121 protein-coding genes and 3 pseudogenes (2 of these 124 only partly in view) are annotated in these 108,230 nt (G+C 63.3%); 56 read left to right on the forward strand and 68 right to left on the reverse strand.

Annotated features, from left to right (window positions below):
* A protein-coding gene (locus RX329_RS24805) for a CHASE3 domain-containing protein (protein WP_085353533.1) crosses the window boundary here: on the forward strand, positions 1-1,859 show its 3' portion. Its footprint begins 394 nt before the window's first position; the window shows 1,859 of its 2,253 coding nt (coding positions 395-2,253); the start codon falls outside the window, past its left edge; the stop codon is at positions 1,857-1,859.
* Here RX329_RS24805 and RX329_RS24810 read toward each other — a convergent pair.
* A complete protein-coding gene (locus tag RX329_RS24810) occupies positions 1,856-2,779 on the reverse strand; it encodes an arginase family protein (protein WP_317244427.1) in 924 nt (307 codons plus the stop codon). The genes RX329_RS24805 and RX329_RS24810 overlap by 4 nt on opposite strands.
* Positions 2,780-3,114: 335 nt before the next feature.
* Between RX329_RS24810 and RX329_RS24815 the strand changes: the two genes are divergently transcribed.
* Together RX329_RS24815 and RX329_RS24820 are read left to right on the forward strand one after the other, a co-directional pair.
* A complete protein-coding gene (locus RX329_RS24815) occupies positions 3,115-3,342 on the forward strand; it encodes a hypothetical protein (protein WP_085353535.1) in 228 nt (75 codons plus the stop codon).
* A gap of 314 nt (positions 3,343-3,656) precedes the next feature.
* Entirely contained in the window at positions 3,657-3,974 is a 318-nt protein-coding gene (locus RX329_RS24820; RefSeq protein ID WP_240543135.1) for a hypothetical protein, read from the forward strand.
* A 178-nt stretch (positions 3,975-4,152) separates the two neighbouring features.
* Here RX329_RS24820 and RX329_RS42030 read toward each other — a convergent pair.
* A pseudogene (locus tag RX329_RS42030) lies at positions 4,153-4,616 on the reverse strand (GrpB family protein).
* 358 nt (positions 4,617-4,974) lie between these two features.
* Between RX329_RS42030 and RX329_RS24825 the strand changes: the two are divergent.
* Complete coding sequence (locus RX329_RS24825) at positions 4,975-6,438, forward strand: adenylate/guanylate cyclase domain-containing protein (RefSeq protein ID WP_085353537.1); 1,464 nt, start codon at positions 4,975-4,977, stop codon at positions 6,436-6,438.
* A gap of 206 nt (positions 6,439-6,644) precedes the next feature.
* Here the strand turns inward: RX329_RS24825 and RX329_RS24830 are convergent, their stop codons facing one another.
* The gene (locus RX329_RS24830; protein ID WP_317244428.1) at positions 6,645-7,031 is read right to left on the reverse strand and encodes a nuclear transport factor 2 family protein; all 387 of its coding nucleotides are present in this window, start codon (positions 7,029-7,031) and stop codon (positions 6,645-6,647) included.
* A 130-nt stretch (positions 7,032-7,161) separates the two neighbouring features.
* Between RX329_RS24830 and RX329_RS24835 the strand changes: the two genes are divergently transcribed.
* Together RX329_RS24835 and RX329_RS24840 are read left to right on the forward strand one after the other, a co-directional pair.
* Complete coding sequence (locus RX329_RS24835) at positions 7,162-7,731, forward strand: bifunctional transcriptional activator/DNA repair enzyme AdaA (RefSeq protein ID WP_085353539.1); 570 nt, start codon at positions 7,162-7,164, stop codon at positions 7,729-7,731.
* 757 nt (positions 7,732-8,488) lie between these two features.
* The gene (locus tag RX329_RS24840; RefSeq protein ID WP_085362185.1) at positions 8,489-9,040 is read left to right on the forward strand and encodes a hypothetical protein; all 552 of its coding nucleotides are present in this window, start codon (positions 8,489-8,491) and stop codon (positions 9,038-9,040) included.
* A 9-nt stretch (positions 9,041-9,049) separates the two neighbouring features.
* On the opposite strand, the gene RX329_RS24845 is transcribed toward RX329_RS24840, so the two are convergent.
* A complete protein-coding gene (locus tag RX329_RS24845) occupies positions 9,050-9,946 on the reverse strand; it encodes a DMT family transporter (RefSeq protein WP_085353541.1) in 897 nt (298 codons plus the stop codon).
* Between the two features lie 504 nt (positions 9,947-10,450).
* Between RX329_RS24845 and RX329_RS24850 the strand changes: the two genes are divergently transcribed.
* The 5 genes from RX329_RS24850 to RX329_RS24870 all read left to right on the forward strand — a co-directional run bounded on the left by RX329_RS24850 (position 10,451) and on the right by RX329_RS24870 (position 15,783).
* Positions 10,451-10,645 carry a hypothetical protein gene (locus tag RX329_RS24850; RefSeq protein ID WP_026232747.1) on the forward strand — a complete coding sequence of 65 codons (195 nt, stop codon included), beginning with the start codon at positions 10,451-10,453 and terminating at the stop codon, positions 10,643-10,645.
* A 61-nt stretch (positions 10,646-10,706) separates the two neighbouring features.
* Positions 10,707-14,471 carry a vitamin B12-dependent ribonucleotide reductase gene (locus RX329_RS24855; RefSeq protein WP_085353542.1) on the forward strand — a complete coding sequence of 1,255 codons (3,765 nt, stop codon included), beginning with the start codon at positions 10,707-10,709 and terminating at the stop codon, positions 14,469-14,471.
* A 159-nt stretch (positions 14,472-14,630) separates the two neighbouring features.
* On the forward strand, positions 14,631-14,747 hold the full coding sequence (locus RX329_RS24860; protein ID WP_240543391.1) for a DUF4160 domain-containing protein: 117 nt from the start codon (positions 14,631-14,633) through the stop codon (positions 14,745-14,747).
* Entirely contained in the window at positions 14,728-14,976 is a 249-nt protein-coding gene (locus tag RX329_RS24865; protein WP_085353543.1) for a DUF2442 domain-containing protein, read from the forward strand. Before RX329_RS24860 ends, RX329_RS24865 begins: the two co-directional genes overlap by 20 nt.
* Before the next feature lie 291 nt (positions 14,977-15,267).
* Positions 15,268-15,783: a ParB N-terminal domain-containing protein gene (locus tag RX329_RS24870; RefSeq protein ID WP_085353544.1), complete on the forward strand. Its 516-nt coding sequence runs from the start codon at positions 15,268-15,270 to the stop codon at positions 15,781-15,783.
* Positions 15,784-15,925: 142 nt separating this feature from the next.
* Here RX329_RS24870 and RX329_RS24875 read toward each other — a convergent pair whose 3' ends face one another.
* From RX329_RS24875 to RX329_RS24885, 3 genes are all read right to left on the reverse strand, one after another.
* Positions 15,926-16,432 carry a hypothetical protein gene (locus RX329_RS24875; protein ID WP_026232748.1) on the reverse strand — a complete coding sequence of 169 codons (507 nt, stop codon included), beginning with the start codon at positions 16,430-16,432 and terminating at the stop codon, positions 15,926-15,928.
* Positions 16,433-16,797: 365 nt separating this feature from the next.
* Positions 16,798-17,088, reverse strand: a complete 291-nt coding sequence (locus RX329_RS24880) for a hypothetical protein (protein WP_085353546.1) — start codon at positions 17,086-17,088, stop codon at positions 16,798-16,800.
* A gap of 336 nt (positions 17,089-17,424) precedes the next feature.
* Positions 17,425-17,721, reverse strand: a complete 297-nt coding sequence (locus RX329_RS24885; RefSeq protein ID WP_240543383.1) for an HdeA/HdeB family chaperone — start codon at positions 17,719-17,721, stop codon at positions 17,425-17,427.
* 219 nt (positions 17,722-17,940) lie between these two features.
* On the opposite strand from RX329_RS24885, the gene RX329_RS24890 reads away from it, so the two are divergent.
* Positions 17,941-18,984: a hypothetical protein gene (locus RX329_RS24890; RefSeq protein WP_317244429.1), complete on the forward strand. Its 1,044-nt coding sequence runs from the start codon at positions 17,941-17,943 to the stop codon at positions 18,982-18,984.
* Between the two features lie 430 nt (positions 18,985-19,414).
* On the opposite strand, the gene RX329_RS24895 is transcribed toward RX329_RS24890, so the two are convergent.
* From RX329_RS24895 to RX329_RS24905, 3 genes are all read right to left on the reverse strand, one after another.
* Positions 19,415-19,633, reverse strand: coding sequence for a hypothetical protein (locus RX329_RS24895; RefSeq protein ID WP_007609614.1), 219 nt, complete (start codon positions 19,631-19,633; stop codon positions 19,415-19,417).
* A gap of 82 nt (positions 19,634-19,715) precedes the next feature.
* Positions 19,716-20,021, reverse strand: a complete 306-nt coding sequence (locus tag RX329_RS24900; RefSeq protein ID WP_085353548.1) for a GlsB/YeaQ/YmgE family stress response membrane protein — start codon at positions 20,019-20,021, stop codon at positions 19,716-19,718.
* The gene (locus tag RX329_RS24905; protein ID WP_085353549.1) at positions 20,018-20,215 is read right to left on the reverse strand and encodes a hypothetical protein; all 198 of its coding nucleotides are present in this window, start codon (positions 20,213-20,215) and stop codon (positions 20,018-20,020) included. Before RX329_RS24905 ends, RX329_RS24900 begins: the two co-directional genes overlap by 4 nt.
* A 374-nt stretch (positions 20,216-20,589) precedes the next feature.
* Here RX329_RS24905 and RX329_RS24910 point away from each other — a divergent pair, with 374 nt between their 5' ends.
* The gene (locus tag RX329_RS24910) at positions 20,590-21,324 is read left to right on the forward strand and encodes a DUF1236 domain-containing protein (RefSeq protein WP_085353550.1); all 735 of its coding nucleotides are present in this window, start codon (positions 20,590-20,592) and stop codon (positions 21,322-21,324) included.
* Here the strand turns inward: RX329_RS24910 and RX329_RS24915 are convergent.
* Positions 21,311-21,916, reverse strand: coding sequence for an SMI1/KNR4 family protein (locus RX329_RS24915; protein ID WP_317244430.1), 606 nt, complete (start codon positions 21,914-21,916; stop codon positions 21,311-21,313). The genes RX329_RS24910 and RX329_RS24915 overlap by 14 nt on opposite strands.
* Positions 21,917-22,039: 123 nt before the next feature.
* A complete protein-coding gene (locus tag RX329_RS24920; protein ID WP_018454517.1) occupies positions 22,040-23,047 on the reverse strand; it encodes an acyl-CoA desaturase in 1,008 nt (335 codons plus the stop codon).
* Between the two features lie 205 nt (positions 23,048-23,252).
* Here RX329_RS24920 and RX329_RS24925 point away from each other — a divergent pair, with 205 nt between their 5' ends.
* The gene (locus RX329_RS24925) at positions 23,253-24,050 is read left to right on the forward strand and encodes a transglycosylase SLT domain-containing protein (RefSeq protein WP_085353551.1); all 798 of its coding nucleotides are present in this window, start codon (positions 23,253-23,255) and stop codon (positions 24,048-24,050) included.
* Between the two features lie 119 nt (positions 24,051-24,169).
* On the opposite strand, the gene RX329_RS24930 is transcribed toward RX329_RS24925, so the two are convergent.
* The 3 genes from RX329_RS24930 to RX329_RS24940 form a co-directional block, all read right to left on the reverse strand.
* A complete protein-coding gene (locus RX329_RS24930; RefSeq protein WP_027517656.1) occupies positions 24,170-24,445 on the reverse strand; it encodes a hypothetical protein in 276 nt (91 codons plus the stop codon).
* A 146-nt stretch (positions 24,446-24,591) separates the two neighbouring features.
* Positions 24,592-25,251 (reverse strand): cell envelope biogenesis protein TolA, encoded by a 660-nt coding sequence (locus RX329_RS24935; protein ID WP_085353552.1) that lies wholly within the window; start codon positions 25,249-25,251, stop codon positions 24,592-24,594.
* 221 nt (positions 25,252-25,472) lie between these two features.
* Entirely contained in the window at positions 25,473-26,009 is a 537-nt protein-coding gene (locus tag RX329_RS24940) for a helix-turn-helix domain-containing protein (protein WP_085353553.1), read from the reverse strand.
* 191 nt (positions 26,010-26,200) lie between these two features.
* Here RX329_RS24940 and RX329_RS24945 point away from each other — a divergent pair.
* Positions 26,201-26,533: pseudogene (locus RX329_RS24945) on the forward strand (zinc ribbon domain-containing protein YjdM); the annotation flags it as partial.
* Positions 26,534-26,660: 127 nt separating this feature from the next.
* Here RX329_RS24945 and RX329_RS24950 read toward each other — a convergent pair.
* From RX329_RS24950 to RX329_RS24970, 5 genes are all read right to left on the reverse strand, one after another.
* Positions 26,661-27,581: a DMT family transporter gene (locus RX329_RS24950; RefSeq protein ID WP_085353554.1), complete on the reverse strand. Its 921-nt coding sequence runs from the start codon at positions 27,579-27,581 to the stop codon at positions 26,661-26,663.
* A 90-nt stretch (positions 27,582-27,671) separates the two neighbouring features.
* Positions 27,672-27,818 carry a hypothetical protein gene (locus tag RX329_RS24955; RefSeq protein ID WP_162847293.1) on the reverse strand — a complete coding sequence of 49 codons (147 nt, stop codon included), beginning with the start codon at positions 27,816-27,818 and terminating at the stop codon, positions 27,672-27,674.
* A gap of 246 nt (positions 27,819-28,064) precedes the next feature.
* Positions 28,065-28,319 carry a hypothetical protein gene (locus RX329_RS24960; protein WP_085353555.1) on the reverse strand — a complete coding sequence of 85 codons (255 nt, stop codon included), beginning with the start codon at positions 28,317-28,319 and terminating at the stop codon, positions 28,065-28,067.
* Positions 28,320-28,510: 191 nt separating this feature from the next.
* Positions 28,511-28,714, reverse strand: coding sequence for a hypothetical protein (locus RX329_RS24965; protein ID WP_085353556.1), 204 nt, complete (start codon positions 28,712-28,714; stop codon positions 28,511-28,513).
* A 14-nt stretch (positions 28,715-28,728) separates the two neighbouring features.
* On the reverse strand, positions 28,729-28,911 hold the full coding sequence (locus RX329_RS24970) for a hypothetical protein (protein ID WP_085362184.1): 183 nt from the start codon (positions 28,909-28,911) through the stop codon (positions 28,729-28,731).
* Positions 28,912-29,043: 132 nt separating this feature from the next.
* On the opposite strand from RX329_RS24970, the gene RX329_RS24975 reads away from it, so the two are divergent.
* Complete coding sequence (locus RX329_RS24975; RefSeq protein ID WP_085353558.1) at positions 29,044-30,354, forward strand: hypothetical protein; 1,311 nt, start codon at positions 29,044-29,046, stop codon at positions 30,352-30,354.
* Positions 30,355-30,364: 10 nt separating this feature from the next.
* On the opposite strand, the gene pdxY is transcribed toward RX329_RS24975, so the two are convergent.
* From pdxY to RX329_RS24990, 3 genes are all read right to left on the reverse strand, one after another.
* Complete coding sequence (gene pdxY / locus RX329_RS24980; protein WP_018454527.1) at positions 30,365-31,177, reverse strand: pyridoxal kinase; 813 nt, start codon at positions 31,175-31,177, stop codon at positions 30,365-30,367.
* A gap of 49 nt (positions 31,178-31,226) precedes the next feature.
* Positions 31,227-31,868: an FMN-binding negative transcriptional regulator gene (locus RX329_RS24985; protein WP_085353559.1), complete on the reverse strand. Its 642-nt coding sequence runs from the start codon at positions 31,866-31,868 to the stop codon at positions 31,227-31,229.
* A 92-nt stretch (positions 31,869-31,960) separates the two neighbouring features.
* Complete coding sequence (locus RX329_RS24990) at positions 31,961-32,605, reverse strand: TetR family transcriptional regulator (protein ID WP_026232754.1); 645 nt, start codon at positions 32,603-32,605, stop codon at positions 31,961-31,963.
* A gap of 27 nt (positions 32,606-32,632) precedes the next feature.
* On the opposite strand from RX329_RS24990, the gene RX329_RS24995 reads away from it, so the two are divergent.
* On the forward strand, positions 32,633-33,367 hold the full coding sequence (locus RX329_RS24995) for an O-methyltransferase (protein WP_231188563.1): 735 nt from the start codon (positions 32,633-32,635) through the stop codon (positions 33,365-33,367).
* Positions 33,368-33,621: 254 nt separating this feature from the next.
* Here the strand turns inward: RX329_RS24995 and RX329_RS25000 are convergent, their stop codons facing one another.
* Positions 33,622-33,936 carry a hypothetical protein gene (locus RX329_RS25000; RefSeq protein WP_085353560.1) on the reverse strand — a complete coding sequence of 105 codons (315 nt, stop codon included), beginning with the start codon at positions 33,934-33,936 and terminating at the stop codon, positions 33,622-33,624.
* Between the two features lie 83 nt (positions 33,937-34,019).
* Positions 34,020-34,199 (reverse strand): hypothetical protein, encoded by a 180-nt coding sequence (locus tag RX329_RS25005; RefSeq protein WP_026232755.1) that lies wholly within the window; start codon positions 34,197-34,199, stop codon positions 34,020-34,022.
* Positions 34,200-34,338: 139 nt separating this feature from the next.
* Here RX329_RS25005 and RX329_RS25010 point away from each other — a divergent pair, with 139 nt between their 5' ends.
* Positions 34,339-34,581 carry a DUF3551 domain-containing protein gene (locus tag RX329_RS25010; RefSeq protein ID WP_231188564.1) on the forward strand — a complete coding sequence of 81 codons (243 nt, stop codon included), beginning with the start codon at positions 34,339-34,341 and terminating at the stop codon, positions 34,579-34,581.
* Between the two features lie 54 nt (positions 34,582-34,635).
* Here the strand turns inward: RX329_RS25010 and RX329_RS25015 are convergent, their stop codons facing one another.
* From RX329_RS25015 to RX329_RS25025, 3 genes are all read right to left on the reverse strand, one after another.
* On the reverse strand, positions 34,636-34,914 hold the full coding sequence (locus tag RX329_RS25015) for a hypothetical protein (RefSeq protein WP_026232756.1): 279 nt from the start codon (positions 34,912-34,914) through the stop codon (positions 34,636-34,638).
* A gap of 174 nt (positions 34,915-35,088) precedes the next feature.
* On the reverse strand, positions 35,089-36,075 hold the full coding sequence (locus tag RX329_RS25020) for an SH3 domain-containing protein (protein ID WP_085353596.1): 987 nt from the start codon (positions 36,073-36,075) through the stop codon (positions 35,089-35,091).
* Between the two features lie 168 nt (positions 36,076-36,243).
* Positions 36,244-38,166, reverse strand: coding sequence for an FAD-binding monooxygenase (locus tag RX329_RS25025; protein WP_317244432.1), 1,923 nt, complete (start codon positions 38,164-38,166; stop codon positions 36,244-36,246).
* 103 nt (positions 38,167-38,269) lie between these two features.
* Between RX329_RS25025 and RX329_RS25030 the strand changes: the two genes are divergently transcribed.
* Positions 38,270-38,734 (forward strand): MarR family winged helix-turn-helix transcriptional regulator, encoded by a 465-nt coding sequence (locus tag RX329_RS25030; protein WP_085353562.1) that lies wholly within the window; start codon positions 38,270-38,272, stop codon positions 38,732-38,734.
* A gap of 179 nt (positions 38,735-38,913) precedes the next feature.
* A complete protein-coding gene (locus tag RX329_RS25035) occupies positions 38,914-39,342 on the forward strand; it encodes a hypothetical protein (RefSeq protein WP_018454539.1) in 429 nt (142 codons plus the stop codon).
* Between the two features lie 7 nt (positions 39,343-39,349).
* Here the strand turns inward: RX329_RS25035 and RX329_RS25040 are convergent, their stop codons facing one another.
* Positions 39,350-39,967, reverse strand: a complete 618-nt coding sequence (locus tag RX329_RS25040; protein WP_018454540.1) for a L,D-transpeptidase — start codon at positions 39,965-39,967, stop codon at positions 39,350-39,352.
* A gap of 366 nt (positions 39,968-40,333) precedes the next feature.
* Here RX329_RS25040 and RX329_RS25045 point away from each other — a divergent pair, with 366 nt between their 5' ends.
* The 4 genes from RX329_RS25045 (at position 40,334) to RX329_RS25060 (ending at position 42,806) form a co-directional block, all read left to right on the forward strand.
* Entirely contained in the window at positions 40,334-41,356 is a 1,023-nt protein-coding gene (locus RX329_RS25045) for a hypothetical protein (protein ID WP_085353563.1), read from the forward strand.
* Positions 41,357-41,733: 377 nt separating this feature from the next.
* Positions 41,734-41,964: a DUF6894 family protein gene (locus RX329_RS25050; RefSeq protein WP_007591727.1), complete on the forward strand. Its 231-nt coding sequence runs from the start codon at positions 41,734-41,736 to the stop codon at positions 41,962-41,964.
* 92 nt (positions 41,965-42,056) lie between these two features.
* Positions 42,057-42,446, forward strand: coding sequence for a hypothetical protein (locus tag RX329_RS25055; RefSeq protein WP_085353564.1), 390 nt, complete (start codon positions 42,057-42,059; stop codon positions 42,444-42,446).
* 108 nt (positions 42,447-42,554) lie between these two features.
* Positions 42,555-42,806 (forward strand): hypothetical protein, encoded by a 252-nt coding sequence (locus RX329_RS25060; protein ID WP_018454543.1) that lies wholly within the window; start codon positions 42,555-42,557, stop codon positions 42,804-42,806.
* A gap of 13 nt (positions 42,807-42,819) precedes the next feature.
* On the opposite strand, the gene RX329_RS25065 is transcribed toward RX329_RS25060, so the two are convergent.
* The 5 genes from RX329_RS25065 to RX329_RS25085 form a co-directional block, all read right to left on the reverse strand.
* The gene (locus RX329_RS25065) at positions 42,820-43,005 is read right to left on the reverse strand and encodes a hypothetical protein (protein WP_018454544.1); all 186 of its coding nucleotides are present in this window, start codon (positions 43,003-43,005) and stop codon (positions 42,820-42,822) included.
* Positions 43,006-43,179: 174 nt separating this feature from the next.
* A complete protein-coding gene (minE, locus tag RX329_RS25070; protein ID WP_007591739.1) occupies positions 43,180-43,461 on the reverse strand; it encodes a cell division topological specificity factor MinE in 282 nt (93 codons plus the stop codon).
* Positions 43,458-44,273: a septum site-determining protein MinD gene (gene minD / locus RX329_RS25075; RefSeq protein WP_007591740.1), complete on the reverse strand. Its 816-nt coding sequence runs from the start codon at positions 44,271-44,273 to the stop codon at positions 43,458-43,460. Before minD ends, minE begins: the two co-directional genes overlap by 4 nt.
* Positions 44,274-44,292: 19 nt before the next feature.
* Complete coding sequence (minC, locus tag RX329_RS25080) at positions 44,293-44,991, reverse strand: septum site-determining protein MinC (RefSeq protein WP_026232759.1); 699 nt, start codon at positions 44,989-44,991, stop codon at positions 44,293-44,295.
* Positions 44,992-45,264: 273 nt separating this feature from the next.
* Positions 45,265-46,281, reverse strand: coding sequence for an ABC transporter substrate-binding protein (locus tag RX329_RS25085; RefSeq protein ID WP_018454546.1), 1,017 nt, complete (start codon positions 46,279-46,281; stop codon positions 45,265-45,267).
* Positions 46,282-46,381: 100 nt separating this feature from the next.
* Between RX329_RS25085 and RX329_RS25090 the strand changes: the two genes are divergently transcribed.
* The 6 genes from RX329_RS25090 (at position 46,382) to RX329_RS25115 (ending at position 51,580) form a co-directional block, all read left to right on the forward strand.
* Positions 46,382-47,029 (forward strand): TetR/AcrR family transcriptional regulator, encoded by a 648-nt coding sequence (locus RX329_RS25090; RefSeq protein ID WP_018454547.1) that lies wholly within the window; start codon positions 46,382-46,384, stop codon positions 47,027-47,029.
* A gap of 84 nt (positions 47,030-47,113) precedes the next feature.
* Positions 47,114-47,884 (forward strand): ABC transporter permease, encoded by a 771-nt coding sequence (locus RX329_RS25095; RefSeq protein ID WP_026232760.1) that lies wholly within the window; start codon positions 47,114-47,116, stop codon positions 47,882-47,884.
* Positions 47,885-47,902: 18 nt separating this feature from the next.
* Positions 47,903-48,940, forward strand: a complete 1,038-nt coding sequence (locus RX329_RS25100) for an NAD-dependent epimerase/dehydratase family protein (RefSeq protein ID WP_085353565.1) — start codon at positions 47,903-47,905, stop codon at positions 48,938-48,940.
* Positions 48,927-49,748, forward strand: coding sequence for a GNAT family N-acetyltransferase (locus RX329_RS25105; RefSeq protein WP_085353566.1), 822 nt, complete (start codon positions 48,927-48,929; stop codon positions 49,746-49,748). Before RX329_RS25100 ends, RX329_RS25105 begins: the two co-directional genes overlap by 14 nt.
* Before the next feature lie 6 nt (positions 49,749-49,754).
* Entirely contained in the window at positions 49,755-50,810 is a 1,056-nt protein-coding gene (locus tag RX329_RS25110) for a dihydrodipicolinate synthase family protein (RefSeq protein ID WP_085353567.1), read from the forward strand.
* Positions 50,798-51,580, forward strand: a complete 783-nt coding sequence (locus RX329_RS25115; RefSeq protein ID WP_018454552.1) for an ABC transporter ATP-binding protein — start codon at positions 50,798-50,800, stop codon at positions 51,578-51,580. The genes RX329_RS25110 and RX329_RS25115 overlap by 13 nt, the downstream gene beginning before the upstream one ends.
* Before the next feature lie 155 nt (positions 51,581-51,735).
* Here the strand turns inward: RX329_RS25115 and RX329_RS25120 are convergent, their stop codons facing one another.
* From RX329_RS25120 to RX329_RS25130, 3 genes are all read right to left on the reverse strand, one after another.
* The gene (locus tag RX329_RS25120; protein WP_018454553.1) at positions 51,736-52,827 is read right to left on the reverse strand and encodes a TRAP transporter substrate-binding protein; all 1,092 of its coding nucleotides are present in this window, start codon (positions 52,825-52,827) and stop codon (positions 51,736-51,738) included.
* Positions 52,828-52,981: 154 nt separating this feature from the next.
* Complete coding sequence (locus RX329_RS25125; RefSeq protein WP_007609546.1) at positions 52,982-53,239, reverse strand: hypothetical protein; 258 nt, start codon at positions 53,237-53,239, stop codon at positions 52,982-52,984.
* A 79-nt stretch (positions 53,240-53,318) separates the two neighbouring features.
* On the reverse strand, positions 53,319-54,269 hold the full coding sequence (locus RX329_RS25130) for a DUF2778 domain-containing protein (RefSeq protein WP_085354381.1): 951 nt from the start codon (positions 54,267-54,269) through the stop codon (positions 53,319-53,321).
* Between the two features lie 212 nt (positions 54,270-54,481).
* Between RX329_RS25130 and RX329_RS25135 the strand changes: the two genes are divergently transcribed.
* Together RX329_RS25135 and RX329_RS25140 are read left to right on the forward strand one after the other, a co-directional pair.
* Complete coding sequence (locus RX329_RS25135) at positions 54,482-54,922, forward strand: DUF1810 domain-containing protein (RefSeq protein WP_018454555.1); 441 nt, start codon at positions 54,482-54,484, stop codon at positions 54,920-54,922.
* An 87-nt stretch (positions 54,923-55,009) separates the two neighbouring features.
* On the forward strand, positions 55,010-57,091 hold the full coding sequence (locus tag RX329_RS25140) for a methyl-accepting chemotaxis protein (protein ID WP_085353021.1): 2,082 nt from the start codon (positions 55,010-55,012) through the stop codon (positions 57,089-57,091).
* A 4-nt stretch (positions 57,092-57,095) separates the two neighbouring features.
* Here the strand turns inward: RX329_RS25140 and RX329_RS25145 are convergent, their stop codons facing one another.
* The gene (locus tag RX329_RS25145; protein ID WP_085353019.1) at positions 57,096-57,686 is read right to left on the reverse strand and encodes an NADPH-dependent FMN reductase; all 591 of its coding nucleotides are present in this window, start codon (positions 57,684-57,686) and stop codon (positions 57,096-57,098) included.
* A gap of 51 nt (positions 57,687-57,737) precedes the next feature.
* Positions 57,738-58,433, reverse strand: a complete 696-nt coding sequence (locus RX329_RS25150) for an AraC family transcriptional regulator (protein ID WP_240544119.1) — start codon at positions 58,431-58,433, stop codon at positions 57,738-57,740.
* Between the two features lie 546 nt (positions 58,434-58,979).
* On the opposite strand from RX329_RS25150, the gene RX329_RS25155 reads away from it, so the two are divergent.
* The 3 genes and pseudogenes from RX329_RS25155 (at position 58,980) to RX329_RS25165 (ending at position 61,564) form a co-directional block, all read left to right on the forward strand.
* Entirely contained in the window at positions 58,980-60,077 is a 1,098-nt protein-coding gene (locus tag RX329_RS25155) for a DUF2336 domain-containing protein (RefSeq protein WP_085353018.1), read from the forward strand.
* Positions 60,074-60,394, forward strand: a complete 321-nt coding sequence (locus RX329_RS25160) for a PilZ domain-containing protein (protein WP_085353016.1) — start codon at positions 60,074-60,076, stop codon at positions 60,392-60,394. Before RX329_RS25155 ends, RX329_RS25160 begins: the two co-directional genes overlap by 4 nt.
* A gap of 50 nt (positions 60,395-60,444) precedes the next feature.
* Positions 60,445-61,564 (forward strand): annotated as a pseudogene (locus RX329_RS25165) (HD-GYP domain-containing protein).
* A gap of 361 nt (positions 61,565-61,925) precedes the next feature.
* On the opposite strand, the gene RX329_RS25170 reads toward RX329_RS25165, so the two are convergent.
* On the reverse strand, positions 61,926-62,603 hold the full coding sequence (locus RX329_RS25170; protein ID WP_085384034.1) for a nitroreductase: 678 nt from the start codon (positions 62,601-62,603) through the stop codon (positions 61,926-61,928).
* Between the two features lie 127 nt (positions 62,604-62,730).
* Between RX329_RS25170 and RX329_RS25175 the strand changes: the two genes are divergently transcribed.
* On the forward strand, positions 62,731-63,693 hold the full coding sequence (locus RX329_RS25175) for an alpha/beta hydrolase (RefSeq protein ID WP_162496293.1): 963 nt from the start codon (positions 62,731-62,733) through the stop codon (positions 63,691-63,693).
* Positions 63,694-63,739: 46 nt separating this feature from the next.
* On the opposite strand, the gene RX329_RS25180 is transcribed toward RX329_RS25175, so the two are convergent.
* Positions 63,740-64,111, reverse strand: a complete 372-nt coding sequence (locus RX329_RS25180) for a nuclear transport factor 2 family protein (RefSeq protein ID WP_085353010.1) — start codon at positions 64,109-64,111, stop codon at positions 63,740-63,742.
* 101 nt (positions 64,112-64,212) lie between these two features.
* Here RX329_RS25180 and RX329_RS25185 point away from each other — a divergent pair, with 101 nt between their 5' ends.
* Positions 64,213-64,776 (forward strand): TetR/AcrR family transcriptional regulator, encoded by a 564-nt coding sequence (locus tag RX329_RS25185; RefSeq protein ID WP_085353008.1) that lies wholly within the window; start codon positions 64,213-64,215, stop codon positions 64,774-64,776.
* A 15-nt stretch (positions 64,777-64,791) separates the two neighbouring features.
* On the opposite strand, the gene RX329_RS25190 is transcribed toward RX329_RS25185, so the two are convergent.
* Positions 64,792-65,256, reverse strand: a complete 465-nt coding sequence (locus RX329_RS25190; protein WP_085353007.1) for a cupin domain-containing protein — start codon at positions 65,254-65,256, stop codon at positions 64,792-64,794.
* Between the two features lie 204 nt (positions 65,257-65,460).
* On the opposite strand from RX329_RS25190, the gene RX329_RS25195 reads away from it, so the two are divergent.
* On the forward strand, positions 65,461-65,709 hold the full coding sequence (locus RX329_RS25195; protein ID WP_035962662.1) for a hypothetical protein: 249 nt from the start codon (positions 65,461-65,463) through the stop codon (positions 65,707-65,709).
* 61 nt (positions 65,710-65,770) lie between these two features.
* Positions 65,771-67,048: a type II asparaginase gene (locus RX329_RS25200; RefSeq protein ID WP_283807068.1), complete on the forward strand. Its 1,278-nt coding sequence runs from the start codon at positions 65,771-65,773 to the stop codon at positions 67,046-67,048.
* A 12-nt stretch (positions 67,049-67,060) separates the two neighbouring features.
* Here the strand turns inward: RX329_RS25200 and RX329_RS25205 are convergent, their stop codons facing one another.
* Positions 67,061-67,936 carry an MBL fold metallo-hydrolase gene (locus RX329_RS25205; RefSeq protein ID WP_085353004.1) on the reverse strand — a complete coding sequence of 292 codons (876 nt, stop codon included), beginning with the start codon at positions 67,934-67,936 and terminating at the stop codon, positions 67,061-67,063.
* Positions 67,937-68,069: 133 nt separating this feature from the next.
* Here RX329_RS25205 and RX329_RS25210 point away from each other — a divergent pair, with 133 nt between their 5' ends.
* Positions 68,070-68,603 (forward strand): REP-associated tyrosine transposase, encoded by a 534-nt coding sequence (locus RX329_RS25210; RefSeq protein WP_085353002.1) that lies wholly within the window; start codon positions 68,070-68,072, stop codon positions 68,601-68,603.
* Positions 68,604-68,768: 165 nt separating this feature from the next.
* Here RX329_RS25210 and RX329_RS25215 read toward each other — a convergent pair whose 3' ends face one another.
* Positions 68,769-70,391 carry an ABC-F family ATP-binding cassette domain-containing protein gene (locus RX329_RS25215; RefSeq protein ID WP_085384027.1) on the reverse strand — a complete coding sequence of 541 codons (1,623 nt, stop codon included), beginning with the start codon at positions 70,389-70,391 and terminating at the stop codon, positions 68,769-68,771.
* A 121-nt stretch (positions 70,392-70,512) separates the two neighbouring features.
* The gene (locus RX329_RS25220) at positions 70,513-72,120 is read right to left on the reverse strand and encodes a multicopper oxidase family protein (protein ID WP_085362182.1); all 1,608 of its coding nucleotides are present in this window, start codon (positions 72,118-72,120) and stop codon (positions 70,513-70,515) included.
* 235 nt (positions 72,121-72,355) lie between these two features.
* Here RX329_RS25220 and RX329_RS25225 point away from each other — a divergent pair, with 235 nt between their 5' ends.
* Genes RX329_RS25225 through RX329_RS25235 form a run of 3 tightly spaced genes read left to right on the forward strand, consistent with a single transcriptional unit; the run spans position 72,356 to position 76,274 of the window.
* Complete coding sequence (locus tag RX329_RS25225) at positions 72,356-75,127, forward strand: xanthine dehydrogenase family protein molybdopterin-binding subunit (protein WP_085384033.1); 2,772 nt, start codon at positions 72,356-72,358, stop codon at positions 75,125-75,127.
* A complete protein-coding gene (locus RX329_RS25230) occupies positions 75,124-75,648 on the forward strand; it encodes a (2Fe-2S)-binding protein (protein WP_007591800.1) in 525 nt (174 codons plus the stop codon). The genes RX329_RS25225 and RX329_RS25230 overlap by 4 nt, the downstream gene beginning before the upstream one ends.
* 8 nt (positions 75,649-75,656) lie before the next feature.
* Positions 75,657-76,274, forward strand: a complete 618-nt coding sequence (locus tag RX329_RS25235; protein ID WP_085352997.1) for an Isoquinoline 1-oxidoreductase subunit — start codon at positions 75,657-75,659, stop codon at positions 76,272-76,274.
* A gap of 119 nt (positions 76,275-76,393) precedes the next feature.
* On the opposite strand, the gene RX329_RS25240 is transcribed toward RX329_RS25235, so the two are convergent.
* Complete coding sequence (locus tag RX329_RS25240) at positions 76,394-78,220, reverse strand: autotransporter domain-containing protein (protein ID WP_317244434.1); 1,827 nt, start codon at positions 78,218-78,220, stop codon at positions 76,394-76,396.
* Positions 78,221-78,287: 67 nt separating this feature from the next.
* Between RX329_RS25240 and RX329_RS25245 the strand changes: the two genes are divergently transcribed.
* From RX329_RS25245 to RX329_RS25260, 3 genes are all read left to right on the forward strand, one after another.
* Positions 78,288-79,112 carry a hypothetical protein gene (locus RX329_RS25245; RefSeq protein WP_317244435.1) on the forward strand — a complete coding sequence of 275 codons (825 nt, stop codon included), beginning with the start codon at positions 78,288-78,290 and terminating at the stop codon, positions 79,110-79,112.
* Between the two features lie 465 nt (positions 79,113-79,577).
* The gene (locus tag RX329_RS25250) at positions 79,578-80,375 is read left to right on the forward strand and encodes a helix-turn-helix transcriptional regulator (RefSeq protein WP_085352993.1); all 798 of its coding nucleotides are present in this window, start codon (positions 79,578-79,580) and stop codon (positions 80,373-80,375) included.
* Positions 80,376-81,597: 1,222 nt separating this feature from the next.
* A complete protein-coding gene (locus tag RX329_RS25260) occupies positions 81,598-82,221 on the forward strand; it encodes a class I SAM-dependent methyltransferase (protein ID WP_085352991.1) in 624 nt (207 codons plus the stop codon).
* 82 nt (positions 82,222-82,303) lie between these two features.
* Here RX329_RS25260 and RX329_RS25265 read toward each other — a convergent pair whose 3' ends face one another.
* The 6 genes from RX329_RS25265 to RX329_RS25295 all read right to left on the reverse strand — a co-directional run bounded on the left by RX329_RS25265 (position 82,304) and on the right by RX329_RS25295 (position 85,570).
* A complete protein-coding gene (locus tag RX329_RS25265; protein WP_317244436.1) occupies positions 82,304-82,543 on the reverse strand; it encodes an MAPEG family protein in 240 nt (79 codons plus the stop codon).
* A gap of 238 nt (positions 82,544-82,781) precedes the next feature.
* Positions 82,782-83,087: an SRPBCC domain-containing protein gene (locus RX329_RS25270; protein ID WP_317244437.1), complete on the reverse strand. Its 306-nt coding sequence runs from the start codon at positions 83,085-83,087 to the stop codon at positions 82,782-82,784.
* Positions 83,035-83,265, reverse strand: a complete 231-nt coding sequence (locus tag RX329_RS25275; protein ID WP_317244438.1) for a hypothetical protein — start codon at positions 83,263-83,265, stop codon at positions 83,035-83,037. Before RX329_RS25275 ends, RX329_RS25270 begins: the two co-directional genes overlap by 53 nt.
* Positions 83,262-83,579, reverse strand: a complete 318-nt coding sequence (locus RX329_RS25280) for an ArsR/SmtB family transcription factor (protein ID WP_085352989.1) — start codon at positions 83,577-83,579, stop codon at positions 83,262-83,264. Before RX329_RS25280 ends, RX329_RS25275 begins: the two co-directional genes overlap by 4 nt.
* Positions 83,580-83,924: 345 nt before the next feature.
* Positions 83,925-84,908: an alpha/beta hydrolase family protein gene (locus tag RX329_RS25290; RefSeq protein WP_026233144.1), complete on the reverse strand. Its 984-nt coding sequence runs from the start codon at positions 84,906-84,908 to the stop codon at positions 83,925-83,927.
* Between the two features lie 323 nt (positions 84,909-85,231).
* Positions 85,232-85,570 (reverse strand): hypothetical protein, encoded by a 339-nt coding sequence (locus RX329_RS25295; protein WP_085352988.1) that lies wholly within the window; start codon positions 85,568-85,570, stop codon positions 85,232-85,234.
* Between the two features lie 120 nt (positions 85,571-85,690).
* Between RX329_RS25295 and RX329_RS25300 the strand changes: the two genes are divergently transcribed.
* Positions 85,691-86,896: a DUF418 domain-containing protein gene (locus tag RX329_RS25300; RefSeq protein WP_085352986.1), complete on the forward strand. Its 1,206-nt coding sequence runs from the start codon at positions 85,691-85,693 to the stop codon at positions 86,894-86,896.
* A gap of 410 nt (positions 86,897-87,306) precedes the next feature.
* Here RX329_RS25300 and RX329_RS25305 read toward each other — a convergent pair whose 3' ends face one another.
* Positions 87,307-88,125 carry a methyltransferase domain-containing protein gene (locus tag RX329_RS25305; protein WP_085352985.1) on the reverse strand — a complete coding sequence of 273 codons (819 nt, stop codon included), beginning with the start codon at positions 88,123-88,125 and terminating at the stop codon, positions 87,307-87,309.
* Between the two features lie 593 nt (positions 88,126-88,718).
* Here RX329_RS25305 and RX329_RS25310 point away from each other — a divergent pair.
* Complete coding sequence (locus RX329_RS25310) at positions 88,719-89,939, forward strand: hypothetical protein (RefSeq protein ID WP_240543387.1); 1,221 nt, start codon at positions 88,719-88,721, stop codon at positions 89,937-89,939.
* Between the two features lie 149 nt (positions 89,940-90,088).
* On the opposite strand, the gene RX329_RS25315 is transcribed toward RX329_RS25310, so the two are convergent.
* From RX329_RS25315 to RX329_RS25335, 5 genes are all read right to left on the reverse strand, one after another.
* Complete coding sequence (locus RX329_RS25315) at positions 90,089-90,793, reverse strand: GrlR family regulatory protein (RefSeq protein WP_018456325.1); 705 nt, start codon at positions 90,791-90,793, stop codon at positions 90,089-90,091.
* A gap of 399 nt (positions 90,794-91,192) precedes the next feature.
* The gene (locus RX329_RS25320; protein ID WP_085352983.1) at positions 91,193-92,014 is read right to left on the reverse strand and encodes a tetratricopeptide repeat protein; all 822 of its coding nucleotides are present in this window, start codon (positions 92,012-92,014) and stop codon (positions 91,193-91,195) included.
* Positions 92,015-92,046: 32 nt separating this feature from the next.
* Positions 92,047-92,730, reverse strand: coding sequence for a substrate-binding domain-containing protein (locus RX329_RS25325; RefSeq protein WP_085384882.1), 684 nt, complete (start codon positions 92,728-92,730; stop codon positions 92,047-92,049).
* An 18-nt stretch (positions 92,731-92,748) separates the two neighbouring features.
* On the reverse strand, positions 92,749-93,450 hold the full coding sequence (locus tag RX329_RS25330; RefSeq protein ID WP_085352980.1) for a GrlR family regulatory protein: 702 nt from the start codon (positions 93,448-93,450) through the stop codon (positions 92,749-92,751).
* A 194-nt stretch (positions 93,451-93,644) separates the two neighbouring features.
* On the reverse strand, positions 93,645-94,679 hold the full coding sequence (locus RX329_RS25335; protein WP_018456321.1) for a glutamine synthetase beta-grasp domain-containing protein: 1,035 nt from the start codon (positions 94,677-94,679) through the stop codon (positions 93,645-93,647).
* 540 nt (positions 94,680-95,219) lie between these two features.
* Between RX329_RS25335 and RX329_RS25340 the strand changes: the two genes are divergently transcribed.
* The 3 genes from RX329_RS25340 (at position 95,220) to RX329_RS25350 (ending at position 97,053) form a co-directional block, all read left to right on the forward strand.
* Positions 95,220-95,420 carry a DUF2735 domain-containing protein gene (locus tag RX329_RS25340; protein ID WP_371261365.1) on the forward strand — a complete coding sequence of 67 codons (201 nt, stop codon included), beginning with the start codon at positions 95,220-95,222 and terminating at the stop codon, positions 95,418-95,420.
* A gap of 168 nt (positions 95,421-95,588) precedes the next feature.
* The gene (locus tag RX329_RS25345; RefSeq protein ID WP_085352978.1) at positions 95,589-96,332 is read left to right on the forward strand and encodes a tyrosine-protein phosphatase; all 744 of its coding nucleotides are present in this window, start codon (positions 95,589-95,591) and stop codon (positions 96,330-96,332) included.
* Between the two features lie 40 nt (positions 96,333-96,372).
* Positions 96,373-97,053 carry an SDR family oxidoreductase gene (locus RX329_RS25350; RefSeq protein WP_085353066.1) on the forward strand — a complete coding sequence of 227 codons (681 nt, stop codon included), beginning with the start codon at positions 96,373-96,375 and terminating at the stop codon, positions 97,051-97,053.
* On the opposite strand, the gene RX329_RS25355 is transcribed toward RX329_RS25350, so the two are convergent.
* Positions 97,054-97,401, reverse strand: coding sequence for a GrlR family regulatory protein (locus RX329_RS25355; RefSeq protein WP_018456317.1), 348 nt, complete (start codon positions 97,399-97,401; stop codon positions 97,054-97,056).
* 143 nt (positions 97,402-97,544) lie between these two features.
* Between RX329_RS25355 and RX329_RS25360 the strand changes: the two genes are divergently transcribed.
* Together RX329_RS25360 and RX329_RS25365 are read left to right on the forward strand one after the other, a co-directional pair.
* Positions 97,545-98,231, forward strand: a complete 687-nt coding sequence (locus RX329_RS25360) for a DUF2161 domain-containing phosphodiesterase (protein WP_018456316.1) — start codon at positions 97,545-97,547, stop codon at positions 98,229-98,231.
* Positions 98,232-98,326: 95 nt separating this feature from the next.
* The gene (locus RX329_RS25365) at positions 98,327-98,632 is read left to right on the forward strand and encodes a hypothetical protein (protein ID WP_007591844.1); all 306 of its coding nucleotides are present in this window, start codon (positions 98,327-98,329) and stop codon (positions 98,630-98,632) included.
* Positions 98,633-98,711: 79 nt separating this feature from the next.
* Here the strand turns inward: RX329_RS25365 and RX329_RS25370 are convergent, their stop codons facing one another.
* From RX329_RS25370 to RX329_RS25400, 7 genes are all read right to left on the reverse strand, one after another.
* On the reverse strand, positions 98,712-99,341 hold the full coding sequence (locus RX329_RS25370; protein ID WP_085352977.1) for a GNAT family N-acetyltransferase: 630 nt from the start codon (positions 99,339-99,341) through the stop codon (positions 98,712-98,714).
* A gap of 149 nt (positions 99,342-99,490) precedes the next feature.
* The gene (locus RX329_RS25375; protein WP_317244439.1) at positions 99,491-99,892 is read right to left on the reverse strand and encodes a PaaI family thioesterase; all 402 of its coding nucleotides are present in this window, start codon (positions 99,890-99,892) and stop codon (positions 99,491-99,493) included.
* A 171-nt stretch (positions 99,893-100,063) separates the two neighbouring features.
* Positions 100,064-101,266, reverse strand: a complete 1,203-nt coding sequence (gene kynU, locus RX329_RS25380; RefSeq protein ID WP_085352973.1) for a kynureninase — start codon at positions 101,264-101,266, stop codon at positions 100,064-100,066.
* A gap of 8 nt (positions 101,267-101,274) precedes the next feature.
* A complete protein-coding gene (kynA, locus tag RX329_RS25385) occupies positions 101,275-102,114 on the reverse strand; it encodes a tryptophan 2,3-dioxygenase (RefSeq protein ID WP_018456311.1) in 840 nt (279 codons plus the stop codon).
* Between the two features lie 33 nt (positions 102,115-102,147).
* Positions 102,148-102,957: an alpha/beta hydrolase gene (locus RX329_RS25390; protein WP_085352972.1), complete on the reverse strand. Its 810-nt coding sequence runs from the start codon at positions 102,955-102,957 to the stop codon at positions 102,148-102,150.
* Between the two features lie 216 nt (positions 102,958-103,173).
* Positions 103,174-104,451: an ArgE/DapE family deacylase gene (locus RX329_RS25395; RefSeq protein WP_085352971.1), complete on the reverse strand. Its 1,278-nt coding sequence runs from the start codon at positions 104,449-104,451 to the stop codon at positions 103,174-103,176.
* Positions 104,452-104,506: 55 nt separating this feature from the next.
* A complete protein-coding gene (locus tag RX329_RS25400; protein ID WP_085352969.1) occupies positions 104,507-105,232 on the reverse strand; it encodes a pyridoxamine 5'-phosphate oxidase family protein in 726 nt (241 codons plus the stop codon).
* Positions 105,233-105,306: 74 nt separating this feature from the next.
* On the opposite strand from RX329_RS25400, the gene RX329_RS25405 reads away from it, so the two are divergent.
* Positions 105,307-106,779 (forward strand): PLP-dependent aminotransferase family protein, encoded by a 1,473-nt coding sequence (locus RX329_RS25405; protein WP_085352967.1) that lies wholly within the window; start codon positions 105,307-105,309, stop codon positions 106,777-106,779.
* Between the two features lie 66 nt (positions 106,780-106,845).
* Complete coding sequence (locus RX329_RS25410; RefSeq protein WP_085352966.1) at positions 106,846-107,094, forward strand: DUF6719 family protein; 249 nt, start codon at positions 106,846-106,848, stop codon at positions 107,092-107,094.
* 3 nt (positions 107,095-107,097) lie between these two features.
* Here the strand turns inward: RX329_RS25410 and RX329_RS25415 are convergent, their stop codons facing one another.
* Together RX329_RS25415 and RX329_RS25420 are read right to left on the reverse strand one after the other, a co-directional pair.
* Complete coding sequence (locus RX329_RS25415) at positions 107,098-107,460, reverse strand: hypothetical protein (RefSeq protein ID WP_085352965.1); 363 nt, start codon at positions 107,458-107,460, stop codon at positions 107,098-107,100.
* A gap of 35 nt (positions 107,461-107,495) precedes the next feature.
* Positions 107,496-107,660: a hypothetical protein gene (locus tag RX329_RS25420; protein ID WP_018456302.1), complete on the reverse strand. Its 165-nt coding sequence runs from the start codon at positions 107,658-107,660 to the stop codon at positions 107,496-107,498.
* 406 nt (positions 107,661-108,066) lie between these two features.
* Between RX329_RS25420 and RX329_RS25425 the strand changes: the two genes are divergently transcribed.
* A protein-coding gene (locus tag RX329_RS25425) for a hypothetical protein (RefSeq protein ID WP_085352964.1) crosses the window boundary here: on the forward strand, positions 108,067-108,230 show its 5' portion. It continues 46 nt past the right edge of the window; only the first 164 of its 210 coding nucleotides appear in the window; the start codon lies at positions 108,067-108,069; its stop codon lies beyond the right edge, outside the window.

The raw sequence follows: 108,230 nt of genomic DNA on the forward strand, positions 1-108,230 counted from the left end.
GCATTGCAGCAGTCCAGGGCAAGGGCGAGGGCCGTGGCCTCATGGACACGGTGATGGGCAATTTCGACCATTTGAGCGCAGAGGAAGAACGATTGCTCGCGGCGCGCTCCCAGGATTCGCGCCGCACCGGAATCGTGCTGCTCGGCATCGACGTCGCCGGCGCGCTGGTGATCCTGCTGCTGGTCGTGATGATGATGCGCGAGAGCCGGCGCAGCGAGGGCGCACTCAAGAGCACGCTAATGGAGACCACGGCCGCCAAGCAGCAGCTCGAGGCCGCCGTGGCCGAGCGCACCGAGCATCTGGTCACCGCGCATGACGAGCTGCGCCTCTCGGTCAACGTGCTCCAGAGCACCTTTCACAGCATGGCGGAGGCGGTGCTGGTCATCGATGCCGAGGGCAATGTCCTTCTGTCCAATCCCGCCGCCGAGCGCATGCTGCTGCACCGGACCGGCATGAACCTGCGCAATCTGCGCGCGATGTCCACCGTGCTTCACGGCGACGGCCTCACCCCGCTCAAGCCCGACGAGCTGCCGTCGGCACGCGTGCTGCGCGGCGAGCCGTTCGAGAACATGGAGATGATCGTCCGCCCGCACAGCGGCAATGCTCCCCGTCATCTCATGATCAGCGGCCGGCCGATGCTGGACGGGAAAGGCAACGTCTCCGGCGCGGTGCTGGTCTATCACGACGCGACCACCTCGCGCGAGACCGAGCGGCAGTTGTACCAGTCGCAGAAGCTGGATGCCATCGGCAAGCTCACCGGCGGCGTCGCGCACGACTTCAACAACATGCTGACCGTGATCTCCGGCAATACCGAGACGCTGGTGGCAAGCCTGAAGCAGCAGCCCGAGCTCCAGCGTGTGGCGCGCCTGATCGACGAGGCCGCCGAACGCTGCGCCGAGCTGATCCAGCATCTGCTCGCCTTCGCGCGCAGGCAGCCGCTGCAGCCGCGCAACGTCGAGATCAACGCCGCGGTCGCGGACATCGCGAAACTCCTGCGCCCCACCCTCGGCGAGCAGATCGAGATCGAGACCGTGCTCGAACAGGGTCAGATGACCGCGCACATCGATCCGTCCCGCCTCACCAATGCCCTGCTCAACATGGCCATCAACGCCCGCGACGCCATGCCGAACGGCGGCAAGCTGCTGCTCGAGGCCCACCGCGTCGTGCTCGACCAGGCCTATGCGCAAAGCAATCCCGACGTGCGGCCCGGCCCTTACGTGATGCTCGCCGTCAGCGACACCGGCACCGGCATGCCGGCCGAGGTGCAGCAGCAGGCGTTCGAGCCGTTCTTCACCACCAAGGAGGTCGGCAAGGGAAGCGGCCTCGGCCTTTCCATGGTCTACGGCTTCGTCAAGCAATCCGGCGGCCACATCAAGATCTACAGCGAGGAAGGCCACGGCACCACGATCAAGCTCTATCTGCCGCCGGGCGAAGGCATGACCGAGCCAGTCACCTCTGCCGCACCGCCGGCCGAGGGTGGCGCCGAGACCATTTTTGTGGTCGAGGATGATCCGCTGGTGCGCAACTTCGTCACCGTGCAGCTCCAGAGCCTCGGCTACCAGACCGTCGCCGCGCCCGACGGCAAGGCCGCGCTGGAGTTGATCCGGGCCGGCCAGCCGTTCGATCTGCTGTTCACCGACGTCGTCATCCCCGGCGGCATGAGCGGACGCGACCTCGCCGACAAGGTGGCGACGATCCGCCCCGGCGTGAAGGTGCTCTACACTTCCGGCTATACCGACAACGCCATCGTCCACCACGGCAAGCTCGACGACGGCGTGATGCTGCTGACAAAACCCTACCGCCGCAACCAGCTCGCCGCGATGATCCGCAAGGCGCTCGGACACATGCCCACCGGCTAGCGTTTCTGGTTGGCGATATGTCCAATGGCGTTGCAGATGATCCGCGCTGCGCAGATCGCCCCAATATTCTGCGGATCACGCTCCGGCACCAATTCGACCAGATCAAGACCGACAATTCTGGCCTTCGAGGCGACGCCCGCGATCAGGTCTATGACGTCGAAATAGGACAAGCCGCCAGGCTGCGGCAGCAGCACGCCGGGAATGACGGACGGATCCAGGCCGTCGCAATCGATCGTGATCAGGCAGTTCGCGCTGTCCTCGATTGCACTCAGGACGGCTTGAACGCCCCGGCTTTTGACGTCTCGTGCTGTAAAAATCCTGGAGCCCCAGTTCCGCGCGCAACTGAGCTCCTGCAGGCCCGAGCCACCGATACCCCTTAAACCGACCTGCACAATGCGTTCGACCCAAGGCAACTCGCTGGCGCGCCGCATCGTGCTGGAAAACGTATGTGCTGAGCCGTCGCGCTGGTCCTTCCAATCCAGATGCGCGTCGATCTGCAGGATCGTCAGCTTGCCCGTGTCTTCGAACGCCTCGAAGAACGGTATGGGGACAGAATCATCTCCGCCGAGCAGCATGGGTACCGCGCCGGACTTCAGGATCTTCCTGGTGGCGGTCCTGATTGCATTCCGGTTTTGCTCGGGGGCCTCGGGTGACGTGGCAAGATCGCCGCCATCGACGACCCGGATTTGCTCCGGGTCGAGCAGGATTCCGTCTTGGTCGAAATCCCACCTGGCAAGGTCGGTCTGATAAACGCGCAAAGCATTGCGAATGGCCGCTGGGCCATTCGCGGCATGGCTGGTCCTGCCCTTCACATGCGGCGTGGCGTCGGCAGCTCCGAAGATGACGATGTCGGGTTCGCCTAGAGGCTGGGCAAGGTCGCACGCCGCGACGCCGAGGAATGTGTTGCGGTCGCTCGCCATAGCCGTCTCGCTGGAGGCACTCAGTCCGGCCGACAGAGCCAATCCGCAACGCCTCCGCGAGTTCCTGACCTGCTCTTGGCCTGCCGCCGAGCCGAGCGGTCGAAGCCGCTCTCGCCGAGGACGTGACCTCATAAACGTCGGCTTACCAAGGCAAAGCGGAAGCTCCCACCTTCGGCGTGGTCGGCGGCTTGTGACCACAGCGGACTCCAGCGCGTCGAGCTTCCCCTGAGGGAGTTGGCGAGTGGGCGGGCCGCTTTCTTCTGGAACGAAATTAAATTGATTTAATTCAGTTATTGTGATTTAATTTTTAGGCTTATCTCTGGACGGAGAAACGCATGCCAGATCAGGACGACCGTCGCGAGTTCTTAAGAACCTGCGGAAAGTTCGCGGCGGTGACACCTCCAGCCATCACCCTACTCCTGTCGACATCCCTTACATCGGATGCGATCGCGAAGTCGGGCGCAGGCGCGGTCCACGACGACCATCACCATCACGGCAACAACGGCTGGGGCAACGGCGGCGGAGACGGCAGCCCCAACGGCAAGGACGATAGAGGCCGCTGAGACGACGACACACGGCCTCCGGAAGGAGACACAATGCAGACCAGGCGCCGCGACGTAGATTGGCATTTCGCCAGCTTCGTTGTTTCGATGATCTGGCTCGCGATTGTTGCTGCCGCTCTTCTTGCAGTGCTCTTCCGAGGGCACCCTTGAGGAGTTATGAAGTACATTTTCATCGCGGTCGGCTGCTGGCTGCTGCTGAACCTGCTCTTCGTTGTGCTAGTCACGCCGCCGCGTAGTCGCCGGCCGCGACAGCTTGCTCGCACGATTCATGCGGTCAAGAAATTCATTATGAGCAGACGGCAGCCCCCCACCTGATGAGGGCAGTGACGCGCTGCAAAAAAAACGACAGTAAGGCTGGCTGTTTATTTCCAGCGACGCCGCACCGCAGTTCGCTGTATCGTGCCGTTCCGTTTTTTCCAACAGCGGATTTGATTGCCATGCACCACATCCAGAGTACGCATATTGCCGCGATACTGAAACTGACCGCCCAGCAGCTTGAAGCACTTCGCACCCGCCCAGAGATCCAAAAGGAATATTCCGAAATCCTCGTTTTGAGAGAGAAAATAAAATTGGCGACCGATCTGAAGAAGGCTCGCCGGCAGCTCCTTACTCGGTCCCTGCCAAGCGCCTGAAGGGAGAGAACTCCACCCGTGCCTTGCGCTGTGAGGCTCGAGCAAGGAGTTGCTCGTTGGCATTCCCGCTTGTGGACCCGAAGCGGACATCTTAGCAGCGCCGCACGGCATATCCCGTCGCTGTGGCAGCGCAAACAATACTTCCCGAATGCTGATAGCGCCTTGTCGGTTATCTCCCTCACAACCGATGTTTTGTTTTGCGAAAGCCCTCGATGTTCTTGCCAAATTCATCCGAGAGCGATTTCTTTTGGCTTCCGTACGCGGCAGCGATTTCCGGGTGTAAGCGCAAGTAGTCGCGAAACAGCAGGAATCTCTCCAGCGTGGATTGCATTGCTCCATGATGTGAAGATGGTGTGTCCAGGGTCCAGGCATCCTCTTCCGAAAAAACAGTTCACCAGGTAACCATGCTTCGTACTCGGGGATGTAGGTGTATCCGAGTTGCGCGAATGGCCTCACAAACGTGGACTTCGCGCGCAACAAGTTCGGGAGGCCGACCAAGATGTCCATAATCGGTTTGGCCGAGAGGCCGGACACAGACGTACTGCCCATGTGTTCGATCTTGAGCGCCGGACCGACCACAAATCGCAAGCGACGGCACTCCTGCTGGAAACGAACCGGCCAGTCGGGGTCATAGTCACGCACCTCGATGGCGCCCCTCCATACTTCTCCATTCTGTCCCCTCGCTGGAAGCTACCCTTCTCAAACGGCCCTGTTGGAGCAGACCACCGTTCCTGCATGTGATCGGACTCACTGCAATGCGCGGCATCTCCCGATATACGGGTCAGCTTTTGGGGCTTCAGCGACGTCGTGGGCGCACCATATTGAGGTCCATCCAGCGAGGCATGGCGGAGTAGATTTGCTCAGGTTGAGTTCTTCGCACTTTGACCCATAAGCGACATGGGTGGATTGAAAATCCTTGCAGTGCAATAGGCCGTGCGGCATCGGATGGCTCGCGAGGACCGGGCGAAGCTGATAGATTGCCATCGTCAGGAGCTGATCGATGACATCCATTGACGAGCGTCTTCTCGAAAGCAAGATGACGCAGATCGAGCAGGCCCGCACTTGGAGCCCGCGCGTAATCTCCAAGTTCGAAACGCTGATTCGCAGTGGTGACGAGGTCAGCCTGTACCGCGCCAATCCGCTGGCGTTCGCCCGTGATCGCAGTGTGGCTGAGCCGGAGTCGATCGATCTGTTTCTCCATGCCGCTCGCGCCGGGCTGGTCGACATGCATTGGGACATTCTCTGCCCCCACTCGGGTCTGGTGCTGGAAAGCTTCGGGAGGCTCCGTGCGCTCCGGAGCCATTTCGTCTGCGGGCTTTGCGATATCGAGGGTCACACCGAACTCGACGACTTCATCGAAGTGTCCTTCTCCGTCTCGCCGCAAATTCGGCACCTCGCCTTGTATGACGTCGACAATCTCTCGATCGAAGATCTGCACTGGAAGCTCAAGTTCGCCAACAGCGGACGGCTGCCCGGCGGACAGACTCGATTTGTCGATGTCTTGCGCGGTTTCGTTCGCGGAATGACTTATCTGCCGTCCGGTCTGACAACGACGCTGCAGACCGATATTGGGCCGGGCGCGGTCTCAGGCGTCAATGTCCAGACCCAGGCGGGCTTTACGCTCCCGGTCGCGCTCGATCCCACTGCCGTGCAGATGCCGAATACTCCGACGATCGTTCGTGCCACCTATGACGGGCAGCGGTTCACGCCCGCCGTTTCGGCCGTGCCGTCGGGGCCTGTGATCTTCGAGATCAGCAACACCGGCCCTAAGCGCGGTTCGCTGCTCCTGATCAACTGGCCACCTGAAATCTTGGAAATGCCAGAGAAGCCGACCCTCGAATTCGATCCCTACGTCTCGGGCGGGATGCTGCTGACGCGTCAGACGTTCCGCAAGCTCTTCCGCTCAGAGCGCGTAGATGAGGAGGAGGGCCTCGGCGTTCGGCAGGTGACGTTCCTGTTCACGGACCTGAAGGGTTCGACCGCGCTCTACGAGCGCCTCGGGGATCTTAATGCCTATGCTCTCGTCCGCGAACATTTCGCTCTCCTCGACGCAATTGCCCATCGGCATGCCGGTGCCATCGTGAAGACCATCGGCGACGCCGTCATGGCTGCGTTTTTCCGGCCGGTGGATGCCGTGGAGGCAGCGCTGCACATTCTGCGGGACATCGGAGAGTTCAACTCCAAGCACGGCCAGCCCGCCGTCGTTCTCAAAATGGGGGCACATTGCGGTCCTTCCATCGCCGTGACCCTCAACGAGAATCTCGACTATTTCGGCCAGACCGTGAATATTGCCGCGCGGGTGCAATCATTCGCCGACGCCGGCGAAATCTGTCTCACTGAAGCACTCTACACCGCGCCCGCTGTTCGCCAGCTGCTGGCGGGCCACCATGTCGAGGAGTTCGAGGCGCCGCTGCGCGGCGTCGAAGGCGAGGCGCGAGTCTACCGGGTCACCGGCCGATTGTAGCCTAGGCTCTGCGGCAGTCCGCACTAGCGTAGTGATCGAAATGTATTTCCGACATCTGGCCGCCGCGAGGCGGCTTTTCTTGGACACGGCAAGAGCAAAGGAGTCTGTTCGTGGCCCAGAGCTGACCTGCCCTGCGCAGCCGGTCGAGGACCGCTTGTGACCCAAAGCAGCCTTTAAAGCGGCTCGAAAATCATCTGCCAGCCCTTTCAAGTGTCCATGTATTCGCGAACCAGCTTGATCCGCTCGCCGGAAAGGACAAAAGCGAAGCAATAGTCATTCTCGTAGGGCTTGCCTCCAGGAAGAGTGGCTCGCATTCGCTCCTCGACGATCACAGTATCGCCATCGGCATGAATGCCCCGAAACGAGATGTCGACGTTCGAGAACAGATGATGCATTTCCGAGGCAATAAACTGTGCGATTTGGTCCGGTCCAATCATGTGGTCGGTGTGTTTGAGAGCGACCGCCGTGGCATTTCCAGCCGGTGCGATCCATTCGGCATCGGGAGTAAACAGCTCCGCGATCAACTGCGCATCACGGGTTTTAAAAGTCTTCCAGGCATTGATGACGATCTCTTTAGGATTCGTGCTGTTCATTTTTGCTTCTCCAAGTGCTCAGCGAAGTTGGACCTTCTCTATAAGAAGGGCGCACCGATATCGCTGGCCGGAATCGGACCTGATCATCTCAGGGCTATTCTTCTGGCTGCGGCCTGCGGTAAAATGAGTCATGCTCAGTTTTGAGGTATGCAACACCGCGCGCTTGCAGCGCGATCCCCGCTATGACGGCCGTTTCTACACGGCAGTGAAGACCACGGGAATCTACTGCCGCCCGGTTTGCCCGGTGAAGCAGCCGTTGACCCGTAACGTGACCTACTATCAAACTGCAGCGGCCGCCGAGGCCGCGGGGTACCGACCTTGCCTGCGTTGCCGTCCGGAGACCGCGCCCTTCTGTGCTGCCTGGAATGGCACGCGTTCGACAGTCGCGCGGGCCTTGAAATTGATCGATGGTGGCGCCTTGGATGACGCTTCGGTTGCCGCACTGGCCGATCGGCTCGGGGTAAGCTCGCGCCACCTTGCGCGTCTGTTCGAACGGTACGTCGGGGCCAGCCCCCAACAGGTCGCGAAGACCAGGCGTGTACAGAGGGCGAAGCGCCTACTTGACGAGACGACTGAACCACTGGCCCAGATCGCCTACCGAGCTGGCTTTGGCAGCGTGCGCCGGTTCAACGCCGTCTTTCGCGAACTCTATGGGCGCTCGCCCTCCAGCATTCGCCACCGCCGCAGAGTATTCGCCTGAGGTCGGGCATCCCAACGTTGGTCCGCTGTTGGACCCATTGCGGACTAACTGGTCTCGCGCGGTTGTGTTGAAGCTGCTAGACACGTGAAGTGTCGCTGTTCTTACTCTTTTTTGGACTTTCACTGCTGGGCATTGCCGGATGGGGATTTCAATCCATCGTGGCAGAGCTAGATAGGTCGTGCCTCCCCCGGACGGACGCAATTTCTCGCAAGTTTCAGGTTGAGGCGTTTATCTGGGGGGACCGCGCGCCGTTGGCGCTGAGGCGTCGGTATATCGCAACACAAGCCTGCGCGGTCCCGGCGCTCCTTTGCCTGGCGGCTCTCGTGTGGCTCAACGAGCCGCGCCGCGATGTCCGCGCTTTGGGGGTGATCGCGTTCTGTTTCGTGTCGTTTGTCGTGGCCGCTTCCTTGGCCTGGAAGACTGCCCGAAGCAGCGGCTCAAAATTATCCTGACGGAGGCAACAATGCGTGGCCTGATCTACATTTGGGGCGCGGGAATACCGCTTCTGGTCGGGCTTGAGATATATCTCGCTACGAACGCTCTCCGAAACCTCGCTCCCGGGGTAGAAAGAAAAGACGTAGTATTTCTGAGAAGGTTTGCAGATGGCGGCAGCCCTCCAGGAGGTCGCTCCCCGAAGCATGGCGGACCAGATTTGCTCAGTTGAGTTCGTATGCTGACCCGAAGCGGATGTTGTACTGTTTGCCAATGGCGAGTTGCTTTTGTCCCCCATCGGACCACGTACGATGGCGCCCGACCCATGAATGATCACCGAAAGATCAAAGTCTTTTTTGAAGTGTTGGGACGGCTCCTGTCGCGAGTTGGGTCTCAAGCGCTGGCCCGTATTGGCGCCGAGTTGGGACCTAAGGAAAAAGTCACGCTGACCAATGGGCTGTACTTCCGCGTCGAACGGTCTGGTTTGACCCTTGTGTCGGTCGGCGCTGGTGAGTGTCAATCGATGAAGCTTTCGGTCGATGAAGCAAAGCAGATATTCTCATCGATCGAGTCCGCGTGCACCAGTCGCGATGTTGTCAAGGTCCGGGCCAGAGAGCTATCTTGGACGACCGATGCTCGGCCGAAATCCAATCCTGAAAAGGTGGTTATCAGGTTCACAGGACCGCTGGGATTCACACGCACGGACGCCAGGCGTAAAGATGTTGCAGCAGCGGTCGTAGAGTTCGCCAACCGATTTGGTAGAGACAATCCCCCGCAAGGCAGGTCGGCTCTTGGCCCATCTGCGAGCTCGGAGACCTTCCGCTCTCCGGCCGATGTTGACGATGAACCGGAAGTCCAGGCGGCCAGCCGCTCATGAATATACGCCCTACCGCGTCGCCAGCACCACGGCCGCCAGCGTGAACACCAGCGCGGCGATCTGCCCTGCCCCCAGCGGCTCGTGGAGAGCGATCGCGGACGCCACGACGCCGATGACAGGCACCGCCATGGTGCCGATCGCGGCGACGGAGGCCGGCAGGCGCGCCAGTGCTGCGAACCAGCTGACATAGGCGATGCAGAACTGCACCACGGTTGAATAGACCAGGAGCCACCAGCCGACGGGCGTCACCAGCTCCAGATGCGTGGTCTCGATGGCGAGGCCGATGATCGTGATGGGCAGGCAGCCGATCCCGATCTGCCAGGCCGCGGCCGTGATCGGCGGCAGGCGGATCGGGTACTTCTTCGAAAACACCGTGCCGGCGGCGAAGCCGAGCGCGCCGCACAGCGCCATGACGATGCCCGGCAGCTTGTCCGCAGTGGCGGCAAAGCCGTTGCCGCCCATGATCGAGGCCAGGCCGGCAAAGGCCATCACCAGCGCGATGGTGCGCAACAAGGTCGGCCGCTCGCCGAGCACCGGCCAGGCGATCAGCGAGGCCCAGACCGGCATGGTGTAGGCGATCAGCGCCGCTTCGCTCGCCGGCAGCCACAGCAGTGCCAGACCCATCAGCACCATCCAGCCGGTGACGTTGAGGATCGCGGCGGTCACGAGGCGCGGCCAGATCGCGCGCGGGACGCTGAGGCTGTCAGCGCGGATCAGTGCCAGCGCCGCCAGCAGCACCGCGCCGAGCACGCCCGTCGCCCCGCGCAAGGTCAGCGGCGGCAGCTCGGAGAGCAGGAATTTCGTCACCGGCCAATTGAAACCCCAGCCCACCGAGGTGATGGCGAGGAATATCAGGCCGGCCGGGGCGATGCGCGCTCGCAGCACCGGCCGAGTCGAATCAAGCATGTGGGTAGTCCGGCAAAATCGAGGGCAGCTTGGCGCGGATTCGCGCCTCCCACCACCACCCCGGCGGGCATGCCTGCCCTCACCTTCCGTAGCCCTACGTGAGTCCCCCCGAGGCAAGCCCGCGATTCAAAAATATACCTGCCCTGTGAACAGCGGGGTGAAGCCACAGCGGCACCCCAAGATGCAAATTTTTTCGGTTGGGAATCCCTGAGGACTCACTGATACTTGGCTCAACAACAGGCGCGGGCCTGCCCCCTGTTATCCCCCATAATCCACCATATTTAGTATTTGATTCAGGAACTCGCACTAGTTCTTGACGGGCGTAACGGAGAGTCCTAGTTTTCGATCCGTTCGGCGCGAGTGTGTTTGCGTCCCGCCGGCACTCCCCCAAAGGGTCTGCAAAACAGCACTCCGCCAAGCCAGACAAGGGCAGCGGGATACGGGCTTGTCTGCCCGGCGAGAGCGGACTTTTCGGGCGCCTGAACGGGCTGGAAACAGGCCCGGATGGCAATGGTTGAAGACGTGACGTTGTGGGGCGTTGAACGCATGTCGGGCTCATCCCTTTGGGGCGGATGGGTCTGGACGTGCCGGCGGATGATCGGTGCGCGCATCGAGCAATCGCGTCGGGAGAAAACGGGCCGGGTCTACCGGCTGAGCTGCGATGCCAAGGGCCAGGCGGCCTCGAGCACCGCGAAATGAAATGATGACCCGGCACGCCTGAACGGAGGCGGTCCGGTCAAAGATAGGACGGGGCAAGACCATGCGGATTGAGCGGCGCCACACCACTTCGGGACAGTCACCTTACGCCGGCATCGATTTCCGGCTGACCACGTCGGAGATCAGGAATCCCGACGGCTCGGTCGTGTTCAAGCTCGACAATGTCGAGGTGCCGACCGCGTGGTCGCAGGTCGCCTCCGACGTCCTCGCCCAGAAGTACTTCCGCAAGGCCGGCGTTGCCGCGCGCCTGAAGAAGGTCGAGGAAGAGTCCGTCCCCTCCTTCCTGTGGCGCTCCGTGCCCGACACCGAGGCGCTCGCCCTCCTGCCCGAGAAAGAGCGCTATGTCAGCGAGCTCTCGGCCAAGCAGGTGTTCGACCGTCTCGCCGGCTGCTGGACCTATTGGGGCTGGAAGGGCAAGTACTTCTCCTCCGACGAGGACGCCCAGACCTTCTACGACGAGCTCCGCTACATGCTGACCATGCAGATGGTCGCGCCGAACTCGCCGCAATGGTTCAACACCGGTCTGCACTGGGCCTACGGCATCGACGGTCCCGGCCAGGGCCATTATTACGTCGACCCCTTTACCGGCAAGCTGACCCGGTCGAAATCCTCCTACGAGCATCCGCAGCCGCATGCCTGCTTCATCCAGGGCGTCGGTGACGACCTCGTCAACGAGGGCGGCATCATGGACCTCTGGGTCCGCGAAGCGCGCCTGTTCAAATACGGCTCCGGCACCGGCTCCAACTTCTCGCGCCTGCGCGGCGAAGGCGAACGCCTCTCCGGCGGCGGCCGCTCGTCCGGCCTGATGAGCTTCCTCAAGATCGGCGACCGCGCGGCGGGCGCGATCAAGTCGGGCGGCACCACGCGCCGCGCCGCCAAGATGGTCGTCGTCGACGTCGATCACCCCGACATCGAGACCTATATCGACTGGAAGGTGAAGGAGGAGCAGAAGGTCGCCGCTCTCGTCACCGGATCCAAGATCAACCAGAAGCACCTCAAGGCGGTGCTGAAGGCCTGCGTCAACTGCGAAGGCTCGGGCGACGATTGCTTCGACCCCGAGAAGAACCCGGCGCTGCGCCGCGAGATCAAGCTGGCGCGCCGCAGCCTCGTGCCCGACAACTACATCAAGCGGGTCATCCAATTTGCAAAACAGGGCTACAAGGACATCCAGTTCGACGTCTATGACACCGACTGGGATTCGGAAGCCTATCTCACGGTTTCGGGGCAGAACTCCAACAATTCGGTGTCGCTGAAGGACGACTTCCTGCGCGCGGTCGAGACCGACGGCGACTGGAATCTCGTCGGACGCACCACCAAGAAGATCACCAAGACCCTGAAGGCGCGCGACCTCTGGGAAAAAATCGGCTACGCCGCCTGGGCGTCGGCCGACCCGGGCCTGCACTTCAACACCACCATGAATGACTGGCACACCTGCAAGGCGTCCGGCGACATCCGCGCCTCCAATCCGTGCTCGGAATACATGTTCCTGGACGACACGGCGTGCAACCTCGCCTCCGCCAATCTGCTGACGTTCTACGACATCCCCTCCAAGCGTTTCGACGTCGAAGGCTACGAGCATCTCTGCCGGCTCTGGACCATCGTGCTCGAAATCTCGGTGATGATGGCGCAGTTCCCGTCGAAGTCGATCGCCGAGCTCTCCTACGAGTTCCGCACGCTCGGCCTCGGCTACGCCAATATCGGCGGCCTCTTGATGACCATGGGTCTGTCCTATGACAGCAAGGAAGGCCGCGCGATCGCCGGCGCGCTGACCGCGATCATGACCGGCATCACCTACAAGACGTCGGCCGAGATGGCGGCCGAGCTCGGCACTTTCCCGGGCTACAAGAAGAACGCCGCGCACATGCTGCGCGTGATCCGCAACCACCGCCGCGCCGCCCATGGCCAGTCCAACGGCTACGAGGGGCTCAGTGTCAATCCGGTGCCGATGGACTTGGTGTCCTGCCCGCAAGGAGACCTCGTCACGCATGCGCAAGCGGCCTGGGATGCGGCGCTCGACCTCGGCGAGAAGCACGGCTATCGCAACGCCCAGACCACGGTGATCGCGCCGACCGGCACGATCGGCCTCGTCATGGATTGCGACACCACCGGTATCGAGCCCGACTTCGCGCTGGTAAAATTCAAGAAGCTCGCCGGCGGCGGCTATTTCAAGATCATCAACCGCGCGGTCCCCGCCGCGCTGCGTGCGCTCGGTTATCGCGAGAGCGAGATCGCGGAGATCGAGGCCTATGCCGTCGGCCACGGCTCGCTCTCCAACGCGCCCGGCATCAACGCCTCGACGCTGAAGGCCAAGGGCTTCACGGATGAGGCCATCGCCAAGGTCGAGAAGGCGCTGCCGACCGCGTTCGACATCAAGTTCGCCTTCAACAAATGGACCTTTGGCGAAGACTTCATCCGCGACCAGCTCGGCATCGGTGCCGAGGCGATCGCGGCCCCCGGCTTCGACCTGCTCCAGGCCGTCGGCTTCACCAAACGCGAGATCGAGGCGGCCAACGTCCACATCTGCGGCGCGATGACGGTGGAAGGTGCTCCGCACCTCAAGGCCGAGCACTATCCGGTGTTCGACTGCGCCAACCCTTGCGGCAAGGTCGGCAAGCGCTATCTCTCGGTCGAGAGCCACATCCGCATGATGTCGGCGGCGCAGCCCTTCATCTCGGGTGCGATCTCCAAGACCATCAACATGCCGAACGACGCGACGGTAGAGGACTGCAAGTCCGCCTACATGCTGTCGTGGAAGCTGGCGCTCAAGGCCAACGCGCTCTATCGCGACGGCTCCAAGCTCAGCCAGCCGCTCAACTCGCAGCTCATCGCCGACGATGAGGACGAGGACGATGCGGTCGAGAGCCTCTACGACAAGCCGATGGCGGCACGCACCGCCCAGGTCTCGGAAAAGATCGTCGAGAAGCTGGTCGAGCGCATCATCGTGATGCGCGAGCGCGAGAAGATGCCGGATCGCCGCAAGGGCTACACCCAGAAGGCGGTCGTCGGCGGCCACAAGGTCTATTTGCGCACCGGCGAGTATGACGACGGCCGCATCGGCGAGATCTTCATCGACATGCACAAGGAAGGCGCGGCCCTGCGCTCCTTCATCAACAATTTCGCCATCGCGGTGTCGCTGGGTCTTCAGTACGGCGTGCCGCTCGACGAATATGTCGACGCCTTCACCTTCACCCGCTTCGAGCCGGCGGGCCCCGTGCAGGGCAACGACAGCATCAAATACGCGACCTCGATCCTCGACTACGTCTTCCGCGAATTGGCGGTGAGCTATCTCAGCCGCTTCGACCTCGCCCATGTCGATCCCAGCGAGACCGGGTTCGACGTGCTCGGCAAGGGCGTCGAGGAAGGCAAGGAGCCGGATGATCACGGCCAGCGCGCCTCCAAGCTGGTGTCGCGCGGCCTCACCCGCTCCCGCACCGACAACCTCGTGGTGATGCGCGGCGGCTCGACCGCGGTCGCGCAAGGCAATGACAGCGCACCGGCCGGCGGCTCCAAGGTCACCTCGCTCGCGTCGCACGGCGCAGGCCGTGCCGGCGACGTCCTGGAAGGCGCGGTCGCGCTGAAGCAGGAAGTGGCCCACGACCTCTCGCCCACCGAGAAGTTAGAGGCCCTGCAATGGAGCAAGGCCGGCAGCGCGCAAACCGCAGTGCCCAGCAAGGCCGAGCGCCGCGCGGAAGCCAAAGCCAAGGGCTATGAGGGCGAGATGTGCAGCGAGTGCGGCAACTTCACGCTGGTACGGAATGGCACGTGTATGAAGTGCGATACGTGCGGCAGCACGACGGGGTGTAGCTGATACCAATAGCGCAAGCCGCCCGGAGGCATTGATGCCAGTTGCATTGCGCCAGGGCGGCTTGCGTTACTACTTCTTCTCAAACGAGGGGCAGCCACCCGAGCTGCCCATATTCATGTCAAAGGCGGCGGCCGGGACGCCAAGATTTGGCTTGAGCCTGGCATATCAATAGCCGACAGTTATGGCTTCAATCCGCGGGAACTTTCGAATATCCTGCGCGTCGTGGAAGACAACCGCGAGCTTCTTCTGAAGGCCTGGCATGACCATTTCGGCAACTAGCGCTCGCTTTGACGAACACACGATGTGGGTCGAACTGTCCGATGGAAGGACACTCGGGATCCCGCTTGCGTGGTTTCCGCGCCTGCTCCATGCAACGCCAGACGAACGCAACCAGGTCGAGCTCAGCCGCGTCGGCCTGCACTGGGAAGCGCTCGACGAAGATATCTCCGTTGCCGGCCTTCTCGCGGGACGCGGCGATGTAACGCGATCCACGGAACACGCCGCCTAACTGGCCGATCCGCCCGCGGATGTCTCGCGCTGAAGCTGTGGGCAAAGCCCGAGGTCTACGAGAGCGACATGTGCTCGGTATTGCGGCGACAGAGCGTAGGATGGGTGGAGCGAAGCGATACCCATCGCCGCCAAATCCACGGAAGGCATGGGTTTCGCACGGGCTCAACCCATCCTACGAGTCATCAACACCCCGCTGCCGAAATTACCTTTGCGGTCGAGCCCTTCCCTCCTAAACTCCGACCACCGCCGGCATCGGTTCCGACGGGCCCGGTAGAAGCGGAGTCAAGTTATGCCCAAACCGGAAAGCTTCCCGATCGAGAAGATCTTCGTTCCCACGAAGCAGAAGAAAGCCATCAAGCCCGAGATCGTCGGGGAGATTGCTGAAAGTATGCTGGACATCGGACAACAGGAACCCATTTCCGTCCGGCTCGACGGAGACCGCCTCGTTCTGGTCGAGGGACTGCATCGGCTCGAAGCCTGCAAGGCGCTCGGCGAGACAACCATTATCGGTGTCATCGTCCCGGCGGAGGTCGCTCAACACAAGCCGCAGCTTGCCGAACGGCCCGAAGTCGAGGCAGAGCGCCTCAAGATGGCGCGATTGAAACAGTTGCGCCTGGAGAAGGAAGCCGCGGAGGCATCGATCGCTGGCCGGAAGGGCGTCAACGGAACGGAAGCGCCGCGCACCCGTCCGACGAAAGGCGTTCGCGACAATCCGAAGGCATCACCGAGCCGGACTGCGAAATCGACGCCGAAAACATTGTCGGACTGGATCACGCAGCAAAAGGGCCACGGCGGTCGCTATTGATTGTTGGCTCCAGCTCGTAGGATGGGTGGAGCGAAGCGATACCCATCACCGCTCGATCGGCGAGAGATGAAGGGTTTCGTAAGGGCTCAACCCATCCTACGACCTAGAGCTCAACCCAGCCTACGCGCTATCTACGCCCGCCTCACCGTATCTCGCTCATCGACACCTTGGCGGCGATCCCGCTCAACTCGGGCTGTTGCGGTGCGAACTCCTCGTTGGACGATGAGCCTAGCGAGACGTCGACCATCCTGCGCTTGACCTGTTCGCATGTCTTGCGGACGTCTTCGGTGAACAGCGCGCATTCTTCGATGCGCTTGAAGATCTTCCGACCCTCTTCACGATACTCCGCCGCCGTTTCTCGCATGAAGGCGATCGCATCATGGACCTGGGCAGTCAGCGCCTCGCATTTTTGCGCGGCGTCGATCAACTCGGTGCCCATGGCCTCGATCTCTTTTGCAGCGGACTCATAGTCCCGAACGACCGCCTCTGCACTGAGCGCGCCGACGCGCGTCACGCCCGCGGTGTGCTCGACGTAATCAGGCAGAGCAATGGAAGCAAGAGAGCTTCCCGAGCGTATCGATGCAATGTCCTCCTCGAGCTGGACCAAGTTTACTCCGTCCCGCCTGCGCAATTGTTCGACATTTGCCATTATTGATCTCCCATACGCACCCCGAACCCTTAACAGCATCGGGTTTATTACGGGGATAAGCTCCGTTCTACTCTGATGTATCCTTGACAGCCGCAGTTTTGCCGCTTTTTCCCGATTGCCCAATTGCACGCATTGATAGATTTATCGGCGTTCAACCTCTCCTGGTCGCGGCCGGCGAAGATGGCACGTGCGCCTCGCTAGAAGTCGACCTGTCGAGCAACAGACGCGCCAATACGCACGGTGAAGCGAGCACAGCTCGGATCGCGTGTGTGCGGGCCCGGAACTCGGATCACCTCTCCCCACTCGGAGAGAGGTGCTCCGCGCACAGCCGACCGACGGTGCTCTGGCCGCTGCGCAAAGACCGGCTAGTAGCAAGGCGGGTAAGGTTCGTAGCCGCAGCGGCGATAGCCGCCGTAGGCTCCGTAAGCCCCGTAAGCTGCCGCACCAACCGCAGCAGCTCCGACGCCCACGGCAACTCCGCGGCGCACGGCTGCACCACGATAGACGCCACCGCGATAGACACCGCCGTGATGAACACCAACCCGACCAACCCCGACGCCTCTTCGATAGGCGAAGGCGTCAGTCGAAACAGTCACGATGCAGGCGATGCCAATGATTGCGGATGCGGTAAGTGAAACGATGGTTCGGCGCGACATGTCCACTCTCCTTCCTGGATTGGGACGGTGCGTCAGCGCAATTCGCTAATGAGCGGGTTTGTTGATTTAGAACAATGCGGGCCCTTGCGATCTGGCGGCCGGGTTCATAACGAGACAGCGAAAGTGTCACGCTTTACCTACATAGGGCATCAGCGGGAGCCACACCGCTTTCGGTCATGTACCTGACGCTCGCGACGCATGCCGGTTCGGCAATGCCACGCCCCACCCCCGTGCCCGCGATAATTTCTCGTTCGCACGCGCGTTGGGGGGACAGCGGCGCAACCTCTCCTTCCGGCGATAGGACTGCCCGCACTCCGAGGCTGGGCGGCCCCGCCCCTACTTCGTATCGGCCTCGACCGCCTCCAGCAGCGGCATCTCGCGATGCGACTCGCAGAAGCGCGAGAGCTTGTTGCCGTTCTTGTTCAGCGCTTGCGTATCCACGACGGGATTGTTGCGGCGGCCGGCGTAGAACCCGGCGAGCCAGACGTTCACGGTCTGCATGTGGGTGATGCGCTGGGTGATGTACTGGTCGCAGCTGATCTTGGAAACGTCGACCAGCACCTGGGCCTTGGCCGGCACGGCCAGCAGCAGGGCCGCGAAGGCACCAAGGACGATCGCTCTTGTCTGAACCATGTGTTCCTTCCGATGAATGTCTGCACGGTGGCGACGGTCGGGCGCTGCATGCTTGATCCAGATCAAGGGCGCCCGTTGCATACCCCGCGACCGCCCCACCCCGAGGCCTCGCCATAATTTCTCCTTCGCACGCGCGTTGTGTTGGACAGCGGCGAGACCTATCGTTCCGATCGGACTGCCACACTTCCATTGACGCCCGACGGAAGCGAGAGCGCATCGGTGCCCGAGACGAACGACCCCAAACCTGACGACCACAAGCCAGACGCCCCCAAGCCGGACGAGGGGCGCGCCGATGGCGGGCTGGCGCGGGCCTACGATCGGATCAAGAGCGCGGAGCAAGACCTTGCGCGGCTGGACCGGCTGGTTTCCGGAATGGAACGCGGCAGCGAAATCCCAGCGGCCTCGCGAGCAAGCGCCGGTGCGGAGGCTGTCGAGACTCCCAAGGACAAGGCTCCCGAGGCCAAGACTCTCAAGAGCACGGCGCCGGCGCCGGATAGCAGGGTTCGCAGTCAAGGCCTGAGGGGAGATCGGCCCATGCTGCGCGCTTTGGTCGGCCTCGTGCTGGCGATCGGCATTCTCGGCGCCGCCTTCGCTTCGCAATACAGCGATCGGGCCAGGTCTATGACCAAATCGATCATGGCGCGATGGGCTCCGCCGGCCGGGACTGAGCCTCGCCAAGCGTCCGCGGTTGAAACTCCGGCGCAACCGCCGGCGGTGCAACTGGCTGCCGCGGATGAGCCCGGCACGGTGCCCGCGCCGCCGGCCGGCAAGGACACGGAGAGCAATGCAGGGTTTGACGCTTCAAGACCAGCTGCTTCAAGACCCGACGCTCCAACAACGGGCGCCACGACGCCCGACCCCTCGTCGTCCGATCTCGCGCAATCGCTCAAGTCCATCACCAGCGAGCTTGCGAACATCAACGGAAAGCTCGAGCAACTGAAAAGCCGCAACGAGCAGACGCTGCGCGAGCAGGCCGACACCATTCAGCAGCTCAAGGCGGCGCAGGAGAAGGATGCGGCGGCCAATGCGCGCCTTGCCGCACAGGTCCAGGCGCTGCAAAAGGAGCTGACGACGTCATCCGCATCGTCATCCGCACCTGCGTCCGCGAAACCCGCCGCGCGTAGCGTGATCACCAACGAGACCGCTGCGCCCGCACGGCCGCACGTGCAAGCGGCCGCACCTCGGCGACCCCGGCCGTCGCGAGGGCCCTGGATGCCCCCGCCCTATATGGTCGATCCCTACTATGGGGATCCGGATTGGTGAGCCCGCGGGGCGGATGAGCTGACGTTACGGAGCCGCCAATCGAAGGCGGTCCCGGATGTTGCGTTGGTGCGGCTAGCGCCAACCGCGATGACGGCCCCTGCTCCAGCCGTAGTGATGACCGCGGCCGCCACGTCCCATGTGACCGTGGCCATGTCCATGGCCTCCGCGCGCGAGAATCACCGGACTGTCGGAGCCAGCGACCAACGTCTCAGCCGCAACGCGGGGCATGGCAGAAGCGGAAAATGTCGACATTGCCGCGATTGCGCACGCGGCAACGCCGATCAACAAATGACGTATCATGTTGGGGATTCTCCAGGAGCCGCGTGATAGCGGCAGAGATGAATGCTTCCGCCGCCCCAGAGTTCCATCGAAACATCAGGGAACGGCAATGAACGCGAGCCCTTCTGCGCCGGCACGCACGCTCGCGGCATCAATCACGCGGCGAGATCTGAAGCTCCATCAACGCCATGCGCTCCAGGACAGCGGGGTCTCGCTCGCCCTCCTTCGCTGTGCGAAGGATTGTTTCCGCGATCGACCGGACATGCGCGGAGCTGACCGGGGCCGGCAGTGACGCCACCGCCGTGTCCAGCGCAGTTTTCATGATGCCGATGGTTTCAGGCGTAAAAGATGCATTCGAAAAGTCTAACATGCTGGATCCGATCCGGAGGTCATCACGAGCGTCTTTGCCGCGGGCGTCTCACCGGCGCCTGATGCGGCTGCGTGAGCAAGGGTCACCAACGCCGGCCCCAGCTGCCGCGCCAGCTGCTTCCCCATCCACCACCACCGCGCACCAGCCGGACGACGAGGAGCAGCAGGACCGCGCCTACGGTCGCGTTGACGATCGCGCTGATCATGCCGCTGCCGAGATGCACGCCGAGCTGAGGCAACAACCAGCTGCCGACAAACGCGCCCAGGATTCCGATGATGATATCGCCGATGATCCCAAAGCCGGTCCCGCGGACGATCTGGCCCGCCAGCCAGCCGGCGACGAGACCGACAAACAAGATCACCAAAAGGCTTTCGCCGGACATTCTCATTTTGTGACCTCGATCACTTGGTTGAAATGGCTGCTGATCTGCGCAATCCGGTCGACCAGGGCCGTCAGATGTCGCGGTAATGGGTCGTGCTCACCCCGAAGCCTGATCCGAAGGCGGTCTGCTATTTCATGAGAGATCGCCAGGCTGGAGCCGCGGTCGATCTGAATGGCATTGCGAACATGGGGGTTGTTCATGAAGGTTTCCGGTTGATACGCACGGAGGACGCTTCGCGCCGAGTCGCACTCACAACGCGACTGCGGTCTTTAACTCAGGCGAGGATCGGAGGTTCGATCTCGCAACGCTCGGGGATCACTGACACAACAGCCCCATCGAGCAAGAGTTCCTTCCGATTACAACTTATGTTTGAAATTCATCGGTCGCGTACAAGCCAACGCGGGATGCAAAGCTCTTGTTATCGCCGACTCATCTATTTTGCAGCTTTTTCGGATATCGAGGCATCAATCGTCTTTAAACCAGAAATAGAATCGGAACTGCAGCCCGTCGAGACCGTTCGTTCCCATGGCTGACGTTCGTCGGCATCATATTCAAATGAATTGAAAGAGATCAGATGAAACATACTTTGCTGGCTTCCGTCGCCGTTGTGGCGTTGTTCGCTGCGACCGGCACTGCAATGGCTCAAGGCGTCAATCAGGGCGGCGCCAAGGGTGCGGAGTCCCCCGCTGCCGTTTCGCCGAAAGCCGAAACCGCGGCACCGATGAATGCACCCACAGCAAAGGACGCCCCCACCGCGGCACCGCACGGCTCGCCGGCAGCGGCAACGCCGCAGCACGCACAGGGCGCGCCTGACGCAAAGCACTCCGGCGACGTCAAGGCCGATGGCAAGGCGAAGACCACGGAAACAATGGCCCCGGCCACCAGTTCGAAGCCGACTGCCGACAGCAAGACGCCCGGCGAGATGAAGGCGAATGGGATGACCAAGGCGCCCGATCCGGCCACCACGTCGAAGGACGTGAAGACCCCGACCGCCGAGAGCAAGCCTTCGGCGCCCGAGGGCAAGACGACCGGCAATGCCGCTACCACGGCGGTCGCGGCGCCTCCCGCCGAAAAGCGTACCCAGATCACTTCGGCCATCAAGCAGGAGAAGGTCGAGGAAGTCACCAACGTGAACTTCAACATCTCGATCGGCACCACCGTCCCGGCAGGCGTTCGTTATCATGCGATCCCGAGCCGCATCGTCGAAATCTATCCGGAGTGGCGCGGATACGAGTTCATTCTGGTGCACGGCAGGTACGTCATTCTTCGTCCGCACACCCACGAGATCGTCTATATCATCGAGGGCTAAGCGAAATCCGACGGATGACGCGCAAACCGAAAGGGCGGCTTATGGCCGCCCTTTTGTCGTTCGGCCCCACGCGATCATGATGGGTTTCGCAAGGGCTCAATCCGCCCGAACGGCTGCATATCCATTCACCCCTCTCCCAAGCCGAGAATGAAGGTTTCAAGATCGGGCGCGAGTTTGTGTTCGGGAAATCGGCGAACATGTCGCCACCGTCCACCGGTTCATGCTCGTGATCCCAGTAGAAGACCTGGCCATAACTGTCCTCCTCCAGACTCAGCAGGAACAGGTCGCCGCCGGGATCGGGAGCGAAGGGGCAGCTCAGTCGGGGAATTCGATTCATGCCCCGATACACATCGTAATTGTCGATGACGCCGTAGCTGTCGGTCGGATGCGTCGTGAACAGCACGTCCAAAACGGTGCGGTCGTTGCGCCAAGGCAGCTCGACGCCGCAGCGGTCGAAGCCGCCGCCGTCCGATTGCGCCAGTAGCTCCTTGTAGGGCGCGGGCAACGGCGCACCGATGTGTTGCTCCAGCGCACGGATGGCGTTGGAGGGCGCCGGTGGCCGTCGGTCGTCCATGAGATCCAGATAGTTCATCGGCCTAACTTTGTGCCCCGTGGGTCATCAAAGCGCCCGCGCCAGTGAGCCAACCGCCTCACCACACAACCAGATTGGTGTGGCCGAATCCCTTGGCGTAGTGGAACACCGAGCCCGTATGCTTCAGACCATCGCTTCGGTATCTGCCACTGGACGTTTTCCGCCGTCCGGATCTCCCGAGCGAAGCGTCCGGCTTCCGGCAGAGAAAATGTCCTGCACCAACCCGAGCTTGCCGAGTCCCAAAATGATCAGGCCGTTGATGTCGATCTCGTACCAGGCGTGCGAAATGTAGGCGTCGCGCGGAAACCGGTGATGGTTGTTGTGCAGGCCTTCACCGAAAGTGAGGATCGTGGTCACGAACTCGTTGGTGGTGCCGTCGTCGAGATCGAAGCGGCGGTAGCCGTAGCGGCCGTCGCTGTGGCAGACCGAGTTGACCAGTGATGTCGCCATGGTCATGAGGTAACTGCGGAACAGGCCGGAGAACAGGATGCAGCCGGTCATCGTGTGCACGCCGCCAAACGCGTAGCCGATCGCGCCCGGAATAATCACTGCCGAGAGCGCGTACCAGTACCAGCGCGTCCTGGTGAAGAACATGGCGATCGGATCGGCCAGGATATCCTTGGCGTAGTATTCGGCATCCGTGGTGGCCTGGTCCCACACCCAGCCGCCTTGCGCATGCATCATCCCCTTGGCGAAGGTGACATAGGGGTTGCCGTCGCCGTCATAGTAAGGGCTGTGGACGTCGCCGGGCTTGTCGGAGTGAAGATGATGCCGGCGATGATTGCTCACCCATTTCAGGATCGAGCCCTGCACCGCCATGGTGGCGATGGCCGCGAACAGCGTCCGCATCACCGGACCGCAGCGGAAGCTGCGGTGCACGAAGTAGCGGTGCATGAAGCCGATGCCGACCGTGGAAAGCGCGAACGTGCCGGCGAAGACCGAAACCTCCACCCAGCCAATGCCTTGCCAGAAGGCCCAGACCAGCGCCGCGATCGACCCACCGATCATGATGACGAAGGAGATGTAGGAATCGCGAAACTTGGCGTCGACCACGGGACCTTCGACCAGTACGCCCGGCGGCATTTTCCGCTCCGCAGCTTCCGCCGGCACCACGCTTTCGATTACGGTCATTCCAGCCGATCCATTCACACAAAATTAACCCTGCTGCGGCGCACAGTACAACCTCGGGTTATTTCCATCAAGGATTCGAGCTGCCGTGGGAGTACGGAGCGGCGACTTGAAAACAGGCGACCAGAGGAAAAAGAAGCCGGATTTCAAGGCCTGGTGACAGCGTTAACCAGGTACAAAGCCTCCGCAATGCACTCCCAGTAGACCGATGCCAGGACAAAGCAAGCGCCCCCTCCCTCGCCTTCGCAAGCTCCGGCGTAGCGCGCGATCGATGCGAAAGACCTTCGCCCGCGCACCGCGGATGGTTCGGATCGCGGGCGGCGCGGCGATGCTGCTTGCGGTCCTCGTCCTCGTGAACATCGCCTATCAAACGGTGCGCAAGCCGACCGAGCTGTTCGTCCTAGTCGGCCATGCGCTCGACAAGGAGCCATCGGACACGTGGCGGCGATACGGGCCGCTGTTCCGCAAGCATTCCACCGCGACGATCACGCCGGAATTGCTGGCCGCGCTGGCGCAGGTCGAGACATCGGGCAATCCGCTCGCGCGCACCTACTGGCGCTGGCGATGGAGCTTCAATCCGCTCGCGATCTATCGGCCCGCATCGAGCGCCGTCGGCCTCTTCCAGATGCTGGACGCAGCCTATGCTGACGCCGCGCGGTTCTGCGTTCGTGGCAACGCGGTCACGGAGGCCGGCTGCGGCTCGACCTTCCTCTATAGCCGCGCGATTCCGAGCCACGCCATCGAGCTGGCATCGGTGTATCTCGACCGCAATCTCGCCGATGTTCTCGCCCGCGCGGGCGATGTGAAGGCGAGTGCACGCGAGAGGCAGGATCTCGCCGCCTTCATCCATCTCTGCGGCGCAGGCCCCGCAACGGCCTTCGCACGCCGCAAGTTTCAAATGGCCGCCGACGAACGCTGCGGCGATCACCTCGTCGCGAGCTATGTCGCCAGGGTCAACGCGATGAAGCGGCAGTTTGTGCGGCTCGCCGCGGAGGACGGCGACTAGCAAAGGAGCGTAGCCCGGATGAGCGAAGCGACATCCGGGAATGCTGCGGCAACGTCCCGGATATCGCTTCGCTCATCCGGGCTACAGGAGCCAATCAATTCCGCGTCCGTCGGTGGCCTTCACCACCAGTACGGCCAGCGCCATCCCTCGTAGCGGACATATGACGATACCAAGGGCGGGCCGTAGGGATCGACCCGGTCGTCTTCCGGGCGATAACGATAGCGTGGAACGATATTGTAATCCCACGGCGTCGGCCGGAGCACGGGGACATCCACCCTCAGCCGTTGTTCATCCACCACTCGCGCCTTCCGCGCCCGGGCTTCGGCATCCGATATCCCGAGATTGCACAGCACCAGGGCGGTTCCGAGCGCACACGCGACAGTCATGATCTTCATGCGTTGGTCTCCTTCCCCCAAGAGTGCAAAAGGACGTCAAGCAAGGCAAGCGAATTTGCGATCAAGCTTTGCCGGAATGACCGATGCCGGCCGCCCCGCCGTCATTGCGAGCGGAGCGGAGCAATCCAGACTGTCGACCGCGGCCCCTACTCCCGCGCGCGCCGCACCGCCTCCGTCAGCTTCATCCTCTGCTTGTCCCACCGGCTCTGCTCCGTCTCGGCACGCTCCTCGAGCGCCGCGCGCTCAGCTTCGATCGCCTCCGCCCGCGATTCGTGCTGCCGCCTCGCGTCGTCCAGCGCCGCCTGCGCGTTCGCGACCGCCCTGTCGCGGCGCGCGCGCTCCTTGGCGCGAGCGGCCTCCTCCTTGCGGCGCTCGGCTTCCCGCCGCCGCTCTTCCTTCTCGAACGCCGCGGCGGCCTTGCGCGCCTGTTGATCGTCGACCTTGCGGGATGGTTCCTTTGCAGCCTTCGCCGGAAGCTTTCTCGGCTTGGACTTCGCTTTGGGCTTGGCTTTGCGGTTCGGCCTGGCCTCGTCGTCAGCGAGATCGGTCGGCAACTCGGAATGCTCGGTGAACGGGCCGTCCGATCCGACCGGGCGCCGGAGCACCACGCCCGGCTTCTCCATCGTTGCCGCGACGATGTCGGGGTCGTCGGTCTCCTTCGCGGCGCCCTGATGGAACAGATTGGACCTGGCGCCCCAGGCGTCCAGTGCCGCCTTCATCGAGGGCGCGGCGATCGCCTGGTCGTAGAAGCCGAGCGAGGTCTGGTAGGTCTTGAGTTTTCTTTTTGGTTTTGCTTTTTTCGGCATGTCGCTCCGCAGCTGGCAAGCCACCAGCTTCCTGCGGCGCCATCATGCCATACTGCCCCTGTTTTGCCCGACGAGTCAAATTCGATTCGGTATCGCCGAAGTCGATACCGGGCGCGGAGGCCCAATACCAACGTTTTCGGATTTCCAACACACTGAAATCCCTCGAGATTTCTACTGTGCATGGGGTTGTTTTCGACGTTTTTGTTTTGACGGCTCGCCACCTACGCTGCGTCGACATCCTCAGGCGCCGCCCCCGCGACGAGCCCGTCGAGGCCGACCATCAGGAGATCGGCGATGTGCATGAGCTGGTAGAGCGGAATGTCCGCCTCACCCTGCTCGGCCAGCGACACGAAGACCGGCGTGGCGCCGATCAGCTCTGCGAGCTGCGTTTGCGTGTAGCCGCGCCTCTCGCGCGCGCTTCTCACGCGCGCACCGATCCCGAGCCGGTGCCGGGACTGCTCGTCCGCGGTCATCATCACGGCCTGCTCGTCGGCGCTGGCATAGCCGTCCGCGAACGCGCTGCCGATCAGCCTCCCCTTGCGCCAGGCGACCCGGCAGTCCTTGCGCAGTCCGCTGCTGAAGACCAGCGTGAACTGCTCGGCGACCCAGAGCGAGGCGTTGAGGCCGAGGCGCGCGCCGGTGCCGGAGACATCGCGGATCGTGCAGGGCGCGCTGATGACCTTGCCGGTGCCGTTGTCGAATTCGACAATGCCGGTCCGCAAAATGTGATGTCTGACGGCGGCGCGGTGCTCGCTCATGACGGGACGCCCCTTGCGCGGCGACGTCGCAGCCGCAAATTCCGGACCTCGATACCGCAGAGTTTTTCCTGAACTCCTAAATTTCCAAGGGTTCGACCAGGACTGAAAGCCATGGTAAAGGATTTGCTCCCAATCCGTCTTTATCCGACGGACAGCGTGCGGCGCGCCCGTGACGGGCGACGAGGCGAATAATGACCGACGCGATGAAATGCCCGACCTGCAACTCCGAGCACGCCTATCAGGATCGCGGCCTCTGGGTCTGCCCGGAATGCGGCCATGAATGGAGCGGCACGGCAGAGGCCGTCGCGGACGCCGCGCAAGAGGCCGGCGTGCGCGATGCCAACGGCAATGCGCTCGCCGACGGCGACAGCGTCATCGTGATGAAGGATCTCAAGGTCAAGGGCTCCTCCTCCGTGGTCAAGGGTGGCACCAAGGTCCGCAACATCCGCCTGCAGGACGCTACCGACGGCCACAACATCGCCTGCAAGATCGACGGCATCGGCGCGATGAACCTGAAATCGGAGTCCGAGGCCCCGGACTCGCCAGGGCAAATCCGCCAGCGAGCGCGCCGAACGGCTGGGGCGGGAGCTGACCTGCCGCGGCGTCAAGTTTACCACCATCGAATGGTAAGCGCCGTCCGGTGGCTGCGATCTATCGCTGTCTCTGCGCCAGATAGAATCCGCACAGCACCGTCACCAATCCCGCCGTCTGCAATAGTGTCGGCGGCTCGCCGAGCAGGAGCCAACCGGTGAGCACCGTCAGCGCGGGCACGCAGGCGGGGACAACGGCGGCGCGGGCGACGCCGAGGCGTTGGACCGAGACGGCGAACAGATAAAGCGCAGCCGGGCCTGCAAGCACGCCCTGTGCCAGCGCCTGGATGGCGTTCTCACCGACACCGATCGCCGCGATCCGCGCGAGTCCGCCGGTCACGAGGTAGATCGGCAGCAACAGCAGCGACAGCACGTTGATGACGAGCGCAGCCGACACGGCGGAGACCCGCCAGTGGCGCACCAGCGCGCCGAAACCCGCGAACATCAACCCGGTCAGCACGAAGGTCAGATCGCCGAGCACGCCGTCAACGCCGATATGACCGATCGATTCCGCGCCGATCACGCCGAGCCCGCCGACGATGACGACAGCGCCGGCGATGCGCGACCAGGAGACATGCTCTTTCAGGAACAAGGCCGCGAGCAGCAGGCCGCCAAGCGTCGCGCAGGAGGGCTGGATCACGCTGCCATGGCCGAGCGGCACGAACAGAAAGCCAGTGTAGGAGATCAGCGACATCACGGGGCCGCCGAGCACCATCAGCGCAAGGCCCCTGCCCCAGCCGATGCCGCAGAGATCGGAGATTCCGCCGCGTATCACCAGCGGCAGGAACGCGATGCCGGACCAGACATAGCGATGCACGAGCAGATCGACCGGCGTGAAGCCGAGCTTGAGGCCATGCCGCGTGCCGGCAAAGCCGAGCGCCCAGAACAGCGCCGCGGCGAGGCCGCAGAGCACGCCGACAAGCGCCGGCGCCTGATCGTTCTTCCGAATGCGAGCGTCAGCGCCGCTCGTCCGCTGATCCATGGGACAAAGCGGTACGCCGACAGAGGCCGTCGCTCAACCCATGTGCCTGCAAGGCTGGCACGCAAGCGAGAGACGCCAGCGCGCCTTCGCTCAGAAAAATCCCGGGCTGAGATCGAGCCCATACGTCAGGCCGAGCACGAACACGAACAGCGCGGCGGCTGCGAACAAGGCGAGATGCTTGAGAATGAACGCGCGGGGCGAGACGCTTGCAACAACGGCTTTCTGTGCAACGGGCATGACTACTCCATTATGAAAATGATTCTTGGCTGCTCAATATGCGGCGCCCGCATCAAGCGCCGCGATCTGGAAAGCAACTATCAAAGAGATCACACTCGCTTTGAACGGCCGTACACAACCGGCACGTGATCATGACTCGCTGCGCCAAGAAAAGACCGCGCTCCCGAAAGGGAACGCGGTCCGGGCAGACTCGGAGAAAGCGAGCCTGCACACATTGGCTTGACGTTGGCTTGTGGCGTCCCCAGATCAGCGGGCGCTGCCCGTCGTGACGTCAGCCGTCTTCACCTGGCGCGGCGACAGAACGCGGGCCTGGTGGACCGAAGCGACAGTAGTGGGCGCCGAGGCCTGCTGCTCGACATGCGCGGCACCGAGCACGCGCACCTGCATCGGGGAGACCGGAAAGCCGTTGGCCTCATAAGTCGGCAGTTCGGCGGCGAAAGCCGCGGTGCTGCCCGCGATCGTCAGGATGGCGGCGGCGATTGACAGAGTCTTCTTGTTCATGGGTGATGCTCCTTCAGTGGAAGATTCGGAGCACATTTAAGCGCATTTTGCTGCATTGCGACATGCGTTGTTGCAATGCAACAGCGCGCCGGGTGCATGGCAAATATGTTTAATGCGCGCAATGTCTTGGCAAAATCACCGCCCCGGCGCGAAATGACACTCTCGCGAAATGACACTCTAATGAGCGGCGGTCAGCCGCCGAGCACGTGGCCCCAGCCGTCGAAAACGTAGCCTTTCCAAATCACGGTTCCGTCTTGGCCCGGCCGGCTGGCACGCCTGAAATCGTCGGCCTGCTCAGCAGTCCAGGTGATGATCGTATCGGAGAGTTGGTCGTGCAGGATGGCGGGCTCGGTGGGATCAAAGGCGTCCATCGGACGAAGCGAGGAATGCGTCATGCGCGCCTAACGCGCTAGCCGTGACAAGGTTGCCCAACGCGCCTGCGAAACACCGCCACGCGGCCCGCGCCAAAATATTCGCCTTTATCGAATTTTGCACAACGCTGGCGAGCAAGCGCCCGTGGAACCGCAATGGAACCCGCGTTGCCGCCGCGCAACACCTGCTCGAAAAGCCCGCTTTCGCCGAATTGCGCCATTGCGCCGCCACACCCTCCCCAGAACAATCGACGCGCGGCGTGCCTTTTCGTGCAAGACTGTTTGGCCAAGACTGTCTGGTCAGACTGTTCGGAGAAGACGAGGTTCAACAGAACCGTTTGGAGGCAGGGATCATGAATGATCGGCGGTCTCTTCTGGTGGCGGTCTCCTGCCCCTCGGCGGTTCTCGCCGGCTGGCTGGCGCTCTCTCTGTCCGCCTATGCCCCGGCCCTCATCGAGAACAGCGGCGCCAATGCTTCCGCCGTCTCGCGCGCGAAGGATCTCAGCCGACTTGACCTCGCCGACATCCCGCACGCTGCGGCCATCGAGGACGGCGTCGCCCTGACCTCCGATATCGCGGCCGCTGTCGCTGCGACACCAGAATTGGTCAATGCTGAAGCGGCAGCGCCCGAGGCGCCAGCTCCGGCCATCAAGCTCGCCTCGGCCGACCCAGTGCTGATCTTGCCGACCGAAGCGCCGCTCGCGCCGCAGATGTCGCCTGACCCGACACCAGTCGCCAGTGAGGTTGCTCCGGCTCCGGCGTCGGAGCCCGTGATAAAGCTCGCATCCGCCGATCCCACTGAGATCGTGACGACGGAGGCGCTGTCGCCCGCGACAATCGCGACCGGCCCCGCGCCCGTGGCGAGCAAGGCCTCGCCGTCTGCGGACACGACCGCGGTACTCGACGAATGCTACGTGATGGAAGCCTGCATCGACCGCTATCTCTGGGCGCTCTACCAGCGCACGGCCAAGGAAGACTCGATCAAGGTCACAGATCGCCGGGCCGTCACCGTCAAGCGCAAGGGCAAGATGGTCACAGTGATGCGCAGCTTCACGAAGCTGGTTGACGAGGACTTTGGCTGGAAGGATCCGAAGGCGGCCGACCGCGCCGGCATGTCGATGATGGACTACGTCATCGGCGGCATGGACAAGAGTTTCAAGAAAAAGCTGTTTCGCACACTGCTCGCGGCTGAGGCTGCCGGGCTTTCGCCGGGCATCACCAGCGCGTTCCGCGACGACTATCGCCAGTCGATCGCGAGTGGCCTGAAGGCCGCCTCCGACCGTTCCTATCACGGCGGCAGCACGCGCGGCGGCTACGGGCACGGCATGGCGGCCGACATCGTCAGCACCAAGGGCGACAACCGCGCGCAGCGCTGGGTCTCGACCGAGGTGCTGTGGAAGTGGGTCGACGCCAATGGCAAGGCGCTCGGCATCGGCCGCCCCTATCTCGGCCGCGATCCCCCGCATGTCGGCCCGGTCGATGGTACGGAATACGTCTCGCGCCGAGGCACGTCGGACCGCAAGGAAGCCAACGTCAAGCCGAGAAAAGCGCGGGCCGTGGCAAGCGCAAAGCCGCCGAAGGCGAAGGCACAGGCGACGCGCGAGCAGAAGGTCCCCGCGAAGCCGCAGAAATCAGCGCAATCAGCCACGAAGCGCGCGACCTGAGTTTGACGGCTTATCGTCGCGGCGTCGGCAACGGCACAAGCCGCATCTCCGCGGTGCCTGCTTCCTGCGTGCGCACCAGCACCGCATAGATGGTTTCGACTGCGAGCCGCACCGCCGCCTCGGTCGCTGTGCCCTTGGCCAGATGCGCCGCGATCAGGCCGGTGAGAAGATCGCCGGTGCCTGAGGGGCGGATCGGAAGGCGCGGCGTCGCAAAGCGCGACAACTGACCGCCGGCGCACAGAATCGTTTCCACCTGCCCTTCCGCCGTATCAGTGAGCGTGCAACCGGTGGCGACCACGTCGATGCGCCCAGTCCCGGCCAGCGCCGCGCACGCCGCGCGCAGGCCCTGCGCATCCGCGATGTCGAGGCCTGCGAGCAGCCCGAGCTCGAACTGGTTCGGCGTGGTCAGATTGGCGGCGGGCAGCAGCCGGTGCCGGACCACGTCCAGGATGCCGTCGGCGACATAAACCCGGCCGTCATCGCCGATCACGGGGTCGCAGAGATAGACCAGCTTCGAATTGCGGGTCAGCGCCCGCTCGACGAAATCGGCAATGACAGCGGCATTGCTGGGCGAACCGAGATAGCCGGTAACGAGGACCGCAGCCTCGTCGACGAGATCGCGCTCTTCGACGCCTCTCAGCAGATCTGAAACGAGCTCTGTCTCCAGCACCCGCCCGCGCAAGGTCGGATAGCGCGGATGGTTCGACAGCAGCGTTGTCGGCACGGCCGCGACATTCACCCCTTCCGCCTGCATCGCATAGGCGGCGGCGCTGTTGCCGACATGGCCGTGGACCACCTGGCTTTGAATGGAGATGACGAGCATGAGGGAGGTCCGTAGGAGTAATTGTCTAGCGAGAGAAGGGTCGCCCGGATCACGAAAACTCATATCCAAGTCCCGGCCGCAGCGCTTGCATCTTCCGCGCCAGCCGCCGATGCCCGCTCTCCTCCGACCGCGCAAGCCGGCCGGCGACCGCGACGTGGTCCACATCGCTCTTGTGCTGATTGAGCTTGGCCTGCCCCTCGACGGTATCCACCACGAGATCGACGACGCGGATCGCAGCCAGCATGCTCTCGCGCTTGCCGGGCTCCATCTGTGCGAGGTCCCAAGGTTTTTTTGGCAAGCGCGCTTCCGAGACCGCGAGTAGTGCATCGCCGTGCCTGCGGTTCTCGTCGAGCCCGCGCAGATGCGCTACGCCCGACAGGTGCACGGCCTCGTAAAGCCAGGTCGAGACGTTGTCGCGCGAAGAATACCAGTCATTGGAGATGTAGGCGTCGTCGCCGGCAACGATCAGCAGAAAGCGCCCCGCACCATCCGCGAGCGGGACGAGCGGATTCCTGGCGGTGAAATGGATTTGCACGATCGTGTGCCCGTCGCGCTGCTCCAGCACGAAGGGCACATGCGAGGCGCGTGGACCGCGCTCATCCGCCGCGACGATCGTGCCGAAGCCGCGCTGGCTTGCGAATTCCAGCGCTTGCTGCTCCTCGATGCGGAATTGGGGGCGGAGGACATGCATGGCGGGGCGCTCGTTGACTGGCTGAAGGACAAACCGAGGCTAACTCATGATCCAGTCAAGTCAGAAGGGGTATTGGCCCGCAAACGCGGATGTCAGGAATGATCCCGGAGTCGTGCCAGCTCATCGATATAGGCGCAGAACATGTCGGCCATTGCGTCGGCGTGACGCGCGATCTCCGCCTCGTTGCGCGGTGTCTCCGAGAACTGCTTGCCAACCTCGCTCAGCGTCGTCTTGATCAACTCGCCGGCAAGCGCCCGCGTCGCATCCGGCGCCCTGGGCAGGGCCTCCCGCATGAAGGCCGCGACGATGCCCTTACCGGCGGCCCGCGCGTCGTGTGCTTCGGGCGCATCGCGATAGAGCGGCGCGGCGTCGCTGAGCGCCGTGCGGATCGCAGCCTCCTCGCACTCGGAACGAATGAAGGCGTGGACGAGCGCGCGCAGCCGTACCAGTGGCGGTTTCGCCCGGTCCGCCAGGATGCCGCGCAGGAGCTCGCTCGTGCGCCGCCACTCGTCGCTCTGGAGGCGGAACAGGATCGACGCCTTGTTCGGAAAATATTGATAGAGCGACCCGACGCTCACCCCGGCCCGCTCGGCCACTCGCGCCGTCGTGAAACGCTGCGCCCCCTCCTTGGCCAAGACCTGAACAGCCGCGTCCAGAATGGCCGCCACCAGCTCGTTCGAGCGGGCCTGCTGTGGCTGTTTTCGTGAGGAAACTGAATGGCTTCGGCGATCTGCCATGGCACCCTCGGGCAACGCGAATAGCGAATGCGACGAATTAGTCGTATTTCAATTCTCACGCAAGCACTCGCAGCACGGCGACATCTGGAGACTACACATGACCACCCGACCATCACATCACTTGCGCCACTGCTCGATCGTCTGTTCGACCAGGACGAAGCGGCGCGCGGCGCGATGCGAGCCGCCTTCGCCGATGTGACCGACGCCGACCGCGCACGGATGATGCGGAGCAAGACCGCTTACCGCGACCTCTACGGGCGGCTGAAGGACGCACCGCTCGCGGTCTCCCGCGAGACCGGTCAACTGCTTTACATGCTCGCACGCAGCTCCCGCGCCAAAGCGATCGTCGAGTTCGGCACCTCGTTCGGCATCTCGACCCTGCACCTTGCCGCGGGCTTACGCGACAATGGCGGCGGCCGCCTCATCACCAGCGAATTCGAACCGTCCAAGGTGGCCCGGGCGCGCGAGAACCTCGCGGCCGGCGGGCTGCTGGACCTCGTCGAAATCCGCGAAGGCGACGCGCTGAAGATGCTTCAAGTCGACCTGCCCGACACGATCGATCTCGTGCTGCTCGACGGCGCCAAGGCGCTCTACCCCGATATCCTGGATCTGGTCGAAGGCCATCTCCGGCCGGGCGCGATCATCGTCGCCGACAACGCCGACGACAGCCCCGACTATCTGGCGCGCATGCGCAGCCCCGGAAGCGGCTACATGTCCACGGCCTTTGCCGAGGACGTCGAACTCTCCGTGCGGATCAACTAACGCCACGTCGAATCGGCGCGACACCAATGAGCCGCCGCGCGAACCATCGCGCGGCGGTTTCGTGCTGCGCTCCGCCGTGTCGCAGGTTCGTCACTGACGCGTGATAGTTGGACCCGGCAATGTCGCTGCCGCCTTCGTCGGCATCGCGCTGATCGTGTCCGGAGTGGTGGTCATCAACCTGTTCTCGGCGGCCACGGTGCATTGATGCCGGCAAGGCCTTCAGCTTCGCGACGCCGTCTCGCAGCCGGCTCACGCTATTGGCTTTGCGACGGCTTGGGAGGATGCGGCCTGGATCGCTTCGCGCCAGGCTTGGCCGCAACTCGCGGCGGCGCCGCATCGACCGATTCCAGATAGGCGGCAAGTGCCTTGGCTGTATCCGAACTGGTTGCGTAATGGTCTTTCAGGAACCAGGACAGCGTCAGGTTGAAGCGCCCTTTGGCAAGGCCGCGGGGGCTGCGATGGCACGTCGTGCAACCATCGGCGAAGAGCTTTTGCGGCGACTTGCCGGCATCGAGATTTTGCGCGGCGGCAAATGTCGCCGTCAGAACGGCCGCGGCTGCAAGAGTCATCGTTGGAAGAGTCATCAGGGGCGCGATCAGATCGCGCCCCGGTCGAAAGTACGAGATCAATGTCGTCCTGCCCGGTCTTGCGGTCAGGCCGCCAATAGCTGATCGAAGTCGGGCGGCGCGTAGGCCTTGCCGTCCTGGTCGGTGATGACGACCTTCCACCCCTCGCTCGCCCAAACCTTCGCCTTCGCCACGATGAGCAAACGGCTCTCGCGGGCAAAACTGCACTTCTCGTTGTCGCGTTCTGCGACCATCTTGTAGGCCAATGCGCATCCCCTTGCGTTGCCCCTGCACCTGCTCTCGTCGTGGCAGCGGGCTTTGGCGGCAATTCGCCGGGAGCGTGGCAATTTGGTGCCATCCGCGGCAGCATTGTGCTTTGTTCCGGCTGAGCGAAGGAGATCGATCGTGCGCCGCTTCATCAATGCGATTCTGCTTGTCGCGGGCTTGTTTGGTGCGGGCCTGCTCGGCGTGCCGCCGACAGCCGCCCAGACCTACGCTCCGCGCCATCCCGTCTGCATCGAGATCTACACGATCGACGGCCGCAGCATCGATTGCAGTTTTGCGACGATCGCGCAGTGCGCCGCGACCGCCTCCGGGCAGTCCGCCCAGTGCTACGCCAATCCTATGCCACGCGGAGCAGACAGCTGAGCCCGGTTCCGTCGCCGCCGCGACGAAGCCGATAGCATCAGGTCAGCGCTCCGATCAGTGGACGCGAATGATATGGGGACGGCCAAGATCGATCAGCCCCTGCACCGCCGAGAGGCGGTCGTCGAGAGCTGCGATGGTCAGCAACAAATTGTTGCGGCGTTCGTCGAGAAGGCCCATCTCGGCGCCGGAGAGTTTGGTGCTCGATCGCTCCTTTTGAATCACCTCGAGAGATTGGCGCAATCCGGCAATCAGGCCGGACAGCTGCTTGGCTTCCTTGGTCATCGACCGCTTGGCGACATTGTGGCGGCGCGTCTCCGCCTGGTTCTGTCTCATCGTCGTCATCCTCCCGTGCCCCGCTGCCCCGAGTGGAATGCTTACAGCTTTGAGTAGACATATTACGATCGATGAAATCTGCCCGCGAAGAAGCTTCTTAAATTGTATGGGCAGGGAACCCGTTCCGGCCCAAACAGAAAGCCCGGCGCGAGGGCCGGGCTTTCGTTGGCAACTTTAGTGCTTTTGGTGCCCGCCACCGGGACCGCCGGCCGGGGCACCGCCGCCGTGCGGCGCGGCGTTGATGTGAGGTGCGCCGCCGCCACCGCCGTGAGGCATCGCAGGCGCAGCCGCGCGCGGCGCAGGCATTTGGGCATGAGCGTTCATCGGCGAGCCGTGGCTCAAGTTGGGTTGGGCCACATGCGGCATCGCGGGCCGGCTCGCCGGCGCCGCTGATACACGCGGCACCTCATGCGGGCGCGCCATCGGCTGCGCACGCACAGCCGCGCGGTGTGCGGCCTGCTCGTGCATGATGCGCGCTTGTGCATCGCGCGGATTGCGGCCCTGGAGATTGGTCCGCTCATGCGCGATGCGGTCGCTTCGTCCCGCACGGCTCCGGTCCGCCGTCACCGCAGTCTCGTGCCTCGCCATCGCGGCGTCGCGCCGTGAAGTTATGGCATCGCGACCGGAGACCGCGGCCGCGCCCTTGACACTTTCCTTGACATTCGCACCGTTGCGCCCGAGTGCGACCGCCGCATCGCGCGTTGCCGCGCGGCCGATGCGAGCCGCGCGCGGATCGATCGTCATCCGCATCGCGTCGCGCTGATGCGAAGTCCAGTAGCTATTCCAGTGGGCATGCCGCCGATACCAGGGCCGCCCCTGATAATAGCTCGACCAGTACGAGGTCAGCACGAAGGGGACGATTGGCACGTCGATCTCGTCGACATAGTCGGGGAGATAGACGTAGTGATTGCGGTAGAGATATTCGAGGTATTGCGACGACACCCAGCCACGGTCATCCGAGAAGCTCACGTCGCACCAGGCGTTGCCGCGCAGGCAACCATGGATATCGACGCGGGCGCCCTCGGGGATGCGATCGACCAGGGGAAAGCCCGAACCCGGCCCGGCGCGCAGGCCGGTCGAGACGGTGACCATGCCCGGTGCGGCCAGCGCGGCCGTCGGGGCGAGCAGCAATGCGGCTAACAACACGCTTCGGAATTTCATGGCGTAGTCCTCCTCTTTCGAGTCGGAACGCGCCAGCGGAACGGGCGTTCCGCGTACGAAGGTCTCATCCGCCAAAAGATCGAGACGGATGCCGCGCGCGGTTCAATATTCATTCGCCGTTCATCGACACCGCGCGCAGAGAGAGCCTACGTGTGCGCCGCCGGCCCGTCAGTTCACTTGCAGCATGAAGCCGTCGAAGTACGCAGCAAGCGCAGCAAAATCATCGAGCGGCAGCACGGTCGCGACATACTGATCCGGCCGCACCACGACCATGCAGCCCGCCTTGCGGTCAATGCCGCGCATGGTGAAAACGTCCTGACCATTCTTGAGGTCCGGACAGAACATCTTCTCGTAGTCGATCAGGCCGTAGCGGCCCTTGCGCGGCAGCAGCAGCGCAGGCATCGCCTCGAGAGCGAGCTCGCGATGATCCTGCTGGAAGACCGCCCGCAGGTCGATCACGCTATCGATGTCGGCGACCGCGGGGGTGTAACGCCGGACCGGCGACTCCCGCGCATCGGAGAGAAAATTGCACAAGGCGCGAACGGCCGATCCGGTTGCTGCGGGATCCTCAGCGCCGGAGAAAGCGTAGATGCGGAAGCGGCCATCCGCCTGCGCAGCGTGACCGAGATGCACCGGCTTGGCATCCGCAAGCCGGATCACCGGTGCGGAATGAAATCGCGTGCCGATGACGAGGCCTTGCGCGAGATGCTGGTGGGACGTCGCTCCCGTCAGAACCGACGGGCGGTAATGCGTCGCCGTGCCCGCGGTGTAGCGACCGTGCCTCACGAAATAGTCCTGCGTCCTGGCGGCGTCGGCGCCGCCGGCCTTGGCGGCGGACGCAAGAATCCCCGCCCATTCCCGGTCGAAATCGATCAGCTCTTTGGCAACCGCCTGGCGCTCGGCCGAATAGGAATGCAGCAGGCTCGGCGCAGACTGCTTCCGCAAAACGGCAGCGAGCTTCCAGCCGAGATTGAAAGCGTCCTGCATCGAGACGTTCATGCCCTGCCCCGCCTTCGGGCTGTGGGTGTGGCAGGCATCGCCGGCGATGAATATCCGCGGCAGACGCGTAGCCGTCTCGGTCTCCGGCACGTCGTCGAACTTGTCGGTCAGGCGCTGGCCGATCTCGTAGACCGACCACCACGCGATCTCCTTCACATCGAGCGTATGCGGCTTGAGGATCCGCTGCGCTTTCGCGATCACGTCGTCGGCGGTGATATTGCGATTGGCGACGCGCTCGCCGATGTCGAGCTTGGCGAGCTCGACATAGAGGCGGACCATGTAGCCGCCCTCGCGCGGAATGATCAGCAGGCTACCGTCCTTCGCCGACTGAATCAGAGCCTTGAAGCGGATGTCGGGAAAATCGGTCACCGCCAGCACGTCCATCACGCCCCAGGCATGATTGGCGGAATCGCCGAGCAACTCGCGACCGATCGATTTGCGCACCGTGCTGCGGGCGCCGTCGCAGCCGACGACATAGCGCGCCTTGATGGTCTCGACCTTGCCCTCGTTCTCGGCATCGACCCGTTCGAGCCGCGCTGTCACGGCATGGTCGGCGGGACCCGCGGCCGGATCGACCTGAAGGTCGAGCAGGCGCCGACTGTAATGGGGCTCGAGCCTGCCCGGCGCCTTGCGCATGACGTCGAGAAAGCCGTCATGGATGCGCGCCTGGTTGAGAATAACGTGCCGGAATTCCGACAAACCGTCCTCGACGTCCTGCACCCGGCCGCTGCGGACGATATGTTCCGGCACCCGCTCGTCCGGCTTCCAGAATGTCGTCTCGTTCACCCAACAGGCTTCCTTCAGGACGCGCTCGCTGAATCCGAAGGCGTGGAACATCTCCATGGTGCGGCATGCGATGCCGTCGGCCTGCCCGACCAGCAAGCGGCCCGGCTTCTGCTCGACGATGCAGGTCTTGATGTCGGCAAACTGCGCAAGCTGGGCCGCAAGCGTCAGGCCCGCAGGGCCACAGCCGACGATGAGGACATCGACCTCTTCGGGCACGCCCCCCGTTGCGCCAGAAGGCTGAATGCGCGCGGCGGGATCGGCGATTTCGGGGTCGCCCGGCTGAAATCCATTGAGATGGAATTGCATGAGCACCTCTCCCGCCGATGTTCTGTTTGGATATTGCTCAGTATGCTGACTATCAGTATACTTGTCAACGACCCCGGCCGTTCTGCCCCAACGGAGAAATTCGGTGAAAGACAACAACGACATGCCCGGACATCTGGCGCGCCGGTTCCAGCAAATCGCGGTCGCGGTGTTTCTGGCCGAGGTCGGGGATGCCGGCTTCGACCTCACGCCGGTGCAATACGCCGCGCTCGCGACCATCAAGGCCAATCCGGGGCTCGACCAGGTGACGCTCGCAGGATTGATCGCCTACGACCGCACCACCATCACCGGCGTGGTCGACCGGCTCGTGCAGAAGGGGCTCGCGGAGCGCCGCGCCTCGCGCCGCGACCGCCGTGCCCGCGAGCTCGAGATCACCGACGAAGGCCGCCGCACGCTGCGCAAGATCACGCCGGCCGTGGAATCCGCGCAACGCATCATGCTGCGCGGCCTCAGCGCGAAAGAAAGTGAGGATCTGATGCGCCTTCTGCACAAGGCCATCGCCGCCGGCAACGAGCTCAGCCGCGCCCCGCTGCGCGGAGTGCAGGCATAGAGCGTTTTCGAGCGAGGTGGATACCGCTTCGCGTCAAGAAAACGTGCCAAGACAGAAAGCCCCGTAATTCTACCCCTCATTGTCGCAGTATCGCGAAACCAGGAACTAACCTTCGGCTGTTACGGTCGACGGCATTCGGCGTTTAACGCGCGATTAACTTTGCCGGTCTGGAGTTTCGGATGTTCAGGTTCCTCATTGCGGCGGCGGCGATCGCGCTCTCGACCGCTCCGGCGCTCGCGAATGGCCATGGCGGCGGCGATGCCCCTCCGCCGCCGAAGCCCGCGACGTCACCGGCGAAAGTCATCCTGACCAAGCAGGGCCCCACGCTCGTGGACCTCAACGGCATGACGCTCTACTATTACGAGCGCGATACCACCGGCAAGACGTCGAACTGCAACGGCAAATGCGTCGAGAGCTGGGTGCCGCTGCCCGCAACGGCCGATGCCAAAGCGGTCGGCGACTTCACCGTGATCAACCGTAACGACGGCAGCAAGATGTGGGCCTATCGCTATCGTCCGCTCTACACCTCGCCGGCCGACAAGGCGCCGGGCGAGGCCAATGGCAATGCCACGACGCTGCAATGGCGCGTCGCCCGTCCCGAGAACTAGGGCGACCTCACCCGCGCCAGCTGGGCCGCGCCTCGACTTGCGCGTTCTGTCCGGGCGGCAGCACCACGACCATTGAGTTGAGCTTCACCCGGTCATAGAGATCGATCACGTCCTCGTTGCGCATCCGGATGCATCCGGACGAGATCGCCTGCCCGATATATTCCGGCTGGTTGGTGCCGTGGATGCGGTAGAGCGTGTCCTTGTTGCCGGCATAGAGATAGATGCCCCGCGCGCCCAGCGGATTGGCGGGGCCTCCGGGCACCCGCGCCGGATAGGGCCCGAGCCGCGCCTGGATGTCCGCCGTCGGAACCCAATCCGGCCATTCCGCTAGACGACCGACCCGCGCGACTCCGGAGAACGCCATGGCCTCCTCGCCGACCGCGACGCCGTAGCGGATCGCCTTGCCTTCGGGCAGCACGAAATAGAGATAGCGCGCATCGGTATCGACCAGGATCGTGCCCGGCTGCTCCTTGCGCGGATAATCGACGATATGACGGAGATATTGCTCGGGCACGTTTGCTTGCGCGTAAGGCGTATGCGCCAGCAACTGCCGGTCGCGGGTCGTCATGCTCGCGTCCGTCGATGGCGAAAGCGTCGTCTGCATGCAGCCGCCCAACGGAAGCATGGCAAGGACGAGTAGAACGAATAAGGATCTTGGCACCGCCGGCCCCAATAGCGATAGCAGCGCCCCCAGCAACACCAGATGCTGCCAAAATCGTGCTGAAAACAAGGCATTGTGGAACAATTACGCGTGTTGTCTGAGGCGGGTTCCATCACCACAAACGGCGCAAGAGCGTCGCACAGTCTCCATCCCCTCGCCTTGCTTTGGTCAAACCCGGCTGGACTCGTGGGTCATGGTGCTTGGGCCTCATCGGATTTGGGGATTTGGATGGGCCCACCTCAACGGATCTGCTCGCGCCAATGCGAACGACCGATACCTCAATACTCAACACCTGGGGCTTCAAAACACCCAGGCTTCAAAGGAGCTGCGATGCTCGCGACGCTGAACTCTCGGCAAATCGTCGATGAGATCGTGAAGGACACGGTCACGAACAACGACCCGCACGACGCGGTGCAGATTTCGCCTGACATTTTGCTGGCCTCGCGCCCTCTCAGCGTTGCGCCCGCGCTCGCGCCTGAGATCACGGCCCGTCCCGAACCCAAAATAGATCCGGCGTTCACGCTGAAGTCCAGAATGAATCCGGAGCCGAAGTTCAGTCCCGTCGCGGAGCCGCAGACGGCAGCGCCCTCGGTCGACACCGCCGTGCGCGTTGCGGCCGGTGATGGTCTCAGCCGGCAGAAGCGCTCCTCCGCTGGCAAATGGCTGCGCGGCGCGTTCGTCACGATGCTGTTTGCGGGCGGAAGCGCGGCCGCTACTGTCGCCTGGGAGAAACATGGCGACACCGCAAGACAGATGCTCGCCGAATGGACCCCGGCATTGGCGTCGCTGCTGCCTTCGACCTCGCAGACCGCACCGCTCGCCGCCGCACAGGCTGCGCCGCCTGCGGACCAGGCCGCAACGGATCAAGCCACAACGGATCAAGCGGCCGATCAATCTGCGGCTCCGCCTGCAACCCAGCTTGCAGCAGCAGTGCCCCCGGCAACACAACCCGATCCTGTACAATCGGTGCAGTCGATGACGCGCGATCTCACCGCGATGGCGCAACAGATCGAGCAGCTCAAGACCAACATCGCCGAGTTGAAGGCCGGGCAGGAGCAGATGGCACGCGAGATGGCGAAGCCGCCCGCGCCGAAGCCGGTGGCCGATGCGAAGCCGCGCGTCGATCCGCGCGCGCAAATGTCCGCGCTACCGCCGCGGCCCGCGGCGCCGCCGGTTCGCAAACCGAAGCCGGTCGTGTCGCACACCTACATGCCGGCTTATTCGCCGGCGCCGCTCGCTCCGCCGCCGCCGGCCTCGCAGGCTGCCGCAGCCCCACCGCCCGCTGCCATGACGACGCAAGCCGTTGCCGACGACGATGGACCTGTCGTGCGCCCGCCTATGCCGCTGCGCTGAACGATCGTCACGCGACGACACGAAGCGTCGCGCCAGCGATGCTGCCCGAGTCAATGTGATGCGTTGAATCCGGATGACTACGGGAAGCGAGCTTCGATCGTTTTCCATCAAGAGAAAAGGCCGTCGGGATCTATGCCGGCGGCCTTCTCTTGCAGCTGCCGGTTCCCGGAGCCCGGTTCTGCTGCAATTCCATGCCTCATGATCACGCCGACATATTTAATAAAATCTTAACACGCTTGAATGCTGCACATCATTTCTGCGCCATAAGCATAGAGATTGCGCGCGCCGTTCATTCGATAAACATCGACTCAGTGGTACCATCGGTCATGTGTTGAAACGTCCACCCGAAGCTCAATTCGTCACACCGGGGAATTCGGATGCCCTACTATTCCTTCGATCTCGTGGTTGGTGAAGAGTTCAAGAACCAGGGCGGTATCATCCTCGAAGACATCGAGGTCGCCTCCGATCGCGCCGTTCAACTGGCTACCGAGCTGTCGCAGGTGAAGCCCGAGCTGCAAAGCAAGGGTTGCGCTGTGCGCGTCACCGACCGCGATCACAAAGAGGTCTATCGCACGCCGCTGGATCCGGTGCCGGCCTGGCGGCGCTAGCTCGCCGGCCGGCTTCGCGGGCGCACGCCATCCCCATTGCGGAGCGGCGCGGCAGCCGCTAGCCTTCCCGAAAATTCGGGGAGGTACCAAGGATGCGCGCTGGTTTTCTGATGACGGCCCTGTTGCTGCTGGCCGCGCCGGCCCAAGCGGCCGACCATCCACGTTCGACCTATGTCACGTTGGTCTTGCAGGCCTTCGCCGCCAAGGTCGAATGTCCGGGCACCGATATCGTCTACCAGGATCTGGTGCAGAAGGCGGAGCAGATGCAGCTGCCCGAAGGCACCACCGAGAAGGTCCGCAAGGCGATCGCCTGGATGCACACGGGTGGCAAGATGGGCGAGAAGCAGGACGACGATCTGATGGCCGAGGTCGCGGTGGCCACCCAGGCGACCGACCTCAACCAACGCCGCCTCGGCATGCCCAACTGGTGCGAGGCCCAGAAGACCAACCTCGCCGGCCTGATCCGCAGCAAGGGCGGCTAGCGTGATCGTGCGGCCTTAAGCACGCCGCGCCGGAATTTTTGCTTCGGCCAATAATCGTCACATTTCTCGCCAGCATGCGGCTCTTTCGAACTCGAACAGGGGAGCTCCATGCGGATCAACCATGTCCTTCTCGCGGTCGCGTTTGCCGTCGCACCGATGCTGACTGCGCCCGTGCTGGCGAAGAATTCCAATGCCCAGAAGGGCGAGGACAAATCGACCTCGTCTTCGTCGTGTAGCGCTTATCAGCAGGCGCCGGATGGCTCGTGGGAGCCGCTCCCCTGCAAGGAGACGGGCGAGCGCTCCCAGCCGCAGACACAGAATCGCACTTCGCCGCAGGGCGCTGACCGCGGGGAGCGTTGAACGCGGGGGAGTGTCAGCTCTGGTGCGGACCGCGGATGATCTTCATCGCGTCCGCGATGTGACGCCACTCTTTGGCCTCGTCGGCCTCGCCGCGGCCCTCACAAGCCCTGGCCTGTTCGGCGGCCTTCGCGATCGCAGCAAAACCATGCTGTTCCAGCATCTGGCGCGCGACGGTGTGGACCTGGACCTCGGTCATCATGGGCGTTCTCCCGTTTGACGAAACCGCGGTGCATCGCGCCGCCGCGGGTTTTTCACAACGATTGAGCCCCGGACCTCGTTCCGTAGCGTTCATGTCGGCGCGCAAAGGCGGCCCGCTATGCCCAGCGGACCGCCTTTTCACCCACCCCAATTTGAAGCGTCGCGGCTGAGGTCCCTAGCCGGCCGCCGCGCGCTTGCGCTCGAAATCGTTGGGCACCTCGATATCGACCTCGAGGGTCGAGACCTCGTCGCCGCGATCGAGCCGGACAATGACCTTGGTCGGGTCTAGCGTGACGTGCCTGGAGACGACCGCGAGAATTTCCTCACGCAGCACACCGAGCAGATCGGGCTGGCCGCGCAGTCCGCGTTCATGGGCAAGCAGGATCTGCAACCGTTCGCGCGCGACGGGTGCAGAGGCCTTGTTGCCGCGGAGAAGCCGAAGCAGACCCATGCTCATGCGGCCCTCCGTCGCAGCAGGCGGTCCATGAAGCCTTTGCGCTCGGTCGGCACCTGCATCGGCACGGTGTCGCCGCAGAGCCGCCGCGCCGCATCGATATAGGCCCGCGCCGGGGCGCCTTCCGCGTTCGACAGCGTCACGGGCGTGCCGACGTTGGAGGCGCGCAGCACGTCCTGGCTCTCGGGGATGATGCCGAGCAAAGGTGTTGCAAGAATTTCGAGGATGTCCTCGATGGTCAGCATCTCGCCGCGCGCGGCGCGCGAGGGATCATAGCGGGTGATGAGAATGTGCTTCTCGACCCGCTCGCCCTTCTCGGCCCGCACCGTCTTGGAATCGAGCATGCCGATGATGCGATCGGAATCGCGCACCGAGGAGACTTCGGGATTGGTGACGATCACGGCTTCGTCGGCAAAGCGCATCGCCATGGAGGCGCCGCGCTCGATGCCGGCCGGACTGTCGCAGATCACCCAGTCGAAACGGCTGCGCAGATCGTCGATGACCTTGCCCACGCCCTCTTCGGTCAGCGCGTCCTTGTCGCGGGTTTGCGAGGCCGGCAGCAGCCAGAGGTTCTCCAGCCGCTTGTCCTTGATCAGGGCCTGCGGCAGCTTTGCGACGCCCTGCACCACGTTGATGAGGTCGAACACGACGCGGCGTTCGGCGCCCATCACGAGGTCGAGGTTGCGCAAGCCGACGTCGAAATCGACGACGACGACTTTTTCGCCGCGCTGCGCGAGCGCAGCGCCCAGTGCGGCGGTCGTCGTGGTCTTGCCGACGCCCCCCTTGCCTGACGTCACGACCAGTACCTTGGCCATCTCTCAAATCTCCTTCTGGTCAGTTCAGCGCAGTAATTCGCATGGTGTTGCCCTGCAGCCAGGCCTGAGCCGGCTTGCCGCGCAGGGCAGCGTCGATATCGTCGGCGGTCTGGTAAAAGCCATCGATTGCAAGCAGTTCGGCCTCGATCTTCTGACAATAGATGCGTGCGCTCGTGTGACCGTTCACGCCCGCCATGGCGCGACCGCGTAGCGCGCCGTAAATGTGAATGGAGCCGCCGGCAACGACCTCGGCGCCGGAGCCGACAGAGCCCAAAATGGTGACGTCACCCTCGGGGAAGATCACGGTCTGGCCCGACCGCACGGGGCTTTCGAGCAGCAGCGAGGTCGGCTTGGTCTCGACCTTTGCCTCGACCTTCTTGGGCGCACTCGGCTCGACCACGCAGCTGCGCCCGCCCGAAAGCAGCGGCGGCATCATGGGGTTCAACCGGCCCTCCTCCACGCCCTCGATCCCGAGCACGCGGATGTTGCGGTCCTGAAGGCTGGTGAGCAGATGGCCGATGCCGGACTGGCTGAGATCGACCGAGGACAGGTCGATCACCACGGGGCGGCCGGCGAAGAAGCCCGGCGAGCGCGCGATGGTGGTGTCGATCTCCTGCAGCCAGTCCTGGATGGGAACCGTCGGCACGAAGACGAAGGCCACATAGGAGCGCCCGCGCAGGCGAACCATTTGGCGTTGAGGTTTTACTGCAGCCTCCATAGCGGCCGACTCGTCCCCTGTTATTGAATGGTTAACGATGCCGCCGATATGGTTAATGGCCGGTTAATTTCTCCGTGGGGTTACGTGGCATGGAAGCGCACCAAGGGCGTTGAGCAGGCGCTCTCGCCCCGCACAACGGTCATCGCCCGCGAAGGCGGGCGATCCAGTACTCCGAGACGGTTGCGGGTCAGCCGAAAGGCTGCGGCGTACTGGATGCCCCGGTCAAGCCGGGGCATGACAGCGGAATGTGGGGCCGGCGCGGCGACCAGCCCCCTACTTCTTCACCTTGCTCGCATCCATCTTGATGGCGGGGTCCAGCATCTTGGTCGTGAACGCCGTCGTGACGTCGAACGGCTTCTCCATGCCGAGATAGGTCTGGACCAGATCGTAGTCCTTCTTCATCCGCTCGCCGTCGATCCAGCCGAGTGCCTTCGTCGTCGTGAATTCGTCCGTCATCAGGGACTTGATGCGCTCCCACTGGCGCTCCTGGTTCTCCTTGTCGAGACCGGAGACCTGATCGAGCAGCGCCTTCAGGCAGGGCGCGGCGTCGGCGACGCAGGTCGCGAAGGCCTTTTGCGTGACCCGCACGAACGCCTCGACCAGCTTCGGGTTCTTCTGCAGATAGCCGCCGTTGACGATCAGCGAATTGCCGTAAGGGTTGAGCCCGATGTCCTTCCAATTGACGTAGCCGAGATCGCTTCCGAACTCGATCACCTTCAAATCGTGCTCGTTGTAGAAGTCGCTGATGATGTCGACCGTATGGCTCTTGAGCGCGGCGATCTTCGCCGTCGGCCCGACATTGACGAAGCCGACGGAGTCGGGCGCAAGCCCTGCAGCCTTGGCGAAGGCCGGCCACATCACACGCGAGGCGTCCCCGGGCGGATTGCCGATCTTGTGGCCGGCAAAATCCTTCACCCCGTTCACGCCGTAGCTCTTCAACCAGTAGAAGGTCTGGCCGGTGTTGGCGTAGACGCTCATCACGGCAACAGCGTCAGCCCCCTTGCTCTTCGCCACCAGCATGGTGGCGAGATCGGCGACGCCGAAGGGCGAGCCGCCGGAGCCGACCTTGGCGGCGGAGACGCCGGAGCCCTTGCCGACCTCGATGGTCAGATCGATGCCCGCTTTCTCGTACCAGCCTTGCGCCTTGGCGTAATAATAGGGCGAGTGATCGGCCGTCGGCGCCCAGTTCAGAATCAGATTGACCGCCTCGCCCGCGTTCGCGGGCACGACTGGTGATCCGAGCATCAGGGCCACCGCCAGGGCCGAGCCCGCCGCCTGCAAACGCTTCATCGCATCTCTCCTCGTTGCCCGCGACCGGCTTGTCGCTCTCCCCCCGTGAGGATACCAATGCAACAAGGCCGCCCTCAACTTGTCAACTGTTTGGTTGGAAATGCCCGCAAAACGATCAGGCGACACCGTGCCGCAGCGGCGCGACCCGGTCGCCACACGCAAGAAGCTGCTCACCGCGGCGCGCGAGGAGTTCGCCCGGCACGGCTTTGCCGGCGCCCGCGTCGACGAGATCGCAGAGCGCGCCGGTGTCAACAAGCAGCTCGTCTACCACTATTTCGGCGACAAGGACGCGCTCTATCTCGCCGTGCTCGAATGGGTTTACGCCGATATCCGCGAGCAGGAACGTCAGCTCAATCTCGAAGGCCTGCCGCCGGGAAAGGCGATCCGGAAACTGATCGAGGCCTCGTTCGATTACCTCGCGACGAACCCCGATTTCATCGTGCTTCTGAACGACGAGAACCGCGGCGGTGCCCGCCACGTCCGCGGCTCGACGCGGCTGGAGGCGATGCATTCGCCGCTGGTGAAGAGCGTGTCCCACATCCTTCACGAAGGCGTCCGCGCCGGCATGTTCCGCAAGGGGATCGACCCGATCCAGCTCTATATCTCCATCGCGGGCCTCAGCTATTTCTATCTCTCCAACACGCCGACGCTGTCGGCGATCTTCGGCAAGGACCTGTCGAGCCGGGCCGCGCGCCGCGCCCGCCGCCGGCACGTCGCCGATCTCGTGCTGCATTCGCTCCGGCCATAATCAACCAACTGGTTGAAACTTCCCTCCGGGACGGCTAGGCTTGCGACCAGCGGCAAGGTGGCCGCTGACAGCAGGGGGTAACCGGTGACAGGAGACGGCGCCCGCAATACGCGCAGCTTTGCGATCGTCCTAATCGTGCACTTCGCCGTGCTGGTGCTCTGGCAGGTGCTGGTCGATGCCTTCCACGTCCCGAAGTTCATCCTGCCCTCGCCGCTCGCGACAATCCAGACGCTGGGAACCGCGAGCTACGCCTGGGGCGCCAACACGCTGGTGACGGCGATCGAGATCCTCGGCGGCTTTGCGCTCGGCGCCTTCGTCGGCGTGACGCTGGCCGTCATCTTCAGCTGGGCGCCGCTGATCAGCCTCGTGCTGCTGCCGCTGTTCGTGACGCTGAACATGATCCCGAAGGTCGCGCTTGGTCCGCTCCTCATCGTCTGGTTCTCCTACGGCATCGTGCCGAACATCCTGATCGCCTTCAGCATCTGCTTCTTCCCGATCCTGCTCACCACCGCGCGGGGCTTGCGCGAGGTCGAGCCGGATCTGCTCGACCTCGTCAAATCGCTGCGCGGCTCGCGCTGGACGCTGTTCCGCAAGATCCAGCTGCCGGGATCGCTGCCTTACATCTTCTCCGGAATGAAGGTCGGCGCCATCCTCGCGGTCGCCGGCGCCATAGTCGGCGAGTTCATCGCCTCCGAGCGCGGGCTCGGCTACCTCATGATCCAGGTGCAGTCGTCGCTCGACACGCCCGCGATGGTGATGGCCGTCGTGCTGCTCACCCTGCTCGGCGTCGCGCTTTACGGCTTCGTGCTCGTCCTCGAACGCATCTTCGTCGTCGGCGACGCAAGACAAACTTGAAGATCAAGGACCAAAACCATGCTCCTCACCCGCCAGAACCTGCCGAAGACCATCCCTGATATCGCTGCGCTCGACGATCTCCTGTGCCGGCCGACCCAGGCATTGATCGACGACCTCGCCCCGGTCGACGGCGACATCATGATCCTCGGCGTCGCCGGCAAGATGGGGCCGACGCTGGCGGGGCTTGCCAAGGCCGCAGCGCCCGATCGCCGTGTCATCGGCGTCGCCCGCTTCAGCGACGCCGGCGTCAAGGACTGGCTGCACGCGCGTGGCGTCGAGACTATCAATTGCGACCTAATGGACGAGACCGCGATCCAGGCGCTGCCGAAGGCGCCCAACATTGTCTTCATGGCCGGCCGCAAATTCGGCGCTGAGGGCGATCTCTCGCTGACCTGGGCGATGAATGCGCACGTGCCGGCACTGATCGCGCAGGCCTTCCCCTCGTCGCGGATCGTGGCGTTCTCGACCGGCTGCATCTATCCGTTCGTCCCCGTCGACGGCAAAGGATCGGGCGAGGACATGGCGCCGAACCCGCCCGGCGAGTACGCCCAGTCCTGCGTGGGCCGCGAGCGCATGTTCGAGTATTTTTCGCGCAAGTTCGGAACGCCCGGGCGGCTATTCCGCCTCAACTACGCGATCGACATGCGCTATGGCGTGCTGCACGACATCGCCTTGAAAGTGCTCACGGGCACGCCGATCGACCTCAGCATCGGTCATGTCAATTTCATCTGGCAGGGCGATGCCTCATCGCAGGCGCTGCGCTGCCTCGCGCATTGCACAGCGCCGACCTCGCCGATCAATGTCAGCGGCCACGAGATTTTGGCGGTGCGCGACCTCGCAGCAAGATTCGGCGCCAGGTTCGGCCGTATGCCGGTGCTGACAGGAAACGAAGAGCCGACCGCGTGGCTGACCGACACGTCCAAGGCAGTCGAGCTTTTCGGCCTGCCGATCGTCGACACCGAGCAGCTGATCGCCTGGACGGCGGATTGGGTGTCGCGCGCCATGCCGAGCCTCGGCAAGCCCACCAAATACGAGGTGCGCGATGGACGCTACTGACGATCCGCGCATCATCCGGCTTGGCGTCGAGGATGCTGCGGCGGGCCTCGCGCTCTCGACAGAGGCGCACTGGAACCAGAATGAAGACGACTGGCGGTTTTTCCTAAGCGACGGCGTCGCGTTCGGCATCCGTGATGGCGCGCAACTGGTCGCGACCGCAGCACTCCTGCCCTACCCCGGCGACAACGCCTGGATCAGCATGGTGCTGGTGACGGCAAGCCATCGCCGACGCGGTCTCGCCACGCGGCTCGTCGACGCCTGCCTGGCGATGGCGCGCGAACGCGGCCTGACGAGCTGGCTCGACGCAACCCCGGACGGTGCTGCCGTCTATGGGCCGCTCGGGTTCACGCCGACCCTGCAATTGCGCCGGCTCAAGCTGGTGAAATCGGCATCCGCGTCCGGGCAGGCACCTTCGTCCGCGACACTCGACGCGCTCCGCGCGCGCGACCGGCGCGCCACGGGCCTCGATCGAACCGCCCTGCTCTCCAACTTCGCGCAGCGTTCCGGCTCGCGCATCGTCTCCGCGAACGGCGCCATCGCGCTGGTTCGCGACGGACGTACCGCCCGCCATATCGGCCCGCTGCTTGCCGACGACGCGGCAGCCGCGCTGACCCTGGTCGATGCCATCGCGCGATCGGAGACCGGACCGCTGCTGCTCGATGCCGTCGCGTCGCAAGCCGCGTTCCCTGAAGGATTGACCGCATCCGGCTGGATCATCGAGCGCCCGTTCCAGCGCATGCGGTTCGGCCCCGCTAAGACCGCGGGTGAAGACATGCCATTCGCCGTCGCCGGCCCTGAATTCGGATAGGACATCATGCACCACAGCCAGATCAACAGCGAGATCCGCAAGCTGATCGCCGACGGCACCGTGCTGCCGGCGCATCCCCTCGCGCTCACCGCCGAACGCCAGCTCGACAAAAAGCATCAGCGCGCGCTGACGCGCTATTACATCGAAGCCGGCTCCGGCGGCCTTGCGGTCGGCGTGCACACCACGCAGTTCGCGATCCGTGACGTCGGCCTCTATCGTCCCGTGCTGGAGCTCGCCGCCGAGACGGCGGCGAACTGGACCAAGCGTCCGCTGGCGCTGGTCGCGGGCCTCGCCGGTCCGACTAGGCAGGCCACCGCTGAAGCCCGCACCGCGCGCGACATCGGCTATCACGCAGGGCTCCTCAGTCTCGCTGCGATGAAGAGGGCGTCGGAGGACGAGATCATCGCGCATTGCGCAGCGGTCGCAGCCGAAATTCCGCTGGTCGGCTTCTATCTTCAGCCGACGGTCGGCGGCGTGGTCCTGTCGAGCCGGTTCTGGCAGCGCTTTGCCTCGATCGACAATGTCATCGCGATCAAGATCGCGCCGTTCAACCGCTACCGGACCCTTGATGTTTTGCGCGGCGTCGCGGCAGCCGGCGCGCTCGACCGCGTTGCGCTCTATACCGGCAATGACGACCACATCCTGCTCGACCTGATGCTGCCGTTCGACCTCCGCGACAACGGCGTCACCACGCGCACTTATTTCAAAGGCGGCCTGCTCGGCCACTGGTCGGTGTGGACGGCGAGCGCGATCAAACAGTTCGAGCGCTGCAAAGCGGCACGGCACAAGGACAGCGTGCCGGCCGATTTGCTCGCGCTCGATGCCCGCGTCACCGATTGCAACAGCGCATTCTTCGACGTCGCCAACGATTTTCACGGCTGCATCGCCGGCTGCCATGAGGTGCTGCGACGGCAGGGCCTGATGCAGGGCCTGTGGTGCCTCGATCCGAACGAGGGCCTGAGCCCCGGCCAGAAGGACGAGATCGAGCGCGTGTACCGCGAGCATTCCGACCTCAGCGACGACGCGTTCGTGGCCGCAAACTTGGATAAATGGCTGGCATGAGCTCAAGCCCCTTTATCAGCCTGCACGGCGTCCGCAAGGTCTATCGCAGCGGCGGCGCCGAATTCCTGGCGGTGTCCGACGTCACCATGGACGTGCAGGAGGGTGAGCTGGTCTCGCTGGTCGGCCCGTCCGGCTGCGGCAAGACCACCGTGATGAAGATTTTGGCCGGCTTGCACGACGCCGACGGCGGCACGGTGAAGATCGGCAACGCCAAAAGCCCGTTCGATCCGACCCGCGACATTGGCATGGTGTTCCAGCAGGCGTTGCTGCTGAAATGGCGGACCATCCTGGACAACGTGCTGCTGCCGGCAGAGATCGTCGGTCTTCCGATGAAGGCCGCGCGCGAGCGGGCGCGCGATCTGCTCAATCTGGTGGGTCTTGCCGGCTACGAGCAGAAATATCCGCGAGAGTTGTCCGGCGGCATGCAGCAGCGCACCGCCATCGCGCGCGCCTTCATTCACGACCCGAAACTGATCCTGATGGACGAGCCGTTCGGCGCGCTGGACGCGCTGACGCGCGAGCAGATGAATCTAGAGATGCTGCGGATCTGGCGCGAGAGCGGCAAGACCATCATCTTCATCACGCACTCAATCCAGGAGGCCGTGTTCCTGTCCTCGCACTGCGCCGTGCTGACGGCGGGACCTGCGAAGATGGCCGATTATTTCCCCATCGACCTGCCCTTCCCACGGGCTCTGCCGCTGAAGACGACGGACGCGTTCGGCGCCTATGCGCGCCGGATCTATGAGAAGCTGGGGCTGGGGGCGGCTTAATTCAGCGCACGATAGATGCCATAGGGTGGGCAAAGCGACTTGTCCGCCGTAGCTCGACGAGCGAAGGCGGAAGCGTGCCCACCATGGCGAGTCAAGCAAGCAGTGGTGGGCACGGCGCAAGTGCGCCTTTGCCCACCCTACGGGAGTTTGCGCGATCAAGCCTTGTTGCGCATCTTGCCGAGCAGATAATTGTCGTAAAAATTCTCCGCGATCTGCGTGTAGAACAGCAGCTCCTTCATATAGGCGTCGTGGCTTTCCTTGGTGCGCTTGAACAGGTCGCTCTTGATGGCGAGCTCGTTCAGATGGTCCTGGGTCGCGGTGTAGCAGGCCTCCAGCACCGGCTGCGGAAACGCCTTCAGCTCCGCGCCATTGGCGATCAGCCGCTTCAGCGCCGCCGGATTCACGCTGTCGTATTTCTCGAGCATCCAGGCGCCCGCGGCCGACGCGGCCTGGTTGACGATCGCCTGGTACTGCTTCGGCAGCGACGCCCACTTCTCGTCGTTGACGATCATGTGCAGCATGGCGCCGCCTTCCCACCAGCCGGGGAAGTAGTAATATTTGGCGACCTTCTGGAAGCCGAGCTTCTCGTCGTCATAGGGGCCGACGAATTCGACTGCGTCGATCGTGCCCTTCTCCAGCGCCGGATAGATGTCGCCGCCCGCGATCTGCTGCGGGACCACGCCGAGCCGCGCCAGCACATGACCACCCATGCCGGCGATGCGGAATTTCAGGCCCTTGAGATCGTCGACGGTCTTGATCTCCTTGCGGAACCAGCCGCCCATCTGGGTGCCGGAATTGCCGCAGAGGATGGCGTGCGCCTTGAACGGCTTCAGCGCCTCGTTGGTGAGGTCGGCGCCGCCGCCGAAATGCCACCAGGATTCCTGATGGCGATGGTTCATGCCGAACGGCGCGCCGGTGGCATAGGCCAGCGCCGGCTCCTTGCCGATGTAGAAATAGAGCGGGGTCTGCGCCATGTCGACAGAAGCGGTGCTGACCGCATCGAGCGCCTGCAGGCCGGGAACGAGCTCGCCGGCCGCGAAGGTCTGGATCTGGAATTTGTTGTCGGTGGCCTCGGCAACATATTTCGCAAAAGTCTGAGCGGTGCCGTAGATAGTGTCCAGCGACTTCGGGAAGCTCGAGGTCAGGCGCCATTTGATCTCGGGCGCGCTTTGCGCGATCGCAGGTGCGGCAACCAGCGTCGTCGCGCCGGCAACCGCGCCGCCCTTGAGGAATGTACGGCGTTTCATGATGGTCTCTCCCTGAACTATGTTTCAACGTATCGGCTTGAGCGCGATCTTCGCAGACCATGGCCTGTTGCTATAGCGGAGTTCAACTAGTGAGCGGTAGCCCGGATGGAGCGCAGCGCAATCCGGGAATCTTCCCAAATTTCCCGTGTCGCTCTCAGAGCAGCTTGGCGCTCACAAACAGCGCGCGCACGGCGTTGGTCGCCTGCACCACGAGCATGGCGTTCTCGGCGGCACCTTCGAGCGCCGCGACCGCGTCTTCATGCAGCGAGCGGAATTCCATCCACTCGACCGATTTGAAATTGGTGAGGAATTGATAGGCCTGGCCGACGGTCGCGATCGCCAGCGTGTCGCCGTTCAGCTTGATCTTGAACGTCGTGCGCAGCGGGGTCTCGGAACTTTGCGGATCACTCATGGGCTGCTTCTGGACGATGACGGCTTAACGAAAGGAAAACGGCAGCCCCGCCGTAGCAGGCCAATATCCGGAGCAGATATCAGGACTCGGTGCTCGCGCGCTGCGAGGCGGTCGCCGATGGGGTCAGCCTCGGCACCACGACCAGACGGTTGAACTCACCGTTGTCGTAGGCTTTCATGAATCGATCATAGTCCTTGATCGAAACGCAGCCGTTGGAGTCGCCACGAGGCCCGAGCATGTAATTGTGGGTGAGCAGGCCGACGCGGCCGAGCGCGCTGGTGCCCTCGGCGGGCGTCAAGCGCAGTGCGCGGACGCCGTGAAACAGTTTTTCGCGCGGCTTCAGGTCGTAGGTCGCAGGCGGGGTCGCGCCAACCATGCGCTGGTCGACGTGCTCCGGGTCGTCCATCAGCGCGCCCATGCCGGAATGCGCTTCCAGCGCGATGCCGCTCGGCAGGTAAAGCGCCTTGGCCGAGATGTCGTAGACCGCGGTGCGCGAATCGTAGCCAAGCGCGGCGAGATCCGGCGCCTTGCCGAACAGGCCGCTGTCGGGCGTCAGCGAGGCCAGCCTGATCTTGTCGGTGAATTTTTCGAAGAAATTGCGGTTGTCGACCCGGGGGTTGGTCTCGGCATAAGCCTGGCTCGAGGCAATCTGGGCGGAGATGTCCGCCTGGGGCGGGCGCGAGCGCGGCATCGGGATGGCGTCAGCACGCTGCGATTGTCTCGTCTCCTCGGACATATGCCGGTCGTCATCGGTCAGGGTCGAGCGCCAGTCGTCGCCCTGGAGCTTCTGGGCGAGCATCGCCTTGGCATCGCGCAATTTGAGCTGGACTGCATTGACCGCGGAGCGCTCCAGCGTTCGCAGGCCGAGCTCGCGGGCGGGCGGACTGCTGGAAGCCGAAGCGAATCGATCATCGAACGAAGGCGCATTGGCCGGCGGCAGTGCGGCGGTGACCAGCGAGGCCGAACCGCCGATATCCGCGACCCAGGCGGCAGCGCCCAGTGCCAGCGCGACGGCGGCCAGAGACAGCAATATCGTCTCGGCTCGCCCAATACGGCGGCGCGACAATAGCCCCTCGGCTCGTGCCCGGTCGGAAACCATCAGATCCCCAAAATCGACCCCCGAGGGGACCCACCCCCACCCGGAGATTCTCTACCAGCTACCACATTGGGAGCCAAAAGTTAGGCATAATCGCGGCCGGCAAGGGCCCCGGCAAGCCATTCCAGGGTATCCCAAGGTATCTTATGACCGATCCGTTCGATCTAGAGCGCTTTGTCCGGGCCCAGGACCCGGTCTATGGCGACGTCCAGGGGGAGCTGACCCGGGGCCGAAAGCAGAGCCACTGGATGTGGTTCGTCTTCCCGCAGGTCGCCGGTCTCGGCTTCAGCGCCATGTCCCAGCGCTACGCCATCACCTCCCGCGCCGAGGCCCAGGCCTATCTCGCCCACCCCATCCTCGGTCCGCGCCTGATCGAATGCACGCGGCTCGTGCTCGCCGTCGAGGGCCGGACCATCAACGCCATCCTCGGCGCGCCCGATGATGCCAAATTCCGCTCGTCGATGACGCTGTTCGACGCGGTGTCCGATGAGCCCGTTTTCGACGAGGCGCTCGCCCGGTATTTTTCGGACAAGCGCGATCAGGCAACGCTCGATATCCTCGCGGCCCTTGACCGACAGCCCAAGTGACCGCAGCCACCAGCGTAAACCCGGGATTAACATCGCCTGCCTATTGTCCGTGCAAATAATTTCCCGCGCCAGTTGCCGGACAGAATCATGAAAATCGGTACGCTCCTGACCACCGCCATCGTCTCGCTCTCGACAGTGGGCGGCGGCCTCGCCGTCTACGTCGCCGTGACGAAATACCAGACGATGGAACGGATCACCGAAGCGCAGGGGCGGCTGGCGATCGTCCGCGCCGTCAGCGACATCCCGCGCTACCTCAATCCCGAGCGCGGCTTTTCCACCAACATCCTCTACGGCCCTCCCGCGGTCGACCCGGCGCTGCTTGCCGAGCAGGACAAGCTGCGCAAGCAGACCGATGCCGCCCGCGACAGGATGAACGCGCTGCGCAAGGACCTGCCCGGCCCGTTCGATGACGGCAACACCACCGGCGGCAACATCGACGCCATCAATTCGAAGTTCACGGCGCTGCGCGAAGCCATCGACAAGGCGATGGCAGGCCCGCCGGAGGCGCGCAAGGATGCCGCCAAGAAGATCGTCGCCGACAACGCCGTGCTCAACGCCGGCGTGACCGCGCTGCTCAACGAGCAGGTTCGCCGCATGGCGATCCTCAACGGCGATGCCTACCGGCAGGCCAGCTACGCCAACATCGCGATGACATTGCGCGACGTGGGCGGCTTCAACTCCAGCCTGCACAAGAATCTCGTCGGCGGCAAGAAACCGGCGACCGATGCCGAGAAGGCCGAGATCAGCCGCTCGCAGGGCCGCAACGATCAGATCGTGATGTCGCTGCTGGAGTTGCGCGGCAATCCCGCAACGCCGGCGAACGTCGCCGCCGCGCTGGAAAAATTCAACGCGATCTACATCGAAGAGTTCGGCCGCGAGCTCAAGCTGGTGAAGGAGGGTGCGGTCACCGGCAAGTACGAACACGACATGGACACCTATTACACCGCCACGCAGCGCGGCCTCAGCACCATTATCGAGGTCCGCGACGCCTTCTACGACAACGCCGAGCAGATTCTCGCCGGTGCCTCCACTGCGGCCCACACCAGCTTCACCATCGCACTCGCGGGCCTCCTCGCCGTGCTGATCGCCAGCGCCGGCCTCATCGTCACGGTCCGCCGCCGCGTCTGCGCCCCGATCGTCAACCTGACCACGCGGATGTCGCGGCTCGCCGACGGCGAGGTCGCGGAAGAGATTCCCGGCGCCGAACGTTCCGATGAAATCGGCGCGATGGCCGCAGCCGTCCGGGTGTTCAAGGACAACATGATCCGGGCCGACAGCCTCGCGGCGGAGAAGCAGGCCGAGAACGACGGCAAGATGCGCCGCGCACAGGCGCTCGACGGGATCACCCGCGCGTTCGAAGCCAAGGTCACCGAGCTCGTCGGCGGCTTGTCCCGCGCTTCAGCCACCATGGAAAGCACGGCGCAGTCGATGACCTCGACGGCTGCCCAGACCAACAGCCAGGCCGCCGTCGTCGCCGCCGCCTCACAGCAGACATCGAGCAACGTGCAGACGGTCGCGAGCGCCACCGAGGAGCTGACCTCTTCGATTTCGGAGATCGCCCGTCAAGTGGCCCAGTCCACCGAGATCGCGGCCCGCGCCGTCGACAACGCCCGCCGCACCGGCGACACCGCCCGTGCGCTGGCCGAGGGCGCGCAGAAGATCGGCGACGTCGTCACGCTGATCCAGAGCATCGCCGAGCAGACCAATTTGCTGGCGTTGAACGCGACCATCGAGGCCGCCCGCGCCGGCGACGCCGGCCGCGGCTTCGCGGTAGTTGCTGCCGAGGTGAAATCGCTGGCGGGCCAGACCGCCAAGGCCACCACCGAAATCTCCGAGCAGATTTCGGCGATCCAGGCCGCGAGCGACGAGACCGTCACCGCGATCCGCAACGTCGCCGACGTCATCGGCGAGATCGACCAGATCGGCACCGCGATCGCGGCCGCGATCGAGGAACAGGGCTCGGCGACCAAGGAGATCGCCCGCAGCGTCCAGGAAGCCGCGCGCGGCACCCAGGAGGTCAACACCAACATTTCAGGCGTGCAGCGCGCCGCCGACGACACCGGTACGGCCGCGCGGGAGGTGCTGGGCGCAGCCGAGCAGCTCTCGTCCCAGTCACGCGATCTCGCCGGACAGTTCGACCGCTTCCTCGGTGAGGTCAGGTCGGCGTAAGGACTTAGTACGGCGGCGCCTTGCGCGCCCGCTGCGCCTTGGCCGCCTCGATCCACCATGCGAGATCGTCGGCGAAGCGCGGGAACGAGCGTTCCAGCGCTTTGCCGCCCTCGCCGATCGGTTCACCCGCTTCCGACAGCGTCTGTGCGATCGGGCCGACGCCGATGGTGCTCGACACCACCACCATGCCCATCTCCGACAACGTGCCATGCCAGGCGGTCGAGGCACGCGCGCCGGACAGGCGGCCGGCCGAGTAGCTCACGATCGCGGCTGGGCGCCAGAACCACTCCTCGAGGAAGTGGTCGGTAAGATTCTTCAGGCCCGGCTGGATGCCCCAATTGTATTCGCCAGTGACGAAGACGAAACCATCGGCGCCGCGGATCTCTCCGGCGAGCTTCTCCAGCGCCTCGGGTGCGGAGCCCTTGGGGTATTCCTTGTACATGCGATCGAGCATCGGCAGGCCGATCGCCTTGGCGTCGATAAACACGACGTCGTCGCCGCGGGCGCGCAGGCGATCGATGACGAAATTCGCCAGGCGTATGCCCATGCGGTCGGAACGGTAGGAACCGTAGAGGACGAGAATGCGATTGCTCATGGGCAGCAGTCTAGCACGGATCATCAGGCCGGCCCTCAACGTTTTGACGCGCTAAGTTCGCCGTCCGGATTCAAGCGTTTGCGACGGTGTCTCGCCGAACTGGTCGCGATAGCTTCTGGAGAAGTCGCCGAGATGCCAGAAGCCGAACGCCAGCGCGACGGCCTTGACACTATCGGCACCCGCGAGCAGCCGCTGACGCACCAGCCACAGCCGCCGCAGGCGCAAGTAGCGGTGCAGGCTCATTCCACGATAGCGGCGGGCGACGTCGTGCATGGTGCGAACGGACAAGCCGAGTTTGCGCGCGATCTCGTCGCTGTAGATGGGCAGCGAGAGGTCGTCGGAAAGCAGCGCGCGGATGTCCTGAAAGACTTTGAAGTTGCGCTCGTCATTGGGGCGCAGGGTCCATCGCGCGGGAACGATACTTTCGAAAATTGCGTCCACAGCGCCGAGCAGGGTCTCCTTCATGCCGGCCGCCTTCAGCGGCAAGTCGGGCGAGGCGACGGGCTCCGACGCGGCTTCCAAGACTTCCCGGACCACACCGCGAAGCCGGCTCAAGCCCGCAGCGGTCGTTTCGAAGATGTTGAAGCAGAGGGTTGCTTGTGGCCAGCCGCGATCCGTCACCTCCGGCCTGAACACCACCGAGGCGATTTGCCGCTGCACCTCCTCGATGATGGTGTAAGCCGCGCCGCCGCTGCCGATGACGATAACGGGTCGTATACGCCGCGCGCCGTTGAATCGAACGGTCACGTCCAAATCGTCCATCGTGAATCCGATCGCGGTACAATTCTCGACGAGCTGTGCGTCGACGACCCGCGGAAATGCCCGCGTCAAATTCAGGTCGCAGCCGGGTAGCGACAGAATACTCTGCTCGGCCGAAATCCTCCGTACAAAAGGCGTGAACTCGAAGTCGAGCCCTCGTATGGCGTTTCGAAATTCATCGACGTCGGAAGCGAAATACCTTTGGCGCCAGCGTCGGCGGATCATCACTTCTATTCATGGCAATATGAACTTCGCGTCGCAACACACGCGTCCGGCGACGATGCCGGCCCGCTTCTGCGCTCCGTGTGCCTTAAGTCTGAAAGAATCACTTCGAACTATGCCGACCAGTTGGCGAGCGTCGAAGTCCAAGGACAAGGCGGCGCATCAAATCTCGCCAATTTTCGATAGCGTTTTCCGTGTGGCCAGCGGTGCAGATATACCTAGACGAGCAAAATCCAAACTTCAAATTAACGTCTGTCGGGCGGAATAGGTGCAGTTCGATAGTCCAAATTAATTTTAGGTCAGGCCCCTGCCATGATGGCAAATTCGCCTGCTGATATTCTTGCTGAATTGGAAGAGGTGGTCGCAACCTACCCACCGCACCGTTGCGCACGCATTCTCGCCGGCATGGTGCAGTTGCTCACTGGCAGCCGCGGCCAGTGCCGGGAATTGCTCGTCAACGTGGTCGACGGTGTTCTGCTGCGATTGACGGAACGGGTCGAGGCCAGCGCACTGGTTCAGCTCAGCACGGCGCTCGCGGAACTTGACATCGCGCCTCCCGAAACATTGTGGCGTCTCGCCTCGCACGATAGTCCGGACGTGGCATGTCCTGTGTTGCTCAAGTCGCGTGCACTTTCCGCAGCCGATCTCGAGGCTGTCATTGACTCCCGTGGCGAGTGGCATCGACGCGCGATCGCCGCGCGCAGCGACATCGCGCCGACGGTGACTGAGGCGCTGATCAAGCACGGCGGCCCGATCTGCCTTGACCTGATCAAGAACCAGGGAACGAAATTCTCCGACGCAGCCTATGCAGCGCTAATTGCCAAGGCCGACCAGGACGGCGAGATCGCGAAGGCGCTGGTGCTCCGGCCCGGCACGCCCGATCTGGTCGTGCGCAAGCTGCTCTCCGCCCCACCAGCCCGGAAGGCACCCGCCCCGTCCGCCGCAGCGCCGGTGCCGGAAGCGGAGCCGGCTCCGCCAAAGCGGCCTTGCCGGGCCGACTACGCGGGCGCGAGGCCCGAGATCGTCGCCCTCAACCGCATCGGCAAGCTCAACGATTCCACGGTGAACCGCTTTGCGATCCGCGGCGAGACGGCCAATTTATTCACGGCGCTGTCGGTGCTTTCAGGGGCGCCGCTCGAAATTATCGAGCATGTCGCGAGCGATGACGATTGCGAGGGGCTGGTCATGGCGTGTCGGGCGTCGCGGCTAAACTGGCAGACCACCCTTACCATCCTGAGCAACCGCAGCGGAAAAAGGCTCTCCTATTCCGAGCGCGAGCGCGCGCAACGGATCTTCGAGACGCTGCTTCTGTCCACCAGCCAATGGACAGTGCGATGGGGGCAAATAGTAGCAAACGCCAGCACAGGCGACCCGGGAAATCGCAGCCCGAAGATGGGGGTTAGCCGATGAAGTTCGACGGTCGCAAAGCGATGCGCGTAAAAATGGATCACAAGCAGCCTGTCAATCTAATGGGCTCGGACGGCACTTGGCGGCGCAGTTGCGTTTTGCTCGACATATCGCAAAGCGGTGCAAAGATCGAGGTCGAGGGCACGCTCGACGTGCTCCAGGCCAAGGAATTCTTCCTGCTGCTGTCCTCGACGGGGCTCGCCTACCGGCGCTGCGAACTGGTCTGGATCGACGGCACCACGGCCGGCGTGCACTTCGTCACCGCAGACGGCAAGAAGAAACCGGCAGCCGCTGTGCAGGCTGCCGCTCAGAGCAAATAGGCCCAAGGATTCATCAGCCCGATCCAACTCCAGCATGATTCAGGTCAACCTTGCAGAACGCGCGAACTATATCCCGCCCCGTCAAAGGCGACGGCGGCATCCGAGAAGGAAGCGGCACGCCCATTCGTGCATGTGCTGGCTGACTCCTCGGAAAAATTGTCGAGCGTCTGTTCGATTCTCGAGCAACGGTTTGCCGTCGCAGGCGAACGGCTCGACGCAGAAGCCAAGCTGTCCCAGATGCCGTTCGCGATCGTCATCCGTGCGGAATTGCGTGACGTCCACACCATCGCGGCCATCAAGAAACGAGCCATAAAGTTCGCAAAGGCAACGAAGCGCATCTTCCTGGTCGAGCACCCCTCTCACATGAGTATCTCGCAGGCCTACGCGCTCGGGGCCACGCTCGTCCTTCCCGGGACGATCGACAAGATCAAGCTGCTGGCAGCGCTGGCTGATTCCGCCGAAGAGGCGTCTGCTTCCTCAGGTCAGGCGCCGCAGCAGGACAATGCCGTCGAGGCCGCGGCGACGGCGATCGCGTCGATGTTCACTGCCGTCGCGCTCGGCGAGCCCATCGATGTCGACGGCACGAAGGAAGCCGGCCGCAAGATCGCTGATCGCATCACCCAGCATGGCTTGTCCGAGTGGCTCACCACTGTGCGGCGCCACCACGAGGGAACCTACCAGCACTGCCTGCTCGTGACCGGCGTTGCGATCGACTTCGGACTGAGTCTCGGTGTGGGCCGCGCCGATCTCGAGCGGCTGTATTCGGCGGCCATGTTCCACGACCTCGGCAAGGCCCGGATCCCGCTTGCCATCCTCGACAAGCCCGGCCGTCTCGATCCGGCCGAACGTGCCATGATCGAGACTCACCCGATTGCGGGTTACGATTTCCTGAAAGACCACGACAATATCTCACCGGAGATCCTCGATGCCGTGCGGCATCATCACGAATTTCTTGACGGCAGCGGCTATCCGGATGCACTCGGGGCCGAGAGTATTGGCGACATCGTGCGGATTCTCACGATCTCGGACATCTTCGCGGCCCTGATCGAGTATCGGCACTACAAGCCGACGCTGCCACGCAGCGAAGCCTATGACATCCTATGCGGGATGAGCGGAAAGTTGGAGAAGGCGCTGCTGACCGCGTTCAGGCAGGTCGCTCTCACGAGGTAAGCGCAGCAACCCGTCTCGACCCCAGTCTAGTGCGCGGCGCGATGTCTGGTGCGGCGCGGAACGGTCCGGCAGGCGAGCCCTTCGGCCAGCAGCTTCATGTCCTCGTGCCGGCCGCTGCGGATCAGCCGACCGAACTCTTCGGGTGTGAAAGGAAGACTTGGATCATCATCAATCGGACGCCGCACTCGCGGGCCGAAGAACCGTCGAACCAGGCTAGCGAGCCGCCGCATGTCAATTCCCTCGCGCCAGCATCAAACCTTTCAGTCCCCACATTGTTCCTCCCGCGCGATCGAGATTGCAAGAGGCCGCCAAGCGGTCCGCACCAAAAAAATTCGCGAGAGAATAATCTCCTCTGCCTGCGCTACTCGGCGAATCCGACGTAGCGCACGAAATCGTCGTTGCCCTCGCGATCGGAGCGCACCGCGTTCGCGGCAAAGTTGTCGTCGGGATAGCCCATCGCGACGCAGGTCATGATCACCTCTTCCTCCGGAATGTTCGCGACCTCGCGCACGATGTCGGAGCGCATGATTCCCTGCCCGTTGATCACCGAACCGAGCCCGCGGTCCCAGGCCGCGAGCACGATGCCGTAGCAGAGCGCGCCCAGGTCGAAATGGCAGACCGCGCCGGGATCGAGCACGCGGTCATAGGTCAAGACCAGCGAGACCGGCGCGTCGAACTGGCGGAAGCCGCGCAGCACCCAGTCCTGACGCATCGGCTTGTCGTCGCGCGCGATTCCCATCGCGCCGAACAGTTTCTTGGCGACGTCGACTTGCCGCGTCCGGTGCACCCCCTGGTATTCGCCGTGGCTGACGATGTCGCGCTTGACCTTGGCGCCGGCAACCATCTCCTCCATGTTGCGTCGGCGCAGCTGTTCCAGCGGACTGCCTGTGAGCACGTGGACATGCCAGGGCTGGGTGTTCATCGACGACGGCGCACGCTTGGCGGTGTCGATGATCGCCTCGATCACCGCGCGCGGCACCGGCTCGTTCCTGAAGCCGCGCACGCTGCGGCGCGACTGGACCAGCGTTTCGAATTCCACCTCAAGACCTCCCTGCCCGTTCATCTCCGGCATGGCCACCTGAGAGCGGTTGCCGACGCGGCGCGCCATATCTATGCTAACCCGCAAGCAAGACCAAGAACCGTGTGAGGATTCCATGAAAGCCAACATGGCCGTACCGCTCGATCCCGTCATCGCCCAGATCATTCCGCTGCTGCCGATGCGCGATGCCACCACGATGACGCCACAGAGCGCCCGCGATTCCTTGCGCGCACTGGCTGCCTCGCGCGCGGCGATACCGCCGCCACCGGTCGACATCGTCGCGGATATCAAGGTGAAAGGCGGCGCCGGTCCGCTCGATGCACGTGTCTACCGCGTCGGCACCACGCCGGCGCCGACCGTGGTGTTCTTCCATGGTGGCGGCTGGGTCGCAGGCGACCTCGAGACCCACGACCGGCAGGCCCGCAACCTTGCGATCGAGACCGGCGCCGTCGTCGTCTCCGTCGACTATCGCCGCCCGCCCGAAACGCGCTTTCCCGGCGCGTTCGAGGACGCCTTTGCCGCGGTGAGCGACGTGTTTGGCCGCGTCGCGGAATTTGGCGGCGATGCACAACGCCTCGGTGTTGCCGGCGACAGCGCCGGCGGCAATCTCGCCGCCACCACCGCAATCGCCTGCCGCGACGCCGGCATCAAGCTCGCCGCGCAACTCTTGGTCTACCCCGTGACCGACGTCCTCGGCAGTTATGCGGACGCGCGCGAGAACGCACGCTTCCCCTCGCGCGCCGAGAATGCCGAAGGCTACTTCCTCTCGCGTGCTGTGATGGAGTGGTTTTGCGGCCATTATCTCGCCGATCCCTCGCATGCCACCGACTGGCGTGTCTCGCCGCTGCGCGCGACTTCGCTTGGCGGCGTCGCGCCCGCGATCGTCACCACGGCCTGGTTCGATCCTCTGCGCGACGAGGGCGCAGCCTATGCACGGGCGCTGGAAGCCGCCGGCGTGCGGGTGAAGCATCACGAGGGCGCCGGCCTGATCCACGGCTATTTCGGCCTCGGCGACGCCTCCGAGGTGGCGCGAGCCGAAGCACAGCGCGCACGCGCGGACTTCAAGGCGCTTCTCGCGCGCGGCACCTGAGGGCGATGTCCGGAGCAGCAGGATCGACCGCCGCGCCGGCCGGCGTTCAGACCTTCGCAGCGGGCACGTCGAAGAAGCCGGTCGCCTGAACGAGGCGGCCATCGTCGCCGAAGCGGCCGAAACTCTCGCCCGTGACGAACACGCGACCGGCGCCGTCGTACATCGTCCAGCGAAACAGCCCCTGATCATGGTGCTCGAGGAAGCTGTCATTCCTGAAATGCGCGCCAGGAAACTTAAGCTGGGTTTGACCGATGCGCGCCATCAAGGCGTCACGTCCCTCAATCTGCGAGCCCGGATCGGTATACACGCAGTCCGCGGCCACGCTTTGCTCGAGCAGCCGACGCCGCTCGTCCTCATCGATGGGTCCCCACGCCGCCTGATAGATGTTCCAGGTCTTCAGTCGCGCTTCATCGTTCATCTCGCAGATCCTCTCATGGCTTCATGCCGCTTCCCGCAAATTGACAATTATTGATATTTTGTCAATATGGCCGACGTTCCGTTCCGACGCCCGTGAGGCTCATGGCTCGTTCTAGCATTTCGAAAGAGGAGCGTGCCGTCGCGGCTGCGACGGAGGTCTTCTCCCGCTACGGCCATGCCCGCACGACGATGGGTGACATCGCCGCCAAGGCGGGAATGTCGCGGCCGGCGCTCTATTTGCTCTTCCCCGACAAGGATGCCGTGTTCGCGGCGGTGATCCAGCGAATGGACGAGCAGAAGCATCGGGAGATCAGGGCCGCAATCGCGCGCCTCGACGGCCTTCACGCCAGGCTGCTCCACGCCTGTAAATCCTGGGGATCGCATGGCTTCGACCTGATCGAGGCGCATCCCGATTCGGCAGATCTGTTCGACCTGCGTTTCCCGGCAGTCCGGAAGGTCTACGACAACTTCCAGTCTTTGGTCGCCGACCTCATCCGCGATCAGGTGAAGGCCGCTGGGATCGCGGACGAGCCGGAGGTGCTGGCGCGATGCCTGGTGTTCGGCATGCGGGGATTGCGCGAAACCGCCAGGAACGGCAAGGAGATGCGGCGGCTGATCGCCGTTCAGGTCACCATGCTCGTCAGAAGCATCGATGATGGCAGTTGAGCTGCGAAGAGCCGCCTATCTCCCCGCCCGTTGCGCGTCGGTGTGCCCCCATGTTTGGTCCCAATCCTGACCGGCGGCATCGACGACACGGCCGTCGGCTTCGAAGAACTTGTTCGGCACCTGGAAGATCGCCAGGATCAGGGCGCCCTCCGGGCACCAGGCAGCATGCCGGCTGCCCGCCTCGCGCCAGATGAATTCGCCGGCCTTGCAGGCAATCCCCTTGGCCGGCCCCTCGCCGTCGACGAGAGCGCCCTCGATGACATAACTCTGCTCGACGCCGACATGCTCGTGATCGGGCAGCACCGATCCCGGCGCAAAGCGCATCAACGCGGTCATCAGACCGCTGCTGCGATCGAACAGCAGCGTCTTGGCCTCGCAGCCGGGAAAGCGCGTCTTCTGCCATTCCATGTCTTGCGGCCGAACCAGGTGAGAATGCCGGTCAGAAGCGGCATCCGGCATGTTCGCAGTCAGGGTCTCCATCACGATGCTCCCTTCGGCTAAACTCGCCCGAAGCTAGCAGGATCGCCCGTCCCGGTCAGCGAGCAGTGCAGCAGGCCGTCGGTCCCGTCGCACCCGCGGTCGAAAAATCGCCAGGAAGACCGGACGGCGGGCGCTCATCCAGCTTGATTGCGCCACGATTCCCGGCTCCAATCCGCGCGCCATTTCTGGTTTAGGGAGACAATCATGATGAAGCGGATTTTCCTGGCTGCGATCGTTGCCACGTTTGCGGCGGGTTCGGCCTTCGCGGAGGACACCTGCGAAAGCAAGGCCGTCGGCAAGGACGGCAAGGCCCTGGCTGGTGCGGCCAAGACCTCGTTCATGAAGAAGTGCAAGGCCGACGCCTGCGCGCCCAAGGCCGTCAGCGCCGAGGGCAAGCCGCTCGCGGGCGCCGCCAAGAACAGCTTTATGAAGAAGTGCGAAGTCGGCGCCTGACCACTGCGACTCTGGTGCTCATTTAGCGAGCAACGGTTCCACAAACTCGTCATGCCCGGGCTTGTCCCGGGCATCCACGTTTTTCTCTCTGAATAACAGAGGCAAAGACCGTTTGCCTCTTCTCGCACGCGCTGAGCGCGCAGAGCAAAATCGTCGCCACCCTAGACAGAGTGCCTCGGCTAGCGGAACATGCAGCGCTGAGCGAACCGGGGCGTACCAACGAATCTTCCAGCAAAGGGTGGTCGAGATGTTGCAGTTTCGAGTGCGTGATTACACGATGGCGATAATGAGCGTGCTCTTCGCGTTGCTCATCAGTTTTGACGTCGCGAACGCGCGGGGCCCGGGACTGCCCAACGTCATGGTGCTTGCAACCGGCGGCACGATCGCCGGCAGCGGGGCGAGCAGCACCACCGTCGTCGGCTACACCGCCGCCACGGTGGGCATTGAGACGCTCCTGAATGCCGTCCCCGAACTGAAAACGGTCGCCAACGTCAAGGGCGAGCAGGTTTTCCAGATCGCCAGCGAGAACATGAACAATGACTACTGGCTCAAGCTTGCCAAGCGCGTCAACACGCTGCTCGCGCAGGACGACGTCGATGGCATCGTGATCACGCACGGGACCGATACGATCGAGGAAACCAGCTATTTCCTGGACCTCGTCGTCAAGAGCAAGAAACCTGTCGTCGTCGTCGGCGCGATGCGGCCGTCGACGGCGATCAGCGCGGATGGGCCGATCAACCTCTTCAACGCGGTGATCCTCGCGGGCAGCGACGAGGCTGTCGGCAAGGGCGTGCTCGTTGCTCTCAACGATCAGATCAACGCGGCTCGCGATGTCACCAAGAACAACACCTCGACGGCCGACACCTTCCGCACGCCGGAACTCGGCTTTCTCGGCTACATGCAGGGCAACAAGCCGTACTTCTATCGTCAATCGACGCGGCGGCACACGGCAGATTCGGAATTCGACGTCTCTAGCCTCGATGTCCTGCCGCAAGTCGACATCGTCTACGGCTACGCCAACATGAACCGGGTCGCGATCGACGCGTTTGTCGCCGCCGGAGCCAAGGGGATCGTGCATGCCGGCGTCGGTGACGGCAGCCTTGCCCGGCCCGCGGTCGAACCGGCGCTCGACGAGGCCCGCAAGAAGGGCGTCGTGATCGTGCGCAGCAGCCGTGTCGGCAACGGCATCGTCGCACGCAACGGCGAGGCCAAGGACGACGAGCACGACTTCGTCGTCTCGGATACGCTTAATCCTCAAAAGGCGCGTATTCTGCTGATGCTGGCGCTGACCAAGACGACCGACACCAAGGAAATCCAGCGGATGTTCTTCACCTACTAGACCGTCCGGTCCCTACTCCCGCTTGAAACGGTAGTCAAAGGCGGCGCCGAACGGCTTGATCAGCCCGACCGTCGGCGCCGGAAAATGGACAGGCAGGATCAGCGTGTCGGTGTCGGCGACGGAAGCAAAGAACTTTCGCCGCGACACCGCCGACTGCTTCGCATCCCAATCCGGCTTGGCCGACCAGTCCGGCTCGCGGCACTGGATCTGGTGATGCATGAGATCGCCGGCGACCACCGCGCGGCGCCCCTTCGAGAAGATGTTCACGCAGCAATGGCAGGGCGAATGCCCCGGCGTCGGCGTCAGCGTGACGGTGTCGTCGAGCGCGTAATCGTCATCGACCAGCAGCGCTTGGCCTGCCTCGACGATCGGCAGGCAATTGTCGCGAAACACGGTACCAGGCGGGTTGCTGCCCTTGGCGTGCTCGGCCTCCCAGGCCGCATATTCACCCTTGTGGAAGACGTATTTCGCATTCGGGAACGTCGGCACCCAACGACCGTCGCGCAAGCTCGTATTCCAGCCGGTGTGGTCGATATGAAGATGCGTGCAGAACACGTAGTCGATCTGCTCGAAGCCGATGCCGAGCGCGAACAGCTCGTTGCGCCAGCGCGCCTTGCCGGGGAAATCGAACGGCGGCGGATGGCCCTTGTCCTCGCCGGTGCAGGTGTCGACCAGGATGGTGTAGCGCGGCGTGCGCACCACGAAGGTCTGATAGGTGATCACCATCATGCCGCGCGCGGCGTCGAACACCTCCGGCTCCATCGTCGGCAGATGGTGCTTGAACACGCCCTCGTCATAGGCCGGGAAAAAATCCTGCGGCCGCCGCCACGGCCCCTCCCGCTCGATCACCGCGTCGATGGTGATGTCGCCGATGCGCAATTGCTTCATGGCTATTTCGCCCCCGCCTTTTGAAGCAGCGTAGCGAGAGCCCCTGAAACGTGCAAGCAAGCGAATGGATTGCAAATCTCTCGATCCGGCTGTAGCCCGGATGGAGCGAAGCGTAATCCGGGAAGGTGCTCGCGTGGTTCGCTATCGGCGCAATCTTCTCCCAGGTGGGACCTTCTTCTTCACAGTGACGCTGGATGATCGACGATCATCCGCGTTGGTGGATCATGTTCACAAGCTGCGCGGCGCATTTCGTATGACGCGCGCCGACAGGCCATTCACGATCGATGCAATCGTGGTCCTCCCCGATCATCTGCACGTCATCATGACGCTGCCGGACAATGACGCTGATTTTCCCGGCCGATGGCGGCGGATCAAGAGCTCCTTCACGCATCAACTCGCCGCTTCAGGCGCTCCCATCTCCCGCAACCATCGAGGGGAGTTCTCTCTGTGGCAAAGGCGGTTTTGGGAGCACACCATTCGCGACGACGCCGACTTCGAACGCTGCGCCGACTACATCCATTACAATCCAGTCAAACACGGTCTTGTGGCATCACCGATCGACTGGCCGTATTCCTCGCTCCATCGCTACGTCCGCGAAGGCCTGCTTCCGCTTGATTGGGGAGGATCTGGAGAGATTGCTGGCACCTTCGGCGAACGCGAAGACTGACCCGAATTACGCTTACGCTCCATCCGGGCTACAAGATTTCAATGGGCTCCTGTAGCCCGGATGGAGCGAAGCGCAATCCGGGGCCGGACCACCCGCATCGTACGTCTGCCCGCGCCGCTCGAATCCCGGATCACGCTTACGCTCCATCCGGGCTACCGCCGATCACTACGACCGCAATCCCGGCGCTTCCTGCCCCGTGCGCGCGACATATTCGGTGTAGCCACCGCCGAACTGGTGGATGCCCTCGGGCGTCAGCTCCAGCACGCGGTTCGACAGGACGCTGAGAAAATGCCGGTCATGCGAGACGAACAGCATGGTGCCCTCGAAATCCGACAGCGCCGCGATCAGCATCTCCTTGGTGGCGAGGTCGAGATGGTTGGTCGGCTCGTCCAGCACCAGAAAGTTCGGAGGATCGAACAGCATCTTCGCCATCACGAGGCGCGCCTTCTCGCCGCCCGACAGCACGCGGCAGCGCTTCTCGACGTCGTCGCCGGAGAAGCCGAAGCAGCCGGCGAGCGCGCGCAGGGAGCCCTGCCCCGCGGTCGGAAACGCATATTCGAGTGACTCGAACACCGTCTGTTCGCCGTCGAGCAAATCCATCGCATGCTGCGCGAAATAGCCCATCTTGACGCTGCCGCCGACCGCCACGGTGCCGTCGTCCGGCTCGCTCGCACCCGCAACGAGCTTGAGCAGCGTCGATTTGCCGGCGCCGTTGACGCCCATCACGCACCAGCGCTCCCTGCGGCGGATCATGAAATCGAGCCCGTCATAAATCCGCTTGCTGCCGTAGCCCTTGAAAACCTTCTTGAGCGCGACGACGTCCTCGCCGGAGCGCGGCGCCGGCGGAAAGTCGAACGCCACCGTCTGGCGGCGGCGCGGCGGCTCGACCCGCTCGATCTTGTCGAGCTTCTTCACCCGGCTCTGGACCTGAGCCGCATGAGATGCGCGCGCCTTGAACCGCTCGATGAACTTGATCTCCTTGGCGAGCATGGCCTGCTGGCGCTCGAATTGCGCCTGCTGCTGCTTCTCGCTCAGCGCCCGCTGCTGCTCGTAGAACTCGTAATTGCCGGCGTAGGTGGTGAGCGAACCGGAATCGATCTCGACCACCTTCGAAATCACGCGGTTGATGAACTCGCGATCGTGCGAGGTCATCAGCAGCGTGCCTTCGTAATCGTGCAAGAACTTCTCCAGCCAGATCAGGCTTTCGAGATCGAGATGGTTGCTCGGCTCGTCGAGCAGCATGACGTCGGGACGCATCAAGAGGATGCGGGCCAGCGCCACGCGCATCTTCCAGCCGCCGGAGAGCTTGCCGACGTCGCCGTCCATCATCTCCTGGCTGAAGCCGAGGCCGGACAGCGCCTCGCGCGCACGGCCGTCGAGCGCGTAGCCGTCGAGCTCCTCGAACGCGTGCTGCACCTCGCCGTAGCGGGCGATGATCTCGTCCATCTGGTCGGCCTTATCAGGATCGGCCATCGCGGTCTCGAGCTCGTGCAGCTCGGCCGCCACCGCACTCACCGGCCCAGCCCCGTCCATGACCTCGGCCACGGCGCTGCGGCCGGCCATCTCGCCGACGTCCTGGTTGAAATAGCCGATGGTGATGCCGCGATCGGTCGAGACCTGCCCCTCGTCGGGCGGTTCCTCGCCGGCGATCATCCGGAAGAGCGTGGTCTTGCCGGCGCCGTTCGGGCCGACGAGGCCGATCTTCTCGCCCTTGTTGAGGGCGGCGGACGCTTCGATGAACAGGATCTGGTGGCCGGCTTGCTTGCTGACGTTGTCGAGGCGGATCATGGGGTCTTTTTGGGGGATTGTTGCGTTGCAGCGTCATAGGCCATGCGGGCCGCCAGGGGAAGCCCGGCCGGACCCGGATCAGCCCCGCGCGCCGCCGAATTCGCGCAATTCGACCCGCAGCTTAGGCCTTGTAGACCTCCACGGTCTGCATCATGCCCATCTCCTCATGGTTCATCATGTGGCAGTGGAGCATGTAGACGCCGGTGAAATCGATGAAGCGGGAGCGGAACACGACCACGCCGCCCTTGCGCTCCACGATCACGGAATCCCGCCATTCCGGCACCGCCAGCGGCTTGCCATTGGCCGAGATCACCTGGAACGGGTTGGTATGGATGTGGAACACGTGGTCGTCATGCTCATGCGTGTTGACGATGGTCCACTCCTCGACCGCGCCGAGCTTCACCCGCTGATCGATACGGCTGGGGTCGAACTTCTTGCCGTCGACGAAGAACTCGAATTCCTGCCAATGGCCGGCGGCGTCGGCCTCCGGCGCGGTGGCCGACAGCACCACCTTGCGACGGTTGGTGATCTCGGAGTCCTTGATGGTCGCGAGCGGCGCCGGCGGCAAAGCGCGCGGCAGCTTCATGTCCATCGGCGCGCCTGACACCACGACCCGCGCCAGCGGTCCCACCGGCGAAGGATGGCCCTGGTCGTACTGCGCCGCGTTGAAGGCGTAGGTGCCGGGGCTCCCTGCTTTCACCAGAATGTCGGCGCGCTGGCCGGGCGCGATCAGGACCTGCTTGAGCGGCTGCATGGCGCCGAGCTGGATGCCGTCATAGGCGATCGCTTGCAGATCGTGCTTCTCGAGATCGAGCAGCATGTCGTCCTGGTAGGCGGCATTGAGGATGCGCCAGCGCTGCACCTCGCCGGGCCGCATCTCGATCATTGGCCGGCGCTGGCCATTGATGGCGAGAAAGCGCGTCGCGGTCTCGGGAAACAGCGTCTCGAAATTCTCGACCATGCCGTTGGCATCGTAGACCACCTGGGTGAGCACCATGAGGCGTTCGCGGGCGGTCGCGATCTCTGGAACGTCGGCGAAATCGCCCTCGATGACGATCGCGCCGACCATGCCGGAGGACATCTGGATGTCGGCGCTGCCGTGGTGATGCGGGTGATACCAGTAGGTGCCCCTGGTGTGATCGGCCGGCAGGGTGATTTCGATGTTGTAGCTGCGGCCCGGCGCCATCGAGCGCATGACGTTGTCGGAAATTCCGCTCGGGCTGGTATGCGCGCCGTGGAAATGGAAATTGGTGTTGTTGAACTGGTGCGGATGGCTGATGTCGGCCGGCAATCCATCGCGGTTCGGCGGCAGATCGTTGATCATCTTGATGCGCAGCGTGTCGCCGGGCTTCATGCGCAAGGTCGGTCCGGGGCTGCCGCCTTCATAGGATCTGACATAGAGCCGAACGCCGCCGATCTGGCGATAGGCATAGCCGACGCGCAAGGTCGTGCTCAGCACGCCATTGACGGACCGCCGCACCTCGGGCTCGACCAGCGGCTGATCCATGGCGGGAACGGGCGTATCAGCGATCATTCCCATGGTCGGCGACATGTCCGCGGTGTGGGACATGCCCGCATGGTCGTGCGCGGCGTGCTGGGCATTTGCGGCACCTGCGAACAACGACAACGCGCCCGCTTTGAGACCGCAATCCAGCAATTGACGGCGCGACAATGTCGTCGTGCCCATGGTGCTGGTGACTGAAGACGCACCGTTCGGATCCTGCTGCATTTGAATTGCGCCCCCTGTTGCCGGACCGTCTTCCGTTCGATTCGACTTTAAAGCAAGCACCAAACCACAATTCGATCTGCGAGCGCACTACATTCATCGGTTGTAAACCTCCTCACCCGTTCTATCGTCGCATGATGCATCGTGACGGATTCGCACTGGTGCTCGCCTATGCCCTCTGGACATCACATGCTGGCCGCATCCCGATGTTCTCGAAACTCTGTACAAGGATATGATCATGGGGCCTTCGCGACGCGAGTTCGTGAAGTGGTTGTCGGCGGGAGGCATCTCGGTCAGCCTGTCACATCTGGCGTCCGCAGCGGGCGTGCCCTTCGCAGCGCACGAGACGCTGCCTGGACGCGGCAAGTTCAATCCTGCGACAACGGGCGCCGGCCGCGTCGACGGCGTCGCCAAGGTCACGGGCGCAAAGCTTTACGCCTCCGACTTCCGCGCCAACGATCTGGCGGGCTGGCCGCAAGCCACCTCGCACGCCATCCTGGTCCGCGCCAACGACGCCACGCATGTCTACACCGGGCTGGACCTCGGCCGCCTCGGCGGCGCGCTCAAGCCGTCGGTGGTGGTGACTGCCGCCGATCTCGACCGGATCGGGACGCAGGTGCCGGAATTCTATGCGGGCGACCTGTTCTGTCCGATCGGCAAGACGCCGCTTTATCTCGGGCAGCCGGTCGCGCTTTTGATCTTCGAAAAGTTCGACGCCTTCGACCAGGCGCGTCTCGCGCTGCGCGACGGCACGTTCGTCCAATTCGGCGAGGAGACCGGGCCTGTCGTGGTGCCCGATTACGGGGCCTTCCGCTTCACCCGCGTGGCAGGCCCCTCGCCTGACAAACCGGATGTCTATTCGCCGCTCCAGGCCGGCTGGGTCTCGCCCAACAAGGTGCAGAGCGCGGCGCTGCCGGTGTGGTCGCCGCTCGCGAAGGACATGCCGGCGGATTACGCCAAGGCGGCGAAACATGGCGAGCAGATCCGTGCCGAGCTTGCCGCGGATGACGCCTCGATGCTGGTGCTCGACCGCGAGTTCGAGACGCAATCGGTCGACCCGATGTTCCTGGAGCCGGAATGCGGGCTCGCCTGGTACGACGGCAAGGGCGGCAATCTCGAACTGCTGCTTGGCGTCCAGTCACCTTACGAGGCGGCGGAGTCGATCGCGCATCTGTTCGGCAAGGCCCGCGCGCCCTACAAGCCGGCGCACATCAACGCGCAGTTCGCCCACGTCGGCGGCGGCTTCGGTGGCCGCGATCACACGCCCTTCATTCTCTATGTTGCGCTCGCGGCGGTCTGCTTTCCCGGCAAGCCGGTGCGGCTGGCGCATGACCGCTACCAGCAATTTCAGGCCGGCATCAAACGCCACGCGATCAAGATGCGCTCGCGCATCGGCATCGATCGCGCGACCGGCAAGATCAAGGCGTTCGCTGCCGATCACGTGCTTGACGGCGGCGGGCTCGCCCATTTCTCGGCCAGCGTCGCCATCGTCGCAGGCACCGGCGCGATCGGCATCTACGACATTCCGAAGGTCGACGTCAGGACCGTCGCGGTGCACTCGCGCGGCGTGAGCGCGGGCTCGATGCGGGGCTACGGCATCCTGCAAGCCATGACGGCGCTGGAGGTCCTGATCGACGAAGCCGCGTCCGAGCTCAAGCGCGATCCGATCGATTTCCGGCGGCGCAACGCGCTGCCCCAGAACGGCCGGACCATGACGGGCAATCCCTACATCGTCTCGGTGCGCACGCCCGAAATCCTCGACAAGCTCGAGAAGCACCCGATCTGGCAGCAGCGGGCGCAGTTCAAACAGACCTCGTCGGATCGGCTGGTCGGCACCGGCGTTGCCTGCGTGACGAAAGACTATGGCTCCGGTGCGGACGGCTCGCTCGGCCGTGTCGAGCTTGGACCTGACGGCAAGATCGTGATCTTCTGCGATCATGTCGAGATGGGCAACGGCATCGGGACGGCGCTGGCGAACCGGGTCGCAAGCCATCTCGGCGCCATCGCCGACGAGGTCTCGGTCGCCCGCGTCGACAGCTATGACGTGCTCGGGCTGGTCACATCCGGCGATCCCTCCACCATGGACCAGAAGACCCAGGATGCCGCGGAGAAAAACCCCCGCTGGGTGCCCGCGATCAGCTCGCCGACAAGCTCCTCGATCGGCGCCCATGTCGGCACGCATTCCGCCGCGGAAGCCGCCCGCGTCATTTTCCGCTTCGGCCTGTGGCCCGCCGCGCTTGAGCTGTGGCGCATCGCAAAGACCGATCCGCGCGCGGGGCAATGGGCCAGCGCAAGCTGGCAGAACGGCCAGCTCACCATGCCCGGGCTCGAACCGCTCGGCCTCCCTGCGCTCGCGGCGACGGCTCATTCGCGCGGCTTCGTCACCGGCGCGGTTGCGCACAGCTTCTCGCGTTGGGCGTGGTCGCGGGCACGCTTCCCGCTGTCCGGCGAGCAATACCGTGCCGAGATCGACGCGCTGGCGATCCGCAAAGGCAACGGCAAGTTCGAGCGGATCAACCGCACCAGCGTCAAGTTTCCGCCGACCGACAACAACCGGATCGGCACCGCCTACACCTCGATGTGCGGCACGGTCGTCCGCGTCGAGATCGAGCGCGCAACCGGGAGCTTGCGCATCGCCAAGGCCTATAGCGTGCTCGAATGCGGCACCGCGCTAGTGCCCGAGGTGGTGATGGGCCAGGCCCAGGGCGGCTTCGCCATGGGCGTCGGCTACGCGCTGCTTGAAACCCTGCCCCCGTTCGAGGGCGGACCGGGCAACGGCGAATGGAATCTCGGGCGCTATCTGGTCGCACGCGGCTCCGACCTGCCGCTCCGCGATCTCGAGATCGAGATGCTGAAGCCGCTAGTACCAGACGAAGCGCCGAAGGGAATGGCGGAGGTCGTGATGATCCCGATCGTGCCGGCGCTGATCAACGCCATCCACGACGCCACCGGCCATCGCTTCCGCGCGCTGCCGGTCACCGCAAGCCTATTGAAGGGAGTGCTCGCGTGACGACCCTCAGCCTCACCATCAACGGCCAGAAGCACGGTCCGATGGACGTCCGCGACGATCTCTCGATGAATGATTTTCTGCGCGAGATGCTGGGCATGACCGGCACCAAGTTCGGCTGCGGCGCCGCGCAATGCCTGAGCTGCGCCGTCATTGTCGATGCGCCCGACGGCACCAGCACCACCAGCCCGACCTGCGTCGCGCCCGCCGTGAATTTCGACGGCAAGTCGATCCGCACCGTCGAGGGCCACGCCAAGGACGGCGAGCTCTCGACCCTGCAAAAGGCCTTCATCGCGCATTTCGCCTTTCAGTGCGGCTATTGCACCGCCGGTTTCCTCAATGAGGGCCAGGTCTTGCTGGAGCGCCTGTCGCGGACACCGGTCGCGCGCGAGGCGCTGGAGCAGACCATCGCTGACGCGCTCGACGGTCATCTCTGTCGCTGCACCGGCTACGTCAAATATCACGAGGCGGTGCGCGACGTGATCCTCGCCGACTCGAAGCGCTACCTCATGGCCACCAAGTGACACGCATCATGATCTCCGACGTGCGGTTCAAGATGATTGCCGTGGTCGCCGCGCTCGCCGGCAGTCTCGGTGCGGGCTACGCGGCGTCGGAGACGGCAAGCCACGCCCTCGCCTCGCCCGAGAGCTTTGCTTCGATCGGCGACACGGAGAAGCGTTCGGCCGCAATCTTCACCGAGCTCGGCAAGGTGCTGACGCATCCGCGCTGCACCAATTGTCATCCGGCCGGCGACAGGCCGCACCAGGGCGACAGTGCCCGCCTGCATCAGCCGCCGGTCACGCGCGGCGCCGACGGCCACGGGCTCGAGGCGATGCGCTGCAACACCTGCCACCAGAAGGCCAATTTCGAGCCCGGCCGCATGCCCGGCCATCCCGACTGGCATCTGGCCCCGCGCGAGATGGCCTGGGAGGGCAAGACCGTTGGCGAGATCTGCGAGCAGATCAGGGATCCCGCGCGCAATGGCGGCCGCAAGGTGGAAGACCTGATCGACCATATCGGCAAGGACACCCTCGTCGGCTGGGCCTGGAAGCCCGGCTTCGGCCGCTCGCCCGTGCCGGGCACGCAACAGCAGGCCGGCGCGCTGGTGGAGGCCTGGGTGAAGACCGGAGCGGCGTGTCCGGCGCGGTGACGACGTCGAAGCGGTCCGTTCCGCGAACGGAGTTCAGTCGAATTTGTAGTTCATGCCGAGCGTCATCATGTCATGGCGCTGCTTGACCATCTCCGACGGCACCGCTGCCCCCGAGGGGTTCACCACGCATATCGCACCACGCCCTTGCCGGCGTAGCTGCGCGTCACGCTGGAGAACTCGCCTTCGAATGTCGCGGCGGTCGACCAGCCGTTCATCCATCTGGTTTCGGCGGATGCCGTGACCAGCGCGGACTCGGAAGCCTGCGCCGCGCCGTTGACGAAGAAGCTGGCGCCCGGCAGCGTCTGGAACGTCGCACCAATGCCGCGCTCGGGATTGAAATCATGCGCCCAGGCCACGCGGCCGCGCAGCGTCAGCATCGCGCTCTGCATGGCAAAGGATTTGTCGGCGCGCAGACCGAGTTCGCTGCGGGTGTCGGTCACGCTCTTCGCATTATAAGCGAGTGCAAAGGTGTTGGCGCCCGAGACGACACCTTCCGCATAGGCCGGCAGGTCGAAGGTGGTGAACTGGCCTGCCGCATACGGCGTGAAGCCAATCCCGCCGATCACGGGCACCACGAAGCGGTAGCCGCTCTCGACACGGCCGGACCAGGCATTGGCATTGAACTGCGCGCGCAGGCGATCGATGCCGGCGATGGTGATGGTGCGATCGGTGGTGATGTCCTGCCAACCATAGGCCAGCGCGCCGGAGAGATAAGCCGCGCCCACCGTGTGGCGCACGAAGGCGCCGGCCTGGAACAGGTCGGAGCGTCCGCCGCCACCGTTGACGACGCTGAAATTGGTGCCGCCGCCGGCAAGTGCAAAGCCGACCAGCGTGTCGCGCGAGATGCGATAGTCGGCGCCGACAGCGGTGCCATAGAGGCTGCTGCTGGTGTTGTTCGAGCCGGCGATCGAGTTGCCGTCGGTTTTCTGCGAGCCGCCGAAGCCGGCCGCCCACACGCTCCAGCGCTGCTGGAACGGCACCGCAGCTGGTGCCTTGGTATAGATCGCCGCCAGCGCGTCGTTCGGGCTGCGCTTCCTCGCGGCATAGGCCAGCGCTTGCTCATCGGCATAACCGGTTGCGTTGCCGCCGGCGGTTGCACCGTCACCGCGTCCGGCGATGAACGGATCGGTCATCACGCCCATGAACAGGTTCATCGCATTGAAGGTGGACTGCTGCGAGCCGGTCGCGGTTTCGCCGGAGACCTGCGTCAGGGCGGTGGCGAGACCGGAGCCGGTCAGAGCGAACAGCGCGTTGAAGCCCGCCGGCATGTTGGCGCCGGCCAACAGCGCATTGTCGATTCCGGCCGCGACGTTCTTCTGGTTGATATTGGCGTTGGCGGGCAGGTTCGGCGACAGCAGGCCGGGATCGACCGTCAGAAAGACCTCGTTGCCGACATAACTCACCCGCGCATTGCGGGCGAAACTGTTGCCGGCGAGAACGCCCGCCGTGTCGAAGGTGCCGTTGACGGTGCCCGCGATCATGATGGTGTAGGTGGTGGTTGCGCTGATGCGCGCCAGCGGATCGACCGTGACCTTGCCCGCGAGGTTGGCGATGCCGGTCACAACCGTCATGTCGCTCGATGCGCCCGATATCTGCACCAGATAGGTCGATGCCGCCGTCATCGTCAGGCTGCCGCTGACCGTCAGCGTGCCGATCGAATTGCCAGGCGCCAGTGTGCCGCCGTTGACGTTGGTGTTGCCGACCGTGCCGATGCCGCCGAGCGTGCCGCCGGCGTTGACGATGACGCCGCTTGCCGAGGTGATATCGCCGTTGACCGCCAGCGTGCCGCCGTTCACGGTGGTCGCGCCGGTGTATGTGTTGATAGCGGACAGCGTCATCGTGCCGGTACCAACCTTGACGAGTGAGGCGCCGGTGCCGCCGACAGCGCCACCGTCGGCAATGACACCGGTGACGTTGGTGGAGAGGTTGTTGCCGCCGACCGTCAATTCGTTCTGACCAAGGCTGAAGAGCCCGGCGCCATTGATCGAGCCGGCGCTGAGCTTGTGATCATTGTTGGGCCCTGTCGAGTCGCTGAAATCCGTAACGCTCGAAGCGCCGTTGGTGATGGCGGCGTTGCCGCCCGTCGCGAAGTTAGCGAATTCCAGGCTGCCGTTGTTGATGATGGTGGCGCTGCCGCCTGTGCTGGTGTCAGCGAATTGCAGCCCGTTGTTGTTGATGATGGTGGCGCTGCCGGCGGTGCTGGCGTCCAGGAAGTCGAACCCGCCACCGTTGGTAATGGCGGCGCTGCCGGCCGTGCTGCTGTTAGCGAAACTGATGGTGCTGCTGAAGCTGTTGGTGATGGTGGCGCTGCCGCAACGTGTTCTGCACGCGCTTAAGTTCTGCGGAGGCCCGCTCAACTATGTCGTTACGCAGAGAGAATCCGTCTTCCCAGTCACCGCGCCGAATATCGCGTCACACGAGGGGTCTGAGAACTACCTAGAAAGGTGGTTCGCTGCGATTTATGAGCGCCGGCGCATCGACTCCGCGGATCGGTTTGCAATCCAGCAGCGCCGTCAATCGCACGACAGGCATATCGGCTCAGGTTGGGAATGCGCGCCCTCGTTGCTCGAAACATGTCCGCAGATGATCCAGGCGGCGGCGTGCACGATGAGGAATGCGGCGGCGACTGCCAGCAGCCAGCCCGTTTCATTGTGGGCATGGGATCGGGCCGCCAATCTTGTTTGCGTCGCTCTGCTCGTCACCATTCTTGTTCTCCGGACGTTTTTTGGCTTCGTTTCCGAGCAAATGCTCACATTGGCGTATGACGCGGCTCGCCAGGCGGCGCCGCGACGCATGCAGTGCCGAGATGATGAAAGCGACGATGCCGTGCTCTTCTGACTCGACGAGCCGATCAGAAACCCGGCAGGCTGGCCGGATCATGAGATTTCCATGCAGATCAACTTCGGAGAACGACGGAAATGCATACAAAAGCGGCTTGATCAGGGAACGCTAACGCCCGGGGCGGATCGACACCCTTGCCGGTGATGCTGCGCAAAGGCTGAGAGTGTAATCAGCACCGCGGATGACAGGGCGAGGAAAAAACCGCGCCGCCGTCGCCTCTCCGTCCGGCCTTCGCCAGGCCTTTTAGGCCGGCGCGCGCCCGTCGTTGCACGCATCGTCGATCTCCCAATCTCGTTACGCTGAGAGAATCAGTATTCCCGGTAACCGGGCCGATATCGCGCCATTTTGTGCATCTGAGAACTACCTGGAAAGGTGGTTCGCTGTACTTTATGTATGCTCGCGCAGGTCGGAGGCCTCTGGGGTCGCCTCTGAGCTCGGCGACCTGCGCAATCTGGAAATGACATGCATCTCTCCACGGATCCCATCGATCCGCTAAATCAAGACGTCTATGCGCTCTGGGATCAGCTGGCCGACTTCTCGGTCGCCGACAGTGACGCCGCGCTGACCCACCTGCTGTCCGCACTGCGCACCATGTTGTCGGCACGCAATGTGCTGTGGGGCGTGGTCGTGCGATTGCCTTCGCCGAAGCGGACCGATCCCCTGCTCGGCTGGCGTCCGCGTCTCGTCAGGGTGCTGGACCCGATACCGGCGGTGGCGGCATCCGTGCAGAAGCAGTACGATACGCTCTGGTCCGACGAGGTCGACCTGTCCCAGATATTGTCAATGTCGGGCGACGAGCCGTTCCGCGTCCGCCTGCTGTTCGAAACGCTGCCGCCGGAATGGTTCAAGGGCAAGCACTATCGGCGCCACTATCTGGACGTCGGCTTCGCCGACAGCATCTCCGTGCGCATTGCGCTCAATGACGATTTGAGGATTCGCCTGTTCGTATTTCGTGATGCGCAGCAACCCCGCTTTACGGCACAGGACGGCCAGCGTCTGGGCTTCGTGATGCGCGCCTTGAGATGGTTTCACCGTCAACAATTGCTCAGCCACGGACTGCTCATCGCCAACGCGCCCCTCACACCCGCTGAACGCCGCGTGTTGCTCGGACTGCTCGCCGGGGACACGGAAAGGCAGATCGCGCAGAAGCTCGAGCAAAGTCCGAACACCACGCATTTCCACGTCAAGTCGATCTACGCCAAGTTCGCCGTGCGCAGTCGCCAGTCCCTCGCCGCGCTGTGGCTCGGCAGGCTGCGATAACGGCTGAAGCCGCAGGGCTGCCCTGGATGCCCTTCCCTTTCTGGCTCGTCTCGGACCTCGCTGAGATGCAGGAAGATGAATACGACAGCGATCGTTGGTCACGTTGGCGCTCGTAGACTTGCCGAGGACAGCCAATTCTCGATTCGATGCGCACTTTCGGTTAGTCCCGCTGCGCGGATCATGGCTTCCCGAAGGGGGCCATGGGGCAGCCTGTTTGCATCGCCTTCGAGGCGGTTAGCCTCGAGCATAAGCCTATTCTGCAACGACAATTTGGGTTGTACGGCTTTGGTGCGCATAGTGCTCTCCGGGTAGGAGGCGGGAGCGCGATACTCTCAGTCACCGATAGATGCCGATGGCGGGGCGGTGATCGGCTGAGTCTACGCCCTATATGTGGGTTAAGCCACTGATGCCTTGGACAAGCTGAGCGATTGCGACAAAGAAAGGCAGGACGGGGCTAAAATCAAACCGGGCCACTGAGGTGGGAAACAGGCCAGCGCCCTATCGAGGCCGAAATAGGCCGCTCTGAGTTTCGAAATTCCGCCTAAACGAAAACGCCACCAAGCCCAATAATGCTCAGTGGCGCCACGTTGGAACTGGAAACCGCAATCCTCCAGTAGACATTGGTCGGACCGCCGGCGTTTAGGTTCAACGCGGCCTCACTGTTGCTCGGGTTTGCAATGGAAAGCGGCCTTCTTGGCAGGCGCAGCTTCGATTAATTCAGTTATGCCATCGAGCGTAATTCGGTCGGTGATACGTGATGCTATGTACTTGTACCGCGCAATGCGCTGGTCGATCTCGTCACATTTCTCACACATAGCTCACCGCGATTGTCAAAGGCGGGAGCGTGCAGGACTCTCTGTCACCGATAAAAGCCAAGGACCGGGCGGCGATCACGAGACTCTAAACCAGATACTCAGTTCCAGATACAGGAACGAATTTGGGCCACTTCTAAATCAATTTGGGCCGGTAGCGTGGGAAACCGGCTCAACGAGGCAATCTTAGAAGTGATCGCCAGCTCGGAATTTGCAGGTCATGGTCCGCCTTGGGTCACCTGACGAGATCGCCGTCCGGGTCTAGAATGCAGACCTCCGGACATCCTGCCGTGGCAGGCCGCGCTGTCGCCGCGCTTCACGCAGGAGCGCCGAGGGCGAGAACACTGAAGGGATGGAGTAATGCTTGCGGTCGAGTATTGGCGGGGTCAGCATGGAAGGGATCGGGTTTCATGACGATTTCAGGCCGGGCGGCCCATTGGGAGAACGTATACGAGAGCAAGGGCGAACGCGAGTTAAGCTGGTTCCAGGAGAGCCCGTCGCCTTCGCTCGAATTGATCGCACTGGCCGCCGCAGAGCTTACCTCACCGATTGTTGACATCGGCGGTGGGGCGGCTCGGCTGGTCGATGCGCTGCTGGCGGCTGGATATGCAGATCTGACCGTCCTTGATCTGTCCGACGCGGCGCTCGCGGCCTCGCGTGCACGGCTCGGTGCCGCTGGCGACGCCGTGCATTGGACCGTCGCCGATGTGACGACATGGCAGCCAGCGCGCCATTATGACATCTGGCACGACCGTGCAGCGTTCCATTTTCTCACCGCGCCGGAAGAACAAGCGGCTTATGTCGCGTGCGTCCGAAGAACCGTAAAAATTGGCGGTCATGTCATCATCGGCACATTCGCAATCGATGGTCCGGAGAAATGCAGCGGCTTGCCCGTGACACGTCACACCGCTGACAGCATCACCGCACTGCTCGGCGCCGGCTTCACATTGACAGATCATCGGCGTCATAAGCACGCGACGCCGTGGCAATCGGTACAGAATTTCCAGTTCAGCAGCTTCATCAGATCATGCTGAATTTCACGCTGCAGCCCACGTCTGCAGGGCCACAACTTGCGAATTGCACAGATCGCTCGCTTCGGGCCAAAAGCCGCTGTCGTCAGGCGGCCAGCGTTGATACCCTAGTGGATGGCTGCCAGGGCGTTACGACAATGAGGATGACCGTTACGAGGGCACCTGAAACATAGAGAATGGTTCTGACGCTGCCGCCTTTGGCCGCGTTACCCACGCGCAAATAGACCGCAACGTGGATCAGACGAATTGCGACATAGACCCATACAAGCGTTGCAAGCGTGACGGGTCTTACCCCTGCCAACGTAGCCAGGACTCGGGACGACAAAAGGCGGCAGCGCCTCCACTGCGTTCATGTGGACGCGATCGATCCGGTACAGCAGGTTATCGTCATCCAACGGCAAGACAGGTCCGGAGAGTGCCCCGGCCCTGCCTTTGGAGAATCCTGAATAGACCGCCAGCAAAATTGACAGGAGGCAAAGGGCAAGCACCCCGACAATGCTAAGCCAGTAGGCTGTCATAAGGACCTCCGCAAATGCGATCACGTCGCATAGGTTACGCGGATATCATGCCTCGCGGGCTATCCGCTCGGCGAACCGTTTCAGGTAGAGCGGCCAACCCTGATCGCCTTCAACGCCTTCGCTCACGCCTTCCCAACCTTGGCCATGACGTTCGAGGTGACGGTGCTCAAGTTCCAATCGAGTCCGGCTTGGCGTCTCGGCAATGAACCGCACCTCCCATTCACTGGTCTTGTCTGGATCGGTTTCGATTTGCCAGCGCGGGCTGATGTCCCAGCTTAGAAGCACGCGATTCGGCGGCTCAAAAGCCAACACACGCGCAGCGGCATTCGCTGCCGTCGACACCTCGATCATAGATGTGACCGCCGACCCGGGGCTCGAACACGGTCTCTGCGATGGGCACGGAGAGCAGATTGTGCTCGCGTGGTTTGAAGCTGCCGAAGTCTTCCGTAAAGACCTTAAACGCGCGCTCGATAGGCGCCTCAACCACGATCGATTGTTTGATGGGTGCCGCCGATACACGGATGCTCATTTCTGGTCCTCCACTGATTTTTCTACGGCCACTTTGTACGCAGCCAGTGTGCTGCTCCAGAACCGGTCAAGCCAGGCGCGCATCTGGCTGAGCCCCGCTGGATCGATGTGATAAATGTTGCTGGCTCCCTTCGGCTCGGCACGAACCAAATGAGATTCGCGCAGCACCTTCAGATGCTGAGAGACGGCTGACTGGGAGACAGTCAGTTCACGGGTGAGTTCAACGACAGTGCGCGGCCGCGCGCCCAGCAATGCGAATATTCGTCTGCGGGTCGAATTGCCCAGAGCGGCCAGTTGCACGCTGTCTTTAGCCATGCTTCGCCGAAGGGTTGCCGTTACGGTAGCGGATCTATCATTAGCCACAACTAATGATAAGCATAAACTAATGATCTCGTCAAACGTGCTGATATTGGGCCAGACGTCAGCTTGGGCTCACTTGCCGACCTCGCCGCGGTCGCACGTCAGGCCTGCGTTACCCTCTCGGCAGACATCCGAGATCTCTGAGTAACCGTTCTGGGCCCGCCTCATCAGCTTGAGCGATGCCGCCAATCGCAGGCTGCGCTTCCCAGCGAGTGCGATGCCTTCGAGCTCGCCGCGAGATAGTAGAAGAACGCATCGCCGCCAAGGATGCGGCCGTCCATCGCGCTCATAGATCGGCTGCTAACGGCTCTCGCCCTGGCGAACGAGAGTCTCTCGAAAGAAATTGATGATGCTGGCGTTGAACTCGCGATGGAATGCCGTCCTGTCGAAACCCGGCGGGTCAGTACAGAAGCGAGGAAGCTTCTCCGCGAACTCTGCCGTGCATGGCGACAGGAAAGCAAAATGACCGGCAGGCACCACGCGCACTTCCTTTTTGCCGGGCAGCGACTGAGCAACGAGCGCTGAGTTTTTCGGGTCTACGCCTGCGCCGCCAAACTCTGATCGCCAGATCAGCAGCGGGATTGTGATGTCTGCCAAGCGGTCGGCGGGAAAGGCGAAGTTAATTGCCGTATCGGCGAGCACTGCGGCTCGGATACGAGGTTCGTGAGGCAAGCTGCTGGGTATGTCGCCGCTACGGAGTTGCTCGCATGCCCGCGTTCGGTTCGCGTCCGAGCAGTAGAGCGCAAATCTCCGGAGATCGGGATTGCCGCCCGCCAACACCAATCCGGTATAGGCGCCGAGCGAAAACCCAAAGAAGCCGATCCTGGAGGAATCAATCGCAGCCCGGTCTTTCCAGTCATTCAAGATGAAATCAAGCAATCGGATAATGCTGGCGGGCCGGGTTGCCAGAATGGAAAGGCTGTCTCGTTGCGAGGAATCGTTTCCATTGTCACCCGGAAGGTTGATCGAGGCGACGACAAATCCAGCGTTTGCCAGGGCCTGCACCGTGTCATCGTGTTGTCCGAACCAACCGCCGCGTCCGTGCGAGACGATCACGAGTGGCAAGTTCGTTCCTGTGACGGGACAGTCCTTCGTACCTTCAATCGATTCAATGAATTGGACAGTGAGTTTGCCGAGGGGCACTCGTTGCGCCGCTGCTGCGCAAGGGTACCATATAGCGCCAGCCAGATTTGGATCGGTATCCAGAAGCTGAACACCGGCAGCTTGCACAGGCGACATCAAGCAGCCGAGTACGGCAGCACAGATCCAATACAGTTTGGCCATCAGTGCCCCCATTCGCCAGCGAACTCTCGGATCAAACTTGGCCGAACTGTGCCGCATTGACTGCCGCTACCAGCCTCGCGCAGCTTGCACGTCGGTCCGCCTCCCGCTGATCCGCAAGCAAGCAAGATGAAAAGACCAATAAAACGCAGGGAAACGCGCCCATCGCAGCCCCGAACAACATGTGCGCAGCGTAGGTAGAGCTTGCCAAAAGGCAAGCTTCGGCTCTGTGACGTTGTTCACAATTATAATCTGGCTGGTCGTCCGAACGTCTGCAACGGGTTACAAGCCGACATCGCCGCGAGTCGCAGGGTTAGATACAGGCCCTAACGTTTGCTGGCAAACAGCTTGCGCTGCGCAAGATTAACGTAAGAATCGGGCCAATCGACCTCTCTCTTAGATTCCGGAAGAGATTGCCTCCGGTCGGCATACTCGAAGTACAGCGTCCCGTGGACACCTTGCGCATCGCGCTTCAAAATGGGGCGCTCCCATACGGGCGACAATATTCGCAAAGCCTGCTCTTCCCCAGCGCGTTCGGTAAAGTCCTCAATCAACTCCATGTCTTGGCCCGGGCCGGGAAAGATAGCAGCGAACTCATCATCGGTCGCTTGAAACAAGCTGAACGTCGCGTTGACCGCGCGATCTATAATCTGAATGTTCTTCAAGCTCTCCTCCCGGAATCCACGACCATAGGCTCTCTAGTACCGATGCACCGAAGTCCGCTGCAGGCCAATACCAGAACTGAACTGGCCCAATCTCCTGCCCCAACCTATAGTGCTCGTGCAATGGTCGCCATAAGCTGTGAGAGCCGCTCCGGCCCTGTAAACCCAAGGCAGCGCATCGAAACTATCGATGTGCTTCGCGGCCTGGCGTTGCTCGGCGTCCTTGCTATTAACGTCGTCACTGAATTCCGCGTCTCAATCTTCGAGCAGTTCTTACCCGCCGGGCGACCGGCACCTCCGTTTGACCGCGCGGTCGAGACAGTCTTGATGCTCGCGGTCGATATGAAGGCATTTGCCCTGTTCTCACTGTTATTCGGAGTTGGACTTGCCATTCAATATGAGCACCTCTCGACCAACCCGCATCGCGCGCTTCTGTTGTTTCGCCGTCTGATCGCCTTGCTGATGTTTGGACTGATTCACCTTTTCCTGATCTGGAATGGTGACATTCTTACCGAATATGCGATCGCAGGGTTAGTCGTCCTACCATTCCTGTTTGGCCCCCGCTGGCTGCTTTCATGCGGCGCGGCGACATTCCTGGCGCTGTATTTGGCCATGCAGGTGTGGTCCCCTCCTGGATTGTTTCCCAGCTTGGCTTCGTTGCAACGCCATGTGCTTGAAGCCAATCAGGTCTATGCAGGGGGCAGCTTCGGGCAGGTGCTGGCGTTCCGGGTCAGCGAAATCCCAGTGATCGTTCCTCTCCACATCTACGTATTCCCGCGGACGATAGGGCTATTTTTGATTGGTGCCCTCGTCTGGCGCAGCAATGCCTTGAGGAAGCGAGATCGTCCACTCCTGTTCTTGACAGCAATCAGCTGTACTGGGCTAGGCGCAGTCTTGATCCTCCTAAGAGTAAGCGGCGTCGTAGCGGGCGTCGGTCTCGGCGCACTGGCCACTCCCACCGGCACGATCCTGCTGGCTTTCGGCTACGGTGCAATGATCATCGCCGTCGCCGATCTGGCGAACGGCAAGCGATTGCTGGGCTGGGCTGCGCCGCTAGGGCGCATGGCATTCACGAATTACCTCGCTCAGTCCATGATCTTTGGCTGGATTTTCTACGGATACGGCCTCGGGCTATTTGGGCAGCTCGGGGCGGCCGAAGCACTGGCTATCGGGCTTTTCGTCTACGTCTGCCAGGTATTTGTCAGCGGTTGGTGGTTAGACCGGTACAGGTACGGCCCGGTCGAATGGTTATGGCGGACACTGATGTACGGCATACTGCAGCCGATGTCTCATGATCGTCTGACCAGCTCGAGCAAGCGCCCAGCCTAGGTCTGCCAGGGGTCAAAGGCTGCCCTCTTCAGCCAGCATAACCTTGGTCGGGTCACTTGCACGAAGCGGACATCGCCGCGCTCTGGGCTGAGGTCAGCCACGGGCCAGAAGCGGGCATCGCCAAATGAGCCCCCGCTCAAGCCTCATCGTGCAAGGATGGATGAAGTTCACTCCCCTCAGGACGGTGCATCGCTCGGAGGTCGACGACCGGATGGCATTCGGCTTTGAACTTTAGGAGCTGATGCTTGGAGGAGTTCGATGGAGCGCTTGATTAGCGCGACCATCGCGGCAGGACTGATAAGTGCAAAAGTGCTCAAAAGTTCCCGTGCAAACCGGCGGATCATCCACTCCCTCGGGGGCCGCGCGGCTAGGCCAGCGGTCCGCTAAGGGCCATGCCGTCAGCGGACGTATCAAGCAGTTGCGGTGAGTAGGTGAGCCGCTATCGGGAACGATAACCCGCTACTACCCACGTATTTTCCCAACTCCAACTTGGTATCTTCGGCCAGGTGTTCGCGAGCCACCTCGCTTGCTTGCGATACATGACTGGCCAGTGGCGAACCCGCAACATAGCTAGGTACAAATCGTTCGACGGATGGAAATTCGATGGCACCGACCCTCCGTTGAACCGTGATATCCTGAAAGTTCGCAGCAGCGACAAGTCGGCTCAGCTCATCGGCATCGGCGAGTCCAAATGGAGCTCGCATGATTGTGGCCGCCGCTGGACCGATGTGGCGCTCCAGTATTTTGGCTAAAGATTCAAACCCGGGACTTTGATCGATGCCGCACCACACCATGAGGGCGAGCCTTCCCCTTGAAGATAGAACTCTGCGCATTTCGCGCAAAGCAGCTGGTCTGTCGGCGAAGAACTGGAGGCCGAGTTGGCAGTACGCAATATCAAACGCGCTGTCAGCGGACGGCAGTTTGTCTGCACTGGCCTCCTGCCATTGAACCGAGGCAGCGTCATCGGCCATCCCGAGCGATCGTGCCACGTTCAACATGCCAGGATTGAGATCGATGCCCGTCACGATCCCGGTAGGGCCCACCTTCACCGCCGCGAGGCGCGCCACTATTCCAGTGCCGCAAGCAATATCGACTACGCGTTCGCCCAGCTTCGGCCGAGCGAGGTCTATCAGGACGGGGGCCCATGGCCCAAACACAGCCGGGACCAACTCCCGTTCGTACACTTCGGGCGCACTACCAGCGACCTGCCACTGACCTTGCTGCTCCATCAGATGATGCCAAAAGGACGTTCGCTCCTGCGCTTATAGCTCAACACAGCGATGTCCGCCACGGGTGGTCAAAAGCGCGTCCGCTCCCTCAGCGAAGTGCAGGCTCTTTTCGAGCTTGACGGCGAAATAGTTGCGAGGGGCGGCGGTGCAATCACAGCCCGATGGCATCGCTCCGCATCTTCGATCTGAAGTCGAAGATTTTCCAGTTCTGAGAGCCGGCAATAGAGGTCGTTGAGCCGAGAGGCCAGCTCAGCTTGAAAGTCCTGCATGATCGCCCCCATTACTCAAATTCGCTACCGAACCGCGAATTAAAGCAGCGGTCGTGCGCGGCTTCATTAAGGCATGTGAATCCCGTTGCGATCCCGATGAGTTCCGAGTATCGGAACCCGACCGTCCACACCCTCGGGGGGAGCTCGATGCGTCGGACTCCGCGGTGGGTCAATAGCGCCGGTTTCGGCCGTGGGCAGTCAGGGCGGGCGGTCTACCCTCAACTTCGGACATGAGCGGGCACCGCAAGCGCGATTGCGATGGGGCCACTTCCAGACTTCGCCGATGGGTATATAGAATCATCGTCCACCCTGGAGAACGGCCAAGTGGCCCGAATAGAAACCTTCGTATGGATCGTAACGACCTTCATAATCATTTTAGCCACCGCTCCACTACGGGCTTTGGCAACACCGGAAGCGTCTGCATGCGGGTACCTCGCTAGTCAAATTGATAAGGCGCAGCCAGGGCCGTTGTTTTTGCCCAGCTATCCGACCGTGGAATCGGGGCCTCTCCATGGCGCCGCATACCTCTATGACAATGCGGTGGCCGTCATCGCGTTGGTCGGTTGCGGTGAGCGAGACAAAGCAAGTCGGATGGGCGCGGCGATCCTCTGGGCCGTCGATAATGACCGGACCTGGCATGATGGACGGCTCCGAAACGCTTACGCCGCGGGTGTGGTGGCGAATGGCTCCGCCAAACTTCCGGGTTGGTGGGACAATAATCGGAACGAATGGTTGGAGGATCGATATCAGGTGGGAAGCGATGTTGGTAACATGGCATGGGCCATGTTGGCGTTGCTGTCGATTGATGATGTGAACACCGGCTCCCCGTTTCGCGATGGTGCAGCGCGGCTTGGCGCTTGGGTCGCGCAATGGGCCGATACGCGCGGTACTGGCGGTTTCACGGGAGGTACGTTTGGGCACGAACCGACGCCGGAAGTGCGGACGTGGAAATCGACTGAACATAATACTGACCTCGCCGCCGCGTTTGGCCTTCTTGCGATCCGCACAGGCGATTCGCGCTGGCGCGATAAGGCAACGGTTGCCGAGTACTTTGTAAATACGATGTGGGATCCGGGGTGCGTCTGTTTCGCCGCAGGAACCGCTGAAGACGGTGTCACGCATAATCCGATTTTGGCTCTGGATGCCCAGATCTGGCCTTTAACAGCGCTTCACGGAGCGGCCGGGAAATTTGCATCGGCAATGACGACCGCCGAACAGCGAATGAGTGTCGGCGGAGGCTTTTCTTACGGTGAAGACCGAGACGGTGTGTGGACCGAAGGTACGAGCCAAATGGCTCTCTTGATGAAATTGCTCGGCAAGACGAAGAGGGCAGAATCGCTGATCGCTGTCATCGAATCCCAGAGGTCGCCCGATGGTGGGTTCTATGCCACGACTGTCCGCGCGTTACCGACGGGGTTCGTGTTGGACACCGACCCGACCAAGCCGCGAAACTATTTCCGATTGTCACATCTTGGCGCAGCTTCGTGGGCTGCCCTTGCGGAACGTGGGTTCAATCCCTTTACGATGACAAAAGGACTTCCCTAGCTGAGCCGCAGTGCTTCTCGTCTCGGCCGTTTCGATCTGTCCTGATTTCGATATGTCCGCTTGGGGGTCACTTGCCGACATTGCCGCGGCTCGGACGTCAGGCCTGTTGAGCCTCTCGAGCGGAGATCCCAAATCTTTGAGTAACCGCCCTACGCCCGCCGCATCAGCTTGAGCGAGGCCGCGAGCCGCAGGCTGCGCTTGCCGGCGAGCGCGATGCCTTCGAGTTCGCCGCTGTCCGCCGTGCAGGTTCCGGAGAAGCCGATCCCGACCTCATAGCCGCCGAACACGGGGTTCTCGCCTTTTGCCGGCGTATGCTCCTGGTTGAGGATCTCGCCCTTCCAGCGGCCGTCAGCCGAGGAATAGGAGCCGAGATAGTAGAAGAACGCATCTCCGCCGAGGATGCGGCCGTCCATCAGCAGCATGACGCCGGAGAGCCCGGCATCGACGCCGTCGAGCGCGCGCAGATGGATCGCATAGAGCCCGTTCACCACCCCGCCTGGACCGATCGTCCCCTGCGGCGGCAACCCCTCGTCATCGAGCCGCGTGAGATTGGCCCAGAAACCGGCGCCCGGCATCGTGTCCGCGCTGCCCGCGAGACGGATCTGGTTGCCGACGAGTCGGCCGCGCGCGCCGATCGCGGCGACATCAGCCCCCATCAGCGGCTTGTAGTTGGGATCGTCGTTGTGCCGTTCGGTGATGACTTCGGCGATGATCTCGCCGTCGCGCTCGAAATAGCTTCCGAGATGCGCGAAGGCCGAATTTCCGCCCAGCAGCTTGCCATCATGCATGCACATGATGCTGCGGCCGAAGGCATCGTTGACGCCGTATTCAACCTTGTAGAGCCCGTCCAGCAACGCAAGTGACCCGCAAAATCATAAGGAAAGCACGCGCTACCTAGCACTGCCATCGCATCAAGACCATCGGGCTTTTTCGCGCAGGGCCATTCGCGAAGCCACGCCCTGCCATGATGCCATCATGCGCCTGTTTTGCCCGACGGCGCAAGCAATTTCGGCAATTCCGCATATGGCGATTTCACACCATTTGCAGGCCTGTGATTTCAACCACTTGGCTACTGTGCATGGGGTTGTTTTTCGAGTTTTTTTGTTTGGCCGGTCGCGAACGGTCCTTGCGCACTCACCAAAGCCGGCTTCGAACCCGCCGGCCGAGGCGCTACGGCATGATCCGGAAAAATGCGCAGCGGTTTCCCGAAAAGATCATGCTCACAAATAAATCTACAGCGCGTTCATCGGGCTTTAGAAGCACAGCGTGGTGACGAGCTTGCCCTGCTTGTCCTTGATCGCATAGGGACAGCGCAGCCGCTCCAGCGCCTGCTTGGCATCCTCGTCGCCGAGCGCTGCGGCGCGCTCGTAGTAGGATTTCGCGGCGTCCTTGTCCTTTGGCCCGCCGCGGCCCTCCTGCGCGAAGGCGCCCATCCGCTCCAGCGCGCCGGGATGGTTTTGCGCGGCAGCCTTTTCGAACAGCGCGCGCGCCGCGGCGTCGTCCTTCGCCCCGCCCGTGCCTTCGGAGAGCATCATGCCGAGCTGGTACTGCGCCTCCGCGTTGGTCTCGGCGGCCTTGCCCAGCAATGCGCGCGCCTGTGCCGGATCGGCCGGCGCGGCACCGCCGCTGCCGCCAAGCGCGGCGAGATTGCTGATGCCGCGGGGATTGCCGGCCTGCGCCGCCTTCTCGAACAATTTCCGCGCCTGCGCTTCGTCCCTGGCGACGCCGGAGCCGGTACCGTAGGCCACGCCGAGCTCGACCATCGCCGCACTCGATCCCTTGTCGGCAGCTTTGCGCCAGGCTGCCATCGCGTCCGCCGGTTGCCGGTTGGCCGCATAGGCGCGGCCGAGCGCGAACATCGCGCGCCGCGACGACGACGCGGCCTGCTTGCAGAACTTGATGGCGGTCGCAACGTCGGAGGCCGCAATCTCGGTCGCGCCCCTGACGTCGGCCGGCTTGTCGGGATCGCTGGGATCGGCCGCGACCCGGTCGCACAGCACGAGGTCGGCCGATTGCCCATGCGCCGACAACGGCACCGCAAGCGTGAGAAGGATGGCAACGAGGAAAGTCCGCATGGACGCCAGGTTGCGTCGCAGTCTCGGCAAATTCAAGGCTCGAGTCCCGATTGGCGCAGCACGGGGACCACCTCGGGCGATGCCAGATAGCGCAGCAGCCGGTCAGCGGCGTCGGCGTTCTCGGCGTTTGTCATCCGACCGGCGGAGAACACGGCCGGCGTTTGCAGATCGTGCGGGATCGGGCCGACCACCTCGATGCCTTCGACCTGCTTCAGCTCGCTGATCTGCTGCACCGCGAGGTCGGCCTCGCCGCTCACGAGCCGCTCCGCGGTAAAGCCCTGCTCGACGATGGTGGCCTTGGCGTTGATCTCTTCCGCGATCCCCATCTGCGCGATCAACCGGGCGAAATAGACCCCGCTCGCCCCCAGTCGCGAATAGGCCACCGACCGCGCCGCGAGCAGCGTGTTGCGCAGTGCGGATGCCGTGGCGATGTCGGGATGTGCCTGCCCTGCCCGCACCGCGATGCCGACGAAGGAGCGCGCGAGATCGGCAGCGCTCTCGGCGATCACACGGCCCTCGCCGATCATCTCGTCGAGCCCTTCGCGGGTGAGGATGACGAGATCGGCGGCCTCGCCGTCGCGCAACCGTTTGAGCAGCGCCAGCGTCGGCGCGAAATCGGCATCGATGTGGACGCCGGTCGCGGTCTCGTACGCGGAGGAGAGGCTGCGCATCGCGCCCATCAGGCCGAGCGTCGAGAGCATGCGAATTGTTTCCATCAGCGATTCCCGTGACGATCAGGCGCGGTGCATCAGCTTGAGCGCGGCGGTCAGGCGCAGGCTGCGCTTGCCGGCGAGCGCCGTTGCCTCCACCACCGCCTCTTCGGCATCATAGGTGCCGGAGAAGCCGATGCCGACCTCGTGGCCGCCGAAGATCGGATCGTCCTTGGCCGGCGTGTGCTCCTGATTGAGGATCTGGCCCTTCCAGCGCCCGTTGGCGGCGGTGTAGCTGCCGAGATAATAGAACGATGCATCGCCGCCGAGGATGCGGCCCTTGTTGAGCAGCATCACGCCGGTGAGACCGCCGTCGACGCCATCGAGCATGCGCAGATGCACCGAGTAGAGCCCGTCGGCGATACCGGCCTCGCCGACACCGCCGGCGATCGGCATCTCGTCTTCGGTGATCGGTGTCATCAACGACTGAAAGGGTACGCCGGGCAGCTCCTTGAGCTCGCCCTTGAAGCGATAGAGATCGCCGTCGGCCCAGCCCTTGGCAAGCAACGTCGCATCGTCCGTGCCCGCCATGGCGCGATAGTTCGGATCGGGGTTGTGGCGGACGGTGTTGATCACGACGTCGACGCCGGCTTCGGTCTTCACGTAGGTGCCGATATGGGCGAAGGCCGAATTGCCGCCGAGCATCTTGCCGTTGCCGGCATGCATCACGCTCCGGCCGACCCGGTCGCCGAGCTGAAATCTCACCTTGTAGAAGCCTTCAAACACCAGCCGTCCCCGGCCCTGCGCGCACCCAGACGCACTCTATCCCGCTTTCGGCGGCGATGGACAAGTTTCCGGCCATGAGGTCCGATGAGTCTCCGCAACGGCTGTCAGCAAAATGAAAAATCCGCCGAAGCCTTTCGGCTTCGGCGGATCGAAGTCCAACCCGGGCCAGCCCCCCAGCCCGGGCCGGGAGGATCTTAGGCGGCGGCCTTCTTGTCGGCCGGCACGGAGGCGATCGTCTTCAGGATCTGCGAAGCGATCTGGTATGGGTCGCCCTGCGAATTCGGACGACGGTCTTCCAGATAGCCCTTGTAACCATTGTTGACGAAGGAGTGCGGCACGCGGATCGAAGCACCGCGATCGGCAATGCCGTAGCTGAACTTGTTCCAGGGCGCGGTCTCGTGCTTGCCGGTCAGACGCTTGTCGTTGTCCGGGCCGTAGACGGCGATGTGGTCCATCAGGTTCTTGTCGAAGGCCGCCATCAGCGCCTCGAAGTACTCCTTGCCGCCGACCGTACGCATGTACTCGGTCGAGAAGTTGGCGTGCATGCCGGAGCCGTTCCAGTCGGTGTCGCCGAGCGGCTTGCAGTGGAACTCGATGTCGATGCCGTACTTCTCGGTCAGGCGCAGCATCAGGTAGCGGGCCATCCACATTTCGTCAGCGGCCTTCTTGGAGCCTTTGCCGAAGATCTGGAATTCCCACTGGCCCTTCGCGACTTCCGCGTTGATGCCTTCATGGTTGATGCCGGCAGCCAGGCAGAGGTCGAGATGCTCTTCGACGATCTTGCGGGCGACGTCGCCGACGTTCGAGAAGCCGACGCCGGTGTAGTACGGACCTTGGGGCGCCGGATACCCCGAGGCCGGGAAGCCGAGCGGACGGCCGTCCTTATAGAAGAAGTATTCCTGCTCGAAACCGAACCAGGCGCCGGAATCGTCAAGGATGGTGGCGCGCTTGTTGGTTGGGTGCGGGGTCTTGCCGTCGGGCATCATGACTTCGCACATCACGAGCACGCCGTTGGTGCGGGCGCCATCCGGGAACACCGCGACCGGCTTCAGCACGCAATCGGAGCTGTGGCCTTCAGCCTGCTGGGTGGAGGAGCCATCGAAGCCCCAGAGCGGAAGCTGCTCGAGCGTCGGGAACGACGCGAATTCCTTGATCTGAGTTTTGCCGCGCAAGTTCGGAGTCGGCGTATATCCGTCGAGCCAGATGTACTCGAGCTTATACTTGGTCATTGAGCCTCTCTGTAGATGATGCGAAAGGTGGGGGCCGCAGGCCCCCGCACGATTGTTTACCCGGCCAACATCGGCCGACCCTTTCCAAGCATTTAACGTGCCAAAAGGCCGCAGCGCGGGAGGTTTTCCACCGCCGCCGGCCCCCTCTTCCCTCCCGGCGGATCGGCCAGTGCGCCTGCGTCATAGCGGCGCACCTTTGCGTGAAGCTGCATCGCAAAAATCCCGCGGAAATCGCCCGATTTTGAAGCAGGCCGGCCCGGGCCTAAGGTTGCCGGCTAAACGCGCATCAACGTCGGGCAATATTCGCCAAGACTGCGACCGTCGCCCGCAACCTTCGCAACGGCCCACGCGTTAGCCACCCGAGCGCTGCCTTAGAGGAAGCAGAATGCAGTCTGCCTACAAAATAGGCCAAGGGTGATTTCCTTTTCAGCACTTTGCATTTCGGAATGCACGGCCGATATGGGGATTCCAGTAACCACAAGCCAACGAGTCGGGCGCACCATGGAGGCCAGCGCTGCGATCTCGGGAGATACCGCAATGATGAACAATGGACTGAGTCACGGATCTGCACAGATCTACCAATTCCCTGTCGGGGGCCGCTCGGCTCTCGGGGGGCGCCGCAACGGTGAGACCCGCCTTCCCGCCAACCACGCCTCGCTCCCCGTGAACGAGACGATTTGCAGCGGCAGCTGGTACCATCAGGAAGCAGTCGATGAAGCCAAGCCGAAATGGGATCGCTGATGCCTGCGTTCGGTTCAATACCGCCGCGGTCTCTCGATGCCCGGCGTCAGTTCGAAAAAGGGTCGAAACAACGGTGTTTCGGCCCTTTTTGATTCCGGACCTGATTGCGGGATCATATGGTCGCACAGGCGTTCACCGACCGCTTCAGATGCGTGACAAGACACCTCCATGAAAGACTCCCCTACCCGCCATCTCGCGCTGCAAGGCGCCAGCAATTTTCGCGACCTCGGCGGCTATCCGACCGCAGATGGCCGTATCACGCGATGGCGGCAGATCTTCCGCTCCAACCATCTCGGCCAGCTCACTGCTGCCGATATCGAGATCGTCCGCGCGTTGGGCGTGCGCAGCGCCTTCGATTTTCGCGGCGTCGAGGAACGCGCGGCGGGTGTCTGCGTGGTCAACGAGATCGCCGTGCATTCGCTGCCGATCGAGCCGACAGTCGTGGCTGCGCTGCGCGCCGAGCTCGGCAGGGGCAGGTTGACCGCGCCGGTCGCGCTCGAACTCATGCGCGAATCCTATCGCAACTATGTACGCCACAACACGGCCAGTTTCCGCAACCTGTTCGGGCATCTCCTGGAGGACCGCGCGCCGCTCGTGATCCACTGCACCGCCGGCAAGGACCGCACCGGCTTTGCCAGCGCGCTGATCCTGCATGCGCTCGGCGTATCTGATGACGTCATTGCCGAAGATTATCTGCTGACCAACCAGCACTACAAGCGCGACGCATCAAACGTCTCCGATCTTCCCGCCGATGTTCTCGACGCGATCGGCAACGTCGAGGCCTCGTATCTTGCGGCTGCTTTCGAGGCCGTCGGTAGCGAGTATGGCGATCTCGAAACCTACTTGCGCGACGGTCTCGAGCTCGGCACACCGGAGCGGATCGCACTGAAGGCGCGCTATCTGCAATCGTAGGCGGCCGTAAATCTTAAGCGGCCGTGCCGGGAGAACAATGATGCAAGGCAAGGTTCTGATCGTGACCGGCGCACTCGGCGCGCTCGGCAAGGTGGTCGCCGAGACCGCGCTGGCACGCGGCGCGCGCGTGGCCGGCATCGACCATGCGCCATCTCAAATCTCCGCGATGCCTGAGCGCATCGAGATCGGCGGCGTCGATCTGTCCGACGCAGCACAAGCAAAGACGGCGGTCGAGGCAGCGGCGAGACACTTTGGCGGGCTCGACGCGTTGGTCAACATCGCCGGTGGCTTCGCCTTCGAGACCGTCGGCGACGGCGACGTCAAGACATGGCAGCGCATGCATGCGCTCAACGTGCTGACGGCACTCAACGCCTCGCAGGCGGCCCTGCCGCATCTGGCCGCGTCCAAGGCCGGCCGCATCGTCAATATCGGGGCCATGGGCGCGCTTCAGGCCGGCTCCGGCATGGGCCCCTATGCGGCGTCGAAAGCCGGCGTCCACCGGCTCACCGAGGCGCTGGCGAGCGAGTGGAAAGGCAAGGTGACCGTGAACGCGGTGCTGCCCTCGATCATCGACACCAAGGCCAACCGCGCCGACATGCCGAAGGCCGACTTCGCCAAATGGGTGACACCGCAGGAACTCGCCGAAGTCATTCTGTTCCTCGCCAGCGATGCCGCCAGCGGCGTCACCGGCGCGCTGATCCCGGTTGGCGGGCGGGTGTAATCAATCCGGCACCAAGAGCCGGAGATTGCCTCTGAAACGGATGCTCTGCTTGCCGGCGAGCGCGATGCCCTCGCCGTACGCGGTCTCGCCATTGTAAGTGCCACTGAAGCCGATGGTCACGACCTTGCGGCCCCACACCGGGCGCTCGTCGAACGAGGGGGAATGCTCCTCGTTGGTCAGCTCGCCCTTCCACTTGCCGTTGGCCGAGGTGTAGCTGCCGTAGGCGAAGAAGAATGAGTCCCCGCCCCGCATGGTGCCGTCGCGCATCACCATGACGCCTTGGTTGCCGCCCTGGACGGCATCCAGCATTTCGATGCGGATATGATAGAGCCCATTCCTGATGGTCATCTTCGTGAAGCGCCCGATTGTCCCACCCGCAGGATAGCCGGATCATCTGTTCCCGATCAAATGGCGCAGAACTCTAAGTCCATTCCGGGGCTAAACTGACGCAGACTGATTCTCCGATCGAACGTGACATTCGGAAGCTTCCTTTGGAAACCACGCTCTATCTGCCTGTCAAACGCTTCCTCGAAGAGCTCGGCTTCACGGTCAAGGGCGAGATCGGCGGCTGCGATCTCGTGGGCCTCAGCGCCGGCGATCCTCCGGTGGTGGTGATCGGCGAGCTCAAGCTGACCTTCAATCTCGAGCTGATCCTTCAGGCGGTCGATCGTGCACCGGCCGGCGACGAGGTCTGGATTGCGGCAAAGATGTCAGCGCGCGGCAAGGGACGCGAGACCGACGCACGCTATCGCAATCTCTGTCGCCGCCTCGGCTTCGGCATGCTCGGGGTGACCGACCGCGGTCAGGTCGAGGTGCTGGTGAAGCCGCCGACGGCAGCCCCACGCCGGGAGCCGAAGGTCCGTTCGCGCCTGGTCGCAGAGCATCAGCGCCGCCAGGGCGATCCGGCGCTGGGCGGCAGCACGCGCGCGCCGATCATGACGGCCTATCGGCAGCAGGCACTGGCCTGCGCCTCGGAGCTCGCGGCAGGCCCGCGGCGGGTGAGCGAATTGCGCCGGCGCTGTCCCGATGCCGGCAAGATCATGCTTAACAATGTGTATGGCTGGTTCGAACGCACCGAGCGGGGAATCTACGGGCTGACGGAAGCTGGCCAGGCGGCGCTGAAACGCTGGCCACAACAGCGGGTTGCGGATGTTGCCGGTCTCCCGTCACTACCCTGACACCCAACCGGTGCATAGCTGAGATGCCACACCGATTTCATATTGCAATGCAACATAGACGGCACTAGGTATCGCGGCATCGAAACGAGGCCGTTATGAACGCAGACTGGAATACCAAATATGGCACGCGGCGCGTGCGCCACGATCCCCCGACCTTAGACGAGGCGATCTTCGCCGCCGTCGGCATCACCGATGATCAGGAGCAGCAGGCCGAGATCGCCGCAGCCTTGATGGGCATGCCGCTCGATGTCGTCCAGGCCGAGGTCAAGAAGCAGGTTCGCACCAACAGCCGCATCACCTCGACCCGCGTGATCGCCGGCGAACAGGGTGCGCAGCGCTCGGTGGTGGTCGAACGCCGTGTCGTGCGCCGCTTCGGCAACGACAAGCGCACCGGCACCTGACGGCCTAGTCCCTACATACAATACAAAAGCGGACCGGTTTTGCCGGTCCGCTTTTTTGATTCCAATCGGATTTTTCAGGTCAGGCGGCGCGATTGCCGTAGATGCTGGAGATGATCTTCCAGCAGGTCGAGTTGAAGCTGATAAGAGCGCGGCCGGCCCTGAATGGCGAGGCCGCGAGATCAGCGAGTTCGTCCTCAGGCGCCTTGGCGAGATCGATCGTGCCGGTCGATTCGCCATGACGGAATTGCAGATGCGCCCCGAACTTCCTGGCGAGCGCGCGCATCGGGTGATTCTCGGCGCCGGTGGTGATGCGCAGGCGCTTGTAGCCTTTCCAGCGCGCTTCCGCGATCAGGCGGCTGAACAGCACGGTGCCGACGTTCTGGCGCCGCGCCGAAGCTTCCACGCTGAAGGCGACCTCGGGCAGCGAATCGCCCTCGGGCGGATGCAGCTCGGCCGCACCGCGGACCACGCCATCGACGATATAGGCGACAATAACGGTGCCGTCCTCGGCACAGCGGGCGGCGTAACGCTCGATAAAACTGTCGTCGAGAAAACCGTTGAAGCGGTCGTGCCGGCTTTCGGCATCGAGCCTCAGCAGGTGATCGCGCAAAAGCGGCAATTCTTCCTGCTGGCTCAAGGTCCGCACGTAGCCCTGAACGGACTTCGGGCGGTTGGTTACTTCAAGTCCAAAATCTGCTGCGAGTGACAAGTCAAAACTCCTCTTGGTGTCCCTCGAGGAGGCGTTCGAATCCCTAGGCCTCCAATATTGTGCATCGCAACAAACTTTTCAAGACCGGAACCTGCCCAAGTTTCGGGCACGGGGGCCACTAATTCGTTAATGGAATCAAGCCCCCGTATTCACACGAGGACCAGCTGGGTCTGCGTCACCACGGCAACCAGCTTGCCGTCCTCGGTCTCCAGCCGGGTGGTCCAGACCTGGGTCCGCCGGCCTCTGTGGACTGGGGTGGCGGTCGCGATCACCATTGTTCCCTCCTTGGCCCCGCCGATGAAATTGGTCTTGCTCTCGAGCGTGGTTGTGCCCTTGGCGTCCTCCGGCAGATTGATCACGGTGGCCGCTGCGCCGACGGAATCTGCCAGCGCCATCACGGCGCCACCGTGGATGGTGTGATGAAGCGTGCAGAGATCAGGCCTGACCGTCATCCGCGCCACCACGCGATCTTTCCCGGCCTCGACGAACTCGACGCCCTTGAGTTCGGCAAACGGCATCTTCATTGCTTTAATTTTCTCGAGCGGCGTCATCGGATCTCCTCCCAAATCATTCTGCTCACAGGGTGAATTGCTCTTCGCGGCAAAGCAATGACGTCCGAGGTCGTCATTGCGAGCGCAGCGAAGCAATCCAGAATTTTTCTGCGGATACATTTCTGGATTGCTTCGCTGCGCTCGCAATGACGGGGAGACAGCGTTCGTACCTCACGTCACCGCATTCACCACCTGATACTCCGGCCGCCGCCAAATTTCGCCCGCGATCACCTCCTCGATAAACTCGGCTGCCCGCACGATCTCGCCCTCGCCGATATACAGCGGCGTGATGCCAAACCTCATGATGTCAGGCGCGCGGAAATCGCCGATCACGCCACGGGCCATGAGGGCTTGCATCGCGGCATAGCCGCCGTCGAAGGCGAAGGAGACCTGAGAGCCGCGGCGCTGATGCGTGCGCGGCGTAACAAGCTTCAAGGACGGACAGCGGCGTTCGACCTCGGCAATCAGGAGATCGCCGAGGGCCAGCGAGCGGGCCCGGACCTCGGCGATATCGACGCGGTCCCAGACGTCGAGCGAAGCTTCCAATGCCGCCATTGCCAGCACCGGCGGCGTTCCCACGCGCATGCGCTCAACGCCACCTGCCGCCGCATAGGCAAGCTCGAACGCGAACGGCCTTGCATGCCCCATCCAACCCGACAAAGCGGCGCGCACGCTGTCGGCGTGGCGCGGCGCAACGTAGAGGAAGGCCGGCGCGCCGGGGCCGGCGTTGATGTATTTGTAGGTGCATCCAGCGGCGAAATCCGCGCCGGTGCCTGCAAGGTCAACTGGCAGCGCGCCGGCCGAATGCGCGAGGTCCCAGACCGTGACGATGCCGAGCGCATGCGCTCTTGCAGTCAGCTTCGCCATGTCTTGGCGCCGTCCGGTGCGGTAATCGACCTCGGTGATGTAGAGCACCGCGATCTCCTCCGACAACGAAGCCTCGATCTCCTCCGGCGCCACCAGGCGCAATTGATGGCCGCGGCCAAGGGTCGCGATCAGGCCTTCGGCCATGTAGAGGTCGGTCGGAAAGTTGCCGGTGTCCGATAGAACGACCTTGCGCGACGCGTTCATGTCAAGCGCGGCGGCGAGCGCCTGATAGACCTTGAGCGACAGCGTATCTCCGACCATGACGGAGCCGGCTTCCGCACCGATCAGGCGCGCGATGCGATCGCCGACATGGCGCGGCTGGGCATACCAGCCAGCCGTATTCCAGGCGCGGATCAAGTCATCGCCCCACTCGGCGGTGATGACGCGGCTGACGCGCTCGGCAACGCCAAGCGGCAACGCGCCGAGCGAATTGCCGTCGAGATAGATCACACCGTCCGGCATATGGAACAGCGCTTTGGTGTCGTCGTAGACGCGAAGCTTGGTCATGGAATTCTCTACAGGATCGTGCGCACGCGCCAGAGTTCCGGAAACAGCTCGACCTCCAGCATGCGCTTGAGGTAGCTGACGCCGCCAGTGCCACCGGTGCCGCGCTTGAAGCCGATGACGCGCTCGACCGTCGTCACATGGTTGAAGCGCCAGCGCCGGAAATAGTCCTCGAAATCGACCAGCTTCTCGGCGAGCTCGTAGAGCATCCAGTGCGTTTCCGGCGCCTCGTAGACGATACGCCAAGCCTGCAGCACACCTTCATTGAAGCTATGAGTCTCGCGAACATCGCGCGCCAGCACGGCCGCAGGCATCTTGAGCCCGTTGCGGTCGGCGAGCCGCAGCACCTCGTCATAGAGGCTTGGCGTTGCGAGCTCGGCTTCGAGCAGCTGCGTTGTTTCCAGATCGTGCGCGTGCGGCTTGAGCATGGCGTGGTTGCGGTTGCCGAGCAGGAATTCGATCTGCCGGTATTGCCGCGACTGGAAGCCTGAAGACTGGCCAAGCTGCGAGCGGAAGCGCGTATACTCGCTGGGCGTCATGGTGCGCAGCACGTCCCAGGCGCCGTTGAGCTGCTCGAAGATGCGCGACATCCGTGCCAGCATCTTCATTGCAGGCTGCACCTCATCCTTCGCGATCGAACGGCGTGCGGCGCTGAGCTCGTGGATGGCGAGCCGCATCCACAGCTCGGTGGTCTGATGCTGGATGATGAACAGCATCTCGTCATGGGCTTCCGACAGGGGATGCTGCGCGCCGAGGATCGCGTCCAGCGCCAGATAGTGTCCATAGGACATGCGCCGGGCGAAATCGGTCTCAGCGCCTTCGCTTGCGGGATCGTATTGGCTGGACGTCATGGCAGGCCCTTTCGATCGATCTTCAAGGCCTCGTCAGTCGAGGCCGATCAGGCGCGCGGTGATGGTCGACGACGGGTCCTTGAGGGCGTCGATCACGGTGAAATGGTTCAGCCCGGGATCGACGACAAGACGCGTCGGCACATCGAAACCAGTCCAGACATTGGCCATCAGATCGGACTGGCGGATGAATTCGGGCCGCTCGTTGCCACCGACCCAGGCGGTCACCGACGAAGGCCCGCGCGGCAGATGCAGCGCCGCGCTTTCCAGCGTCGCCTCCTCCATCGTCATGCGCAGGGTGTCGTTCATCCTGGTCTTGAGCAGCGGACGCAGATCATGCAGGCCGCTGATGGACAGCGTGCCGGCGACGCGGTTGTAGACGGCGGGCTCCAGCCGGCTGTCGTCGCACAGCATACGCGTAACGAGATGCCCGCCGGCGGAATGGCCGGCGAGCCGGATCGGGCCCGCGACCAGCGAGGCCGCCTTGGCAATCGCTGTGGTGATTTCCGCCGTAATGTCGGAGATGCGCGCGGCCGGCGTCAGCGTGTAGCTTGGCAGTGCCACCGTCCAGCCGTGATGGCGCGCGCCTTCGGCGAGATCAGTCCATGTCGACTTGTCGAAGCGCATCCAGTAGCCGCCGTGGACGAACACGACGAGGCCCTTGCTGTCGCCGTCGGGCAAGATCAGATCGAGGCGCTGGCGCTCACCGGGGCCATAGGCGATGTCGGCGCGAAACTCCTTCAGCCCGGCGCGATAAGCCGCCGCGCGCTCCGCCCACAGCGCCGGTATCTTGTCCGAGCCCGGGATATGGGCCGAATTGGCGTAGGCGTCATCCCAATCGCGCATCGTGCCTTCCTCGGACTGTCCTGCGGACCGGGCCTTAGTCTGCCACCGGCGCGGCCGCCATCCTAGTCTTTATTTTAAGCTTAAAGGATTTTGGGACGCGGGTGGATTGGGCAGCCCCCGTCATTGCGAGCGCAGCGAAGCAATCCAGTCTGCCTCCGCGGTGGCAGTCTGGATTGCTTCGTCGCAAGGGCTCCTCGCAATGACGGGGGAAGGCCCCTACCCCTGCTCCACCCCGCACCAATCCGCGATGAACAGCGCCAATGCCTTGGTCGTCTTTTTCAGCGAGTCCAGATCGACATATTCATTGAAGCCGTGCATCTCGCCGCCACTCGCGCCGAAGCACAGGCTCGGGATGCCGTGATTGAGGCCGTAGAAGCGGGTGTCGGTTAGCGCGGTGAAGACGAGGTCTTCGATTTGGCCGCCATAGACGGTGCTGAAGGCCTTGCCGAACGCCGCCTCAGGCGCGGCCGCATCGGTCAGCTCATAGCCTTCCGACAAAAAGCCCGACCATTCGATCTCCGGCGGATTGTTGGCGAGGAAGCGGTGGTTGCGTGCGGCGGCGGCGACACACGCAAGAATCTCCTTCTGGTGATCGGCGATCGACCAGCCCGGCAACACGGCAATCCGGCAATCGACATCGCACCAGGCCGGCACGCTGGAAGCCCAGTCGCCGCCCTTGATGATGCCGGGGTTGAAGTTGATGGGATGGTTCAGCGTCTTGAAGTGACGATCGGCTTTCGCGCGCTCGTTCCACTCGATCTCGAGTTTTTGCAGCGCCTGGATCAAATGATAGGCCGCCATGATTGCATTCGCGCCGGAGCCGGCGAAGGCGACATGGGTCGGATGGCCCTTCACGCGCAGGCGGAACCAGATCACGCCCACCTGCGAGCGCACCATCTTGCCGCCGGTCGGCTCAGGAATGAAGCAGGCATCCGCACGATAGCCTCGTTGAAGCGTCGAGAGCGCCCCGACGCCGGTGCTCTCCTCCTCGATCACAGACTGGAAGTGAATCCGCGCCGTCGGCCTCAGGCCCGCGGCCCTGATCGCATCGAGCGCGGAGAGCGCTGCGATGGTGCCCGACTTCATGTCGCAGGCACCGCGACCGAACATCTTGCCGTCCTTGATGACGGGCGAGAACGGCGGGGTGTCCCACAATTCCAGCGGCCCCGCGGGCACCACGTCGCAATGGCCCTGGAGGATCAGCGATTTGCCCGCCTCGGTTTTGGGCCGGTACGTGCCGACCACAGTGCGGGCCTTCGAAAAATCGTGCTCGATGGGCCCGAAGCCGCGCAGATCCTTGAGGTCGTCGACATTGATGTGCCAGTCGTCGACCTCGTATCCGCGCGCGCGCAGGAGGTCGCCGATCATGTCCTGGCATGGCCCCTCCGCACCGCGCGTCGAGGGGATCGCGACGAAATCGCGTGTGGTCGCGAGCTGGGCTTCGAAGCCGGCATCGACGGCGTCAAGAATCCTCTGCTGCGTTTCGGCATTCATCCGGCAACTCCAATCGGGGCATTGAGATCATCGATGGAGCGCAAGCTAACCGATTTCAGCCGTTCGGGTACTCTGCAAAATAGGCATCCCGCAATGCGTCTTCGAGCAGCCGGCCCTCCGAATAGCCATTCAGTGTCGCCGGCCGGCTCACGCCGTCGAGCAGCCGCGGGCAAGGTTCCGGCGCACCGAGCACGGTGCGCACCGGGATGCGCTCGGCATAGATCGGCAATTCATAGTCCTCGTCGTCGTCGGCGACACCCTTGGCCCGGATTTTCGCGGAGGCTTCCTCGATCTCCATCGCGATAAAGGAGGTCGCCTTGATCTCCTGCGTGTTGCTCGCCCGCAGGCTGGCGGTGCGATCCGGGAAGAAGCGGTCGACCATCGCGATCACCGCGCGTTCTTTTTCCTCGGGATCGGTGACGAGATAGGCGGTGCCGAATGCCATCACGGCGCGGTAATCGGCCGAGTGATTGAACCCGCAGCGCGCCAGCACCAGGCTGTCGAGATGTGCGACCGTCAGGCACACGCGCTCGCCCCGGGTCTGGTTGCGCAGCATGCGGCTGGCGCTCGAGCCGTGCCAGTACAGTTTCGTCCCTTCGCGCCAGAAGAAAGTCGGCGTGCAATAGGGTTGGCCGTCGATGGCGTAGGAGACGTGGCAGAGCATCGAGGAATCCAGGATGCGATGAACGGTGTCGTGATCGTAGAAGCCGCGGTCGTGACGGCGCTTCACCTGATTGCGCGCGGATGTCGGATAGGAATTCTGGTTCTCGGTCTGGCTCACGGCCGCTCCTGTCGGATTTGAACAATTCCAGAGCAGTTGTATCCGTGGATTTGGTCTGCGATAGTGCCAATTCCATGCGAAAAATTCCGACCAATTCTGTCCCCTCGCCGGCCAAAGCCGAGCTGCCGCTCGACCTCGCAGGCCCGCACATCACGGCTGGCGCCTCGTCGGCGCACCGGCTGTATCAGGCACTGTGCGAGATGATCGTCGGCGGTCTGGTGAAACCCGGCGAGCCGCTGCCGCCGTCGCGCACGCTGGCCAAACAGACCGGCTTTCGGCGCAATGCCGTCGTCACCGCCTATGAGCGGCTGATTGCCGACGGCTTTGCCGACGCCACCGTCGGCTCCGGCACCTTCGTCGCCGCGCGCATCCCCGCGCGCGCGGCTGAGCCGAAGCGGCCGAAGATCAGCGTCGAAACGCCCGGGCAAGGCGCGTTTTCGCTCGGCTGCACCCATATCGACGCGCGCGCCGTGCAGCGTTTCCGCGCCTTTGTCGGCCGTCGCATGCGCGCCTTCGGCGCTGAGCATCTGCACTATGGCGATCCGCGTGGCAGCCGCGAGCTGCGTGCGGCGATCGCCGATCATCTGTTGTCGGCGCGGGGCCTGCGCTGCGATCCCGATCAGATCATGCTGACGTCGGGCACGCTGCACGCGCTGCGCATCGTGCTGAGCGCGATCCTGAAGCCCAACGACCAGGTCTGGTGCGAAGACCCCGGCTACCCCGCTGCGCGGAAAACCATCGCGCATTGCGGCTATCGTGCCGTGTCCGTTCCCGTCGACGCGCATGGCATGCGTGTCGCCAAAGGCCGCGCAGCGGCGCCGTCCGCGCGCGCAGCCTATGTGACCCCGTCGCACCAGTTTCCGCTGGGTGTGCAGATGTCGATGCCGCGGCGGCTCGAGCTGCTCGACTGGGCCAGGCAGGCCGGCGCCTTCGTGCTGGAAGACGATTACGACAGCGAGTTCCGCTATGACGGCGCGCCTCTGATGTCGCTGGCCGGCATCGATCACCTCCAGCGTGTGATCTACATGGGCACGTTCGCCAAGACGTTGTTTCCGGGCCTGCGCATCGGCTATTGCGCCCTGCCCGAGCGCTTGATTGCGGATGTCGCCGCGGCGCGGGCCGCCCTCGACCGCTTTCCCGGCACGCTGATGGAGGGCGCGGTGGCCGACATGCTCAATTCCGGCGCGTTCGCGGCGAACCTGAAGCGCGTGCGCAAGCTTTACCGCGAGGCGCGCGACGCATTGGCCGGGACGCTCGAAGCCGCATCCGACGGCCTGCTGTCGGTGCCGGTCCCATCACAGGGCCTGCATCTTGTCGCCCGGTTCGATCCCTCGGTCGATCTGCTGGTGGCGGCAGAAGCCAAGCAGGCCGCCGGCGCCGAAGGCTGGCTGTTGGCCGACACTTATTCACGCTCACGCCCTCTACCCGGTTTCGTGCTGGGATTTTCCGGCCACGCGGTTCCGAAGCTCGTCGCATCCGCCGAGCGGCTCGCGCGGGAATCGCGAGTGGCCTTGCGCGCGAGGCGCAAGCCGGCCGGGCGGGCGTGACGAACGTTCACTATGAGAATCGGCTGCCGCTCCCTACATTGCGGCACCGATGCCGGAGCTCACCCCATGCTGCTACGCCGCGCGACTTGCCTTTCGCTCCTGATCTTCATCGCACTCGCCGCGACGGCGCGCGCAGGCTCGGTCGGACGCGAGCAGGACATCGTCGATCTCAAGCTCGGCCAGCGCGTGCAAGTGGACGACGGAACCTGCCCCGCCGGACAGGTCAAGGAAGTGCGCGGCGCCAAAATGACCGACAAGGGCGTCGCACGGACGAGCATCTGCGTGTCGCGATTTGGTCCGAAATCAAAGCGATGACCGCTACTTCGCCGGATCGAACATGCATTGCAGGGTCGGCTTGGCGATCTTGGTGAAGGTCGGGCCGATTTCGGTCTGCTTTGCGGCCGGCACCCAGTCGGTCTCGATCGTCGGCACCCCGGTCTCGCTGATGCCGCGCAGCAGGGCCTCGCGAAGATCGCGATCCTCGACGACGGCGGCAGCATGATCGTGCAGGCAGCCGCAGACCTCTTCCGGATGCTCCCATCGCCCGAGCATGCGCGGCGCGCATTGCCTCACGAACTCGGTACGGGGATCGGGTAATCTGGAGGGAGAGCGCACTTGCGCCTGAACGGCACTGATCGTCAGAAGGGATATGAACGCCGCGGCGCAGGAACGAGCAAGCATGATGGCCTTTATTGGCTGATTTTTCTTGTTGGCGATCAGAAGCGCGCGGCAACCACGATCGGCTGCGGTGCCGGGATCATGATCGGCGAGCCGCTGTACTGGAAAGTACCGATACCCGGGACATTGCCGTCCGGCGAGCCTGCGAACGAGGAGCCGGCGAGCACGAAACCGAAAGCAAGGATGAGGCTGAGCGTGCGCATGAAGTTCTCTCCGAATTCGGTGGCCGGCGTGCGCCGTCGTCGTTGTGAGGTTGATAACCATGGGCGGTTTCGCGCGTGATGCGCCAAAGCCGGAAAATGGTTTCGTCTCCGTGAGAATTGTTTCGTCCCGCTCGAGGCGACGACATATTCCATGGAAAATCTCAATCTTTTCAGATGGGTCGTGCGGTCACCCAATGTAGCCTGGCAGGTTCCGGCGAGCTCGGAACGCCGGCGCCGTCATGATCCCGCCTCACACCCTTCACATGCGTTTTACGTTTTTCTGCTGAAGAGAAGCCGAACGAAGGCTGGGTCCTGTCGAACCGGGGGCGCTTCGACTGCGACCCAAGCTATCGAGACCGAGGACGCCCGAGCATCGCCGAGCGCGTTCATGTGAGGAACAGCCATCATGACCGCGCAGAATCGCGCAACGACGCGCGATGCGGACCAACGAACGGACCGCCGGGAGCAACGACCTGTTCACAGCAGTGCCCATTCGCCTGGCGAAATGGCGCTACAATCGAGCCGGGGCTTTGAGGCCACGTCGCAGTCATTCGTGCGGCTGACCGGCTC

Origin of the sequence: Bradyrhizobium sp. BWC-3-1 (genome assembly GCF_032917965.1) — a bacterium.
In the GTDB taxonomy this organism is placed as follows: Bacteria; Pseudomonadota; Alphaproteobacteria; order Rhizobiales; family Xanthobacteraceae; genus Bradyrhizobium; species Bradyrhizobium canariense_D.

Excerpts from the sequence above, each read along its gene's own strand:
- RX329_RS24840 (WP_085362185.1), top strand. The coding sequence starts at position 8,489 with ATGAATGATCACCGAAAGATCAAAGTCTTTTTTGAAGTGTTGGGACGG.
- minC (WP_026232759.1), bottom strand. The coding sequence starts at position 44,991 with ATGGAGGCTGCAGTAAAACCTCAACGCCAAATGGTTCGCCTGCGCGGG.
- RX329_RS25145 (WP_085353019.1), bottom strand. The coding sequence starts at position 57,686 with ATGAGCAATCGCATTCTCGTCCTCTACGGTTCCTACCGTTCCGACCGC.
- RX329_RS25375 (WP_317244439.1), bottom strand. The coding sequence starts at position 99,892 with ATGACGCCGCTCGAGAAAATTAAAGCAATGAAGATGCCGTTTGCCGAA.
- RX329_RS25110 (WP_085353567.1), top strand. The coding sequence starts at position 49,755 with ATGCACCACAGCCAGATCAACAGCGAGATCCGCAAGCTGATCGCCGAC.
- RX329_RS24930 (WP_027517656.1), bottom strand. The coding sequence starts at position 24,445 with ATGAAGATCATGACTGTCGCGTGTGCGCTCGGAACCGCCCTGGTGCTG.
- RX329_RS25060 (WP_018454543.1), top strand. The coding sequence starts at position 42,555 with ATGCGGATCAACCATGTCCTTCTCGCGGTCGCGTTTGCCGTCGCACCG.
- RX329_RS24850 (WP_026232747.1), top strand. The coding sequence starts at position 10,451 with ATGGCAATGGTTGAAGACGTGACGTTGTGGGGCGTTGAACGCATGTCG.
- RX329_RS25040 (WP_018454540.1), bottom strand. The coding sequence starts at position 39,967 with ATGCTTCCGTTGGGCGGCTGCATGCAGACGACGCTTTCGCCATCGACG.
- RX329_RS24865 (WP_085353543.1), top strand. The coding sequence starts at position 14,728 with ATGACCATTTCGGCAACTAGCGCTCGCTTTGACGAACACACGATGTGG.
- RX329_RS24940 (WP_085353553.1), bottom strand. The coding sequence starts at position 26,009 with ATGAGCGAGCACCGCGCCGCCGTCAGACATCACATTTTGCGGACCGGC.
- RX329_RS24915 (WP_317244430.1), bottom strand. The coding sequence starts at position 21,916 with ATGAACTATCTGGATCTCATGGACGACCGACGGCCACCGGCGCCCTCC.
- RX329_RS25260 (WP_085352991.1), top strand. The coding sequence starts at position 81,598 with ATGACGATTTCAGGCCGGGCGGCCCATTGGGAGAACGTATACGAGAGC.
- RX329_RS25185 (WP_085353008.1), top strand. The coding sequence starts at position 64,213 with ATGGCTCGTTCTAGCATTTCGAAAGAGGAGCGTGCCGTCGCGGCTGCG.
- RX329_RS25405 (WP_085352967.1), top strand. The coding sequence starts at position 105,307 with ATGCGAAAAATTCCGACCAATTCTGTCCCCTCGCCGGCCAAAGCCGAG.
- RX329_RS25215 (WP_085384027.1), bottom strand. The coding sequence starts at position 70,391 with ATGATCCGCCTCGACAACGTCAGCAAGCAAGCCGGCCACCAGATCCTG.
- RX329_RS25020 (WP_085353596.1), bottom strand. The coding sequence starts at position 36,075 with ATGAAATTCCGAAGCGTGTTGTTAGCCGCATTGCTGCTCGCCCCGACG.
- RX329_RS24820 (WP_240543135.1), top strand. The coding sequence starts at position 3,657 with ATGAGGGCAGTGACGCGCTGCAAAAAAAACGACAGTAAGGCTGGCTGT.
- RX329_RS25345 (WP_085352978.1), top strand. The coding sequence starts at position 95,589 with ATGAAAGACTCCCCTACCCGCCATCTCGCGCTGCAAGGCGCCAGCAAT.
- kynU (WP_085352973.1), bottom strand. The coding sequence starts at position 101,266 with ATGACCAAGCTTCGCGTCTACGACGACACCAAAGCGCTGTTCCATATG.
- RX329_RS24995 (WP_231188563.1), top strand. The coding sequence starts at position 32,633 with ATGCGACGAATTAGTCGTATTTCAATTCTCACGCAAGCACTCGCAGCA.
- RX329_RS24920 (WP_018454517.1), bottom strand. The coding sequence starts at position 23,047 with ATGACCGTAATCGAAAGCGTGGTGCCGGCGGAAGCTGCGGAGCGGAAA.
- RX329_RS24985 (WP_085353559.1), bottom strand. The coding sequence starts at position 31,868 with ATGCATGTCCTCCGCCCCCAATTCCGCATCGAGGAGCAGCAAGCGCTG.
- RX329_RS25300 (WP_085352986.1), top strand. The coding sequence starts at position 85,691 with ATGGTCGCCATAAGCTGTGAGAGCCGCTCCGGCCCTGTAAACCCAAGG.
- RX329_RS24950 (WP_085353554.1), bottom strand. The coding sequence starts at position 27,581 with ATGGATCAGCGGACGAGCGGCGCTGACGCTCGCATTCGGAAGAACGAT.
- RX329_RS25415 (WP_085352965.1), bottom strand. The coding sequence starts at position 107,460 with ATGCTTGCTCGTTCCTGCGCCGCGGCGTTCATATCCCTTCTGACGATC.
- RX329_RS24935 (WP_085353552.1), bottom strand. The coding sequence starts at position 25,251 with ATGCCGAAAAAAGCAAAACCAAAAAGAAAACTCAAGACCTACCAGACC.
- RX329_RS25390 (WP_085352972.1), bottom strand. The coding sequence starts at position 102,957 with ATGCGCGATTGGGATGACGCCTACGCCAATTCGGCCCATATCCCGGGC.
- RX329_RS25175 (WP_162496293.1), top strand. The coding sequence starts at position 62,731 with ATGGCCGTACCGCTCGATCCCGTCATCGCCCAGATCATTCCGCTGCTG.
- RX329_RS25085 (WP_018454546.1), bottom strand. The coding sequence starts at position 46,281 with ATGAAGCGTTTGCAGGCGGCGGGCTCGGCCCTGGCGGTGGCCCTGATG.
- RX329_RS25160 (WP_085353016.1), top strand. The coding sequence starts at position 60,074 with ATGAAGTTCGACGGTCGCAAAGCGATGCGCGTAAAAATGGATCACAAG.
- RX329_RS25135 (WP_018454555.1), top strand. The coding sequence starts at position 54,482 with ATGACCGATCCGTTCGATCTAGAGCGCTTTGTCCGGGCCCAGGACCCG.
- RX329_RS25320 (WP_085352983.1), bottom strand. The coding sequence starts at position 92,014 with ATGCGGACTTTCCTCGTTGCCATCCTTCTCACGCTTGCGGTGCCGTTG.
- RX329_RS25025 (WP_317244432.1), bottom strand. The coding sequence starts at position 38,166 with ATGCAATTCCATCTCAATGGATTTCAGCCGGGCGACCCCGAAATCGCC.
- minD (WP_007591740.1), bottom strand. The coding sequence starts at position 44,273 with ATGGCCAAGGTACTGGTCGTGACGTCAGGCAAGGGGGGCGTCGGCAAG.
- RX329_RS24905 (WP_085353549.1), bottom strand. The coding sequence starts at position 20,215 with ATGAACAACCCCCATGTTCGCAATGCCATTCAGATCGACCGCGGCTCC.
- RX329_RS25205 (WP_085353004.1), bottom strand. The coding sequence starts at position 67,936 with ATGAAGCAATTGCGCATCGGCGACATCACCATCGACGCGGTGATCGAG.
- RX329_RS25340 (WP_371261365.1), top strand. The coding sequence starts at position 95,220 with ATGAACAATGGACTGAGTCACGGATCTGCACAGATCTACCAATTCCCT.
- RX329_RS25365 (WP_007591844.1), top strand. The coding sequence starts at position 98,327 with ATGAACGCAGACTGGAATACCAAATATGGCACGCGGCGCGTGCGCCAC.
- RX329_RS25055 (WP_085353564.1), top strand. The coding sequence starts at position 42,057 with ATGCGCGCTGGTTTTCTGATGACGGCCCTGTTGCTGCTGGCCGCGCCG.
- RX329_RS24960 (WP_085353555.1), bottom strand. The coding sequence starts at position 28,319 with ATGAACAAGAAGACTCTGTCAATCGCCGCCGCCATCCTGACGATCGCG.
- RX329_RS24885 (WP_240543383.1), bottom strand. The coding sequence starts at position 17,721 with ATGGTTCAGACAAGAGCGATCGTCCTTGGTGCCTTCGCGGCCCTGCTG.
- RX329_RS25190 (WP_085353007.1), bottom strand. The coding sequence starts at position 65,256 with ATGGAGACCCTGACTGCGAACATGCCGGATGCCGCTTCTGACCGGCAT.
- RX329_RS25235 (WP_085352997.1), top strand. The coding sequence starts at position 75,657 with ATGATCTCCGACGTGCGGTTCAAGATGATTGCCGTGGTCGCCGCGCTC.
- RX329_RS24810 (WP_317244427.1), bottom strand. The coding sequence starts at position 2,779 with ATGGCGAGCGACCGCAACACATTCCTCGGCGTCGCGGCGTGCGACCTT.
- RX329_RS25410 (WP_085352966.1), top strand. The coding sequence starts at position 106,846 with ATGCTGCTACGCCGCGCGACTTGCCTTTCGCTCCTGATCTTCATCGCA.
- pdxY (WP_018454527.1), bottom strand. The coding sequence starts at position 31,177 with ATGCTCGTCATCTCCATTCAAAGCCAGGTGGTCCACGGCCATGTCGGC.
- RX329_RS25100 (WP_085353565.1), top strand. The coding sequence starts at position 47,903 with ATGCTCCTCACCCGCCAGAACCTGCCGAAGACCATCCCTGATATCGCT.
- RX329_RS24955 (WP_162847293.1), bottom strand. The coding sequence starts at position 27,818 with ATGCCCGTTGCACAGAAAGCCGTTGTTGCAAGCGTCTCGCCCCGCGCG.
- RX329_RS24900 (WP_085353548.1), bottom strand. The coding sequence starts at position 20,021 with ATGAGAATGTCCGGCGAAAGCCTTTTGGTGATCTTGTTTGTCGGTCTC.
- RX329_RS25325 (WP_085384882.1), bottom strand. The coding sequence starts at position 92,730 with ATGGAAACAATTCGCATGCTCTCGACGCTCGGCCTGATGGGCGCGATG.
- RX329_RS24830 (WP_317244428.1), bottom strand. The coding sequence starts at position 7,031 with ATGAACAGCACGAATCCTAAAGAGATCGTCATCAATGCCTGGAAGACT.
- RX329_RS25420 (WP_018456302.1), bottom strand. The coding sequence starts at position 107,660 with ATGCGCACGCTCAGCCTCATCCTTGCTTTCGGTTTCGTGCTCGCCGGC.
- RX329_RS24965 (WP_085353556.1), bottom strand. The coding sequence starts at position 28,714 with ATGACGCATTCCTCGCTTCGTCCGATGGACGCCTTTGATCCCACCGAG.
- RX329_RS25290 (WP_026233144.1), bottom strand. The coding sequence starts at position 84,908 with ATGGCCAAACTGTATTGGATCTGTGCTGCCGTACTCGGCTGCTTGATG.
- minE (WP_007591739.1), bottom strand. The coding sequence starts at position 43,461 with ATGAGCATGGGTCTGCTTCGGCTTCTCCGCGGCAACAAGGCCTCTGCA.
- RX329_RS24835 (WP_085353539.1), top strand. The coding sequence starts at position 7,162 with ATGCTCAGTTTTGAGGTATGCAACACCGCGCGCTTGCAGCGCGATCCC.
- RX329_RS25280 (WP_085352989.1), bottom strand. The coding sequence starts at position 83,579 with ATGGCTAAAGACAGCGTGCAACTGGCCGCTCTGGGCAATTCGACCCGC.
- RX329_RS24825 (WP_085353537.1), top strand. The coding sequence starts at position 4,975 with ATGACATCCATTGACGAGCGTCTTCTCGAAAGCAAGATGACGCAGATC.
- RX329_RS25105 (WP_085353566.1), top strand. The coding sequence starts at position 48,927 with ATGGACGCTACTGACGATCCGCGCATCATCCGGCTTGGCGTCGAGGAT.
- RX329_RS25140 (WP_085353021.1), top strand. The coding sequence starts at position 55,010 with ATGAAAATCGGTACGCTCCTGACCACCGCCATCGTCTCGCTCTCGACA.
- RX329_RS24870 (WP_085353544.1), top strand. The coding sequence starts at position 15,268 with ATGCCCAAACCGGAAAGCTTCCCGATCGAGAAGATCTTCGTTCCCACG.
- RX329_RS24880 (WP_085353546.1), bottom strand. The coding sequence starts at position 17,088 with ATGTCGCGCCGAACCATCGTTTCACTTACCGCATCCGCAATCATTGGC.
- RX329_RS24970 (WP_085362184.1), bottom strand. The coding sequence starts at position 28,911 with ATGGCGCAATTCGGCGAAAGCGGGCTTTTCGAGCAGGTGTTGCGCGGC.
- RX329_RS25195 (WP_035962662.1), top strand. The coding sequence starts at position 65,461 with ATGATGAAGCGGATTTTCCTGGCTGCGATCGTTGCCACGTTTGCGGCG.
- RX329_RS25275 (WP_317244438.1), bottom strand. The coding sequence starts at position 83,265 with ATGAGCATCCGTGTATCGGCGGCACCCATCAAACAATCGATCGTGGTT.
- RX329_RS25335 (WP_018456321.1), bottom strand. The coding sequence starts at position 94,679 with ATGACCAAGTATAAGCTCGAGTACATCTGGCTCGACGGATATACGCCG.
- RX329_RS25065 (WP_018454544.1), bottom strand. The coding sequence starts at position 43,005 with ATGATGACCGAGGTCCAGGTCCACACCGTCGCGCGCCAGATGCTGGAA.
- kynA (WP_018456311.1), bottom strand. The coding sequence starts at position 102,114 with ATGACGTCCAGCCAATACGATCCCGCAAGCGAAGGCGCTGAGACCGAT.
- RX329_RS25045 (WP_085353563.1), top strand. The coding sequence starts at position 40,334 with ATGCTCGCGACGCTGAACTCTCGGCAAATCGTCGATGAGATCGTGAAG.
- RX329_RS25115 (WP_018454552.1), top strand. The coding sequence starts at position 50,798 with ATGGCTGGCATGAGCTCAAGCCCCTTTATCAGCCTGCACGGCGTCCGC.
- RX329_RS24845 (WP_085353541.1), bottom strand. The coding sequence starts at position 9,946 with ATGCTTGATTCGACTCGGCCGGTGCTGCGAGCGCGCATCGCCCCGGCC.
- RX329_RS25395 (WP_085352971.1), bottom strand. The coding sequence starts at position 104,451 with ATGAATGCCGAAACGCAGCAGAGGATTCTTGACGCCGTCGATGCCGGC.
- RX329_RS24815 (WP_085353535.1), top strand. The coding sequence starts at position 3,115 with ATGCCAGATCAGGACGACCGTCGCGAGTTCTTAAGAACCTGCGGAAAG.
- RX329_RS25250 (WP_085352993.1), top strand. The coding sequence starts at position 79,578 with ATGCATCTCTCCACGGATCCCATCGATCCGCTAAATCAAGACGTCTAT.
- RX329_RS25180 (WP_085353010.1), bottom strand. The coding sequence starts at position 64,111 with ATGAACGATGAAGCGCGACTGAAGACCTGGAACATCTATCAGGCGGCG.
- RX329_RS24855 (WP_085353542.1), top strand. The coding sequence starts at position 10,707 with ATGCGGATTGAGCGGCGCCACACCACTTCGGGACAGTCACCTTACGCC.
- RX329_RS25120 (WP_018454553.1), bottom strand. The coding sequence starts at position 52,827 with ATGAAACGCCGTACATTCCTCAAGGGCGGCGCGGTTGCCGGCGCGACG.
- RX329_RS25035 (WP_018454539.1), top strand. The coding sequence starts at position 38,914 with ATGTTCAGGTTCCTCATTGCGGCGGCGGCGATCGCGCTCTCGACCGCT.
- RX329_RS24990 (WP_026232754.1), bottom strand. The coding sequence starts at position 32,605 with ATGGCAGATCGCCGAAGCCATTCAGTTTCCTCACGAAAACAGCCACAG.
- RX329_RS25220 (WP_085362182.1), bottom strand. The coding sequence starts at position 72,120 with ATGCAGCAGGATCCGAACGGTGCGTCTTCAGTCACCAGCACCATGGGC.
- RX329_RS24910 (WP_085353550.1), top strand. The coding sequence starts at position 20,590 with ATGAAACATACTTTGCTGGCTTCCGTCGCCGTTGTGGCGTTGTTCGCT.
- RX329_RS25225 (WP_085384033.1), top strand. The coding sequence starts at position 72,356 with ATGGGGCCTTCGCGACGCGAGTTCGTGAAGTGGTTGTCGGCGGGAGGC.
- RX329_RS25305 (WP_085352985.1), bottom strand. The coding sequence starts at position 88,125 with ATGGAGCAGCAAGGTCAGTGGCAGGTCGCTGGTAGTGCGCCCGAAGTG.
- RX329_RS25015 (WP_026232756.1), bottom strand. The coding sequence starts at position 34,914 with ATGAGACAGAACCAGGCGGAGACGCGCCGCCACAATGTCGCCAAGCGG.
- RX329_RS24895 (WP_007609614.1), bottom strand. The coding sequence starts at position 19,633 with ATGTTAGACTTTTCGAATGCATCTTTTACGCCTGAAACCATCGGCATC.
- RX329_RS24925 (WP_085353551.1), top strand. The coding sequence starts at position 23,253 with ATGCCAGGACAAAGCAAGCGCCCCCTCCCTCGCCTTCGCAAGCTCCGG.
- RX329_RS24975 (WP_085353558.1), top strand. The coding sequence starts at position 29,044 with ATGAATGATCGGCGGTCTCTTCTGGTGGCGGTCTCCTGCCCCTCGGCG.
- RX329_RS25270 (WP_317244437.1), bottom strand. The coding sequence starts at position 83,087 with ATGATCGAGGTGTCGACGGCAGCGAATGCCGCTGCGCGTGTGTTGGCT.
- RX329_RS25050 (WP_007591727.1), top strand. The coding sequence starts at position 41,734 with ATGCCCTACTATTCCTTCGATCTCGTGGTTGGTGAAGAGTTCAAGAAC.
- RX329_RS25355 (WP_018456317.1), bottom strand. The coding sequence starts at position 97,401 with ATGACCATCAGGAATGGGCTCTATCATATCCGCATCGAAATGCTGGAT.
- RX329_RS25090 (WP_018454547.1), top strand. The coding sequence starts at position 46,382 with ATGCCCGCAAAACGATCAGGCGACACCGTGCCGCAGCGGCGCGACCCG.
- RX329_RS24875 (WP_026232748.1), bottom strand. The coding sequence starts at position 16,432 with ATGGCAAATGTCGAACAATTGCGCAGGCGGGACGGAGTAAACTTGGTC.
- RX329_RS25125 (WP_007609546.1), bottom strand. The coding sequence starts at position 53,239 with ATGAGTGATCCGCAAAGTTCCGAGACCCCGCTGCGCACGACGTTCAAG.
- RX329_RS25155 (WP_085353018.1), top strand. The coding sequence starts at position 58,980 with ATGATGGCAAATTCGCCTGCTGATATTCTTGCTGAATTGGAAGAGGTG.
- RX329_RS25350 (WP_085353066.1), top strand. The coding sequence starts at position 96,373 with ATGCAAGGCAAGGTTCTGATCGTGACCGGCGCACTCGGCGCGCTCGGC.
- RX329_RS25000 (WP_085353560.1), bottom strand. The coding sequence starts at position 33,936 with ATGACTCTTGCAGCCGCGGCCGTTCTGACGGCGACATTTGCCGCCGCG.